This window comes from Pseudomonas cuatrocienegasensis (assembly GCF_900110925.1).
Taxonomy (GTDB): Bacteria; Pseudomonadota; Gammaproteobacteria; order Pseudomonadales; family Pseudomonadaceae; genus Aquipseudomonas; species Aquipseudomonas cuatrocienegasensis.
Map to the genome: position 1 here is coordinate 1 of NZ_FOFP01000014.1, position 114,057 is coordinate 114,057.

General features: G+C 61.7%; 99 protein-coding genes and 5 pseudogenes. 38 read left to right on the forward strand and 66 right to left on the reverse strand.

What is annotated here, in order from left to right:
- Nucleotides 1-91: 91 nt before the first annotated feature.
- The 9 genes from BMW49_RS17650 to BMW49_RS17690 form a co-directional block, all read right to left on the reverse strand.
- Nucleotides 92-2,833, reverse strand: coding sequence for a hypothetical protein (locus tag BMW49_RS17650; RefSeq protein WP_139205707.1), 2,742 nt, complete (start codon nt 2,831-2,833; stop codon nt 92-94).
- A 123-nt stretch (nt 2,834-2,956) separates the two neighbouring features.
- Entirely contained in the window at nt 2,957-3,787 is an 831-nt protein-coding gene (locus BMW49_RS17655; protein WP_069519166.1) for a transglycosylase SLT domain-containing protein, read from the reverse strand.
- 63 nt (nt 3,788-3,850) lie between these two features.
- Nucleotides 3,851-4,666, reverse strand: a complete 816-nt coding sequence (locus BMW49_RS17660; RefSeq protein ID WP_069519165.1) for a hypothetical protein — start codon at nt 4,664-4,666, stop codon at nt 3,851-3,853.
- 9 nt (nt 4,667-4,675) lie between these two features.
- The gene (locus BMW49_RS17665; RefSeq protein WP_083251750.1) at nt 4,676-5,044 is read right to left on the reverse strand and encodes a BRO-N domain-containing protein; all 369 of its coding nucleotides are present in this window, start codon (nt 5,042-5,044) and stop codon (nt 4,676-4,678) included.
- Nucleotides 5,045-5,095: 51 nt separating this feature from the next.
- On the reverse strand, nt 5,096-5,275 hold the full coding sequence (locus BMW49_RS17670; protein WP_069519163.1) for a hypothetical protein: 180 nt from the start codon (nt 5,273-5,275) through the stop codon (nt 5,096-5,098).
- Nucleotides 5,272-5,466: a hypothetical protein gene (locus tag BMW49_RS17675; RefSeq protein WP_069519162.1), complete on the reverse strand. Its 195-nt coding sequence runs from the start codon at nt 5,464-5,466 to the stop codon at nt 5,272-5,274. Before BMW49_RS17675 ends, BMW49_RS17670 begins: the two co-directional genes overlap by 4 nt.
- Nucleotides 5,467-5,711: 245 nt before the next feature.
- The gene (locus BMW49_RS17680; protein WP_069519161.1) at nt 5,712-5,948 is read right to left on the reverse strand and encodes a hypothetical protein; all 237 of its coding nucleotides are present in this window, start codon (nt 5,946-5,948) and stop codon (nt 5,712-5,714) included.
- Nucleotides 5,945-7,240, reverse strand: a complete 1,296-nt coding sequence (locus BMW49_RS17685) for a site-specific integrase (RefSeq protein WP_069519160.1) — start codon at nt 7,238-7,240, stop codon at nt 5,945-5,947. The genes BMW49_RS17680 and BMW49_RS17685 overlap by 4 nt, the downstream gene beginning before the upstream one ends.
- Nucleotides 7,237-8,553 carry a tyrosine-type recombinase/integrase gene (locus tag BMW49_RS17690; RefSeq protein ID WP_167362818.1) on the reverse strand — a complete coding sequence of 439 codons (1,317 nt, stop codon included), beginning with the start codon at nt 8,551-8,553 and terminating at the stop codon, nt 7,237-7,239. The genes BMW49_RS17685 and BMW49_RS17690 overlap by 4 nt, the downstream gene beginning before the upstream one ends.
- Nucleotides 8,554-8,785: 232 nt before the next feature.
- On the opposite strand from BMW49_RS17690, the pseudogene BMW49_RS17695 reads away from it, so the two are divergent.
- The 3 genes and pseudogenes from BMW49_RS17695 to BMW49_RS17705 form a co-directional block, all read left to right on the forward strand.
- Nucleotides 8,786-9,076: pseudogene (locus tag BMW49_RS17695) on the forward strand (SGNH/GDSL hydrolase family protein); the annotation flags it as partial.
- A 58-nt stretch (nt 9,077-9,134) separates the two neighbouring features.
- Nucleotides 9,135-9,416, forward strand: coding sequence for a hypothetical protein (locus tag BMW49_RS17700; protein ID WP_069519157.1), 282 nt, complete (start codon nt 9,135-9,137; stop codon nt 9,414-9,416).
- Between the two features lie 74 nt (nt 9,417-9,490).
- Entirely contained in the window at nt 9,491-10,453 is a 963-nt protein-coding gene (locus BMW49_RS17705; RefSeq protein WP_069519156.1) for a L,D-transpeptidase family protein, read from the forward strand.
- 97 nt (nt 10,454-10,550) lie between these two features.
- Here BMW49_RS17705 and oprI read toward each other — a convergent pair whose 3' ends face one another.
- Nucleotides 10,551-10,802, reverse strand: a complete 252-nt coding sequence (gene oprI / locus BMW49_RS17710) for an outer membrane lipoprotei OprI (RefSeq protein ID WP_069519155.1) — start codon at nt 10,800-10,802, stop codon at nt 10,551-10,553.
- A 288-nt stretch (nt 10,803-11,090) separates the two neighbouring features.
- Between oprI and BMW49_RS17715 the strand changes: the two genes are divergently transcribed.
- From BMW49_RS17715 to BMW49_RS17725, 3 genes are all read left to right on the forward strand, one after another.
- On the forward strand, nt 11,091-12,467 hold the full coding sequence (locus tag BMW49_RS17715) for a GntP family permease (protein WP_069519154.1): 1,377 nt from the start codon (nt 11,091-11,093) through the stop codon (nt 12,465-12,467).
- A 68-nt stretch (nt 12,468-12,535) separates the two neighbouring features.
- Entirely contained in the window at nt 12,536-13,804 is a 1,269-nt protein-coding gene (locus BMW49_RS17720; protein ID WP_069519153.1) for a hypothetical protein, read from the forward strand.
- A 33-nt stretch (nt 13,805-13,837) separates the two neighbouring features.
- Nucleotides 13,838-14,122, forward strand: a complete 285-nt coding sequence (locus BMW49_RS17725; RefSeq protein ID WP_069519152.1) for a GNAT family N-acetyltransferase — start codon at nt 13,838-13,840, stop codon at nt 14,120-14,122.
- Between the two features lie 69 nt (nt 14,123-14,191).
- On the opposite strand, the gene BMW49_RS17730 is transcribed toward BMW49_RS17725, so the two are convergent.
- Together BMW49_RS17730 and BMW49_RS17735 are read right to left on the reverse strand one after the other, a co-directional pair.
- Nucleotides 14,192-15,265, reverse strand: a complete 1,074-nt coding sequence (locus tag BMW49_RS17730; protein ID WP_069519176.1) for a 3-deoxy-7-phosphoheptulonate synthase — start codon at nt 15,263-15,265, stop codon at nt 14,192-14,194.
- A 165-nt stretch (nt 15,266-15,430) separates the two neighbouring features.
- Nucleotides 15,431-15,850, reverse strand: coding sequence for a PilZ domain-containing protein (locus BMW49_RS17735; RefSeq protein ID WP_069519151.1), 420 nt, complete (start codon nt 15,848-15,850; stop codon nt 15,431-15,433).
- A 55-nt stretch (nt 15,851-15,905) separates the two neighbouring features.
- On the opposite strand from BMW49_RS17735, the gene BMW49_RS17740 reads away from it, so the two are divergent.
- The 4 genes from BMW49_RS17740 to cysB all read left to right on the forward strand — a co-directional run bounded on the left by BMW49_RS17740 (nt 15,906) and on the right by cysB (nt 18,875).
- A complete protein-coding gene (locus tag BMW49_RS17740) occupies nt 15,906-16,226 on the forward strand; it encodes a YbbN family protein (RefSeq protein ID WP_244168371.1) in 321 nt (106 codons plus the stop codon).
- Nucleotides 16,226-17,191, forward strand: a complete 966-nt coding sequence (locus BMW49_RS17745; protein ID WP_069519149.1) for a putative 2-dehydropantoate 2-reductase — start codon at nt 16,226-16,228, stop codon at nt 17,189-17,191. Before BMW49_RS17740 ends, BMW49_RS17745 begins: the two co-directional genes overlap by 1 nt.
- A 90-nt stretch (nt 17,192-17,281) precedes the next feature.
- Nucleotides 17,282-17,797: a universal stress protein gene (locus tag BMW49_RS17750; protein WP_069519148.1), complete on the forward strand. Its 516-nt coding sequence runs from the start codon at nt 17,282-17,284 to the stop codon at nt 17,795-17,797.
- Nucleotides 17,798-17,900: 103 nt separating this feature from the next.
- Nucleotides 17,901-18,875 (forward strand): HTH-type transcriptional regulator CysB, encoded by a 975-nt coding sequence (cysB, locus tag BMW49_RS17755; protein WP_069519147.1) that lies wholly within the window; start codon nt 17,901-17,903, stop codon nt 18,873-18,875.
- Between the two features lie 306 nt (nt 18,876-19,181).
- Here cysB and BMW49_RS17760 read toward each other — a convergent pair whose 3' ends face one another.
- Nucleotides 19,182-19,802 (reverse strand): phosphoadenosine phosphosulfate reductase domain-containing protein, encoded by a 621-nt coding sequence (locus tag BMW49_RS17760; RefSeq protein ID WP_069519146.1) that lies wholly within the window; start codon nt 19,800-19,802, stop codon nt 19,182-19,184.
- 177 nt (nt 19,803-19,979) lie between these two features.
- On the opposite strand from BMW49_RS17760, the gene thrH reads away from it, so the two are divergent.
- Nucleotides 19,980-20,597, forward strand: coding sequence for a bifunctional phosphoserine phosphatase/homoserine phosphotransferase ThrH (gene thrH, locus BMW49_RS17765; protein ID WP_069519145.1), 618 nt, complete (start codon nt 19,980-19,982; stop codon nt 20,595-20,597).
- 189 nt (nt 20,598-20,786) lie between these two features.
- On the opposite strand, the gene BMW49_RS17770 is transcribed toward thrH, so the two are convergent.
- Together BMW49_RS17770 and BMW49_RS17775 are read right to left on the reverse strand one after the other, a co-directional pair.
- The gene (locus BMW49_RS17770; protein WP_069519144.1) at nt 20,787-22,373 is read right to left on the reverse strand and encodes an ABC-F family ATPase; all 1,587 of its coding nucleotides are present in this window, start codon (nt 22,371-22,373) and stop codon (nt 20,787-20,789) included.
- A gap of 482 nt (nt 22,374-22,855) precedes the next feature.
- Nucleotides 22,856-23,818 (reverse strand): LysR family transcriptional regulator, encoded by a 963-nt coding sequence (locus BMW49_RS17775; protein WP_069519143.1) that lies wholly within the window; start codon nt 23,816-23,818, stop codon nt 22,856-22,858.
- Between the two features lie 103 nt (nt 23,819-23,921).
- Here BMW49_RS17775 and BMW49_RS17780 point away from each other — a divergent pair, with 103 nt between their 5' ends.
- On the forward strand, nt 23,922-24,677 hold the full coding sequence (locus tag BMW49_RS17780; protein WP_069519142.1) for a sulfite exporter TauE/SafE family protein: 756 nt from the start codon (nt 23,922-23,924) through the stop codon (nt 24,675-24,677).
- A 2-nt stretch (nt 24,678-24,679) separates the two neighbouring features.
- Here BMW49_RS17780 and BMW49_RS17785 read toward each other — a convergent pair whose 3' ends face one another.
- Nucleotides 24,680-25,531 carry a LysR substrate-binding domain-containing protein gene (locus BMW49_RS17785; protein WP_069519141.1) on the reverse strand — a complete coding sequence of 284 codons (852 nt, stop codon included), beginning with the start codon at nt 25,529-25,531 and terminating at the stop codon, nt 24,680-24,682.
- 132 nt (nt 25,532-25,663) lie between these two features.
- Between BMW49_RS17785 and BMW49_RS25190 the strand changes: the two genes are divergently transcribed.
- The 5 genes and pseudogenes from BMW49_RS25190 (at nt 25,664) to BMW49_RS17810 (ending at nt 29,113) form a co-directional block, all read left to right on the forward strand.
- Complete coding sequence (locus BMW49_RS25190) at nt 25,664-25,864, forward strand: DUF1127 domain-containing protein (RefSeq protein WP_069519175.1); 201 nt, start codon at nt 25,664-25,666, stop codon at nt 25,862-25,864.
- Nucleotides 25,865-25,895: 31 nt separating this feature from the next.
- Complete coding sequence (locus tag BMW49_RS17795) at nt 25,896-26,819, forward strand: DMT family transporter (RefSeq protein ID WP_069519140.1); 924 nt, start codon at nt 25,896-25,898, stop codon at nt 26,817-26,819.
- A gap of 71 nt (nt 26,820-26,890) precedes the next feature.
- On the forward strand, nt 26,891-27,595 hold the full coding sequence (gene pyrF, locus BMW49_RS17800) for an orotidine-5'-phosphate decarboxylase (RefSeq protein ID WP_069519139.1): 705 nt from the start codon (nt 26,891-26,893) through the stop codon (nt 27,593-27,595).
- A 33-nt stretch (nt 27,596-27,628) separates the two neighbouring features.
- Nucleotides 27,629-28,459, forward strand: coding sequence for an NADPH-dependent 7-cyano-7-deazaguanine reductase QueF (gene queF, locus BMW49_RS17805; RefSeq protein ID WP_069519138.1), 831 nt, complete (start codon nt 27,629-27,631; stop codon nt 28,457-28,459).
- Nucleotides 28,460-28,582: 123 nt separating this feature from the next.
- A pseudogene (locus BMW49_RS17810) lies at nt 28,583-29,113 on the forward strand (REP-associated tyrosine transposase).
- A 72-nt stretch (nt 29,114-29,185) separates the two neighbouring features.
- Here BMW49_RS17810 and BMW49_RS17815 read toward each other — a convergent pair.
- From BMW49_RS17815 to BMW49_RS17840, 6 genes are all read right to left on the reverse strand, one after another.
- Nucleotides 29,186-29,851, reverse strand: coding sequence for a response regulator transcription factor (locus BMW49_RS17815; protein ID WP_069519137.1), 666 nt, complete (start codon nt 29,849-29,851; stop codon nt 29,186-29,188).
- A gap of 23 nt (nt 29,852-29,874) precedes the next feature.
- Nucleotides 29,875-30,450, reverse strand: coding sequence for a PQQ-dependent catabolism-associated CXXCW motif protein (locus tag BMW49_RS17820; RefSeq protein ID WP_069519136.1), 576 nt, complete (start codon nt 30,448-30,450; stop codon nt 29,875-29,877).
- 484 nt (nt 30,451-30,934) lie between these two features.
- Complete coding sequence (locus tag BMW49_RS17825) at nt 30,935-31,726, reverse strand: ABC transporter permease (protein WP_069519135.1); 792 nt, start codon at nt 31,724-31,726, stop codon at nt 30,935-30,937.
- A gap of 73 nt (nt 31,727-31,799) precedes the next feature.
- Nucleotides 31,800-32,513 carry an ABC transporter ATP-binding protein gene (locus tag BMW49_RS17830; RefSeq protein WP_069519134.1) on the reverse strand — a complete coding sequence of 238 codons (714 nt, stop codon included), beginning with the start codon at nt 32,511-32,513 and terminating at the stop codon, nt 31,800-31,802.
- Nucleotides 32,510-33,475, reverse strand: coding sequence for a YVTN family beta-propeller repeat protein (locus BMW49_RS17835; protein WP_069519133.1), 966 nt, complete (start codon nt 33,473-33,475; stop codon nt 32,510-32,512). The genes BMW49_RS17830 and BMW49_RS17835 overlap by 4 nt, the downstream gene beginning before the upstream one ends.
- Nucleotides 33,476-33,602: 127 nt before the next feature.
- Nucleotides 33,603-34,784 (reverse strand): ABC transporter substrate-binding protein, encoded by a 1,182-nt coding sequence (locus BMW49_RS17840; RefSeq protein WP_069519132.1) that lies wholly within the window; start codon nt 34,782-34,784, stop codon nt 33,603-33,605.
- Nucleotides 34,785-34,939: 155 nt separating this feature from the next.
- Between BMW49_RS17840 and BMW49_RS17845 the strand changes: the two genes are divergently transcribed.
- The 7 genes and pseudogenes from BMW49_RS17845 to BMW49_RS17875 all read left to right on the forward strand — a co-directional run bounded on the left by BMW49_RS17845 (nt 34,940) and on the right by BMW49_RS17875 (nt 40,647).
- On the forward strand, nt 34,940-35,377 hold the full coding sequence (locus BMW49_RS17845; protein WP_069519131.1) for a cupredoxin domain-containing protein: 438 nt from the start codon (nt 34,940-34,942) through the stop codon (nt 35,375-35,377).
- A gap of 7 nt (nt 35,378-35,384) precedes the next feature.
- Nucleotides 35,385-36,628, forward strand: a pseudogene (locus tag BMW49_RS17850) (HAMP domain-containing sensor histidine kinase).
- A complete protein-coding gene (locus tag BMW49_RS17855) occupies nt 36,625-37,275 on the forward strand; it encodes a response regulator transcription factor (RefSeq protein ID WP_069519130.1) in 651 nt (216 codons plus the stop codon). Before BMW49_RS17850 ends, BMW49_RS17855 begins: the two are co-directional and overlap by 4 nt.
- A 271-nt stretch (nt 37,276-37,546) precedes the next feature.
- Nucleotides 37,547-38,326: a DUF4393 domain-containing protein gene (locus BMW49_RS17860; RefSeq protein ID WP_083251747.1), complete on the forward strand. Its 780-nt coding sequence runs from the start codon at nt 37,547-37,549 to the stop codon at nt 38,324-38,326.
- 106 nt (nt 38,327-38,432) lie between these two features.
- The gene (locus BMW49_RS17865) at nt 38,433-39,332 is read left to right on the forward strand and encodes a hypothetical protein (RefSeq protein ID WP_069519129.1); all 900 of its coding nucleotides are present in this window, start codon (nt 38,433-38,435) and stop codon (nt 39,330-39,332) included.
- Between the two features lie 91 nt (nt 39,333-39,423).
- Entirely contained in the window at nt 39,424-39,903 is a 480-nt protein-coding gene (locus BMW49_RS17870; RefSeq protein WP_090391035.1) for a hypothetical protein, read from the forward strand.
- A gap of 291 nt (nt 39,904-40,194) precedes the next feature.
- Nucleotides 40,195-40,647 carry a hypothetical protein gene (locus tag BMW49_RS17875; RefSeq protein ID WP_083251746.1) on the forward strand — a complete coding sequence of 151 codons (453 nt, stop codon included), beginning with the start codon at nt 40,195-40,197 and terminating at the stop codon, nt 40,645-40,647.
- 196 nt (nt 40,648-40,843) lie between these two features.
- On the opposite strand, the gene BMW49_RS17880 is transcribed toward BMW49_RS17875, so the two are convergent.
- Entirely contained in the window at nt 40,844-41,497 is a 654-nt protein-coding gene (locus tag BMW49_RS17880) for a pentapeptide repeat-containing protein (RefSeq protein WP_069519127.1), read from the reverse strand.
- Nucleotides 41,498-41,752: 255 nt separating this feature from the next.
- Nucleotides 41,753-43,621, reverse strand: a complete 1,869-nt coding sequence (gene exaA / locus BMW49_RS17885) for a quinoprotein ethanol dehydrogenase (protein WP_069519126.1) — start codon at nt 43,619-43,621, stop codon at nt 41,753-41,755.
- 313 nt (nt 43,622-43,934) lie between these two features.
- On the opposite strand from exaA, the gene pedF reads away from it, so the two are divergent.
- From pedF to BMW49_RS17905, 4 genes are all read left to right on the forward strand, one after another.
- Nucleotides 43,935-44,354: a cytochrome c-550 PedF gene (gene pedF / locus BMW49_RS17890; RefSeq protein WP_069519125.1), complete on the forward strand. Its 420-nt coding sequence runs from the start codon at nt 43,935-43,937 to the stop codon at nt 44,352-44,354.
- Nucleotides 44,355-44,359: 5 nt separating this feature from the next.
- Nucleotides 44,360-45,241: a substrate-binding periplasmic protein gene (locus BMW49_RS17895; protein WP_069519124.1), complete on the forward strand. Its 882-nt coding sequence runs from the start codon at nt 44,360-44,362 to the stop codon at nt 45,239-45,241.
- 21 nt (nt 45,242-45,262) lie between these two features.
- Nucleotides 45,263-46,018, forward strand: coding sequence for a quinoprotein dehydrogenase-associated SoxYZ-like carrier (locus BMW49_RS17900; RefSeq protein ID WP_371850871.1), 756 nt, complete (start codon nt 45,263-45,265; stop codon nt 46,016-46,018).
- Between the two features lie 118 nt (nt 46,019-46,136).
- Nucleotides 46,137-47,063 (forward strand): quinoprotein relay system zinc metallohydrolase 1, encoded by a 927-nt coding sequence (locus BMW49_RS17905; protein ID WP_069519123.1) that lies wholly within the window; start codon nt 46,137-46,139, stop codon nt 47,061-47,063.
- A 535-nt stretch (nt 47,064-47,598) separates the two neighbouring features.
- Here BMW49_RS17905 and mqo read toward each other — a convergent pair.
- Nucleotides 47,599-49,212, reverse strand: coding sequence for a malate dehydrogenase (quinone) (gene mqo, locus BMW49_RS17910; RefSeq protein ID WP_069519122.1), 1,614 nt, complete (start codon nt 49,210-49,212; stop codon nt 47,599-47,601).
- A 417-nt stretch (nt 49,213-49,629) separates the two neighbouring features.
- Here mqo and BMW49_RS17915 point away from each other — a divergent pair, with 417 nt between their 5' ends.
- The 3 genes and pseudogenes from BMW49_RS17915 to BMW49_RS17925 all read left to right on the forward strand — a co-directional run bounded on the left by BMW49_RS17915 (nt 49,630) and on the right by BMW49_RS17925 (nt 52,519).
- A complete protein-coding gene (locus tag BMW49_RS17915; protein WP_069519121.1) occupies nt 49,630-51,408 on the forward strand; it encodes a methanol/ethanol family PQQ-dependent dehydrogenase in 1,779 nt (592 codons plus the stop codon).
- Between the two features lie 130 nt (nt 51,409-51,538).
- Nucleotides 51,539-52,036: pseudogene (locus tag BMW49_RS17920) on the forward strand (ATP-binding cassette domain-containing protein); the annotation flags it as partial.
- Nucleotides 52,037-52,126: 90 nt separating this feature from the next.
- A complete protein-coding gene (locus BMW49_RS17925; RefSeq protein ID WP_069519120.1) occupies nt 52,127-52,519 on the forward strand; it encodes a DUF4280 domain-containing protein in 393 nt (130 codons plus the stop codon).
- On the opposite strand, the gene BMW49_RS17930 is transcribed toward BMW49_RS17925, so the two are convergent.
- The 12 genes from BMW49_RS17930 to tssB form a co-directional block, all read right to left on the reverse strand.
- Nucleotides 52,520-53,065, reverse strand: coding sequence for a toxin-antitoxin system YwqK family antitoxin (locus tag BMW49_RS17930; protein WP_069519119.1), 546 nt, complete (start codon nt 53,063-53,065; stop codon nt 52,520-52,522).
- 10 nt (nt 53,066-53,075) lie between these two features.
- Nucleotides 53,076-55,082 (reverse strand): type VI secretion system Vgr family protein, encoded by a 2,007-nt coding sequence (locus tag BMW49_RS17935; protein WP_069519118.1) that lies wholly within the window; start codon nt 55,080-55,082, stop codon nt 53,076-53,078.
- Between the two features lie 89 nt (nt 55,083-55,171).
- On the reverse strand, nt 55,172-55,756 hold the full coding sequence (locus BMW49_RS17940; RefSeq protein ID WP_167362819.1) for a hypothetical protein: 585 nt from the start codon (nt 55,754-55,756) through the stop codon (nt 55,172-55,174).
- A 219-nt stretch (nt 55,757-55,975) separates the two neighbouring features.
- Nucleotides 55,976-56,761: a hypothetical protein gene (locus BMW49_RS24615; protein WP_139133825.1), complete on the reverse strand. Its 786-nt coding sequence runs from the start codon at nt 56,759-56,761 to the stop codon at nt 55,976-55,978.
- Between the two features lie 53 nt (nt 56,762-56,814).
- Nucleotides 56,815-57,309, reverse strand: coding sequence for a hypothetical protein (locus tag BMW49_RS17945; protein ID WP_139133824.1), 495 nt, complete (start codon nt 57,307-57,309; stop codon nt 56,815-56,817).
- A gap of 49 nt (nt 57,310-57,358) precedes the next feature.
- Nucleotides 57,359-59,899, reverse strand: coding sequence for a type VI secretion system ATPase TssH (gene tssH / locus BMW49_RS17950; RefSeq protein WP_069519115.1), 2,541 nt, complete (start codon nt 59,897-59,899; stop codon nt 57,359-57,361).
- A 2-nt stretch (nt 59,900-59,901) separates the two neighbouring features.
- Nucleotides 59,902-60,918, reverse strand: a complete 1,017-nt coding sequence (gene tssG, locus BMW49_RS17955; protein ID WP_069519114.1) for a type VI secretion system baseplate subunit TssG — start codon at nt 60,916-60,918, stop codon at nt 59,902-59,904.
- Nucleotides 60,882-62,678 (reverse strand): type VI secretion system baseplate subunit TssF, encoded by a 1,797-nt coding sequence (gene tssF, locus BMW49_RS17960; protein ID WP_069519113.1) that lies wholly within the window; start codon nt 62,676-62,678, stop codon nt 60,882-60,884. The genes tssG and tssF overlap by 37 nt, the downstream gene beginning before the upstream one ends.
- Nucleotides 62,662-63,102, reverse strand: coding sequence for a type VI secretion system baseplate subunit TssE (gene tssE, locus BMW49_RS17965; protein WP_069519112.1), 441 nt, complete (start codon nt 63,100-63,102; stop codon nt 62,662-62,664). The genes tssF and tssE overlap by 17 nt, the downstream gene beginning before the upstream one ends.
- A gap of 9 nt (nt 63,103-63,111) precedes the next feature.
- Nucleotides 63,112-63,609, reverse strand: a complete 498-nt coding sequence (locus tag BMW49_RS17970; RefSeq protein ID WP_069519111.1) for an Hcp family type VI secretion system effector — start codon at nt 63,607-63,609, stop codon at nt 63,112-63,114.
- A 67-nt stretch (nt 63,610-63,676) separates the two neighbouring features.
- A complete protein-coding gene (gene tssC, locus BMW49_RS17975; RefSeq protein ID WP_069519110.1) occupies nt 63,677-65,155 on the reverse strand; it encodes a type VI secretion system contractile sheath large subunit in 1,479 nt (492 codons plus the stop codon).
- A gap of 29 nt (nt 65,156-65,184) precedes the next feature.
- A complete protein-coding gene (tssB, locus tag BMW49_RS17980) occupies nt 65,185-65,748 on the reverse strand; it encodes a type VI secretion system contractile sheath small subunit (protein ID WP_069519109.1) in 564 nt (187 codons plus the stop codon).
- A 208-nt stretch (nt 65,749-65,956) separates the two neighbouring features.
- On the opposite strand from tssB, the gene BMW49_RS17985 reads away from it, so the two are divergent.
- The 5 genes from BMW49_RS17985 (at nt 65,957) to tssA (ending at nt 73,514) form a co-directional block, all read left to right on the forward strand.
- A complete protein-coding gene (locus BMW49_RS17985; protein WP_069519108.1) occupies nt 65,957-66,427 on the forward strand; it encodes a type VI secretion protein in 471 nt (156 codons plus the stop codon).
- Nucleotides 66,428-66,488: 61 nt separating this feature from the next.
- Nucleotides 66,489-67,814: a type VI secretion system baseplate subunit TssK gene (gene tssK, locus BMW49_RS17990; protein WP_069519107.1), complete on the forward strand. Its 1,326-nt coding sequence runs from the start codon at nt 66,489-66,491 to the stop codon at nt 67,812-67,814.
- Between the two features lie 29 nt (nt 67,815-67,843).
- The gene (locus BMW49_RS17995) at nt 67,844-68,614 is read left to right on the forward strand and encodes a DotU family type IV/VI secretion system protein (RefSeq protein WP_069519106.1); all 771 of its coding nucleotides are present in this window, start codon (nt 67,844-67,846) and stop codon (nt 68,612-68,614) included.
- Entirely contained in the window at nt 68,611-72,438 is a 3,828-nt protein-coding gene (locus BMW49_RS18000) for a type VI secretion system protein (protein ID WP_069519105.1), read from the forward strand. Before BMW49_RS17995 ends, BMW49_RS18000 begins: the two co-directional genes overlap by 4 nt.
- Nucleotides 72,435-73,514, forward strand: coding sequence for a type VI secretion system protein TssA (gene tssA, locus BMW49_RS18005; protein ID WP_069519104.1), 1,080 nt, complete (start codon nt 72,435-72,437; stop codon nt 73,512-73,514). Before BMW49_RS18000 ends, tssA begins: the two co-directional genes overlap by 4 nt.
- Before the next feature lie 261 nt (nt 73,515-73,775).
- On the opposite strand, the gene BMW49_RS18010 is transcribed toward tssA, so the two are convergent.
- From BMW49_RS18010 to BMW49_RS18115, 22 genes and pseudogenes are all read right to left on the reverse strand, one after another.
- Nucleotides 73,776-74,369, reverse strand: a complete 594-nt coding sequence (locus BMW49_RS18010) for a biliverdin-producing heme oxygenase (protein ID WP_069519103.1) — start codon at nt 74,367-74,369, stop codon at nt 73,776-73,778.
- A gap of 139 nt (nt 74,370-74,508) precedes the next feature.
- The gene (locus BMW49_RS18015) at nt 74,509-76,653 is read right to left on the reverse strand and encodes an HlyD family efflux transporter periplasmic adaptor subunit (RefSeq protein ID WP_069519102.1); all 2,145 of its coding nucleotides are present in this window, start codon (nt 76,651-76,653) and stop codon (nt 74,509-74,511) included.
- Nucleotides 76,654-78,003 (reverse strand): efflux RND transporter periplasmic adaptor subunit, encoded by a 1,350-nt coding sequence (locus tag BMW49_RS18020; protein ID WP_069519101.1) that lies wholly within the window; start codon nt 78,001-78,003, stop codon nt 76,654-76,656. It abuts the gene before it with no gap.
- Nucleotides 78,000-78,773, reverse strand: coding sequence for an efflux RND transporter periplasmic adaptor subunit (locus BMW49_RS18025; protein ID WP_069519100.1), 774 nt, complete (start codon nt 78,771-78,773; stop codon nt 78,000-78,002). Before BMW49_RS18025 ends, BMW49_RS18020 begins: the two co-directional genes overlap by 4 nt.
- Nucleotides 78,760-80,469, reverse strand: a complete 1,710-nt coding sequence (locus BMW49_RS18030) for a TolC family protein (RefSeq protein ID WP_069519099.1) — start codon at nt 80,467-80,469, stop codon at nt 78,760-78,762. Before BMW49_RS18030 ends, BMW49_RS18025 begins: the two co-directional genes overlap by 14 nt.
- A 23-nt stretch (nt 80,470-80,492) precedes the next feature.
- Nucleotides 80,493-88,658, reverse strand: a complete 8,166-nt coding sequence (locus BMW49_RS18035; protein ID WP_069519098.1) for a beta-propeller fold lactonase family protein — start codon at nt 88,656-88,658, stop codon at nt 80,493-80,495.
- Nucleotides 88,659-88,714: 56 nt separating this feature from the next.
- The gene (locus BMW49_RS18040) at nt 88,715-90,325 is read right to left on the reverse strand and encodes a pilus assembly protein TadG-related protein (protein WP_069519097.1); all 1,611 of its coding nucleotides are present in this window, start codon (nt 90,323-90,325) and stop codon (nt 88,715-88,717) included.
- 338 nt (nt 90,326-90,663) lie between these two features.
- Entirely contained in the window at nt 90,664-91,083 is a 420-nt protein-coding gene (locus BMW49_RS18045) for a YbaN family protein (protein WP_069519096.1), read from the reverse strand.
- Between the two features lie 213 nt (nt 91,084-91,296).
- Nucleotides 91,297-91,878: a TadE/TadG family type IV pilus assembly protein gene (locus BMW49_RS18050; RefSeq protein WP_069519095.1), complete on the reverse strand. Its 582-nt coding sequence runs from the start codon at nt 91,876-91,878 to the stop codon at nt 91,297-91,299.
- Nucleotides 91,875-92,393 carry a TadE/TadG family type IV pilus assembly protein gene (locus BMW49_RS18055; protein ID WP_069519094.1) on the reverse strand — a complete coding sequence of 173 codons (519 nt, stop codon included), beginning with the start codon at nt 92,391-92,393 and terminating at the stop codon, nt 91,875-91,877. The genes BMW49_RS18050 and BMW49_RS18055 overlap by 4 nt, the downstream gene beginning before the upstream one ends.
- Nucleotides 92,394-92,395: 2 nt before the next feature.
- Nucleotides 92,396-93,241 carry a tetratricopeptide repeat protein gene (locus tag BMW49_RS18060; protein ID WP_083251744.1) on the reverse strand — a complete coding sequence of 282 codons (846 nt, stop codon included), beginning with the start codon at nt 93,239-93,241 and terminating at the stop codon, nt 92,396-92,398.
- Nucleotides 93,242-93,255: 14 nt separating this feature from the next.
- Complete coding sequence (locus BMW49_RS18065) at nt 93,256-94,218, reverse strand: type II secretion system F family protein (protein ID WP_069519093.1); 963 nt, start codon at nt 94,216-94,218, stop codon at nt 93,256-93,258.
- Nucleotides 94,215-95,204, reverse strand: a complete 990-nt coding sequence (locus BMW49_RS18070; protein WP_208600978.1) for a type II secretion system F family protein — start codon at nt 95,202-95,204, stop codon at nt 94,215-94,217. Before BMW49_RS18070 ends, BMW49_RS18065 begins: the two co-directional genes overlap by 4 nt.
- Nucleotides 95,204-96,565, reverse strand: a complete 1,362-nt coding sequence (locus tag BMW49_RS18075; RefSeq protein WP_069519092.1) for a TadA family conjugal transfer-associated ATPase — start codon at nt 96,563-96,565, stop codon at nt 95,204-95,206. The genes BMW49_RS18070 and BMW49_RS18075 overlap by 1 nt, the downstream gene beginning before the upstream one ends.
- Nucleotides 96,566-96,578: 13 nt before the next feature.
- A complete protein-coding gene (locus BMW49_RS18080) occupies nt 96,579-97,799 on the reverse strand; it encodes a CpaE/TadZ family protein (RefSeq protein WP_069519091.1) in 1,221 nt (406 codons plus the stop codon).
- 32 nt (nt 97,800-97,831) lie between these two features.
- The gene (locus tag BMW49_RS18085) at nt 97,832-98,482 is read right to left on the reverse strand and encodes a CpaD family pilus assembly lipoprotein (protein WP_069519090.1); all 651 of its coding nucleotides are present in this window, start codon (nt 98,480-98,482) and stop codon (nt 97,832-97,834) included.
- 10 nt (nt 98,483-98,492) lie between these two features.
- On the reverse strand, nt 98,493-100,016 hold the full coding sequence (locus BMW49_RS18090; RefSeq protein WP_208600979.1) for a type II and III secretion system protein family protein: 1,524 nt from the start codon (nt 100,014-100,016) through the stop codon (nt 98,493-98,495).
- A gap of 46 nt (nt 100,017-100,062) precedes the next feature.
- Nucleotides 100,063-101,088: a Flp pilus assembly protein CpaB gene (cpaB, locus tag BMW49_RS18095; RefSeq protein ID WP_069519089.1), complete on the reverse strand. Its 1,026-nt coding sequence runs from the start codon at nt 101,086-101,088 to the stop codon at nt 100,063-100,065.
- Nucleotides 101,089-101,103: 15 nt separating this feature from the next.
- Nucleotides 101,104-101,664, reverse strand: coding sequence for an A24 family peptidase (locus tag BMW49_RS18100; protein WP_069519088.1), 561 nt, complete (start codon nt 101,662-101,664; stop codon nt 101,104-101,106).
- Nucleotides 101,665-101,736: 72 nt separating this feature from the next.
- Nucleotides 101,737-101,889 (reverse strand): annotated as a pseudogene (locus tag BMW49_RS18105) (Flp family type IVb pilin); the annotation flags it as partial.
- Nucleotides 101,890-101,988: 99 nt separating this feature from the next.
- Complete coding sequence (locus BMW49_RS18110; RefSeq protein WP_069519086.1) at nt 101,989-103,401, reverse strand: sensor histidine kinase; 1,413 nt, start codon at nt 103,399-103,401, stop codon at nt 101,989-101,991.
- Nucleotides 103,388-104,053 carry a response regulator transcription factor gene (locus tag BMW49_RS18115; protein ID WP_069519085.1) on the reverse strand — a complete coding sequence of 222 codons (666 nt, stop codon included), beginning with the start codon at nt 104,051-104,053 and terminating at the stop codon, nt 103,388-103,390. Before BMW49_RS18115 ends, BMW49_RS18110 begins: the two co-directional genes overlap by 14 nt.
- 266 nt (nt 104,054-104,319) lie before the next feature.
- Here BMW49_RS18115 and BMW49_RS18120 point away from each other — a divergent pair, with 266 nt between their 5' ends.
- Entirely contained in the window at nt 104,320-104,856 is a 537-nt protein-coding gene (locus tag BMW49_RS18120; RefSeq protein WP_069519084.1) for a hypothetical protein, read from the forward strand.
- Between the two features lie 18 nt (nt 104,857-104,874).
- Here the strand turns inward: BMW49_RS18120 and BMW49_RS18125 are convergent, their stop codons facing one another.
- Nucleotides 104,875-105,153 (reverse strand): peptidylprolyl isomerase, encoded by a 279-nt coding sequence (locus BMW49_RS18125; protein WP_069519083.1) that lies wholly within the window; start codon nt 105,151-105,153, stop codon nt 104,875-104,877.
- A 148-nt stretch (nt 105,154-105,301) separates the two neighbouring features.
- Here BMW49_RS18125 and BMW49_RS18130 point away from each other — a divergent pair, with 148 nt between their 5' ends.
- Complete coding sequence (locus BMW49_RS18130; RefSeq protein ID WP_170829052.1) at nt 105,302-106,504, forward strand: PilT/PilU family type 4a pilus ATPase; 1,203 nt, start codon at nt 105,302-105,304, stop codon at nt 106,502-106,504.
- A gap of 26 nt (nt 106,505-106,530) precedes the next feature.
- Here the strand turns inward: BMW49_RS18130 and BMW49_RS18135 are convergent, their stop codons facing one another.
- The 6 genes from BMW49_RS18135 to BMW49_RS18160 all read right to left on the reverse strand — a co-directional run bounded on the left by BMW49_RS18135 (nt 106,531) and on the right by BMW49_RS18160 (nt 114,043).
- Nucleotides 106,531-107,259 carry a substrate-binding periplasmic protein gene (locus BMW49_RS18135; protein ID WP_244168372.1) on the reverse strand — a complete coding sequence of 243 codons (729 nt, stop codon included), beginning with the start codon at nt 107,257-107,259 and terminating at the stop codon, nt 106,531-106,533.
- A gap of 56 nt (nt 107,260-107,315) precedes the next feature.
- Nucleotides 107,316-108,212, reverse strand: coding sequence for a hydroxymethylglutaryl-CoA lyase (locus BMW49_RS18140; protein WP_069519082.1), 897 nt, complete (start codon nt 108,210-108,212; stop codon nt 107,316-107,318).
- A 111-nt stretch (nt 108,213-108,323) separates the two neighbouring features.
- Nucleotides 108,324-110,285 carry an acetyl/propionyl/methylcrotonyl-CoA carboxylase subunit alpha gene (locus BMW49_RS18145; protein ID WP_069519081.1) on the reverse strand — a complete coding sequence of 654 codons (1,962 nt, stop codon included), beginning with the start codon at nt 110,283-110,285 and terminating at the stop codon, nt 108,324-108,326.
- On the reverse strand, nt 110,282-111,082 hold the full coding sequence (locus BMW49_RS18150; RefSeq protein ID WP_069519080.1) for a gamma-carboxygeranoyl-CoA hydratase: 801 nt from the start codon (nt 111,080-111,082) through the stop codon (nt 110,282-110,284). The genes BMW49_RS18145 and BMW49_RS18150 overlap by 4 nt, the downstream gene beginning before the upstream one ends.
- 106 nt (nt 111,083-111,188) lie before the next feature.
- Nucleotides 111,189-112,796 (reverse strand): carboxyl transferase domain-containing protein, encoded by a 1,608-nt coding sequence (locus BMW49_RS18155; protein ID WP_069519079.1) that lies wholly within the window; start codon nt 112,794-112,796, stop codon nt 111,189-111,191.
- A gap of 83 nt (nt 112,797-112,879) precedes the next feature.
- Nucleotides 112,880-114,043 carry an isovaleryl-CoA dehydrogenase gene (locus BMW49_RS18160; RefSeq protein WP_069519078.1) on the reverse strand — a complete coding sequence of 388 codons (1,164 nt, stop codon included), beginning with the start codon at nt 114,041-114,043 and terminating at the stop codon, nt 112,880-112,882.
- Nucleotides 114,044-114,057 lie beyond the last annotated feature (14 nt).

A 114,057-nucleotide genomic window follows, 5' to 3' on the forward strand; every position in this document is an offset into this window, starting at 1 on the left:
CCAACGCAATACGAACATAGTTGGCACGCTTCACAGCTTCAAAAAACCAACCCATGACACGGGCTATGGGGTACGTATTTCGGGGGCAAGGTCAGTTGGCCACGCTTAGCGGTGCCCCAATGTGCGAACTCCTTGAGATCGCCGCATAGGCCAGCATGTTGTCGCTCAACGCCTTCTCCAGGTACTTCTTACGGGCTCGCTCAGGCATACCCATAGCCTTCGTGTGAGCGCTTGCGTAATAGAACGCTGTGGCCAGGCCCACCGAGATAACCACTTGCATGGTCTGGTCGAGGACTTGCCCGTTGCGGGTTGCCTCCATCCAACCACGAGCCCCACGGCCATTGAGGCTCCTCAAGACAAACATCTTGAACTGAAGGGCCATCGCCCAGCCCGCCCCGTACTGCTTAGAGGGCGCATAGGACATCTTATGGGGGCGCAGCATGGTTTCATCTGCCACACGATCCCCGAGCCGGTAGAGGTCCATAGAGCGGACATCTGAGGCCAGCCCCTCGGGGTTCTGAATGCGCCACTTGCCTGACTTCTTGTCCTGCTTGAAGTGGGCCTTGATGAGGTCCTGTATCCCCTTGAATTGCTCAGGGGAAATCGAGGCAGAGCGCAGACGCTCAGGGCTGAACAGGTCAGTCACCTTGCCATTCAACGTGTGATCGATGAGGTCCACGAGGGCACCCTGGCGACCGGCATCCATGAGGTAGTTACCGGACTCCCTAAGCACCCAAGTGAATGGCGAATTAGCAGCCAGGAACCCCGTACCTGCTTTGATGGAGCCTGCCACCTGGGACATCAGCTCATTGCTGTTCTGCCGAAGGCTGTCCACGAGGTCCTGACGGTCTGGCCTGATGAGGTCATCCAGCTCCTTACCGAACAACAAGCCGTGCATCTGCTTGATGTCGTCAGGCTCAAGCCGAGCGTCTGCCGTGGACCACTTCTTGAGCAACGGGATGCCTTTAAGAAGCATCCGCTGGTGACCCTTAACGATCAACGACGCGGCCTCAGTGATGTTCTGCACACCCATGTAGGCGTTCTTCGTCATGAAGCCGACATCATTCAGGGACCGCGCCAAGGTTGCCCACGCATCATCAGGGTCTCTACGAGCACGCCCGGTAAGCATCTTGATCGCATCGAGAAGGGCGTCAGTCTCCATTATGTCCTTCCCAGGGCCAGCCTTTTGGCGCATCCCGTTGACGAGGTTCTTCAGTTCCTTCGTGGTCTTCCCGGTGCCACCCATGATGGCGATGTCACCGTTCACCCTGCGGTCGTACTGTGGGACCACCCGAAGGAGGTTGAAGTCCCGAAGGTCGTTCACAGAGAACATCCCACCGTCAGGCGCTTGGATGGTCATATCAGAATCAAAGAGGTTCCGCGCTTCGAGGTAGTCGTTGTTCTCCAGGCCGGCACCATCCTTCAAATGTTCCTCTACAAGCGAGCTGGCGGTGAACCGGTTGGTGTGACTGATGCCATACGCCTTGTCATTGGCGTACTTCTCGACTGCTGCTTGAAGGTCCTCAGGGGTCAGTGGCTTGGCCTCAGGGTTACCCTTGTTGGCCTTCTCAAAGCCCTCTTGGATCATCTTGTCCACCCGCTGTTTCACATGGGGACGGCTCATATACGACGCCATCCACGAGTGAGCGATTGCCTGCTGTAGACCCTCCTCACCGCCGAACCTCTGGATCGCCTGGTGCTTCGCCGTGGTGCTGTACCGCTGCGGGAAGTACGAGGAGAAGTGCCGGGAGTCCTCCAGTAGGGCCTTAGCGCGGAGGTCTCCGAACTGTGCCGGGTTGGTGATGTAGTCCCACTTTTGATTCATGTGGGTACGCAGCTCTTCCAGCAACTTCATCTCAGGTGGTGTCAGCTTGGCTGGTTGCTGGGCTTCCAGGGCCTCCACTACGCGACGACTGATAAGCTCCTGCTTGGCACCCTTGGTCATCCGCTGGCCACGCCAGAAGGGGTCCTTCAGGGCCTCATCGAAGCCTTCGGACAGCTTGTTGTGGACCACGTTGTCCTGACTGCGAAGGCGTTCCGCGATGTCCGAGGCGGTCGCCCCAAACTTCCCATTTGAACCATCCTGATAACCCGTGGAAGACCTGAAGAGGTCCCGAGCTAACGCCCGAGTTTCCTCGACCTTGGAACGACCCAGCCGTAAGCCGATCTCTGTGAGGCTACCCATAGTGAAACCACCAGCGGCCCGAGGGTTCTCGGCCTGGAGTTCCGCGAAGGTCTCAACGGTCTTTGGGTTTATCGGGTTGCCACCGCTGAGGATCGAACCGTCCATGGTACGGGCTGCGTCCGGGTCCCAGGGAACATCGAGGTAATCCCCGGCTGGCCCCTGCTTGACCTCTTCGCCCTCACGGAATGGCATAGCTGCGGGGTCTTCATCCAGGCCCTCCAAGCGCGCTTTCTCGCGGTTCTGTAGACGCTGAGTGGACCCATTTAGCAGGGACTGGAAGTCATGGGGAGCCATGAAGTCAATTGGGGCAAACTCAGGGGTATCAACTGGGGGCGCATCACTCGGCAGTTCCCACGAGGCAGGGGTATTAGGCCGAGCCCCGAGGAGCCCATTGAGCGTACCGCCGAAGGCAGCACCACCCGCAATGGCCATCCCCAGGTGTTCCTCGCGGCCTGACACCTTGGCGGCACTCTGTTCCGAGAGGCCCCCGATGATGCCACCAGCAGCCGCACCACCCAGAAGGCGGGACCCCAGGTTCCCCGCTGCACCCTTGGCGGGATTCACGAGGGAGTAGGGATCGCCCAGGGCAGCACCGAGGCCACCCACAAGGGCCGCACCCATGCGATCACCTTGGGTGCTTTCGGCCATCTTCTGGTTCTCCATAGCGAGGGCCAGATTCTGATCGAAGTTCCTACGGTAGCCGCGAAGGACCACATCGTAATACTGAGGGGCCAGGCCCGAGGAGCGCAGCTTGTCGTAATCCTCGTCTTGCTAGTCACTCAAGCGGCCCATGTCGAACGGATCATTGAAGAGGTCCTGAACGACTGTATAGGTCTGCATGAAGTCAGCCTCGACGGGGGCTTCATTCACCGCACGGATCATCATGCCCAACACGGAGGTCTGGAGTTCTACCGAGGCGTTATTACCGGCCCCCTCGAAGAACCCACGGTCTTCATCGTCGGTCTTCCCAGTGGTCGCATACAGCTCCTGGGCGAAGGGTGTTGCTTTGGGCGCGATGTCCTTACCGGTCATCCCAAAGGAGGCGAAGGTGTCCGGTACGTTCCCTGGGACAGCCTTAGGTGTTGCTTCAATACCAGCGGGTGCCTCAAAGCCGCCGTCTGGCTTTACGAAGGCATCCAGCTCAGCCTTCTTGCCTGTGTTGGTGACATCCATAAGCGCCTGAAGGTAACCCAGGCCCTCAGGGGAAACCCCGGTGAAGTCCCCACGGTCATACGCTTCGAGCTGCTTGCGGCCCACTCGGCCACCCCCTTGGTTGTACAGTAGGAGTGCCTTGAGTTCGTCACCACCGGCAATCTTGATGTTGTCCCGCATGTACCGAGCGGCTGCGTCGATGGACTTGGCGGGGTCGTAGAAGTCTTCATCTCGTTCCAGGCCGTAGGCAAGCCCGGTGTGCTTAGTGAACTGCCCGATGCCACGAGGCCCCGTAGGGCTCTGCGCGTTAGGGTTGAACGAGGATTCCTTAAAGAGCTGCTTGTGCAGGAGGTCGTAGGAGACCCCGTGTGTTGCCGCTGCGGTTTGAATCAGGGAGTCGTAAGGACCCCCTTCGGCTTTGATCTTGGCGTAGTCGTTGGGCTGTTGCATGGTTCACCTCCTGGCGTGAGTTGGCGTGTGTGCCTGCCAGTGAGGGGTTTTGTTCATCCCACGTTAGAAAATAGTTTTCGAGACCTTGGCCACGCCATCGATCAGGTCTTTGACCTGCTCCTGAGTTGGCTCAGATTCCTTGCTATGGTCACAGTTATTTCGTATGTCACCCAGATGTTGGTGGAAGCGCCATTGAGCCACGTCAATCACACTCGCAGCCTTCAAAGCCTCGTTGAAGTCCGAGATGGTTGGATGCTTTTTGGCTATCTTTATTCCATGGTTTTCGCAGACTTGGCCGAGATGTTTTTCAAGGACAACACCGGCAATTGCACCAGCTGCACGCGTAAATTTGTGCTTGAGCAGCTCCCGTGCTGCCTCCAACTCTGAATCGAAAAGGTCGGCTTGAACGAGCAGTTTTATGTCAAAAAGTGAGCTGGTAAAGCGCTGTTTGATCGACTTGACTATTGCAATTTGAGCATCGAGTAGGGTTATCGCGGCACTCGCGTCAGCTATCACCTGACCACCCCGTGTGGTTTGTATACCTTGTATAGCGTCTTCGATCCGGTAACTCTCGAAGTCAAGGCTTTTGCGGGTTTTAGGCTTGTCGTAGAGGCGCGTGAAGTCCCCAAGCCTGTCGGGCAGCAGCTGCTTAACGAGTGCGAGTGCTTCTGAGTACCACTGCTGGTAGACGTAGCGAAATAGGGGGAGGCCATCTATGTACTCGTTGGCCTTATTAGAGTCGCCTATGTGTCGACTCATCGCTATTTCCTTGAATTGCCCTGGCATTGTTTGATTTAGAAGGCAGTCATGTACTCGTCTTCCACGAGCGATTAGGTCGTCCAAGTCTGCTTTGTACTTATCTAAATTTGTGATAGCCATGCGATTCCCTTACGTGGGCTTCTGAGTAAGAGCCAGCATACGGCGCGCATTTGTCGGCAACAAGCATCCGAGATGCCCTTCATAAGGGCTGACCTCAGGAACCACGGGAGCTGCAAGGCTAAAGGTCTTCGCTTGGAGTTCCTGGCGTAGGGACACAATCTCGCCGCGTAGAGACTTCAGTTCGTCCATGATTCCCTGGGCGATTGGGTTCTGGGAGTCCTCAGCGTTGAACTTACCGGTCTTACGGATCGACGGAAGGACTTCCTCGGTGACCCACTTGCGGAAGGGCTCGGACTGTGGAGCGTGGCCGCTCAGCAGCATCCGGTAAACCTCGGACTCCGTGAACAGCACAGTGTTTGATTTTAAGCGCCGGCCCAGGCCGTCCGTGGGGAGACTTGTACACTCAAGATGTACAAGTGTCTTTAGGGATTACCCTGATCCGTGCAGCCTGCGGCCATTGCGCACAGACTGGCGAGGGTTAGCCAGACCAGATGCGGTAGCCACCTGCGTAGCCACAAAGATCAGATCATGCTCAGGGTGACCCACGAGGACATCCAGTTCGATGCCCATGAAGTTTCTCTTCTCAAAGCGCATTTTCTCGACCTTCACAGTGCCACCTCCACGCGACCCACGATGTCCACGAGCTTGTAGACGTACTGGGTGGCGCCGATGGTGACCGTGAGAGTCCCCATGCACCCGGTGTCGAGGCTATAGGTCAGCTCTTCGTCGCCAGTGGGTTGGTGAAAGGTGGATTTGATCTCGTGGCCCTGGAGCTGGCCTTGGGTGGTCTTTGGGACCATGCAATAAAAAGGGTCGACCCGACCCTGTTGGTTATTGCTGACGCTTCTTCACTTCTGCGCCGCGCGCGGCCTTCTCGTGGTGGGTCTCAAGTAGACGGCGCTTCCAATCGGAGTCCCATAGGACCACTCCCAGGACAATGCTGCATCCTATTACCCACAGGAAATCGCTTAGAGACGGGTCCATCAGTTCGCTCCTTGGTCGACCGGTCGATTCACTCCATGCCCCGACTGGTTTCCAAATAGGCTCATCGCGGCCTTCTCTCGCTTCCCTGCTTCGGCCAGGCATTACCAATCTGCTTTCGTCTGTAGGCCATCAGCGGCCAGTTGAGCACAGCCGTTAGCATGGCGACCCCGGCAAGCATCATCATTGGTGCCCCGAGGATCATCAAGGCAATCAAGAAGAGCACCAGCAGAAACGAGATGCCCTTAATAAGGATGTCCGCCAGGGCCAGCAATCGGTTACCTAAGGTTGACTGATTCATACGGTAGCCACCGCGAAGGAATCCCTTAACGCCGCTTCGAGTTTCCCAATAGCCAGACGCATATCGCCCCCGTAAAGGTCGAAGGTGATCGTCTGTGAGCTGTGCCCCAGGATGTCTTGGACGATGCTTACCTGAATGCCGTTGTGTTTCATCAGGGACGCCAAGGAGTGCCGCAAGGAGTGGAACGTAAGCCCCTCACCGGACTCGACCCCAACGATATCCCGTAGGGTCTCATTGAGCACCCGAGTGAAGTTGTGACTAACACGGTCAAACAGCTTATCGGTGCAGGACTCAACGAACCGAAGGAACGCCTGTAGGTCGAACCCATAGGCTCCATCCACCAAGGGCACTATGCGAGTCGAGTGCTTGTTCTTCAGTGACTTGTTCCCGGTCTCGTTAAGGTCGATAACAACAACGTCACCCACTTTGCGAACATCCTCCTTGGTCAACTGAAAGACCTCCCCAATGCGAGCCCCTGTGATGACACCCAGGGACATCGCCCAGCGCTTCCACGAGTCTTCTGGGAGCTGCCCCATGGCTTCCATCACCTTCGTTACCTGTGCTGGTGTGAACGCCTTACGGCCACTCTCAGCCCCCTTAGTGATCTTCAGGCCCTTGTTGTAGGTCTTTTCGAGATACCCGCTGTTCACCGCCCAGGTCAATATCGTTGATAGACGAGTTAGTAGCTTGTTCACGGTGAGCGGCTTACGACCTTCCATAAGCTTGGCCTTAAGGGTCGTCATGTCTTCCCGAGTGTGGGTCTTAAGGTCCAGCTCCTGGCCGGTGGAGTCAGTGAGTGCCGCTGAGAGGGTCTTACAGGCGCTCTTCATGTCACGCAGGGAAGCAGGCTTCATCTGGTCTTGCCGTTCTGCGAGGTACAGTGCCGCAAGGTAGCTGAGGGTCACAGCCTTAGGCGCTGACTTTGGGGCTTCCACAGACGCCAATACAGGTTTCACCTCTTGTGGTCGAGGTGGGCATTCAGTGAGTGGCCATAGCAGCTTTCGCGGGAAGTCCCGCCAGTCCCGCCCATCGTTATTGTGTAGATCGAAGTCAACCATGAGCCAGAAAGACACCTGCTTGCATCGAAAGCACCGCGCCGCATCTACAGGATGAGTGCAGGTATATGGTTCTGCCCCGCTGGGGAAGTCGGTCCAGGGCTTTTCATACTCAACATCAGCGGCCTGATGGCAGTGTGGGCAGATGAATATGCCGATAGGATTGGACATCCCTTCAGCGTCATAGCTGGCCCTTAGTGCCGCAGCTTCAGCGCTTACAGTGACGAAGGCATTCATTGAGCTTTCCCCTCGATGCCAGTGAGGTTGCCCAAAAGACCTTGCTTGATTGCTTCGTAAACCCGTTGAATCGGCGCGCCTGAGCCGTAGTTGTCGTATGCGATGGTGCCCGACGACTGGCCAGCGGCTGCCTGCGCGAACGCCACAGGGACGCCTGCCTCCTGCATTGAGGAAATTAGGTGGTGACGCAGCGAATGCAGTGTCTGGTTCTCGCCTTTGCTGTTCCCCAGGACATCCTTGACCATCTGGTTGAGTCGCTTGCTGGCTTTGTCCGGTTGGATGCCATGGTCAGAGGGCAGGGCACCCGCTTGGACAGCCTCAAGGAACTCCGACAGGTTGAACTCGAGGGCTCCATCCACGAGAGGCACGAGGCGTTTGCTGTGCTTGTTCTTGATGGACTTACCGTCTTCATCTTCGTTGATGTCGATACACCACAGACCCGCTGACTGCTTGATGTCTGCCTTGGTCAGGTAACTGATTTCACCGATACGAGCCCCAGTGACGGCCAGAAGAGATAACGTCCAGCGCTCCCAGGAAGCTGAGGGCAGGGCGTGGGCGTGAGTCATCAGGGTTACGACTTGTTCCCGAGTGAATGTCACACGCTCGCTATCTGCGCCCTTGGTGAGCTTGAGTTTATCCGTGTGTTGCTTGGCGAGCTTTTCCGCCCGAACTGCCCAGGTCATAACCGCCCGAAGCTTGGCCAATAGGTTGTTCACGGTGGACGCCTTACGGCCTTCCAGTAGTTTGGCCCTGAGTGCCGCCATGTCCTCACGAGTGTGCACCCGAAGGTCTGTCACTCCGATGGCTGTGAAGGCGCGACCAATGACCGTATGGGCGGTAATAGCGGCTTTCCCGCTGCTTCCCTTGAGGTTGATGCTGTGTTCCGCCATGTAGAGGCTGGACAGCTCGTCCCAACTCAGGGGGTCTTGAGGTGCGCCTACAGATAGGGATAGACGCGCATCATTTCCTCTATCGATTGGTTGAATATGATTTATCTTATCAATGATCGTAACCAGTGCCCCAGGACGGCCCTCAAGTCGCGCGTTTGCTGCTGCCATGACGCTTTGACCGATAGAAAGCGCTCGGGTCTGTGCAAGGCTCAGGGTTCCCTGCTTGCTGAACTCTTTCAGGGCGCCATACATTTCTCGGTAGAACTCACTGTGCGTGAGGTCGGACCCTATGTCCCCGTGGGTGACCTCAAGGCACTCCTGGGTTATGGCCAGCAGCCGCGTCTTTAGCTCATCCCAGGTAGCCTCGGGGTTCCCAAGATGAAAGTAGGCAAGTGCCCGCTGGATGTTGCTTGAGATTTCCATGGCTATGGTTCTGTCAGTGGTACGAAGTGAGATCGTGAAGACCCCCGCTGTTTGGTTTCGGGGCCTGAAACGAAGGTAATAGCGCCCGTTGCGCCTGTAGTGCCAAGGCTTAGCGAGCTGAGTGGTCAGTCTGGGCGGCGCGGTTTGTAACAGACTTGTGTCACTTTGGGCACTCGATTTGATGGTCATTGGCTGGAACCCTTGAGTTTATGGGGTTCCTGTCCTTCATGTGCAATTGCAACAGAATCTTGCGTCCATGGTTCGTCAGTCACAAGAGGCAGGGGCTAAGGTTCTGCTGCTTGGCATGTTGCTGCCGCCGAACTATGGCGAGCGCTATATCACCGCTTTTGCCCAGACCTTCAAGGCAGTCGCCGAGGCGCAGAAGGTGCCCCTCGTGCCCTTCTTTCTCGAGGGCGTTGGCGGTGTTCCGGAAATGATGCAGGAGGATGGTATCCATCCGGCGCTCGCTGCCCAGGAGCGCTTGCTCGAGAATGCCTGGCCGGCGCTTGAGCCGCTGCTCTGAGAGGCTTTTCCAGCGACGGTCTTTCGGCTAATGTGGCGCCCCCGTTTTGGAGCCGTCGATGCCCCGTCCTACTTGGTCCCTGCATGCCTATCAACTGATCGAGCCCGACGAGCAGTTGGACCTGTTCGCCTGCCGTGAAGTACGTGTGCACCTGGTCGCTCGGCAGCTGGAATTGGGCGGCTTCGCGGACCGTACCCTGTGCGGCGGCTTGCTGCCGGCCCAGCCGCTGTGGCGCCAGGTCGACCGCGCGCTGCTGCGTGACAAACGCCTGTGCCCGGCCTGCGCCGCCACGCTTGAGGCACAGCGCCGCGGCCTGCATGGTATCTGGCCGCAGGCCTGAGCAGGGCCTCCCGAACGGATTCGACGCCGTGTACAATCGGCGCATTACCTCAGTTCTACTCCAAGGATTATCGGATGTTGTCGCGCTCCGTTACCGTCGCCCGCTGTCTTTCCCTTAGTGCCCTGTTCGCTGCTGGGGCGGTCGAGGCTCTTGAGCTTCCCTTGCCGCCTCCTGGCGAAGACATCGTCGGCGAAGTCCGAGTGATCCAGGCCAAGTACGAGGACACCTTTGCCGATCTGGGCACCGCCAATGATCTGGGTTATCTCGAGATGGTTGTGGCCAACCCGGGTGTCGATCCCTGGCTGCCCGGTGAGGGCACCGAAGTCATCCTGCCGACGCGCTTTATTCTGCCGCCAGGGCCGCGTGAAGGTATTGTGATCAACCTGGCGGAGTACCGCCTTTACTACTACCCGAAAGACCGCAATGTGGTGCACACCTACCCACTGGGCATCGGTCGCGAGGGCTGGAGTTCGCCGGTCGCGCATGCACGGATTACGGCCAAGACGCCCAACCCCGGTTGGTACCCGCCGCAATCGATCCGTGATGAGCATGCGGCCGACGGTGATCCTTTGCCGAAATATGTACCGCCAGGTCCGGATAACCCGCTGGGGCCTTACAAGATGACCTTGTCTGTACCGGGTTACCTGATCCATGGCTCGAACAAGAAGTTCGGTATCGGCATGCGGGTTAGCCACGGCTGTTTCCGCATGCTCAACCACAATGTGCTGGCATTGGCTGACATGGTGCCGGTGGGGACCTCGGTGCGGATCATCAATGAGCCCTACAAGTTTGGTATCAGCAACGGCAAAGTTTATCTGGAGGCCCATGCTCCATTGGATGACGAGGGGGCTCCTTCGATCGTCGACAAACATGCTGCAGTTATCAATGCGCTGCTTAAGCGTAATGAGTCAAACCAGTTGAGCCTGGACTGGGATGTGGTCCGTGAGGTGGTCGCCGCCGAGGACGGCCTGCCGGTGGAAATTGCCGAGCCGCGCGAGCCAATGGCGGTTGGTACGGTAATCCCCGAAGTCTTCTAAGCGGGTTTTGTTCGCGGGGCGTTGCCCCGTGAATAGCGGGTAATAAAAAAGCCGATCCATTGCTGGATCGGCTTTTTTGTAGCAGCTTTTTGAGCTATTACTTGCGGCTGGCTTTTTCCAGCATACGCAGAGCGCGCTCGTTGGCTTCGTCAGCGGTCTGCTGAGCCTTCTGAGCGGCAGCCATTGCTTCATCAGCCTTGCGATAGGCTTCGTCGGCACGGGCTTGAGCGCGGGCTGCTGCGTCTTCGGTAGCAGTCAGGCGAGCTTCGGTTTCTTTGGAGATGCTGCTGCAACCGGTAGCCAGAACTGCGGCCAGAGCCAGAGCAGAGAATTTCAGAACGTTGTTCATCGTGTTCCCCTTGGGGTGGTGTTTTCCATAAAAGCAATTTCCCAACTGGGAAATAAGCCGGCGTACATACTACTCATAACTTGTAGTAAGTAAACTCGGGCGGCGCAAGGTAGCGAACTTTTTTTCAACGCCTCTGGCATCTGGGGGCGTACGGCCCTTGGATTGCTTAAAAAACATACAGAATCTTACTTGCCGAAGCGGCCAAGCGACGAGTGCAAGGGCTCTGAGTGATACTCAACGCATACTCGGCAGGTCCGGGCGAATAACTAATAAAAAGAGGGGCGGGCTATGTTGGGCAATCTGGGATTATTGGCAGGGTTGGTTTTGTTGGTGATATTGGCCCTGCGTGGGGTGAACATCTTTCTTGCAGTATTGGCCAGCTCATTGATTGTCGCGGCCACTAATGCTCTGGCGCTGGACAAGGCATTGCTGGAGTTCTTTCCGTTCGGGCCGCTGGGGGCCTTTACCTTTGCCGGCAAGTTCTTCGTGCTGTTTCTGTGCGGCGCGATTTTCGGCAAGGTCATGGCGGCCAGCCAGGCGGCCAACAGCATCGCCCAGGCGATCATTGGTGGGCTCGGCACGGCTCGCACCCTGTGGGTGGCGATGCTGGTGTGCGCGGTCCTGACCTACGGCGGCGTTGTGGTCTTCGTGGTGATTTTCACCATGTACCCCCTGGGCATCACCCTGATGCGTGAGGCCAACCTGCCCAAGCGACTATTTTGTGCGGCGGTGGCATTGGGGGCGGGCACTTTCACCATGACAGCCCTGCCAGGCACACCGTCCATCCATAACGTCATCGCCGCCAGCGCGCTGGGTACCGACCTGTTTGCCGGCGCCTGGATCGGTTTGCTGGCCAGCGCCATCATGATCGTGCTTGGCATGGCCTACGTACAGCGTGAATGGCGGCTGGCGCGGGTGCGCGGCGAAGGCTTCGAAGCCAATGCGCAGGATCTGCGTATGGAGCAGATGGCCGGCACCCCCGGCGCTGGCCCGCACTGGGGTCTGGCCATCGTGCCTATTGTGGTGGTGCTGGGCGTCATCATGCTGCCACGGGCGCTGCTCGCGACAGGTCTGGCCAGCCCAGGGCAAGGCACGCTCGGGGCACTGGTTACGCTAAGTCAGACTCAGCCGATTCTCTGGCCAAGTTTGGCGTTGGTGATCGCCACAGCGGTGGCGATCGTGCTGTTTCCGGTGTTACGCCGCAATACGCTGCAGGTGCTGGGGCAGGGCGCCGATGATTCGATCATGCCGCTGTTGAGTACGGCTGCAGTGATCGGTTTTGGTGGCGTGGTAACCAAGACGGCCGGTTTTGGTCAATTTGCGCAGTGGGTGCTGAGTATTGATCTGCCGCCGCTGCTGTCGATTTTCACCTCGGTCAGCGTGGTGTCAGGCATCGTCGGCTCCTCTTCGGGGGGCTTGCAGATATTCATGCAGACCCTCGCGCCTCAGTATCTTGCGATGGGGGTCGAGCCCGAAGTATTGCACCGCATCGCCAATATCGCCGCGGGCGGCCTTGATTCGCTGCCCCATTGTGGCGCCGTTATCGCCATGCTGATGATCATGGGCCTGACCCACCGTCAGGCTTACAAGGACATCTTTGTGGTGACCGTGCTGATCCCGGTCGTGGCCGTGCTGGCCTGCATCGCCGTATTAAGTGTGCTCTGACGGCTTAGCAAAAGGCTTGCCGGCTGCTACGCTCTGCGCCGCCCAATGGCTTATTCAAGGATGTGAGCATGCTGAAACTGATCAAATGGGGGCTATTGGGGGTCGTTGCGATCGCCTTGCTGATCAAGGTGTCGTTGTGGCTGTCGGTCCGCTCGATCATGAGCGATGTCAGCACCACGCTCGCGCCACTGATGGAACTGCGCTACGACGGCATCACCTCTTCATTTAACGGACGGGTGGGGCTGGAGGGGGTCGAGATCCGCATTCCTGCAATCGCCGATCGTGTGCAGGTGGCTCACGCCGAGTTGATATTTTCAGGCCTGGGCGAGTTGCTGAGTTTCAAGGAGCGCCTGGCTGAACACAAACTGCCGGAGCAGATGAGTATCCGCCTCGAAGGGCTGACGCTGGACCTGCACGGCCCGATCATGCAGGCGCTGTACATGCCGCCCGGTGAGCGCAGCCTGGCCTCGGCCATGAGTGAAGTGCGTTGTGGCAGCGTCCGCCACATTGGTGTCAGCGAACTGCAGGATATGGGGTACCACAGCGTTGAAAGCGATGTGCAGTTCTCCTACACCTTTCAGCCGGGTGCGCAGACCCTCAATCTGAATATGACCAGCGACACCCATGAGATGGGGGCGATGCGCTTGGGCATGCTGGTGATGAACATGCCGGAGCGGCCGCATGACCTACGCGCCAACCCGCCACGCCTGAAGCGTGTGTCGGTCGAGGTTACGGACAATCAGTACCTGCGCAGGATGCAAAGCTATTGCGCGAATAAACAGGGCGTGGAACACGACGCCTATCTGCAGCTGGCCCTGGCACAGTTTGATCGGGTGTTGCGTTTGCAGCGTATCGCCCTCAATGAGTCGGTTCTTCAGGCCTACGGCCGCTACCTGGCGGACCCTCAGTCGCTGCGTGTCGAGCTCGAACCAAGCGAGGGAATGGTCTGGGATGGGCTGCAGTTCTTCGATGCGCAGGATGTGTTGACGATGATGCGGCCCACGGTCCTAGTGAATCAGACGCTGGTCGAGTCCCTTGGCTTTGCCTGGGTTGATCCGCTCGCAGCGGTACAAACTACTGTGACCGCGCAGCCACCAGAGGGCGGCGAAACCCCGTCGACAGTGCAGCCGGCAGCCGAGCGTTTCGTGACTGTACAGAGCCTGCCGCAGCACGTAGGCAAACGACTGCGTTTCGTCACCTTCGATGGCATGTATTATCAGGGCGTACTGACAAGAATAATGAACGACAAAGCTTACCTCAGCCTCCAAGGCGGTAACGGAACTGCCGAGATGTCCTTGCGCCTGGAGAAGATTTCTCAGGTGCGTGTGCAGTTCTGACCAAGGCTGAAGCAAGCGTCTAGAGGAGTAGTAATGAGCGACGCGTTAACCATTCACCATGACCAGGCCGGTCATCAGTTCGAGACCACCGTAGAAGGGGATCGGGCTTACCTGGCTTACATGGACCTGGGCAAGCAGACCCTGGATATCTACCGCACCTTCGTGCCCAGCTCGCTACGCGGGCGGGGGATCGCTGCGGCGTTGACCGAGCATGCGCTGCAGTACGCCGAGCGTATGGGCTACACGGTGATTCCTTCATGTTCCTACGTGGAGCGCTATATGGAGCGACGCCCTGGCGAAGCGCCTGACAGCGAGTAAGCTAAAGCGCGCTATCGCAGGCATGAAAAAGCCGGGCTAAGTCCCGGCTTTTTCATGCCTGCCTGTCACTTAACGGCGACGGGCGGGCAGTACATCCTTGAGCTTGGCATGCATGCCGCGCAGGGTCTTTTCTGTGCTTTCCCAGTCGATGCAGGCATCGGTGATGGATACGCCATACTGCAGTTGCGCCAGGTCTTTGGGAATCGACTGGCTGCCCCAGCCCAGGTGGCTCTCGACCATCAGGCCGACAATCGACTGGTTGCCTTCGAGAATCTGGTTGGCCACGTTTTCCATGACCAGTGGTTGCAGAGCCGGGTCCTTGTTGGAGTTGGCGTGGCTGCAATCGACCATGATGTTCGGGCGAATGCCGGCCTTGTGCAGCGCCTGCTCGCAGAGCGCCACGCTGACCGAGTCATAGTTGGGCTTGCCATTGCCGCCGCGCAGCACCACGTGGCCGTAGGCGTTGCCCTTGGTGGTGACGATCGACACGCCACCTTCCTGGTTGATGCCAAGGAAGCGGTGCGGGCTGGACACCGACTGCAGCGCGTTGATCGCCACGGTCAGGCCGCCGTCGGTGCCATTCTTGAAGCCGACAGCAGAGGAGAGGCCGGAGGCCATTTCCCGGTGTGTCTGGGATTCGGTGGTGCGAGCTCCGATGGCCGACCAGCTGATCAGGTCCTGCAGGTACTGCGGGGAAATCGGGTCGAGGGCTTCGGTGGCCGTCGGCAGGCCCATTTCGGCCAGGTCGCGCAGCAACGTGCGGCCGATGTGCAGGCCGTCCTGAATCTTGAAGGAGTCATCCAGGTAGGGGTCGTTGATCAGCCCCTTCCAACCCACGGTGGTGCGTGGTTTTTCAAAATACACGCGCATAACCAGATACAGGGTGTCGGACACCTCTGCCGCCAGCACCTTCAGGCGCTCGGCATACTCATGGGCAGCCTTGATGTCATGGATCGAGCAGGGGCCAACCACCACGAACAGGCGATGATCCTTGCCGTCGAGAATGTCGCGCACCACCTGGCGGCCCGTTGCGACTGTGTCATGGGCAGCTGCGGTCAGAGGAATTTCACGCTTGAGTTGAGCAGGGGTGATCAGCGTCTCGTTAGAGGCAACGTTCAGATCGTCGATCGGTAAATCAGCCATCGTGCTAGTCATCAGGTAGGTCGTCAGGTCACGGGTGCCGGCCGCCAGCGAGCCCCGTGTGGCGGAGCACAGCAGTATGAGCACAGCGGGGATGCCGAACCTTAGCCTGTAGGCGGCGCCTGGGCAATGGGTCTAAGGTCGTTAATCCCCAGGGCGTACCAGCTTTTACATCAGGCTGGCGCGCGAATACGCCTCGGCATGGGTGCTTATCCATTCGGCGGCGACTACCTCCATGCTCAGCGAACAGCCCATTTCCTGCTCCCGTTCACGTCGGTAGACCTCGATCTGACAAAGTTGCTCGACCATGCGGGCGCGAAACAGGGTGTCCTCATCGAGAAAGGCGATACCCACGAGGTAACTGTCGGCCTGTTTGCTACACCACGCCACGACGCCATTGCACTGTGCCTGCTGGCCGAGCAGGGGGACGCGCATCTGCACCTGTGTACCGCGCCGAAAGCGCTTCACACAGTGACAGGCGACGCCACCGAGGCTGATGTCATTGAGCCGCTGGGCGTCAAGCCAGGGGCGTTTGCGCAGTACCAACTGGACGGGCATAGTGCTGGGGTGCCGCAGGAAACGCCGCATGATTGATTTCGCCTCACGCCACTAAAGTGACATCAGTATAGTGATTGAGCTGTTCTTGTCCGATTTTGATGCTGACCACCAGCTACTGGCCCTTGGCGGCACAACACTGTTGGTGTTCGTCAGCCAGGGCTGTGCGCATTGCCGCTTCGCCCGACAGCGTCTGCCGAGCATGTTGCTTCCCGTCAGCCATTTGGCCTGGATCGATGCCGGTGAGAGCCCTGGGCTGGTGCAGCGCTACGAGGTGTTTCACTTGCCGGCACTGTTTGTTGTGCGTGACGGCTATTTCCATGGGGCGCTGCACGCACGTCTGAGTGCCCCCGAACTGAGCAAGGCCGTAGGTGAGGCGCTGGCCCGCCCGGCAGAGGAGCTTCCCTGATGTCTACATTGGCCAGGCCGCGTATCGGCATAATCGGTACCGGTGCAATCGGTGGTTTCTACGGTGTGATGCTGGCCCGTGCCGGTTTCGACGTGCATTTTCTGCTGCGCAGTGAATACGATGCGGTCGCCAGCAACGGTCTGCGCGTCAACAGTGCTGTCCACGGTGACATCCACCTGCGTGAAGTCCAGGCTTATACCCAGGCCTCACAGATGCCGCCATGCGACTGGTTGCTGGTAGGCGCCAAAGCCACCAGTAATCAGGAACTGGCACCCTTGATCATTGAGGCCGCTGCGCCCGATGCCAAGGTCGTGCTGTTGCAGAACGGCCTGGGTGTAGAGGACGAGGTGCGCACGTTGTTGCCAGCGAACCTGCACCTGCTGGGCGGCCTGTGCTTCATTTGTGTACACCGCAGCGCCCCAGGTGTGGTCGAGCATCAGGCGCTCGGTGCCGTCAATCTCGGCTACCATTCCGGCTCATCGGCAGATCCTGGTGCTCGGCAGGCGCTGGTTGAGGCGGGCGCGCAGTTGTTTATCGAGGCCGGCCTGGATTCCACCGCCATGAGCGAGTTGGGCCAGGCCCGCTGGCAGAAGCTGGTATGGAACGTGCCTTATAACGGTTTGTCGGTGTTGTTAGGGGCCGGCACCACTGGATTAATGAGTGATGAGGGCAGCCGGGCGCTGATCGAAGCCATCATGCAGGAAGTGGCGCAAGGGGCGATGGTTTGCGGTTATCGACTGCCGGATGATTACCCGGCCAAGCTCTTGCGTACGACCGAGCGCATGCCGGACTACTTGCCGAGCATGTATCACGATTTCGCCTTGCGCCGGCCGCTGGAGTTGCAAGCCATTTACGCGGCGCCACTCGCTGAAGCTGCCTCAGCCGGCTGCTCTATGCCGAGAGTAGAAGCGTTGTATCAAGCGCTGCGCTTTCTGGATCGGCGCAATACCAGCCACGGAATGTGAGGCGAAATAGCACGGGTTCCCAGTTGATTTGTCGACGGCGCTGCTAAGCTCAGTCGAGGTCTACCGCGTAATGTTGTCGAGGGATACCGCATGATTCGTTCGATTCTCTACGCCACCGATCTGGGGTTGTACGCACCCTATGTACTGCAACATGCCTTGTCGCTTTGTCGCGCTTACAACGCCGGCTTGTACGTCGTCCATGCGGTCGAGCCCATGGGGCTGTTTGCCGAGTCGGTGTTACAGACCTATGTCGATCAAGAGCGTCTGGAAGAGTTGCGTAGCACTGGCCTCAGTACGGTGATGTCGAGTATCGAGAGCCGTGTACTGGAAGGGTTTCGTGATGAATTGGGCGAATCCCATCAGGACCTCGAACTGATCCGTGCGGTGCGCGTGCTGCAAGGCGACCCGCCGCTGGTTATCCTCGAAGAGATGCAGGCGCTGGGCGTAGACCTGTTGGTGGTGGGCAGCCACAGCCATGGCGGCGAACTGGATATTCCCCTCGGGCGCACCGCCGCGCGCCTGGTACAACTTTCCGATGTGCCCGTATACCTGGTGCCGATGCTGCAGCACCGCAGCCGCGGTGAAATCCCGGGTAAAAAAGAATAGCGATGGTTTTTAGAAAATCGTCTAGATTGATGTAATAAACCATTAATATGGTTATATGTGGCCGCCGCTTGTGGCCCACCTTATCTGCTTGTGAGGGTTTCATATGAAGCTGCAGCAATTGCGCTATATCTGGGAGGTTGCTCACCACGATCTCAACGTATCTGCCACGGCGCAAAGCCTCTACACCTCGCAACCCGGTATCAGCAAACAGATCCGCCTGCTTGAAGACGAGCTGGGGGTCGAAGTCTTCGCCCGCAGCGGCAAACACCTGACCCGCGTGACCCCGGCCGGCGAACGTATCATCACGACTGCCGGCGAGATTTTGCGCAAGGTCGAAAGCATCAAGCAGATTGCTCAGGAGTTCTCCAACGAGCGCAAAGGCACGCTGTCCATCGCCACTACCCATACCCAGGCGCGCTATGCACTGCCGCCGGTGATCAGCAGCTTTATCCAGCAATACCCCGATGTGGCCCTGCACATGCACCAGGGCACGCCGATGCAGATTGCCGAGATGGCCGCCGATGGCACGGTGGATTTCGCCATCGCCACCGAAGGTCTGGAGCTGTTCAATGACCTGGTGATGATGCCGTGCTATCGCTGGAATCGCTGCGTGGTTGTGCCGCAAGGTCACCCCCTGGCGAAGCTACCGAAGCTGACCCTGGAGGCGCTGGCCGAATACTCGATCGTGACCTACGTGTTTGGCTTCACCGGTCGCTCCAAGCTCGATGAGGCCTTCAGTCATCGCGGGCTGACGCCCAAGGTGGTGTTCACTGCGGCGGATGCCGACGTAATCAAAACCTATGTGCGGTTGGGCCTGGGGGTCGGCATCGTGGCGCGCATGGCCGTCGATGCCAAGCTTGACCCGGACCTGGTGGTGCTTGATGCCAGTGATCTGTTCGAGTCGAGCGTGACCAAGATCGGCTTTCGCCGTGGCACCTTCCTGCGCGGCTTCATGTGCGAGTTCATCGAGAAGTTCGCCCCGCACCTGACCCGTGACATGCTCGCCAAAGCTGTGCAGTGCCACAACAAGTCGGAGCTCGAAGATCTGTTTCACGGCGTGGACCTGCCGACGTACTAAAGCAAAGGCTACGTCCCAGTTGGCTGTACAGCCCGTAGGAGCGAATTTATTCGCGATGATCACGGCGCAATCGCGAATAAAGGCCAGGGTCGCGATACGCATCAAATGTCGGTCAATGCCAGGTCGCGTAGGTGAGGCCGGGCGGCGCTCCGCTTTAGCCGCGATCAAGGATGATCGCGAATAAATTCGCTCCTACACACGCCTAATCAGCGCTGCGACAGTCAATAGGGACATAGCCAAACAAAGTCTGTAACGCAACATGGCGCCTGAGGGCGCCATGTTCGTTTCTGCTCTGCCACTGGTGACTCAGTGGTTGATGTGCAGGCCGCACTCGCGGTTGTCTTCGCCCTTGGTTGGGTCGAAATAGTCGAAGTTGTTCGGCAAGTTGTGGGCGACCAGATACTCGTAGAGGTCTTTGGACGACCACTGCAGCAGGGGCGCGACCTTGATCAGACCGTCGGGATTGATGCTGATCGGCTCCATCTGCGCACGCACTGCGGTGTCCGTGGCGCGCAGTGCGGTAAACCACACGCCCGGCGCCGTCTCACGCAGGGCGCGGGCGAAGGGTTCGAGTTTCACTTCCTCGGTGAAGGCGGCGTGGCGCGGGTCATCCAGGCCTGGTACGGGGCCATCCAGCGCTTCGCGGTGGGCACGCGAGCGTTTGGGCAGGTAGGTGATCAGGTTGAGGTTGAGCGTGCGGGCTACTTCATCGGCAAAACGGTAGGTGGCCTCGGTGTTGTAGCCGCTGTCCATCCAGACGATCGGCAGGTCAGGTTGCACCTGGGTCACCATATGCAGGATCACCGCCTCGAAGGGGCGGAAGTTGGTGGTGCAGATGGCGGGCTTGCCCAGGCCAATGGCCCACTCGACCAATTTTTGCGGCTGGTTGGCGAATTCGGCGTTGAGCGTATCCAGGTCGAGATCCATGGCGAGGACTCCAGGTCGTGGGTGCGTGAGGCCGCCGATGGTAGCAAACACCAGTTATACGGCTAAATAACTAATACCCCTTTCTACTGCGTGTTTTAGCTATAAGCCTTGCGTTGCGCTGCTTCTGGCGAGCCGCTAGAGTGCCGGCTTCTTTTACGCTCAATCGAGGAATGGCCTGTGGAAATCGCGTGTCTCGACCTGGAAGGTGTTCTGGTCCCGGAAATCTGGATCGCCTTCGCGGAAAAAACCGGCATCGACGCCCTCAAGGCGACCACCCGGGACATTCCCGACTACGACGTGCTGATGCAGCAGCGCCTGCGTATCCTCGACGAGCACGGCCTGAAGCTGCGCGATATTCAAGAAGTCATTGCAACGCTCAAGCCACTGGAGGGTGCGGTGGAGTTCGTCGACTGGCTGCGCGAGCGCTTCCAGGTGGTGATTCTCTCCGACACCTTCTACGAGTTCTCCCAGCCGCTGATGCGCCAGCTGGGCTTCCCCACGCTGCTGTGCCACAAGCTGATCACCGATGACAGCGACCGTGTGGTGAGCTACCAGCTGCGCCAGAAAGACCCCAAGCGTCAGTCGGTCATCGCGTTCAAGAGCCTGTATTACCGGGTGATTGCCGCCGGTGATTCGTATAACGACACCACCATGCTCAGCGAGGCCCATGCCGGCATCCTGTTCCATGCGCCGGACAATGTGATCCGCGAGTTCCCGCAGTTCCCGGCCGTGCATACCTTCGCTGACCTGAAGCAGGAGTTCCTCAAGGCGTCGAACCGCCCGCTGAGCCTGTAGCAAGGCGCCAGCGTGTTGCATGGGGACGAGCGGCACGAGTCGCAGAGTAGGGTGCGCGCACCAAGCGTCTGCAACCTGCGCCGCGGTGGGCACGGCGCACCCTACGTAAGCGCCAGCACCTGAGCGCAACACTGCGCCTACAAAAAAAGCCCGCGATCATCGCGGGCTTTTTTTGTCTCAGTCAGGGTGTCAGACGATCACACCCTGGCTGCGCAGGTAGTCATCGTAGGTGCCGCTGAAGTCGGTGATGCCATTGGCCGATAGCTCGATGATGCGCGTGGCCAGGGAGCCAACGAACTCGCGGTCATGGCTGACGAAGATCAGCGTACCTGGGTAGTTCTCCAGCGCCAGGTTAAGCGACTCGATGGATTCCATGTCCAGGTGGTTGGTCGGTTCGTCCATCACCAGTACGTTGGGTTTTTGCACGATCAGCTTGCCGAACAGCATGCGGCCTTGCTCACCACCGGAGATGACCTTGACCGACTTGAGGATCTCGTCGTTGGAAAACAGCATGCGCCCGAGGGTGCCGCGCACCATCTGCTCGCCCTGAGTCCACTGGCTCATCCAGTCGAACAGGGTCACGTCGTCTTCAAAGTCGTGGGCGTGGTCCTGGGCGTAGTAACCGACTTCCGCGCTGTCGGTCCATTTAACGCTACCGGCGTCTGGCTTCAGTTCGCCGACCAGGGTACGCAGCAGGGTGGTCTTGCCGATACCGTTGGGGCCGATGATCGCCACGCGCTCGCCCGCTTCAACCTGGAAGCTGAAGTTCTCGAACAGCGTCTTGCCGTCGAAGCCCTTGGCCATTTTTTCGATCATCACCGCCTGGCGATGCAGCTTTTTGTTCTGCTCGAAGCGGATAAACGGGCTGACGCGGCTCGATGGCTTGACCTCGGCCAGCTGGATCTTGTCGATCTGCTTGGCGCGCGACGTGGCTTGCTTGGCTTTCGAGGCGTTGGCTGAGAAGCGGCTGACGAAGCTTTGCAGCTCGGAAATCTGCGCCTTCTTCTTGGCGTTATCCGACAACAACTGCTCGCGCGACTGGGTCGCGGCGGTCATGTACTCGTCGTAGTTACCCGGGAACAGGCGCAGCTCGCCGTAATCCAGGTCGGCCATGTGGGTGCAGACCGAGTTGAGGAAGTGACGGTCGTGGGAAATGATGATCATGGTGCTGTTACGCGCCGTCAGAATCGTTTCCAGCCAGCGGATGGTGTTGATATCCAGGTGGTTGGTCGGCTCGTCGAGCAGCAGCACGTCCGGATCAGAGAACAGCGCCTGGGCCAGCAGTACACGCAGTTTCCAGCCAGGAGCGACTTCGCTCATCGGGCCGAAATGCTGCTCCAGCGGAATACCCAGGCCGAGCAGCAGCTCGCCCGCACGGGACTCGGCGGTGTAGCCGTCCATCTCGGCGAACTCACCTTCCAGCTCGCCGACTTTCATGCCGTCTTCTTCGCTCATCTCCGCCAGGGAGTAGATACGGTCGCGCTCGGCCTTGACCTTCCACAGCTCCTCGTGACCCATGATCACGGTGTCGATCACGTTGAAGGTTTCGTAGGCGAACTGGTCCTGGCGCAATTTACCCAGGCGCACGTTCGGCTCGAGCATCACCTGGCCGCCAGATGGCTCCAGATCGCCGCCAAGGATTTTCATAAACGTCGACTTGCCGCAGCCATTGGCGCCGATCAGGCCGTAGCGGTTGCCGTTGTTGAACTTAACGGACACGTTCTCAAACAGCGGCTTGGCACCGAACTGCATCGTGATATTAGCTGTGGAAATCAAGGTACTTACCAATCAATAGGTTTAGAGGTGTTCTGTAGGCGGTGGGCCAGCTGGAGCCAGCTGGGTTTCACCGCCTGGGCCAGCTAGCAGCGAGCTTCGCCGCAGTTGGTTCAGGCCGGCACCCCGTCTGCACATAACGCTCCGGCCAGCATGAGCAAGGCATGTTGACAAGCGCAGGTACAGAAGGAGTGTTTGGCTTCTTGCCGCCGACGTTCTGGCGTGCCCAAGGGCATCTGGCGGCGCGAAAGGGTGCAATGGTAACACTTGGCTACATGATCCACAGCACGCGCGCGATTGATGGAAGGAGAAAGTACAGCTGGTGGGTAGGTGCACTGGGAGGTTTTCGTGGTGCTTTAGCGGTTTACCGCTCCAGACTGGCAAGGACCTGGTTTTGTGTGGCGTTCAGGTGCTGCTTTACGCTGGAGCCGTGAGCACCGGCGCAGGCAGCAGTCTCTTGGTGGCGCGGCGCACCCTACCAGGCGTTACGCCTGGGCCGCTGGCAAGCGCGCCTGCAGGGCCTGATCCCACGGCGGCGGAAAGCCGAAGCGCTGCTTGAGAAAGCTCAGCAGCAGGTGGGTGCGGGAGCTTTCTTCGCGCTCCAGGCGCAGGGCGTAGATGCTCACAGGCTCGGTGGCAGGCAGGCCCTGTTCGCAGAACAGCGGCAGCAGCTCGCCGCGCAGCAACTGCTCGCTGCACAGCCAGGTCGGCAGGTGGGCCAGGCCGAGGCCGGCGACGGCGCTGAACAGCAGGGTTTCGGCATTGTTGGTGGTCATGCGCAGGCGCTTGGGTTTGCACAGCTGCAAGCGCCCATCGACCTCGAAGCGCCAGGCGTAGGGCGGCGCCAGGCTGTCCCAGTCCAGGCCATCGTGTTGGTCCATGTCCAGCGGGCTGCGTGGCATGCCACGGCGGCGCAGGTAGTCGGGGCTGGCGACCACGATGCGGGTCATCGAGGCCAGCGGCGTGGCCACCAGGCGGCTGTCGGGCAGCGGGCCGATGCGCAGAACCAGGTCGACCTCACCGAGGTGGTCGCCGTGCAGGTCGATAAAGCTGTCGATCAGCCGCAGCTGCACATCCAGGCCGGGGTTGGCGGCGAGAAAGTCGGCGATTGCCGGGGCCAGGTGGCGACGGCCGAACGGCGAGGGTGCATCCACGCGGATCAACCCTTCGGGGGCGCTGCTCAGCGACACGGCTTCGGCGCGGGCCAGGTGCAGTTCGGCGAGGATGCGCCGGGCCCGTTCGGCGAACGCCAGGCCCGCCGGGGTAACCCGCACCGCGTGGGTGGTGCGGCTGAACAAGCGGCTGCCCAGCGCGCGTTCCAGAGCATCGATACGCCGTGCCACGGCCGAGGGCGTCAGCGGGCGGTGCCGCGCGGCAGCGGAGAAGCTGCCGCTGTCGAGTACGGCAAGAAACAGTTCGAGTTGTTCGGTGAGAATATCGGGGTTCATGGCGATGGCTGTGCGTCAAAGGCATAGCCATTGTGCGCGGCTGTGCGTTTCCGCGCCAGCCGGGCTTGGTTAGGATGGCGCCCCCACCCTGCGGAGCCCTTCGATGAACCTGCTCGATTTTGCCTTGAACCTGGTATTGGGGCTGCTGCTGGGCACGCTTGGCGGTTTGTTCGGCATCGGCGGCGGGTTGATCGCTATTCCGGCGCTGGGTGTGCTGTTCAGCCTTGATCAGCAGTTGGCGCAAGGCACAGCCCTGGTGATGGTGGTGCCCAATGTCTTGCTGGCGATCTGGCGTTATCACCAGCGCAACCGCATCGACCTGCGCCATGCCTTGATGTTGGCTGGTCCCAGCCTGCTATTTGCCATGCTCGGTGCCGGCTGGGCCGTGACCCTGGATGCTGGGCGGATGCGTGTAGGCTTTATCGGCTTTCTCGTGGCGTTGGCGATATACAACTTTACCCGTGCGTTTTTTCGCAACGCCGGTGGCGGCAATACGCTGCGCTACCCCTGGCCCTGGCTGGGCCTGCTGGGCAGTGGCGCCGGGCTGCTCGGCGGGTTGTTCGGGGTGGGCGGTGCGGTGCTGGCGACGCCGGTGCTGACCAGCGTGTTCGGCACCAGTCAGGTGGTCGCCCAGGGCCTGTCGCTGGCCCTGGCAGCGCCCAGTACCGGGGTGACCCTGGTGACCTACGCACTGCACGATCATGTCGATTGGGCGCTGGGTATTCCCCTGGCCATTGGCGGCCTGCTAAGCATCAGTTGGGGGGTGAAATTCGCCCATGCCTTGCCGGAGCGTGTGCTGCGCATGCTGTTTGCAGGTTTCCTGATGATCTGTGCAGTGCTGCTGTCACTGGAGGTCTGAGCTCAGCGACTGAAACCGTCGACGATGGCATCGGCCAGGGTATCGATGACCTGCGAGCGGCCCTTGTCGCGGCGTAGCAGGACGATGCTGGCCATGGGCATGGCTGGCAGCCCTTCCTCCTCGCCCACGATGGCCAGGTCCGAGGTGATCAGGCTGCGCAGTTGTGCGGTGATCGCCAGGCCGGCGCTGACCGCCGCCATGATCGCCGACAGGCTGGGGCTGGTGTAGGCGATGCGGTAGTCGCGGCCCATGGCGTCCAGTGCGTTGCAGGCCCAGGCGCGGCAAAAGCACTGGCTGTTGAACATCGCCAGGGGCAGGGGGGACTGGGTATGCAGGTGGCTGTCGCGTGCCTGGGCCCAGACCAGCGACTCCTTGCGCAGCAACTGGCCGATCTCGGTACCCGGCTCGCGGGTGACGATGGTCAGGTCGAGGTCCTGGCGTTGCAGCAGGGCGAACGACGGCTCGCAGTGCATCTCGACCTGGACCAGCGGATAGGACTGGGCGAAGTGCACCAGGATGCGCTGCATAAAGCGCATCACGTAGTCATCCGGGGTGCCGATGCGCACGGTGCCGACCATGTGCGGTTCGCGCAGGGTGGTGAGCACCTCGCTGTGCAGCTTGAGGATGCGCCGGGCATAGCCGAGCAAAATCTGCCCTTCGGCGGTCAGGCTGACTTGGCGCCCCTCGCGGTTGAACAGCGGCTTGCGCAGCACGTCTTCTTCGAGGCGCTTCATCTGCATGCTCACCGCAGACTGGGTGCGGTTGATCATCTCGGCCGCGCGGGTAAAACCGCCGTAATCGGCGATGGCGACGAAGGTGCGCAACAGTTCGCTGTCGATATTCGCGGGCTGCATGGGTCATCAATCCTTAAGATGCAAGGCATAAGAAACATTCGTTGGATTGATCATAAGCCCGGGATAAGACTGTCGCCAACCCACAAGGAGGGCGACGAGATGAATGGTTGCAAAGCAGAACAACCGATCCCCATGACGGCGCTAGGCAATGACCGTGCGTTTGCCGGCTTGCGTGCAGTGGCGCGGCAGCTGCGGCGCTGGTGGCAGTTGGCAGAACAACGTCGGCGCCTGGCATGCCTGGATGATGCGGCCTTGAAAGACCTCGGCCTGAGCCGCGCGGATGTGCAGCAGGAAACCGAGCGGCCATTCTGGGATGATCCCATGGCGCGATGATGAGTGAATTGATAACGACAAAGGATGGGGCATGACGGCAGTACGCAAGGGCGCGGATCTCGCGTTGTTCCAGATCATGCTGGTGTTGTGCGCCATCTGGGGCATGCAGCAGGTGGCGATCAAGCTGGCGGCGGGGGATATCGCGCCCATGCTGCAGATGGCGTTGCGCTCGGGCATCGCGGCGCTGCTGGTGGGCGGGCTGATGCTCTGGCAGCGCGACTGGCAGGGTTGGTTGGCGCTGACCTGGCGCGGCGGTGTGCTGGCCGGGACGCTGTTCGCTCTGGAGTTCTTCTTTATCGCCTGGGGGCTGCTGTACACCTCGGCGTCGCATATGGCGGTGTTTCTCTACACGGCGCCGATTTTCTCCGCGCTGGGCCTGCACCTGTTGTTGCCCAGCGAGCGGCTGCGGGTGCTGCAGTGGCTGGGCATCCTGTTGTGCTTTGCGGGGATTGCCGTGGCCTTTGGCGCGGGTGCGGATTGGTCCAGCATGGACCGACGAGTACTGCTCGGCGATGGCCTCGGGCTGCTTGCGGGCATGGCCTGGGGCGCGACCACGGTGGTAGTGCGCGCCTCGCGTTTGTCTGAAGCGCCGCCAACCCTGACGCTGTTCTACCAACTGGGCGTGGCCTTCGTGCTGCTCCTGGGTTATTGCGCCATCAGTGGCCAACTGGGGCCGATCCGCTGGACCCCGATCAGTATCGGCAGTGTGTTGCTGCAGGGCGTGCTGGTGTCCTTTGTCAGCTACCTGGCCTGGTTCTGGCTGCTGCGCCGCTACCTGGCCTCGAACATGGCGGTGTTTTCCTTTATGACGCCGTTGTTCGGCGTGACATTCGGGGTGTTGATTCTCGATGAGCCCCTGAGCCTGAGCTTCGTCGTGGGCGCCGTGCTGGTGCTGCTCGGCATCATGCTGGTGAGCAACCACGCCTGGCTGCGCAGGCAACTGCGTGGGCGATGATCCGCAGCGGCAGGGGCGTGCCACTTCCGTTACAATGCGCGCCGAATTCGACTAGCCCCGAGAGCTGCCCCATGTCCGCTTGCCAGACCCCGATCATCGTTGCCCTGGACTTCCCGACCCGTGATGCCGCCCTGGCGCTGGCCGATCAGCTCGACCCCAGTCTGTGCCGGGTCAAGGTCGGCAAGGAGCTGTTCACCCGGTGCGGCCCGGACATCGTCGAGACCCTGAGCGCGCGCGGCTTCGAGGTGTTTCTCGACCTGAAATTCCACGACATCCCCAACACCACGGCCATGGCGGTAAAGGCCGCCGCCGAGATGGGCGTGTGGATGGTCAACGTGCACTGCTCGGGCGGCCTGCGCATGATGGCGGCCTGCCGCGAAACGCTCGACACGCTCAACGGCCCCAAGCCGCTGTTGATTGGCGTCACCGTGCTGACCAGCATGAGCCGTGAAGACCTGGCCGGCCTCGGCCTGGACATCGAACCGCAGGAGCAGGTGCTGCGTTTGGCCGGGCTGGCCGCGCAGGCGGGCCTGGATGGTCTGGTCTGCTCGGCCCAGGAAGCCCAGGCGCTGAAGGCCGTGCACCCGGCGCTGCAACTGGTCACCCCCGGCATTCGTCCGGCCGGCAGCGCTCAGGATGACCAGCGTCGTATTCTCACCCCAAGCCAGGCCCTGGCCGCCGGCTCCGACTACCTGGTGATCGGCCGCCCGATCAGCCAGGCCGCGGATCCGGCCCAGGCGCTGGCTGCGGTGGTCGCTGAACTGGCTGGCCACTGAGCCGGCTGTCTTCCCCTCGAATCGGTACCTGCCATGCATCCTGCTGCTGAAGATTCGCCCCTGGGCAAAGCCAGCGAATACATTGCCACCTACAGCCCGAGCCTGCTGTTTCCCATCCCGCGTGCCGCGAAGTGGGCCGAGCTGGGCCTGACGGCCGAGACTCTGCCGTACACCGGGGTGGACCTGTGGAACTGCTTCGAGCTGTCCTGGCTGCTGCCGTCTGGCAAGCCGGTGGTGGCGATTGGCGAATTCGCGATTCCCGCTGACTCGCCAGCGATCATCGAGTCCAAGTCGTTCAAGCTGTACCTCAACTCGCTCAACCAGACGCCGTTCGCCAGCACCGAGTCGCTGGTGCAGGTGCTGGTGACGGATCTGTCTGCGGCCGCTGGCAAGCCGGTGGGCGTACGCGTGCGGACGCTGGCGGAGGTCGCTGCCGAGGGCGTCGCCACGCTGCCGGGGCGCTGCATCGACGAGCTGGATGTGAGCATCAGCAACTACGACCAACCACAACCGCAGGTGCTGCGTTGCACTGCGGGCACGCGGGTCGAGGAGCAGTTGCACAGCCACCTGCTCAAGTCCAACTGCCCAGTCACCGGCCAGCCGGACTGGGGCAGCGTGGTGGTCGACTATTGCGGCCCGGCGCTTGATCCGGCCAGCCTGTTGGCCTACCTGGTGAGCTTCCGCCAGCATGCGGATTTTCATGAGCAGTGCGTGGAGCGCATCTTCCTCGACCTGCAGCGCCTGCTGCAGCCGGAGCGCCTGACGGTGTATGCGCGCTATGTGCGCCGCGGCGGGCTGGATATCAACCCGTATCGCAGCACCCATGCACTGCAGCCGGACAATCGCCGCTTGGTGCGTCAGTAAGACGCGCCACGCCGGGGCTTACGTAGGGTGCGCCGTGCGCACCACCACGTGGTCTAGGCTATGTTGTGGGGTGCACTTGGCGCACCAATGCCCCACCGCTCACTTACCGAACGAGGACAAGGAATGTCCAATTACCGCCGCGCGCATGAAGGTCGGTTGTATTTCTTTACCTTGACCACCGAACAACGCCGACCACTGCTGACTCAACCCGAACTGCGTATCGCCTTACGCCAGGCTATCGAACAGGTGCGCCAGCGTTATCCCTTTTCGATCCATGCCTGGGTTCTCCTGCCCTAGCACCTGCACTGCATCTGGGCGTTACCCGAAAACGATACCGACTACGGCCGGCGTTGGTCGCTGATCAAGCGCCTGACCAGCCAACGCTTGTGCTTGCCGGGTACTGTCCGTCTTAGCCGGCACCTGCGCCGCGAGTCTGGGCTGTGGCAACGGCGCTTCTGGGAGCACCAGATCCGTGACCCGCAGGATTACCAGCGGCATATGGATTATGTGCACTGGAACCCAGTCAAGCATGGCTTAGTCAGCCGGGTGGCTGACTGGCCATGGTCCAGCTTCCATCGCCTGGTGCGCCTGGGGTTCTACCTGGCCGACTGGGGCGGTTGCCGTGGACAGGATGACGGCGATTTTGGTGAATGACGGTGCGCGCGGCGCACCCTACGCCTGTAAGACGCCCGCCACTCGTAGGGTGCGCCGCGCGCACCAAGGCTTCTAACGCCGCAGGTAGGCGGCGAAATCGATATCGCCGGCCGAGAGGATCGCCTGCACCCGGTTGTGCACGCCGAGCTTGCGCAGGATCGCCGAGACATGGGCTTTGACCGTGGTTTCGGCGATGTCGAGGCTGTAGGCGATCTGCTTGTTCGACTCGCCCTTGGTCATGCGTTCGAGCACCAATAACTGCTTGCGGGTCAGCGCCTGCAGCAGCTCCGTGGGGAAGCTCGGGTTGTCGTGGTGGCTGCGCTGGTGGCCGCTCTTCTGCGTGCGGATGATGTCCGGCGGCAGGTAGACGTTGCCATTGAGGATCTGCTGGATGGCGTCGGTCATCTGCAGGCGCGGCGAGGATTTGGTGATAAAGCCCACAGCGCCGTAGGTGATGGCTTGCAGCACTACCTGCTTGTCCTGTTCGGCAGAGACGATCACCACCGGGATGGTCGGCGCCTCGTTACGCAGGTTGAGCAGGCCGCCCAGGCCGTGCATGCCGGGCATGTTCAGGTCGAGCAGGATCAGGTCGAGGTCGTCGTGCTCCAGGGTCAGGGCCAGGGTGCTGTCCAGGTCAGCGGTTTCCATGATTTCGCTGCCGGGAAAGCCGTCGCTGATGACGTTGTGAATGGCTTCGCGAAACAGTGGATGGTCGTCAGCAATCAGAATCTTGTACATGGCCTATCACCTCGTTGTTGTGATTATGGTGTGGCGGCGGGGGTGAGCAAAGTGCTTGGCAGTTCGGCGGGTTGCGCCGGCACCAGAGGCAGGCCGGCCTGTTGCCAGGCGTCGATGCCGTCACGGTACCAGTAGAGTTGTCGATAGCCCAGGCCATGGGCGCGGCGCGCGGCGTTCCAGCTCAGCCAGCAGTCGGAGCGGCAGTAGAACACCAAAGGGCGCAACGCATCGCCTTCGCGGGCTTGCTGCAGGTAGTGACGCAGGTAGCGCTGCCACTGTGGGGCCAGGTTGCCTTCACCGGTGTTGGCTAACCAGAGGCTGCCGGGCAGGTTGGCGTGAGGGGCGTCCTCGATAAAGCGACCCTGCAGCCAGGGGCGGCGGTAGACGTCGATCAGGCGAGTCTGCGATTGCTCGCTCAGCAGACGTTGCAGGGACGCGGTGTCGAGGGTCTGCACGCCGTCCAGGCTGGACGGTGTCGGGCTGCGGTACTGGCTGCTGCGGTAGCCTTCGGCATCGAACAGCGCCTCGGCCTGGGCGGCTGTGCTGAGCCATAGCGCGGTGCCCAACAGCCCTGCACACAGGGGCAGACGGTACTTCATGGCAAGGTCTCGGTCTTTATTGTTGTGCGCGTATTACAGGCCAAGGTCGCAGGCTTGGGAATTCTACGTTGGAGAGTAAAACCAGCACCAAAGTAGTAGAAAGGCTGGGCTGGCCAGCAGCCGAATGCTTCGTGAGTAGGAGCCGCGCCCCGCGGCGAATGGCTACGCCACGGTATCGAAGTGGAGCTAAAAGCTTCGCCCCGAGGCGGGGCTCCTACAGTTCGATGGTTCCCACGCGGACGGTTCGACGCGGGAACGATCAACAGCATCGCGAATAAATTCGCTCCTACACGATGGTGGTTTTACGCGATTGGGTCGGCGCAACGCCGCGCCGCGAAGAGGGGGGTGGGCTCTAGAGTCCTCGTGTTATGGCACAAATAGTGGGTGGCTATCTGTAGGAGCGAATTTATTCGCGATAATTCTCGAAAGCACTGAAAGCGTCCCGGCTGAAGCGCAACGCCGCCCGGCCCCCCCCCCCGCGACACTAACCCGCCTTGCGCAGCGCTGCGTGCTGCGGGTTGAAGGTGAGCACGGCCAGCAGCGCGAACAGCAGGGTAAAACCCAGGCAGACCAGCAGGGCGCTGGGGTTCAGGCGCAGGTAAAGGGCGTAGCGCACCAGCTCCACGGCATGGCTGAACGGGTTGAGGGCACATAGCCAGTACAGCCATTCGCTGGCCTCGCGCATCTTCCACAGCGGGTAAAGTGCCGACGACAGGAAGAACAGCGGGAAGATCACGAAATTCATCACCCCGGCGAAGTTCTCCAACTGGCGGATGCCGTTGCTCAGCAGCAAGCCCAGGGCGCTCAGCAGCAGCGCCACCAGCAGCAGCGCCGGCAGCGCGGCGAGCAGGCCCCAGGCGGGCGGTTGCACGCCGTAGACCCAGGCGATGGCGAGAAAGGCATAGACCTGCAGCAGCGAGATCAGCGCCGTAGCCAGCAATTTGGCCGCCAGCAGAAAGGTCCGTGGCAGCGGGCTTGTGAGCAGCACGCGCATGCTGCCCATCTCGCGGTCGTAGACCATCGACAGCGAGCCCTGCATGCCGTTGAACAGCAGGATCATGCAGGCCAGGCCCGGCACGATATAGGTCTCGTAGGTGATGTAGGTGTCATAGGGCGCGATGATGGCGATGCCCAGGGCCGCGCGAAAACCGGCGGCGAACACCAGTAGCCACAGCAGCGGACGCACCAGGGCGCTGAGAAAGCGCGAGCGCTGCATGACAAAGCGCAGCCATTCGCGCAGCACGATGCCGTGCAGGCAATACCAGTACGCATTCATCGACAAACCTCCGTAGGGTGCGCCGTGCGCACCAGATCCTTGCCTGAATATATGGTGGTGCGCACGGCGCACCCTACGCGCATGGCGCGGTCAGGCGGGCGAAGCTGGCGGCAAGGTCGTCGCCAAAGTCTCTGGCTTGGCCCTGGGCGACCAGGCGGCTGTGGTTGAGGATCAGCAGGTCGTCGGCGGGCTCGATCTCGTCGAGCAAATGAGTGGTCCAGAGCACGCTCAGGCCCTGGTCGCGGCATAGATGACGCACATGCCGATTCAGCGCCTGGCGGCTGCTCGGGTCGAGGCCGGCGCTGGCTTCGTCGAGCAGCAGCAGGCGCGGCTGGTGGAGCAGGGCGCGGGCGATCTCCACGCGCCGGCGATGGCCACCGTTGAGCGTGCGCACCTTGTCGTGACGGCGCTCGCTCAGGGCCTGGCGTTCAAGCTCCTGGTCGATGCGCGCCCGTGCGTCGCGGCTGCTCAGGCCGTGCAGGGCGGCGTGGTAGGCGAGGTTCTGTTGCACGCTCAAATCCAGGTCCAGGGTGCTTTGCTGGAACACCACGCCGAGCTGGCGCAACGCCTGGCGCGGTTCGCGGCGCAGGCTGTGGCCAAAGACCTGAATATCGCCCTGTTGCAGGTCGTACAGCCGCGTCAGCAGGGCGATCAGGGTCGATTTGCCGGCGCCGTTGGGGCCGAGCAGGGCGCCAAAATGCCCGGCCGTCAGCTCGAACGCCAGGCCGTCCAGGGCCTGGCGCGGCCCGTAGGCGAAGCTCAGCCCCTGCACCGCGAGGGCGCTCATGGCGTGACCACCACGCCCCAGGGGTAACGACCGACCTTGATCGACTTGCTGACCTTGAGCCTGTCGACATCGATCACCGAGACATCGCCGCTGACGCCGTTGGTGGTCAGCAACTGCTTCTGATCCGGGGTGAACGCCATGTGCCAGACGCGTCGGCCGACCAGCAGGTAATCGAGCACTTCGTAGGTTTTGGCATCGACCACTGCCACATGGTTGGCCGGGCCGAGGGCGACGAAGGCGTAGCGGCCGTCGTCGCTGAGCTTGACCCCCACTGGCTGTACCTTGTCCGGGTGCACGCCCTTGATCTGGAAGGTCAGCACTTTCTCGATCTGCCGGCTGGCGACGTCAATGATGCTGACCGTGCCGCCGATTTCCGCCGAGGCCCACAGGCGCTTGCCGTCCAGGTCGAACTCGACATGCCGGGGGCGTTGGTCGACGAGGGTGTTGTCCACCAGTTGCTGGGTCGTGGTGTCGATCCAGTGCAGCATATTGGTGGTTTCACTGGTATTCACCGCCCACTTGCCGTCGGGGCTGACGGCCATGCCTTCGGGCTCGACGCCGACGTCGATCTGCGCCAGCACCTCGTCGCTCTGGGTGTCCACCACGGTGACCAGGGCATCGTCCTCGTTGGAGATGTACAGCCAGCGGTCGTTGGGGTGCAGGGCGAACTGCTCGGGGTCGGCGCCGGAGGGCAGCTCCTTGATGATCCTGCGCGTGGCCAGGTCCATCATCTGCACGCGGTCGGAGTCGCTGGCGCAGATGTACAGCAGCTTATTGTCGGAGGACAGCAGCAACCCGCGCGGGCGCATGCCCACCTCGAGGGTGGCGGTGACCTCCAGGGTGTCGAGGTCGATCACGCTGATGCTGTCGTCCTTTTCGTTGGACACATAAGCAGTAGCGGCCAGGGCCGTGTGGCTGGCCAGGCCAAGGGCGATGGCACAGGCAAGGTGAGACAGGCGCATGGGGTTGATCCTCTTGTTGTTGTCGGTGGTGATTGGTGCGCACGGCGCACCCTACGGTCTCAGGCTTACTACCGTGGGAGGCGCTTCAGCGGCGACAGTCGCGGCTAAAGCCCCTCCCACCGTTTGTTTATGTCCCGCGCGCCAGGTCACAACTCACCTCCGCCTGGTCATACCCCAAGCTGTCCATCTCGTTGTGCGGGTGCAGAAACCCATCCTGCGGCGAGGTGCTGACCAGCGCGCGCGGTTGAACCAGGGGGATGGGTTGGCGTAACTGGCCGTTCCACGGGCGGAAGCTCAGCTTGCGGCCCTTGAAGCCATCCAGCGGCAGGTCAGCGGACAGGGCCAGGGTGCGGATCGCCATTGGGTCCGTGCTGCGCAGGCGAGTAATCGCCGTGGCCAGGCTGCGCACAGCGATCCAGGCGGCGAAGTCGCGGTCGTTCATCCAGCGCCCGGCGTGGGCCTCGAAGCGTTTTTGCAATTGCGCGGCGCCGTAGGTTTCCACGGTCTTGTGCCAGCCGGTCGGGGTCAGGCCCTGGGTGCCGGCCACCGGGCGTGGGTACCAGGTCTGGTAGGGCATGTACTCGCCGAAGTCGCCACGTTCATCGGCCACCAGCACCACATCGTATTCAGCGGTCTGGGTGAACAGCGGCATGTCCGCCTGGGCGCTGCGGCGCTGATCGTTATCGAAGGTCCAGGCCTTCTCGGCGACGATGCGCAGGCCAAAGCGCTTGGCCGCGCGTCGCAGGGCGGCGGCATAGGCCAGGTCGCCCTCGGTCGGCCCGGTAACCAGCAAGGCGCGCTGCCAGCGGCGCACCGCCAAAAACTGCACCAGGGCATCGGCGAGCATGGCGCGGCTGGGCAGGGTATGTAGCACGTTGCGCAGGCACCGGCTCTGGCGCAAGCCATCGTCGGCGCTGCCGGCGTTGAGCAGCAGGCTATCGCCCAGGCGCGCGCTCAGCGCGTGCAGGGTATCGGCCGGGGCATTGACTACAAACAAGCGCACACCCTCGGCATGCAAGGCTTCGGCGGCGGCGAGCAGGGCGTCGCTGTCCTCGTGCTGGGCGCTGTCGAGCTGGTACTGCTGCTTGAGAAAACGCCCGGTGCTGTTGCTGTCGTTGATCGCCAGTTCGGCGCCACGCCGCCCGGCATCCAGCGGCTCGGGGATGACGTTGGAAAGCAGCGGGCCGGGGTCGGGAATATAAGCCAGGTAGCCGATGCGCACCTGCAGCTCGGCCGCCGGTTCGCTGGCGGCGGCGCTAGCGGCACACAGGCCGATGCAGCTGAGCAGAATGAGGGTCGAGGCGCGCATGGGCTTCTCCTGGGCAGGGAGCCTCAGGATAGGAAGGGCGCGGCGCCTGGGAAATATGCCCAAAGTACCAAGCGGGCGCTACCAAGGTACTAAACCTGCACTCGCATGCGCCCTTTAGCATGGCTGCACCCCAATAAGAACAAGAGGCAAGACCCATGCGCGTACTCAAGGCTTTGCTGTTACCGCTGCTGCTGATCATCAGCCTGGTGGGTGTCGATCGCGTCCGCGCCGAAGGCGACCTGACCCGCCGCACCAGCGCGCTGCCCGACCTGATGCTGGGCAATGAACAGAGCGACTACGCCATGTCGCACAGCGAATACCAGCTGGAAACCGGCAAGGCCTACCAGCTCAAGATCATCGCCAGCGGGCAGAAGGAATACGCCTTCCAGGCCCCGGAATTCGCCACCTCCATCTATCTGCGCAAGGTCGAGGCCGGCGGCGTGGAGATCAAGGCCATCACCCTCACCGAACTGGAGTTCGAGGACGCCGGCGAAGCCGAGCTGTTCTTCGTGCCGATCAAACCGGGCAAATACCGCTTCTACGCCAAGGGCCTGGAAGGCAAGGGCATGCTCGGCCACTTCCTGGTCAAGTGAGGCGCGTATGTCGGCGCTCAGCCGCATCAACCTGCTGGTCAGCCTGTTCTTTGTCCTGGTGACGCTGGCCGGCCTGGCGCTGCTGGTGCGCCAGGCCGGCGAGGATGTGCGCCGCGAATTGCAGGCCGCTCAGGCGGTGGTCGACTACCTCTACCAGAGCTCCCCGGCAGTGTGCAAGCCGAACTCACCGATAACCTGCGCCATGTACGGGTGCAGGCTGCGAGCGCCGCAATACCATCGAGCGGCCTGCTGGACCGCTGGCTGGGCCGGCAACTGCTTGGCACGCTGCCTGTGGCAGGGCTGATCACCCTGGCCGATGGCCGCCAGGTGCACCTGGCCGTGGACCCCAGCGACGAGATCGACGAGGTCTGGGACTCGCTGCTGCAACTGCTGGTGCTCTGCGCATTGGCGTTGCTGCTCAGCCTGCTGGTGATTCGCTGGGCCGTCAGCCAGGGCCTGCAGGTGCTCGATGAACTCCTGCACGGCCTGCAGCAGGTCAGCCAGGGCCAGCTCGATACCCGCCTGGCCAGCCATTGCCTGCCCGAGGCGCGGCAACTGGCCGGGCACTTCAATGCCATGGCCACCACCCTGCAACAGGTGCAGGCCGACAACGCCGAGCTGACCCAGGCCCTGCTGGCGCTGCAGGAACGCGAGCGTGCGCGCCTTGGCCAGACCCTGCACGACGACCTCGGCCAATACCTCAGCGGCATCCGCGCCCAGGCCTGCCTGCTCCAGGCGATTGCCGAGCAGCCGCAGCAGGTGCGGCGCACGGCACACAGCCTGGAGGAATTCAGCCGGCGCCTGCAGGAGGGTTTTCGCGCGCTGATCCGCGACCTCTACCCGGTGGTGCTCGAACGCCTGACGCTGGACGACGCCCTGCGCCAATTGCGCGACGACTGGCAGAGCAGCCACAGCATTCGCTGCCGACTGCTGATCAGCGAGCACCTCCCCGACCTGGCGCTGCCGAGCAAGGCGCACCTCTACCGCGTGGTGCAGGAAGCCCTGACCAATATCGCCCGGCATGCCGATGCCAGCGAAGTGCGCATACGCCTGCAGCATCAAGGCCAGCGCCTGCGCCTGTTGATCCGCGACAACGGCCGTGGCGCGCACTTGCCGCAACGCCCCGGCATCGGCCTGCGCTCCATCGAAGAACGCGCCCGCAGCCTCGGCGCCGTGCTGCGCATCCACAGCCGACCCAACGCCGGCTGGGCGCTGTGCCTGACCCTGACCATCAAGGAGAACGAGTCATGAATATTCTGCTGGTCGACGACCATGCCGTGGTGCGCCAGGGCTACGCCAGCCTGCTGCGCGCGCTGTTGCCGGATGTGCAGGTGCGCGAAGCCTGCGACGGCGAACAGGCGCTGCTCAAGGTTCAGGAAAGCATTCCCAACCTGGTCATCATGGACATCGGCCTGCCCGGCATCAGCGGCCTGGAAACCACCCGCCGGCTGCGCCAGCGCCTGCCGCAACTGCGCGTGCTGTTCTTCAGCATGCACGACGAACTGCCCCTGGTACGCCAGGCCCTGGACGCTGGCGCCATCGGCTACCTGAGCAAAACCTCATCGCCCGAGGTGCTGCTCGACGCCGTGCGCCGCACCCTGGCGGGCCACCCCTATATCGAACAGCAGCTGGCTACCCACCTGGCCTGCAACCCCAGCACCAGCGACGGCCACGACCCACGCCTGCGCGAACTGACCCAACGCGAGTTCGAGATCTTCGTCATGCTCGCCCGCGGCCTACCACCCCGGCAAATCGCCGAAAAGCTGTGCATCAGCGCCAAGACCCTGTCCAACTACCAGACCCTGGTCCGGAACAAACTGCAAATCAGCTCCCAGGCCGAACTGGTGCATCTGGCAATCAATAGCGGGATCGTGCGGGTGGGGCTGGAAAGCGCCTGAGACGGCGAGGGCGTCAGGCTGCAATAGCCGGCACATGTATGAAGGTGGTGCTGTTTTCTATCCGGTCGTAACCCGTGCGGCAAAAGCGGAATTCCATATAACGCCGACCACTGATTTCGGGCTCGCGGCAAGCCGCTGATTCGGTGTAGATTGCTGGCATTGGGCCATGGCGGGTGAGCGGTGTTAGGCCGAGTTCTCGTGTAATGGATTAATGTGGGGTTCTGTCTAATTATTATTGTGTACAACCTAGCGCATCTACACAGGAGATATCATGAGTTTAGAAGACAAGATAATTCATGAGGTGACGAAACTTGCGCCCGAGGTTTATCAAGATCTAGTTAAACCTGCTGCACAGGAAGTTGGATCTGTAGCAGGACGATCAGCCAAAGCCTTACTGTCACCTGTGAGAGCGTTCCTCTGGGGATGGGAGAAAATTGAGAGCCTTGTAATAGAAGGTGTTAATAAAAGAATTAAAGATCTACCGGAAGACCAACGTAAAGTACCTGATCCTGAAATAGCTGTGCCACTAATACAGGCTTTAAGCTATACAGCCCACAATGAAACACTAAGAGAAATGTATCTGAATTTGCTTGCAAATTCTATGAATTCCTTAATGGATAAAAACGTACATCCATCTTTTGTTGAGCTTATTAAACAAATGAACAGCTTAGATGCAAAAGTGTTCGATAAGCTGTCTAGTGTAAGAGGGTACCAAAAAACTATCAACCCGAGCGTGGCCATTAAGAACCAAGGGCAAATCTTCGTTGGTGCAACTCCTGAATGGTTCGTGGGGTGGAAAATAGACGGGCATGATATTTTTGAAATTTCATCGAGTATTGTTCGGTTAAGTAAGTTCGGATTGATTGAGCTTATGTTTGATAGAACGGCAGGCACAGATACCTATGATGCTCTCAATGGTCATAAAGAGCTAAGTCCTATTTTAGAGAAATATAAAACTGCAAATCCAGCTTTAGAGCTTGAAATATCCTCAACTAAAAGTGTTTTATACGTAAATGAGTATGGCCAACAATTCAAAAATGCATGCAAATAATTTACATCACAAAGCCAAGCAAAATCGGGCACTTCGTGTGCTGTACCTCGCTTCACCCGGCCGCTGTTGGCAGTATTATGTGTATCCATCTTAGCCAAGGGGCCTTATGGACAACAGAATAAAATTTGCACTATATCTCAAGGGCTGGCTTTTCCAAGGCGGAGATAAAGCTCAACTCAAGAAGAACTCTGAGAATGTATTAATTGATGAGTACGCCTCACAAATGAAGGGGTTTATATTCTGTCCTGAGTGCTCCGCAAATCTTTTTCGCTCACCAGAAGACAAAGAGTTCTCCTCTAACGGAAGAGCAGCGTACTTTGCTCATAGTAGAGGCAACAAAACAGATTGCGGCCTTCGCACCAAGAGGGCCGAAGGTAAAAAATATCTAACAGAAGAAGAGGCAAAACGCGCAATTCTAAATGAGGAGCTTGTCATCGTAGAAGGTTTTATAAAAGACAAGCCCATTGCGCCAAACAAGACCTCTGCCGAATATGATGCTTCGCAAGTGGAAGAGATTGATGGGCCGACCGCCAATGTTCCAATAGGCCGACACAAAGGAGAGGCATTCAAGCTGCCCAGTAAATTCAAGACTATTCGTGGAATCTGTAATAATTTCGATGAAAATATCACCAGATACTTTTACATGCCAAGCGGGCAGCACGCCATTCAGCTACAAGACCTGCTTAAAAATATTGAAATCGTAACAGATGAAGATGAAACCCCTAGAATTTATTATGGGAAAATCATCCGATCAGCTAATGCAGGTAAAACGCCACAGAATATCCGCATGACTAAGCTTAAGTACAAAAACCCCGGCTATGCCGATTTCTACCTTAAGCTGACCGATGAGAAACAGCAGGAAAAAGGAATTGATGACAACTCTACCGGAAGAGTTGTCCTGATGTACGGGAAAATAACAACAAGCGGAGCAGGTCTTTGCATAGAGAATATTGGGTGGGGTGAGTTTGCTCTCCTTCCAAAAAAGTATGAGCGCCTGCTATATTAAGCGCACAACAACTGGTTCAAATCGTTCGCTTCGCTCACTGGGACGGGCTAAACCCGTACCTTAATCAAAATTTATATTTAGTGCTAAGTTTATGAGAAATTTTCAAGAATTCCAAAAGTCCTACAAACTAGAACGTAGCAGACATACAAAAGAGAAGTTCTACACCTTGTCTGGTGTATTCAATCGCATATTTAATTCGGAAGTTTACTGGGAGAAATTTCTTGAGCGAGAGTCCGCCAATGCCCGCCACGATGTGGCTTGGCTTTCCGAGCTTGTTTCAAAGAAAATAGTCAAGATTGCAGAGCTAAAAGCTCACCAGCTAGCACTGAAAAATACAAATTCCACACTAACGGAACGTAGCAGCTTCATTCTGATCGTCGTTAGTGCAGTTTCTGTGTTAGGTCTTAGCTCTTTAAATATCGTGTTTGGTGAATTTCTCAGAAATCCACCGGCATATTTTATAGCAATAATTGCGATAATAATCTCCCTCATATTAGTCGAAAGAATTCGAATTCAGGCCAAGATCGCAGAGAATGAAGTGCTGTCAAATATTATCGATAAATGCATATAAAAATTGGTCCAAATCGTTCGCTTCGCTCACTGGGACGGGCTAAAACCGATCAATGGGGTCAGTGTCATTGATTTTTGATCGTTCCCCACGCTCTTCGTGGGAATGCAGCCCCACGACGCTCCGCGCCCGCTTGCAGGCTATCTACATTGGATCCGCTAGCGACGCAGAGCGTCGCAGGCTGGCTACCACGCGGAGCGTGGGAGCCATATAAAAGCCCCCTCGCTTTGCTCGCATGGTGCTCGTTCCTCTTGCGGATTATGTGAGAATTTATGCGTGAATGAGGGTCGATTAATGAGAGCCAACAAAAAAAAGCCTCTGTACCGAAAGGTGAACACCAAAGCGCATGGTGTTCATCATCTTCATGGAGGTGATTTCAAGGACACACGGAATAGGGAATCTGGCGTTGGGATGCGGAAAGGTATACAGCGCGGGCTGGATTACACACCGCTATTCAAGTTTTTGTTGGCGAAAGTCGGTTTCCCTTGGAGTGGAATTTATAGTGAAGTTGTTTCTCGACTGGACAAGAAAGAGCCTATTTATTGGCTGGTCGCCATGGAATTTGAGTTGGCCAATGAGGTAGTGCGTGTAGGTGAGAGTTCTTACTACAGTGGCCTGTACGTGGATGAGGAAGGAGTTCTTCGAGTAGTTAATCCTGATGTTGATGAGGCTGTACTGGAGCCTCTTTGCAAATGCTGCACCCACACGTTTAATGGCGTACCTTTCACTCGGAAATATGGCGAGTGAAGCGAGTGACATAGGAAAAGAAAGGGAAAAATTGATCGTTCCTACGCTCTGCGTGGGTATACAGCCCACGATGTTACGCGTCCACTTGCAGGTTATGCGCACTTGAAGCCGCTGGCGACGCAGAGCTTCGCAGGCTAGCTACCAAGCGGAGCGTGGGAGCCATCTAATCAATCCGCCCCCGTACTTCCACAACCATTCAATCCCACCCCTTCGGACATTCTGTGCAGCCTTCCATATTGGCGCCCTGGAAGTTGCCGTAGTGGGTGCGGCTGCCGGTGAGGTTGGCGTTGGCCAGGTTGGCGCCGCCCAGTTTTACTTCTTGCAGGTTGGCGTCTTGCAGGTGGGCGCCTTTGAGGTCGGCTTTGCTTAGCCAGGTCATTTCCAGGTTGGCGGCTTGCAGTTGGGCGTTGTGCAGGGTGGCGCTGGAGAGGCGGGCGAATTCCAGGTTGGCGGCGCGCAGGTTGGCGCCGTCGAAGTTGGCGGCCTGGGCGAACAGGCCCCAGCCTTGGATGGCCACCAGGGTGGCGCCGGAGAAGTCGGCCACGCGCAGGTTGCTTTGTTGCAGGCTGGCGCGGGTGAGGTTGGCGCCGCGCAGGCTGGCATTTTCCAGGTTGGCCAGGTCGAGGTTGCTGTGGCGCAGGTCGGCGCCGGCAAGGTCCGCACCGGCCAGGTTGATGCGGCGCATGTCGAGGTTGCGCAGGTCGGCGCCGCGCAGGTTGGCGTTGGCGCATTGGCTGTCGGGGGCTATGCGGCAGCCGTTGATCTGGGGCACGCCGTCGTCTTCGGCGCCGATGGCGTGGCTGCCGATGACCAGCAGCAAAACCGGGATCAGCAAGGGCAGGTAGTTCATGGTGAGTCCTCGGGGTGATGGTGGGTGAAGCTGTCGCGGTTAAAGCCCCTCCCACGGGAGATGGGGTAGGGTGGTGTGGGTGCGAAAGGGGGCAGCCGGGGGATCCGGTCGTTTTTGCGATTTATCGCGAATAAATTCGCTCCTACGGGGGCAATGGCCAGCTTGGGGATCGCCGTTCTTCCCACAAAAATCCGTTTTCGTGAGCGAGGCGGTGCCCATAGCGCACCCTACGGGGCACCATGGGCTGGTTAGCCGTCAGCGCTGGGCGCTGGCTTTGTCCCAGCTGGGTAGTTTGAATACCCAGAAGGAGCCGCCCTGGGCGACTGGTTTGGTCAGTTCGGCCATGTCGCCGCCCCACAGCGGTACGGCGCCGCCGTAGCCGGTGGTTACGCCGATGTATTGCTCGCCGTCCTGTTCCCAGGTGATGGGCGGGGAGATGATTCCGGTGCCGGTCTGGAACTTCCACAGCTCCTTGCCGTTCTTCGCGTCGAAGGCTTTGAAGTAGCCGTCGCCGGTGCCGGTAAACACCAGGTTGCCCTTGGTCGCCAGCACGCCGGCCCACAGCGGCAGGCGCTCTTTGTGTTCCCAGACGACCTTGCCGGTGGTGGGGTTCATCGCGCGCAGGATGCCGACGTGGTCGTCATACAGGCGCTTGATGCGAAAGCCCATGCCCAGGTAGGCGGAGCCGGCCTTGTAGGTGGCTTCTTCGGCCCAGTAGTCCTCTTTCCAGTGGTTGGCCGGCACGTAGAACAGGCCGGTGTCCTGGCTGTAGGCCATGGGGTTCCAGTTTTTGCCGCCGAGGAAGGGTGGCGACACTTCCACCGCTTTGCCCTTGGTTTCGCCCGGTTCTGGCTTTGGCGGGCGCTGGCCGGCGTTCTCCACCGGGCGCCCGGTTTTCAGGTCGATATGGCTGGCCCAGGTGATCTTGTCGACGAAGGGGAAGGCGTTCTGCAGTTTGCCGTTGGCCCGGTCGACCACGTAGAAGAAGCCGTTGCGGTCGGCGTGGGCGGTGGCTTTGAGGGTCTTGCCGGCGGCGTCCTTGTAGTCGAACAGCACCAGTTCATTGTTGCCGGAGAAGTCCCAGGCATCGTTCGGGGTGTGCTGGTAGAACCACTTCACTTCGCCGGTGGTTGGGTCTACGCCGACTTGCCCGGAGGTGTAGAGGCTGTCGTAGTCCTTAGGATCACCACCGTCAGCGGTACGCGCCCAGCCATTCCAGGGGGCCGGGTTGCCGGCACCGATGATGATGGTGTTGGTTTCGGCATCGAAGCTTGCGCTCTGCCATGGCGCGCCGCCGCCCTGGCTCCAGGCGGCTTTCTTGCCGGTTGGGTGGTTGGGGTCATCCGGCCAGGAGGGCGCTTTGACGTCGCCGGTCGGGGTGCTGTCCTGGCCGTTTAGGCGGCCCATATGGCCTTCGACGAAGGGGCGCATCCAGACTTCTTCGCCGGTGTCCGGGTCGCGGGCGAACAGCTTGCCGACCACGCCGAACTCGTCGCCGGAGCTGCCGTGGATCAGCAGGGTCTTGCCGCTTTTCTGGTCTTTCACCAGGGTCGGCGCGCCGGTCATGGTGTAGCCGACGGCGTGGTCGCCGAACTTCTTGTTCCACACCACTTTGCCGGTGTCTTTGTTCAGCGCCACAACGCGGGCGTCGAGGGTGCCGAAGTAGATCTTGTCGCCATAGATTGCGGCGCCGCGGTTGACCACGTCGCAGCACGGGCGAATGTTATCCGGCAGGCGATGGTTGTAGGTCCACAGGCGTTTGCCGGTTTTTGCGTCGAGGGCGAACACCCGCGAGTAGGAGCCGGTCACGTAGATCACGCCGTCGTGGACGATGGCCTGGGATTCCTGGCCGCGCTGCTTTTCGTCGCCGAAGGAGAACGACCAGGCCGGGGTCAGCTTGAACACGTTCTGGTAGTTGACCTGGGCCAGCGGGCTCCAGCGCTGGGCGTTGGTGCCCATGCCGTACTGCAGCACGTTGTGGGTGCTGAGGTGGTCGTTGGCGATGTCGTCCCAGGTGACCGGCTTGGCCATGGCCTGGCTGGCCAGGCTCAGGCCGCCGGCCAGCAGGCAATACAGAGTTAGCGCCAAAGGGCGCGGCGAGCTGGGTAACGTTCTTGTTGTCATGGTGGGTTCCCATCGTGGTGAAGAGGTTGCCGGTGCAAGCCGAGTGGCGACTTGGCGAGTGGATGATGGGAAGTCCAGGGCCCCGGCGGATACAGAAAAACACCCGCGTTTACCGGGAAAAATACCCAGTGCCCTCATGACTTGGCCTTGCTGCAAAAGCACCGTGCCAGGGGGCCTTAGGCCCTACTACCAAGGGACGAGGTGCGAGCCACCAAAGCAGCATTCGTCCTGCCTCGCGGCCTTTCTAAGATGCTTGCAAGCAAGCTCCAGGCGGGCTGATGCGTGCACCTATTACAAGAACGAGGTAGTGATCATGACGAGCAAACTCAAAGGCGCGATGGCCGCCGTACTGCTGACCTGCTCCGGCGCCCTCTGGGCCCACGGTGACGTGGTGCCGCAGGCGGTCAAGACCGAGGGGCTGGAGCCGCTGGGTAGTGAGTGGCTGGAAGAGAACCCCTACCGCGACAATGCGCGGGCCATCGAAATCGGCTCCTCGGCTTACAACCAGAACTGCGCGGCCTGCCACGGCCTTGAGGCCAAATCCGGTGGTATCGCCCCCGATCTGCGCCTGCTCGAAGCCGGTGCGATGGGCGATGAGTGGTTCAAGGAGCGGGTGGTCAACGGCGCCGTGCGCGATGGCCGGGTATATATGCCGAAGATGGCCGACTATCTGAGCCAGGAAGCGCTCTGGGCGATACGCAGCTACCTGGAAAGCGTGGCCGTGACGGAGTGAGCAACATGCCCCGGCTGCTGCTGTGCCTGCTGTTACTCGGCCTGCCCTGGTTGGCCCAGGCCCAGGTGCGCAGCTACGACTCGATTGTCGACTCCGGCGTGCTCAAGGTCGCGCTTTATGACGACTTTGCGCCCTACAGCTTTCGCCAGCAGGGCGAACCGCGCGGGGTGGATTACGCCCTGGCCAAGGCGCTGGCCGATGGCCTTGGCCTGCGCCTGGAGGTGATCTGGGCGCCGCCTGGGGAGAAACTCGACGACGACTTGCGCGATTTGATCTGGAAGGGCCACTACCTGCGCCCTGGAGTGCTCGCCGATGTGATGCTGCGGGTGCCCTACGACCGCGCGTTCTCCTTCAAGAGCAACGAGTTCGGCGAGCTGATCAATGAGCTGGTGGTGATGTTCGCCCCTTATCAGCGCGAGCGCTGGCAGGTGGCCTACGACCGCCGCCGGCTTGAGGCGGTGCCGAGCATCGCGGTGTTCCAGCGGCATCCCATCGGGGTGGAGGTGGAGAGCGTGCCGTCCTTTTACCTGTCGTCGGTGTTCGACGGCCTGGTGCGCGAGCAGACCCATCACTACCCCAACCCGCAACAGGCCTTTGCCGGCCTGCAGCGCGGTGAGGTGCATGCGGTGATGGCCATGCGTGGCGAAATCGACTGGCAATTGGCCCAGGCCGGCAACCCCGATCTGGTCCTGGCCGAGAACGCCTACCCGAACATGGGCAAGCAGGTCTGGGATATCGGCATGGCCGTGCACGAGAGTAATCGGCAACTGGCCTATGCCCTGGAAGAACAGCTGGAAATCCTGATCCTCGACGGGCGGGTCAAGGCGATCTACGCCGAATACGGCCTGCGTTATGAGTTGCCGGGGTTGTATCAGGACGTCGATTAGCGGCTGCAGCGGAGGTGCGGAATGGATCTGAATTGGCGTAGCTGTCTGTTACTGGCGCTGCTGGCCGCACCCTGGGAAAGCCAGGCCGCGCAGGTGGACCCCGTGCCCTCGGTGATGTGGGACTACTACCACGCGCGCCTGCTCGACGGCGCGCCCTTCGTCTTCGATAAGCGGGTACGCGTGCAGGTGCCGCCCTTTGCCGAGGATGCTCGCCAGGTGCCGATCGAGGTCGACGCCAGCGCCTACGATGGCGAGGTGGTGCGCATCCTGGCCTGGGCCGAGCTTAACCCGATCGCGCAGATCTTCGACTTCCGCCCCGGCGAGCAGGTGCGGGCGCGCCTGGCCATCCGTATTCGGGTCGAGCAGGCCACGCCGATCCGCGCGGCGGTGCTGACCCGCGATGGCCTCTGGCATATCGGCTCGGCCCAGGTGGATGCCGCCGGCGGCGGCTGCACCGCGCCCAGCGTGGTACGCGCCGAAGCGGGCTGGGAAGAGCGCCTGGGGCAGGTGCTCGGCAAACGTTACCCCCTGGCCGACGCCAGCCGCCTGCGCCTGCAGGTCGCCCACCCGATGGACAACGGCCTGGTCGGCGGCATCCCCGAATTCTTCCTCAACCAGGCCGAACTGCGAGACAGCGCCGGCAACAGCCTGGCGACGCTGGAACTGTTTGCCGCCGTCAGCGAAAACCCCACCATCAGCCTGGAGGTGAAGGGCGAGGGCACAACCGAACTGTGGCTGCGCGATAACAATGGCAACGAGTTTCGGGCAGCGTTTTGACGGAGCTGGGCGGGCGGATGGCTGGTGCGCACGGCGCACCCTACGGGTAGTGCCTGGTGTAGGGTGCGCCGTGCGCACCGCGAGGATGGTTGGTGCGCATGGCGCAGGGGAGGATGCAATGCGTTGGATACTACTGCTGTTAAGTCTGGTGTTTGGCCCGGCCCAGGCCGAGTTGAGTTATGCGTTGCAGCCCAAACAGATCGCCGATGGCGTCTGGCTGCTCGAAGGCAGCACCGACAATTTCTCCCCGGCCAATGGCGGCAATATCGTCAATACGGCGTTTATCGTCACGGCAGATGGCGTGCTGGTGATCGACAGCGGCCCCTCGCGGGCCTACGGCGAGGCGCAGCGCGCGGCCATCGCCACGGTGACCGACAAACCGGTAATCGCCCTGTGGCTGACCCATCATCACCCCGACCATGTACTGGGCAACCAGGCCTATGAGGATGTGTCCATCGCGGCCCTGGCCGGCACCCGGCAATTGCTGGCGGAGCAGGGCGAGGCCATGGCGGAGAATATGTATCGCTTGGTGGGCGACTGGATGCGCGGTACCGAGGTGGTATTGCCCACGGCCACCCTGGAGGCGGGGGAGGTGCGTGTAGGTGATCGGGTGCTGAGCCTGCTGGCCCTGAGCGGGCATACCGGCGCCGACCTGGCGATTTTCGATACGCGCAGCGGCGTGCTTTTGGCCGGCGACCTGTTGTTCTACCAGCGTGCATTGACCACACCGGGTACGCCGAGCCTCGATACCTGGCTTGCCGACCTCGACCAACTCCAGGCGCTGCCCTGGACACTGCTCGTGCCGGGGCATGGGCCAGTGGCCAACAACGCGGCGCCATTCGCGCAGATGCGCGATTACCTGGGCTGGCTCAATGGCGTGCTGCGTGAGGGCGCGGCCCAGGGAGCCGAGATGAACGAGCTGATCCGCGCGCCCATACCTGAGCGTTTTGCCGGTATCAGCCTGACTCGCTACGAACTGATCCGCAGCGTCAGCCATCTGTACCCGCGTTATGAGCGGGGGGTGATGACGCGGGTGGATCAATAGCAAGCTGCAGCACCGCTATCACGTAGGAGCGCCGCCCCGGCGCGAAGCTTTTGGGTTTACCTGCACCAGCGCTGGCTGGCCACTATTCGCCGCGGGGCGCGGCTCCTACCGATGCAAGCTGCAGCACCGCTATTGCGTAGGAGCGCCGCCCCGGCGCGAAGCTTTTGGGTTTACCTGCACCAGCGCTGGCTGGCCACTATTCGCCGCGGGGCGCGGCTCCTACCGATGCAAGCTGCAGCACCGCTATCACGTAGGAGCGTCGCCCCGGCGCGAAGCTTTTGGGTTTACCTGCACCAGCGCTGGCTGGCCGCTATTCGCCGCGGGGCGCGGCTCCTACGACAAGCAATCGTGGCGGTTGCATCCATGTCGGCGTCCCTTCGTTTCTTTTCAAGCCTGAGTGCCTGAAAGCAACACGGCCAGGGTGCGCGCCGCGTAGGTTGATGCTCTACGAGGCGCGGCCCTGGCCGCGAGGTGACGCTATGTCAGGCCTATTGCAGGCTTTTGGTGCGCATGGCGCACCCTACCGGTCCCATGATCAGAGCGTGGCTTCGACCGCCGGTACGTTATCTTCCAGCTCCACGGTGTCCGGGGCGACCGGGGTGAAGGTCAGCTCCAGGCGCTCGCTGCTCCAGGCGCGGGTCTTGTTGGTCAGCTCCAGATCGCCTTCCAGTTTCTGGCCGTAGGAGGGGATGATCTCCTTCAGCTTGGCCTGCCAGGCTTCGCTCTGCAGTTTGTCCTTGAAGGTGCGCTCAAGCAGGTGAAGCATGATCGGCGCTGCGGTCGAGGCGCCTGGCGAGGCACCCAGCAGGGCGGCGATGCTGCCGTCTTCAGAGCTGACGACTTCGGTGCCGAACTGCAGCACGCCGCCTTTGTCGGCATCCTTCTTGATGATCTGCACACGCTGACCGGCTTGCAGCAGGCGCCAGTCTTCGTCCTTGGCTGCCGGGAAGTAGTTGCGCAGCGAGTCCATGCGATCGTCCTGGCTCTGCACCAGTTGACCCATCAGGTAGGTGGTCAGCGACATGTTATCCAGGCCAGCGTTAGCCATCGGCATGACGTTGTGGGTGGTCAGGCTGCCGAACATATCCGTCCAGGAACCGTTTTTCAGGAACTTGGTGGAGAAGGTGGCGAATGGGCCGAACAGCAGTGCCTTCTTGCCATCGATCACCCGGGTGTCCAGGTGCGGGACCGACATGGGTGGCGAACCGACCGACGCCAGGCCGTAGACCTTGGCCTGGTGCTGGTTGACCAGTTCCTCGTTGTTGGTGACCAGCCACTGGCCGCCAACCGGGAAACCGGCGTAGCCGTCGGCTTCAGGGATGCCGGATTTCTGCAGCAGCTTGAGGGCGCCACCGCCAGCACCGATAAATACGAAGCGGGCATTGACGGCGATTTCTTTCTCGCCGTTGGCCAGGTCGGCGACCACGACTTTCCAGGTGCCGTCATCGTTGCGCACGATGTCACGCACTTCATGCTGCAGGTGCAGGTTGAAGGTGTCGGTCTTGCTGTTCAGCGAATCGACCAGTTGGCGGGTGATTTCGCCGAAGTTGACGTCGGTGCCGAACGCTACGCGGGTGGCCGCGAGTTTTTCGTTGCCTTGACGCTCGGCCATGACCAGCGGCACCCACTCGGCGATCTTGGCCGGGTCTTCGGAGAACTCCATGCCGCGGAACAGGGTGCTGTGCTGCAGGGTCTCGTAGCGCTTCTTGAGGAAGGCGGCGTTCTTCTCACCCCAGACGAAGCTCATGTGCGGGACGTTGTTGATGAACGACTTGGGGTTGTTGAGGATGCGCTGCTCGACCTGATAGGCCCAGAACTGCTTGGAGATCTCGAAGGATTCGTTGATCGCCACGGCTTTGCTGATGTCGATGGTGCCGTCGGGCTTTTCCGGGGTGTAGTTCAGCTCGGCCAGGGCCGAGTGGCCGGTACCGGCGTTGTTCCAGGCGTTGGAGCTTTCATCAGCGACCTGATCGAGGCGCTCGTAGAGGTCGATGGTCCAGGTCGGCTCCAGCTCGGTGAGGTAAGTGCCCAGGGTGGCGCTCATGATCCCGCCGCCGATCAGCAGTACGTCCACGGTTTTTTCGGGCTCGGGCTGCTTGGCGCAACTGATTACGCTCAGGCATAGCAGGGGTAGTAGCAGTTTTTTCATTAGGCAGACCATTTGGCAGATGAATGTGGCACACGACGGCCGGGCCGACGGGCAGTGAAGCGGCGGTGCAAGGCAGGCGCGTGGGCGACCGGTGCGGACTGTCGTGGCGACCCCTGTAAAGCAAAAGCGATGCCGAAACGTTTCAGCTGCCGGTATTGCGCCGCGTTAGCGGCAATCTGCCGCAATCGGTGACTCGGCTCTGGCGGGAATTCGCCAGCAAGCTATCGATTTTCCCGAAATGCCTGGCGAGTTCCCGCCACCAGCTCTGTTGGGCTGATCTTCGGGCCGGTATTGCTACCAAGGGATGAGTGAAATCGGCACTGCGTTGAATTGTTGGACATCCCTTGCGAGCCAAGAATTCCGGGCAGGCCGGGAAAACTTCCCGGTGATAACAATGAACCCGCTGAGGTAGCCGCAATGAAACACCACGGTCTTCGCAAGCCTTTCGCTCTCACAGCGCTGTGTGCCGCCATGCTCTTGCCTGGCGCCGCAGCCTTGGCCGCCGTCACTGATCAGGAGATCCTCGCTGACGCCACCACCACCGATGAGATCGTCACCAACGGCATGGGCCTGCAAGGCCAGCGTTACAGCCCGCTCGACATCCTCACCAGCGATAACGTCAAGGAGCTGCGCCCGGTCTGGACCCTGTCCTTCGGCGGCGAGAAACAGCGCGGCCAGCAGGCCCAACCGCTGATCAAGGATGGCGTGATGTACGTGACTGCCTCCTACTCGCGCGTGTTTGCCGTGGATGCGCGCACCGGCCGCGAGCTGTGGCAGTACGATGCGCGCCTGCCCGAGGACATCCGCCCGTGTTGCGACGTAATCAACCGTGGCGTGGCGCTGTACGACGACCTGGTGATCTTCGGCACCCTGGACGCCAAGCTGGTGGCGCTGAACAAGGACACCGGCAAGGTGGTGTGGCGCAAGAACGTCGCCGACCACAAGGCCGGTTACTCGATCACCGCGGCGCCGCTGGTGGTGGGTGGCAAGCTGATCACCGGGGTCTCCGGCGGCGAGTTCGGCGTGGTCGGCAAGATCGAGGCCTATGATCCGAAGAACGGCGACCTGCTGTGGAGCCGGCCGACCGTCGAAGGCCATATGGGCTATGTCTACAAGGACGGCAAAGCCGTCGAAAACGGCATCAGCGGCGGCGAAGCCGGCAAGACCTGGCCCGGCGACCTGTGGAAGACCGGTGGCGCGGCGCCCTGGCTGGGCGGCTACTACGATGCGGAAACCAACCTGCTGCTGTTCGGCACCGGCAACCCGGCGCCGTGGAACTCGCACCTGCGCCCAGGCGACAATCTGTATTCCTCCTCACGCCTGGCGCTGAACCCGGATGACGGCACCATCAAGTGGCACTTCCAGACCACGCCCCACGACGGCTGGGACTTTGACGGCGTCAACGAGCTGATCTCCTTCAACTACCAGGAGGGCGGCAAGACCATCAAGGCCGCCGCCACCGCCGACCGCAACGGCTTCTTTTATGTGCTGGACCGGACCAACGGCAAGTTCATCCGTGGCTTCCCCTTTGTCGACAAGATCACCTGGGCCAAGGGTCTGGACAGCAACGGCCGGCCGATCTACGACGACAGCAACCGCCCAGGCTCGCCGAACACCGCGCAGAAGGGCACCAGCGTGTTCTCCGCACCGGCCTTTCTGGGTGCGAAAAACTGGATGCCGATGGCCTACAGCCAGGACACCGGGTTGTTCTATGTGCCTTCCAACGAGTGGGGCATGGACATCTGGAACGAGGAAATCGCCTACAAGAAAGGCGCGGCCTACCTGGGTGCCGGCTTTACCATCAAGCCGCTGAACGAGGACTACATCGGCGTATTGCGCGCCATCGACCCGAAAACCGGTAAGGAAGTCTGGCGCCACAAGAACTACGCGCCGCTGTGGGGTGGGGTGCTGACCACCAAGGGCAACCTGGTATTCACCGGCACGCCGGAAGGCTTCCTGCAGGCCTTCAACGCCAAGACCGGTGAGAAAGTCTGGGAATTCCAGACCGGCTCCGGCGTGCTCGGCTCACCTGTGACCTGGGAAATGGACGGCGAGCAGTATGTCTCGGTGCTCTCCGGCTGGGGCGGCGCGGTACCGCTGTGGGGCGGTGAAGTGGCCAAGCGGGTCAAGGATTTCAACCAGGGCGGTATGCTCTGGACCTTCAAACTGCCCAAGGAGCTGGTGGCCAAGCGCTAAGCGCCAGGTAACGAAGATGGCCGGCTATTGCCGGTCATTGTCGTTGTGCGCCAGGCATGGCACGTTGCACGCAAGCGCAACCAGCTTGGCTGTGGTGGCCTCGCTGGTGGCTTGGAGGTGAAAGTCCTCTATCCGCAAGGCTTTCGCCGAGCGCGAGGTGCTCAAGGGCGTCGACCTGCATATCCCTGCGGGCCAGTTCGTCGCGATAGTGGGGCGTAGCGGCTGCGGCAAGAGCACGCTGCTGCGCCTGCTCGCCGGCCTGGATAAGCCCAGCGCTGGCCAGTTGTTGGCCGGTAATGGCGCCCTGAGCGCAGCCCGTGAGGACATCCGCCTGATGTTCCAGGATGCACGCCTGCTGCCCTGGAAACGGGTCATCGACAACGTCGGTCTGGGCCTGAGCGGCAATTGGCGAGTGCAGGCCGAGCAAGCGCTGGCGGCGGTTGGCCTGGCCGATCGCGCCATTGAGTGGCCGGCGGCGCTCTCCGGTGGGCAAAAACAGCGCGTCGCCTTCGCCCGCGCGCTTATCCACCGCCCGCGTCTGTTGCTGCTGAACGAGCCACTCGGCGCCCTGGATGCACTGACCCGTATCGAAATGCAGCAACTGATCGAGCGCCTGTGGCAGCAGCATGTGACCCCAGTGTCGTGACACTAAGGTCTGCAGAGTTGCTAGCTCGCGAACGGCGTCTAGAATTCCATGAGTCCAGCCAAGGAGACGCCTATGGGATGTCCACAAGTGTGCAGCGGCGCGGTGCTGCAGTGCAGTTTTGGGGTGGCGCCAGCGGTACTGAATGTATTGCCCATCAACCGTACGCTGACCAGTAGCATGCCGGCCGCGAACATCATGGATCATATCCCTTTGGTCAATATCGGGACCTTCGGCATGTGCCAGAGCCCCGCCAACCCCATGGTGGCGGCGGCTACTGCCGCCGCCCTGGGCGTACTGACGCCGATGCCCTGCATTCCCGCCACCGCCTCGCCCTGGATTCCCGGTGCGCCAACCCTGCTGTTGGGCAACATGCCAGCGCTGGATGCCAACTGCACGCTGATGTGTAACTGGGCGGGGGTGATCAAGATCAACATGCCAGGCCAGATGCAGATGTTGATCCCCTGATCAAACCTGGCCTGCTTCGCTCCAGCGCTTCCACCACCAGCGCACGCGCGACATGGGTTTACCTGCGGCGTCCAGCGGACGGCCATCGTTGGAGAACTGCTGGCTATCGTCCAGCAGCCGGCCCTTGAGATAGCGACTGCGGGATGCCAACTGGCCGTTGCTGTGGTAGCGCAGGTAGGCGCCTTCTTGCACGCCATCGCAGTAGTGCTCGACCTCGGCCAAGGTCCCGTCTGGGTAGTAGTTACTGGCCTCGCCGTGCATCCACCCTCGGCGGTAGCTGACTTTGCGCTGCAGCGCGCCTTGCGCCGCATAAAACATCGCGATGCCATGCAGTTTGCCGTTGAGGTAGGGCAAGAGCGCCGAGACCTGGCCGTTGGGATGGTAGAGGGTGGTCGGTCCATGCAGCTCGCCGCCGCTGTAACCAAGTTGCGCCTGGGGGCGCCCGGCTTCTTTGATACGCAGGGGGCCGTCCAGTTGGCCATCTTGCAAGTGGCCCTGCATATGGCTGTCGCCACGGGTGAGTTCGAGCTTGCCGGATTGGCTCATACCGCGCGCCTCAATTGACTTTCACCAGGCCGCCCTTGAGGGTCAGCATGCCGCCGCCATCCACGGTCTGTTCGGCCGCCGCCTTGTTGGTCAGGCTGATGCCGGCATCGTTGGTCAGGGTGGTACCAGCCTTGTTGTCCAGGGACGTGCCGGCCTGATTAGTGAGCGAGGTGCCGGCCTTGTCGGTGAGCGCCATGCCGGCCTGGGTGGTGAGGTTCTGGTCGCTCTTGGCAGTGAAATTTCCGCCACTCTGCAGGGTTAGGGTGCCGGTCACCTTGATGGTCAGGTTGCCGTCCACGGTCAGCTCATAGTTGCCGCTGACCTTGTGAGTGTAGTTGCCGCCGGTGCTGTGAGTCTGGTCGGCGCCAACCTTTACTGTGCGGCTGTCTTTGACATCCAGGGTGTCGCTGCCGGTCTGGATGGTCACCGTGCGCTTGCCCTTCTCCAGGGTGATGGTCTCGTCGCCTTCCTTTACCGTGCGGGTGCGGGCGTTCTGCACGGTGAGGGTTTCGTCGTGGCCGATGGTGGCGGTGCTGTCGTTGAGCACGTTGACCTTCATGTCCTTTTGCGCCTGCAGGAACAGCTCCTCGGCGTCCTTCTTGTCCTCGAAGCGCAGCTCGTTGAAGCCACCGCCACCTTTGGATGAGTTGGTCTTGATGCCGGATTGGGTCTGGTTGGCCGGCAGCGCATAGGGCAGGGCGTTGTCGCCGTTGTAGACGCAGCCGGTGACCAGTGGGCGATCCGGGTCGCCGTCGATAAAGGTGACGATCACCTCCTGGCCGATGCGCGGGATGAACTGCATGCCAAAGCCCTTGCCGCTCCAGGGCAGCACCACGCGCACCCAGCAGGACGAGGTCTCGTCGTTCTTGCCGTCGCGGTCCCAGGGGAACTGGACCTTGATCCGGCCGTACTGGTCGGTCCAGATTTCCTCCCCCGCCTTGCCGACCACTATCGCCGTCTGGGTGTGCATGCGCGGCTTGGGCGTGAGCCGTGGCGGGCGGTAGGCGCTGGCCTTGGGGATGGCCTCGAAGCGGTTGCGGTAGTGCTCGTGGCTGGCGTCATGGGTGACTGAGGTCAGCACCCAGTCGATATTCAGGCTGGTGTCGTCATGCCCGATAAGGCTGAACCAGTGGCCGGGCACCAACCAGCGACAATCACTCTCGCCGATCAGGCGCTTCTCCTGGCTGCGCAGCCCGTCCACGCGCTGTTTGGTCAGCGCATCGCCGCGTCCCTTGGCAATATAGCCCCCCGGATGCTCATACATCGACAACGGCCCGGCCAGCGCCTCGGCTTTGCTGTAGAGCGAGGTGGTGGGGGTGGCGAACGCGTAGTCCGTGGCGCTGTACACCCCACTCACCGCCTGCACGCTGTACTGCGCCGAGCGGATGCCATGCAGCTCACGCACGCCGATGTCTTGGCCCAGGTAGGGCACCTTCGGCCCGTTGGGGATCTGCACGAAGGCATCGCTGCTGTCACCCAGCACCAGCGTGTGCTTGCCGGCCTCATGGGTGAAAAACCAGAAAATCCCTTCCTCCTCCAACAACCGCGAGACGAAGGCGAAATCCGTCTCGCCGTACTGCACGCAATACTCGCGCGGCTCGTAGCTGCCGGAGAGCGACAGCTTGAAGTCGGTAAAGCCGTGGGCCTTGAAGATGGTGGTGACGATGTCGCTGGTGGAAAGGTTCTGGAACACCCGATTGTTGCTGGCCAGCGTCAGCCACCAGAGCCAGGGGCGCAGCACCAGCTGATAGCGGTCGGCGGTGGCATCGGCGGGGAGCTGGCGGATCTCCGCGACCAGGGCGTCGAGGGGGCGCTGGTTGGCGTCGTTGTGCAGGGTGAGGGTTACGTGGGTGGCGACGGCGCTGGGGAGGGTGAGTGCGGTGGTGCTGTCGCCGTGGAGGGCCAGGCTGCCCAGTTCGTTCAACGCTTCGCCCCCGGAAAGCGTCTGGGGGTAAAGATCCGTCAGGGCGGAGGCGCTGAGGGAGAGGCTGGTGGTGGTGTCGGTGGGGCGGGGCATTTAACAATCTCCCAGCTTTCAATAGGCAATCCTGCCTAGAAATATAAAATTGAAGATCATCTAGCTGGGTGGTGCTTGAAATATAGAGATCATCGAAACAGATCGCGAATGATATTAATATCGTCGGACGGATGTCCGACTTGCGGATCAATCCAAGTATCACCGCTCGGCATTACATCGTGATACGAGGTATATTCGACTTGCCAATCATCCAAGGTTTTTTTGCAGAGCGGGCAGCATGGTTTTGATACTCCGATATGTATTCGCACATCAAGCTTCCCGATTTGCTGGAGATATTTGAGAATTTTCATTTCGGCGTGCATGTGATCGCCGCCTTCTCGAATGATTTCGTAATTATTCGAGATGTAGCCAAAATAAGATACGCCGCCGAAAAATTCGGTTGCGTCAATTGGGCGCCCAAGAGAGTGGTCGGTCAGTATGATATCGGTGTCGTACAGGTTCAGTCGATTGGCCGCGATATACCACTTGCTATCTACTAAGGCAACCGCCACACAATCTAGGTGTGATTCCAATTGACGATTACGGATCCTTGCTTCCTTGCCCGTAGGCATGGTTGCTTTAGTTGCCAACTTGGCATGCCCGCCAGCTGCACCTTCACCACGGCTCCAGTGTATCGATAAGATGTAAGAAGCGACTTTGTCCAGCCAGCTCATTGTTTGCAGTCGCTCGAGATGATATGCATGATCTGTGAAAGCTCTTGCCCGGAACGACATTGTAACCTCGCTTTAATAAAAGACCCATAAGTAGCAGATGGATGGTTTCTTTGGGTGAGTGTTCTGGTGAGTTTGGTCTAATTTTTCATCAAAAAGGGGATGAATTTATTCTGGAGAAGTGGGTGCCAGTAAATAAATCTGCCCCTTTTGGGCAAGAGGCTAAACATTGTGAATCTCCACATCTTGGTCGAAGTTGTTTGCATTGGGGCCAAAGAGCGCTGGAGCACCGGCCACGTAGTTGCCGACAACCTGATGCGGTGCGAGTCCTTGGGGAATGTTGTATGCCGGAAACTGGCCAAAGCCGGGCGGTAGCACCGGCAAGGCGGCGCGATTGGTAACGGCGTGGTGAATTACGGCCTGGATAGAACCTTGGATCTTCGGAAGTGACACTGCTCGCCATTTTACAACTATGTGGGATGGACAATAGGCATAGAGATCATTTTGTAACTCAGGCGGGACTGCAAAGTTGTCGACTGAGCGAATGACGTGATACTCAACGCCAATCCAGTGGTTTGGCATTGGGTTGCTCAGGTCGAAGGCTCTACAGGCGGATAAGAAATTTCGGATATGGTTTTCAATGCCCCGGTGCCAGCTATTGGCCTGTGAACTCAGGATTGTCAGGTTGCTCCAATGATTGCCTGGCCCTCCCCACTCCGCATTGATCAAATGCGCGCGTACCCAACTCAATTGATCTTGGTTGAAGGTGTGAGTCGGATATCCCATTCCAGTCCATGGTGTGTTCCAGCCTTCACCGGTAGCCGTTGCTTTGTTGTTTGGCAGGATTCCACCGGGTGCGGCGATATCAGGCCCCAGAACACAATGTGCCCATGTTGCTCCCATGGGCTTGTGGTGGACTGTGTGCAGTGGCCCATAGGCCTCATCTTCTATGGTAAAAGCCAATTGATCCGTATTTATGTGGCCGTGTTGATTAACCCATTTGACCATGGAAACCCCCTGGGCTCGGACGTTAAATATTTGCCGTGTATCACATGCTCTGGTTATTTTGAGTGTTCGTTTACCTTTTTCATGTAATTTATGTTTTCACTGATAGCGCCTGTTTCTTTATTTAATAGCGGTTCGTTGTCGTACTTGTATATTTCCAGAGTGATGGAGCCTTTCTGCAGTGCTTCGTGAAAGCACTTCTCTGCCGAAACTTCGTCGCCCTTGTTTTTGTTCCATTCGCTCAGGCCTGGGTGGTTGGTAACGACTGTTAATGGACGAATGGCGTGCCTTATTAGTTGTTTGAATTTCTCCTGACCACCACCTTTGTAGGTGGATAGGCTGAAAGAAATATAGAAGTGCGGAGGAAGGCCTACTCTGTTGTTGGTTGTCATTCCTGAATCTGATTCTTGGATCCTGGCTCTGAGCACATTCCACGCAGTTTGAGAATATTTATCGGCATGATGTATTTCGCTGCCAACAGCTCCGCCCGCATTAGTCAATACGGTTAGGGTCTTGTCAGTGACGTTGGCGAGTATTAAATCTCCTGCCATGTTCGTAATGCCTCATCCGATCTATGTGTTTTTGACTCTGGCGCATTCCTTACTCCAACACCCACTCCGCCAACTTCCCCGTCACCTGCGCCATTAGCACATTCTCGATATCCCGTGCGCCGGCTGCGCTGCATTTGGCGAGCACGGCCTTGACGATGGCGGGGTCGAAGTCGAATGGCTTGCCGGTAGCGGCCTTGTAGCGTTCCCGCAGTTTCTCCAGCTTGGCCAGGACGATGCCTTCCAGCGTGGTTTCATCCAGCGGGCGGTAGGGCACGACGGTCATGCGGGCGAGGAAGGCGGGGCGGAAGGCTTGTAGCAGGACCTTGCGCAGGCGTTCGTTGAAGGCGTCGCTGCCGAGCTGGTCGGTGGGGGTATCGAGGATCAGTTCGGCGCCGACGTTGCTGGTGGCGAGCATTACGGTGTTTTTGAAGTCCACCACCAGGCCGGTGCCGTCTTCCATCACGCCTTTGTCGAAGACGTTGTAGAAGGCTTCCAGCACGTCGGGGTGGGCTTTTTCGATTTCGTCCAGCAGCACCACGGAGTAGGGGCGGCGGCGCACCGCTTCGGTGAGCACGCCGCCGCTACCGTAGCCGACGTAGCCGGGCGGGGCGCCTTTGAGTTGGCTGACGGTGTGGGCTTCCTGGTATTCAGAAAGGTTGATGCTGATCAGGTTGCGTTCGCCGCCGTAGAGGGCGTCGGCCAGGGCGTAGGCCGTCTCGGTTTTGCCGACGCCGGTGGGGCCGACCAGGAGGAACACACCCACCGGTTTGGCTGGGTCGGTGAGGCCGGCGCGGTAGGCCTGGATGCGCTGAGCGATGGTGGCCATGGCGTTGTTCTGGCCCATCACCCGCTGGCCCAGGCGCTGGCCGAGGGTGCGCACGGCGTAGGCTTCGTCGGCGAGCATCTTGCCGATGGGGATGCCGGTCCAGCCGGCGATCACCGCGGCGACGATGCGCGAGTCGACCTGTTCGGGCACCAGCGGGTCGTCTTCGCGGATGGCCTCCAGGCCGGCTTCCAGGCGGGTCAGCTCGGCGGCCAGATGGTCGATGCGGCCATCCAGTTCGGCGTCCGGTTTGGCGGCGTCGGCGCTTTCGCACAGGGCCAGTAACTGGCGACGGGTTTGCAGCAGTTCGCGCACCGCTTCGCGTTCTTCGCCCCAACGGCGTTGCAGCGCGCGGATGGTCACGAGGTTGGCGGCGGATTCCTGCTCCAGCGCGGTGATGCGGGTGCTGTGCTCCAGACCGGTAGCCTGTTCACGGCGCAGGCGCAGCAGCTCTTCGGCCACGGCTACTTCGCGATGGCGCAGGCTCTCCAGGGGCGGCGGTACGTCGTGCTGGCCGAGGGCGACGCGGGCGCAGGCGGTGTCCAGTACGCTGATGGCTTTGTCCGGCAGTTGCCGACCGGAGATGTAACGGTGGGAGAGTTTCACCGCGTCGAGGATGGCGGCATCCAGCACCTGCACGCCGTGGTGCTGTTCCAGTTTGCTGGCCACGCCACGGAGCATTTCCACGGCGGTGGTTTCGTCGGGCTCCTCCACTTGTACCAACTGGAAGCGCCGGGCCAGGGCCGGGTCCTTCTCGAAATACTTTTTGTATTCCAGCCAGGTGGTGGCGGCCAGGGTGCGCAGCTCGCCACGGGCCAGGGCCGGTTTGAGCAGGTTGGCGGCGTCGCTGCCGCCCTCGCTGCCACCGGCGCCGATCAGGGTATGGGCCTCGTCGATAAACAGGATGATCGGCTGCTCGCTGCTGCGCACCGCATCGATCACGCCCTTGAGGCGCTGCTCGAACTCGCCCTTGACCCCGGCGCCGGCCTGCAGCAGGCCAAGGTCGAGCACACGCAGAATGACGTTTTGCAGCGGTGGCGGCACATCACCGGCGGCGATGCGCAGGGCCAGACCTTCAACCACTGCGGTCTTACCGACGCCAGGGGCGCCGACCAGAATCGGGTTGTTCTGCCGGCGGCGCAGGAGGATGTCGATGCTCTGGCGGATTTCCCCGTCGCGCCCGACGATGGGGTCGATGCGACCGGCACGGGCGTCGGCGGTGAGGTCTTGGGTGTATTGGTCGAGCACCGACTCCTGAGTCGCAGCCTTGCCTTTGTTGGCAGGCGTTGCGCTGGCGGTCTGTTCGCGGGAGCTTTGTGTCCAGTCCTGGAGATTTTCGCGCAGGGCATCCCGGGGGATACGCAGCAGCGATGAGGCGCTGTTGAGCAGCAGGCTGCGGCGTTCGTCGCGCTCCAGCAGGGCCAGCAGCAGCAACCCGGAGCGGATGCTGGTTTGCCCGGAGACACTGGCCTGGACCACGGCGTCCTCAAACAGACCAATGGTTTGTGCAGACAGCGCCGGCGTACGGGTGTTGCCGGCTTTGAACAGCTCCAGTGCCTGGTTGATTTCCGAGGCCACGGCGTCGCGTTCCAGGCCAAAACGGGGCAATAGATAAGCCAGGTCGCCGCCTTCTATATCCAGCAGTTCCAGCAGCAGATGCTCGATCTCGACATAGTGATGGGTGCGTTGCAGGCACCGCTGGGCGGCACGCTCCAGGGCGCGGCGGCTTTCGGCGTTGAGGCGGCCGATCAGGCTACTGAGTTCCATGCTCAGGCCACCTCGCTCTGCCGCAAGCGGGTGTCGATGTGTTGCAGTTGCTCGCTGCGCAGGTGCAGGCCGCTGCTCCAGCGCAGCCGTGGTGGCGCACGGCGGTCGAGGGTGAGTGGCGCGCCGGGGCGCACCAGCAGGCGCAATTCGCAGTCCAGGTCGGGGCCAAAGTAGAAGCCGGCCAGGCTGGCGAGTTCGCCGTGGGCGCTGCCGCTGGGCAAGAAATCTTCTGCCCGTGCGCTACTGAGTGGGCCGAGGATCAGGCGAATACCGGCATGCTCGTCCCACACGCGGGTGCCGGCAATCGCACTTCGGCCCAGGCTCAGGTTGCGGCCATTGCGTTGCAGGCGGCTGCGGCTGGCAGCGGGAATGTCCCGCCAACTGCCGCAGTAGGCCTCGTAGCGGGTGCTCACCGCAAATTGTTGGCTGACCAGCGCGGCAAACCCAGCCAACGAACGGCGGCCGCCGGCGAACAGGGCGGTGCGTGCGGTAACCGTGGCATCGGGCACGGCCAGGCGCTGTTGCAAGGCATCCGGCAGGAGGCCGCAGAGGGCCAGCAGTTGCGCCTGCACGGGGGCGTCCTGGGGGGCGCGAAAGCCCAACGCCAGGCGGTGTTTGCCGAGCACGCGGTAGAGCAGGCTGAGCAGGCGGTGTTGGAAAATATCGAGGAACTCGGCCGGCGCGTGGTCTTTCAGCCGGGCGCGCTGCGCCAGCCATTCTTGATAGGCATAGGGCAGCGGACCGTCGGGGCCGCCGAGGCCGAATACCGGGGTGGTCAGGGTGATAGGTTGCCCCGGCTCTTGCACCAGGCTCTCCACCTGGCTGGCGGCAAAGCTGGCGCTCAGTGGCCCGCGCAAGCGCACGGCTTCACCCTGCGGGGCGCTGCTCTGGCCGAGGAGGGCGGCGTTCGGTTGTTCGCGCTCAAGCAGCAACAACGCCTGCAGCAGCTCGAAAGCCTGCGGCGTGTTGCGCAACCGTTCGCTCAGAGCGACAGCGGCATACCGGCTTGGGGTGACCACGTTTTTACTTCCTTGTCAGCGTCTAGCAGGACGGTTCGCACGAAGCGGTTGGTGGTGGCGTAGACAGAAAAGAACTGCGCCAGTACGGCAGAAAAAAGTACCGGGCTGGCACCGACAAAATGCTCTGGGTCGAGGTTCAGGCGTACTTCCAGGCCGTTGCGCCAGCCGCGCCAGGCGTCCGCGCCAACATGCGCCATCACCCGTTCGCAGCGCAGTTGCTGGATGCCGGCAATCTGCCGTCGCGCGCTGTTTTCATCGCGCAGGTTGTGCAGGCCCAGCAGCTCGCGCAGGGCGTCCAGCGCCTGGGGGCCTTCGACCAGAGACAGGTGGTTGAGGGTCAGTTGCGAGACCAGCCGCCAGCGCGATTGCCCCGCCAAATGCGGCAGGCTTTGCGGGGTGGGTGGCGTCAGCAGGCTGGCCAGGGCTATCGGGCCGGGACGCTCAAAGCCCAGTCGGGTGCCGGCCGGCAGGCGCTCGGCCAGATGCCGGTTGGTGCAGCGCAGGTCGGCGGTAAGGCTGTATTCGGGGGCGTCCTGCAACGGGTCGAAGCCGCTGTCCACCAGGCTCAATAACAGGTCGGTGCCCAGGCGGTTGGGCGTCAGGCCCTGGACCCGCCGCGCGTGCCAGTAGAGGTCCCGGCCTGCTTGATCCTGGCCGTGGCTGTGGCCGTAATAGGCGGGCAGTGCTTGTACGCCTTTGGCGGACACGCAGCGAACGCTGCGGATGCTGTGGATCTCGACGCTGTTCTCGCGGTGGGCATCGGCCACCAGGCGGTATTCGCTGCGGGTGCCATCCGGGCGCAACGGCTCGGAGGTGCGCGGGAACAGGTTGATGGCCGGCGCACAACCCAGGCGCAGCTCGCTCGGTTGCAGGTGCAGGCGGCTCCCAAGTGCACGATCAAAGGTGATGATCACCCGGCATTGGTTGCCGACCGTGGGCGGGGTGAAGGGGATATCGAAAAAGGCGAATTTTTCCGGGAAGGTGAAGTATTCCGCGAGCAGTCGCAGGCCGGGATGCTGGCCGTCTTCGTCGGGCAGCAGGGCCTGGTCGGCGGCGAAACCGACGATGGCCGGTGCGCCGTGGCAGGTTTGCAGCGGCTGGCCCGCTGCCGCGCAATAAATGCCCAGGGTGTGCGCGCCGAGCAGATCGTAGAGTGCGGCATTGGTCACCGGCGAGGCGGCAAGGTGCACACGCAACTGGCGGATGGGCAACTGCGCCCAATCGAATTCGCCCAGGCATTCCAGGCGCAGGCTCAGGGCCGAGCGGGCCAGGGGTTGTTGGGTAAGGGCGACGGCTTCATCACCGTCGAGCAGGGTCGCTTCGCTGATGCGCAGGGGCCAGAGCATGGCCTCGGCACTGGTGCGCAGGTAGACGCTGGCGCCTTCGGCGGTGGTGACAAACAGGGGGGTGTCGCGGGGGATGCTAAAGCCTTCAGCCAGGCTGCCCTGGGTCGGGTCTGGGTCGAATTGGACGATGGTACAAGAGGGCAGCGGGCGTAATGCCAGGGGGTAGAGCTGCTCCAGCAGGGCGTCGCTGAACTGCCCGTAGTCATCGTCCAGGCGGCGTTGCAGGCGGGCGGTGAGCAGGGAGAAGCCTTCCAGCAGGCGTTCAACGTGGGGGTCTGGGCACTCGCCCGGCGCCAGTTCCAGGCGCCGGGCCACTTTTGGGTAGCGCGCCGCGAAACCGCTGCCGGCATGGCGCAGCCAGGTCAGTTCCCGTTGGTAGTAGTCGAGCAGTTCGGCGTCAATCGAGTCGCTCATGGCGCACCTCGATGCCTTCTGCAGCATTGTCGATAACGAACACGGCGGGCCAGTGCTGCTGGCCGGCGCGCAGCATGCCGGCGAGGCGTATCAATAAGCGCTGGGGTTGGCCGTGCTGGGTTTCTATATCCAGTTCGCTCAGTTGCAAGCGGGGTTCAAAAGTCTGTATGGCCAGGCGGATTTCCCGCAGCAGCGTGCGTCGGTCTTCATCGCGCTGGGGCTGCAGGGCGCTCCAGTCACCTATGCCATAGTCAATCACGCTGAGCGGCGTGCCATGGGTACGGTGCGCACGGCGGGTATTGAGCAGGCGGCCCAGTTCGCAGCGCACCGACTCGGCGAGGGCGTTCTGATCGAACGCCCGCACGTCTTCTGTCTGGCTGCAAAGACGCTCGAAGAGCGGCGGCTGCGGACTGGCCTGGGGCATGGGCAACCCTTACTTGGTGAGTTTGTTGGCGGCGAGGTCCCAGGTGGACGCCGAGGTGCCTTCCTTGGTGCCGTCGTCCTTTTGTGCGGTGAGCTCCCATTTGATTTTGGTGAAGTTCATCGACAGGGTTTCCACCGGTTTGCCGCCAGCGCCACCGCTGACGCTGACGTTGGACAGCACCACGTTGTCCAGGGTGTAGATGATGAAAGGCAGCAGCTTGCCGTCACCTTCGGCGGCGTTACGGCCGATGGTGATCTTGGCAAGGGGTATGGGTTTGCCGGCGCAGCAGTACTCATTGAGCGTCGGGGTTGAGGTGTCGACGAACTTGGTCACGGTGAACTCGCCGATGTGCGGCTTGCCCGAGGTGCGTTCCGAGTTACTGACATCGTTGGTGACCTGCATGGCCACGTTGTGGCTGTAGGACATCAGCTCGATCTTGTTGAGGTAACCCTCAAGCAAACTGTCACCTTTGATGGTGTCGCCGAGGTCGAGAATAATCGCATCCATTGCTGCTAACTCCTGGATCGGGAAAAGGGGTATGGAAAGGCCCGCAGCGCTAACTGCGGGCTAGGGGTCAAGCGGCTACGGGTGGTGGCAACTCGGCTACCAGGCGGATCGAGGCGGTCAGCTCCTCCAGCTGGAAGTGCGGGCGCAGGAACACAGTGGCGCGATACACGCCGGGCTTGCCGGCGACCTCGGCAACGTCCACGCGGGCTTCGCGCAAGGGGTACTGGGCCTTGATTTCCTGGGGGGCGTTGTCGTTGATCAGCACGTAGTCGGCGATCCAGTTGTTCAGGTAGGTCTGCACGTTGTCGCGGGTCATGAAGCTGCCCACTTTGTCGCGCATGATCACCTTGAGGTAATGGGCGAAACGCGAGGCGGCCAGCACGTAAGGCAACATGGCCGAGATGCGGGCGTTGGCGTTGGCCTCGTTGGTGTTGTACAGGCGAGCTTTGTTGGTGGTCTGGCCGCCGAAGAACACCGCCAGGTCGGTGTTTTTCTTATGGCACAGGGCGATAAACCCAAGGTCGTTGAGTTCCTTCTCGCGGCGGTCAGTGATGGCCACTTCGGTGGGGCACTTCAGTGACAGGTCGCCGGAGCTGGTGCGGAAGGTGTGCGCCGGCAGGCCAGCTACTGCGCCACCGCCTTCAGTGCCACGGATAGCCGCGCACCAGCCGTATTTGGCGAAGGCCTCGGTAATGCGCTGGGTCAGTACCCAGGCGGCATTGCCCCAGAGGTATTTGGAGTGGTCGGTGCCGTCGACGTCCTCAACGTAGTTGATGCCTTCGACCGGTTTGGTGTCGGGGCCGTAAGGCAGGCGCAGCAGGAAATTCGGCAGCACCAGGGAGACGTAGCGTGAGTCTTCGCTCTCGCGGAAGCTGCGCCATTTGATCAGCTCCTGGCTCTCGAAGACCTTGGCCAACTCGCGCGGCACAGCCAGATCGGTAAAGCTGCTCATGTCGAACAGGCGCGGGCTGGCGGCGGCGATAAAGGGCGCATGGGCGGCCGCTGCCACGTTGGAGAGTTTCTCCAGCAGCGCCACATCCTGGGGGTGGCGGCCGAAGCTGTAGTCACCGACCAGCAGGCTGAAGGGGTTACCGCCGAAGGTGCCGTATTCCTCTTCGTAGATTTTTTTGAACAGCGCGCTCTGGTCAAACTCGACCGCTTTCTCCAGGTCGGTCTGCAGCTCCTTCTGGGTGGCGTTGAGCAGGCGCAACTTGAGGCGGCCGCTGGTTTCGGTGTTTTGCACCAGCATGTGCAAGCCGCGCCAGGAGGCTTCGAGTTTCTGCAGGTCAGGGTGGTGGAGCACTTCGTTGAGCTGTGCGCTGATCAGCATGTCGATCTGGCTGATGCGGTCGTTGATCATGGCCACCGTGTCCTTGTCGATGGCCATGCCTTCGTCGAGTACCTGGGTGGCGAACTCGGCGAGCATGTCGCGGGCGTAGCCCTGCTGGCTGTCGTCATGAGCCATGCGGCCTTCGGCGATGATGCGGTCAAGCAAGCTCAGGGTTTGCGTGCTGCTTTCACTGGTTGTACCGGCTTCTGTTGCCATGGTGATTTCTCCGGAAATTCGCGTGTCGGTCAGGCCTGCGGTTCGGCCGGTTCATCGCTGCCGCTGCTCTCAGCAGACGCCGATTCTTCAGCTGTAGGGGTTTCCGGGCGAGCCGATTTGATTTCCTGTAGCCCCTCCGTGTTGCTCACCACTTCCTTGAGCAGTTTGTCCAGGTCGTCATTGCCGTCCAGCTTGGTCAGCAGGTCACGCAGACGCTGGCGTGCTTCATAGAGGCGATGCAGAGGGGTGATTTGCTTGACGATGCTGACCGGGTCGAAGTCGTCGATGTCCTTGAAGCGCAGCTCGACATTGAGCTTGCTGCCATCGCCGCTGATGGTGTTTTCCACCTGCAGAGTGGTGCGCGGTGCAATGGAGGCGAGGACTTGATTGAAGTTGTCGCGGTCAATTTCGGTGAAACGCCGTTCGCCCAGTTTGGGCAGAGGCTGGTCGGGCTTGCCGGAGAGGTCGGCAAGAATGCCCACGACTAACGGCAACTCCTTTTTCTCAATGGCGTTGCCGATTTCGACGTCGTAGGTGATCTGGACGCGGGGTGGGCGGATGCGGTCCAGTTTATGTTGCGTGCTTTCAGCCATGGTGGTTGAGCTCCGGGACAGTTCCTGGAGCGCAATGCAGCGGAGGGACTCCGTGCTCGCACTCCTTTGCTAGATCACGAGCACCAAGGGCAGCCGAGCGACGGGCCTGTCCGTGGCAATCTCTTTTCGCTCGTCTGCACGACGAACTACACATAGACGCTAGAACAGGTCTATAAATTTGCAAACACAAATTCTGAGTGTGATTGCTATGAGGCAAGGACGTTTCATTTTTCGTTGGTTTTTCCTCCTGGGCGCTGCTGCAGTGTGGCTGGTTGGCTGCTCGCTGTTCGCTGCCAAAGTCCAGCTCGACAGCCTGACGCTGGACGTGGCCAGCCGCGCCAATGACAACATGCCGATTGCCGTCGACTTTGTCGCCGTCCAGGACCCTGAGCTGCTGCAACTGCTCTCGGGGATCAACGCCAGGCAGTGGTTTGCCGAGCGTGAGCAATACCGGCGCGACTACCGCCAGCGGTTTTCGGTCTGGAGCCTGGAGTTGGTGCCCGGGCAATTGATGGAGGTGTGGGATTTCCCTTTGGCCGGCACTCCGGCGGCTGGACTTTTGGTCTTCGCCGGCTATAACACTCCAGGTGCTCACCGTTTGCGGGTGGATGAGCAAGAGCGAATCTGGCTCAGGTTCGATAGCAGGGACATGCGCTTGTTGAGCGATGGCGCGCCTTAGACGAGCCTCGTGGCGGGTGGTTGTGTGCTCATGACAACACGGGATGTCGAAGGGGAGTGGTATGAAGGTTTTGCCTGACGCGGTGTGCTGGCACGAAGGGATGCAGCTGTTGCCTCAGCACTTTCAACTGCAAGGGTTGCGTGCAGAAGTGCTGGCGGCGCAGCTTGCTCAGGCGGCCAATCCGTGGTTTTGGGGGGTGAACCGCTGTGAGCTAGATCCGGCGGCCTTGAGTGCCGGGCTGGTGCGCATTCAAGCCCTTGAGGCGATCTTGCCCGACGGGCTAGCGGTCAGCCTGCAGCCAGGCTGTGGGCTGACTCTGGAATTGGACATCGGCCCGGCGACTGCCGAGGCGCCCAATGCTTGTGTGACGGTGTACCTGGCGGTCAACCCGCTCGGGCGTAGCGGGCAGGTGTTGCCGCTGACGGGCCGTTTGACCTCCATGGTGGGTGAGGCAGTGCCCGATTTGGCCAGTGGCGAACACCCCGAACCGGTGCTGGTGTGGCGGCCGAACCTGCGCTTGGTCACCGACACTGGGCGGGCCGATTCGGTCTGCTTGCCGTTGCTGCGCATCGCCAAGGAGGGCGGCGGGTTCGTGCGCCAGCCGTATGTCGCGCCGAGCGCCCAGGTACTCCCCGAATCGCTACTTGGCCAATCTGTGGCCGGGCTCTGCGCCGGCGCACGGGAGAAGTGTTTGTTTCTCGCGGGCCGTTTGCGCCAGGCCGAGCAGGGCGGCAATCAGGAAGACGCCGGGGAAATTCGCCGGCAGTTGGCCGCACTTTGGGCGCGCCTGCCGGAAGTCGAGGCCGCACTCAATAGCCGGGTGGCCACGCCGCATCACCTTCACGGCGTCCTTACGGGCATGGCCGGCGCCTGGTGTGCGCTGGACCCTGGCGCCGGGGTGCCGGCTTTTGCGCCACTTGACTACCAGGAGCTCAAACGCGGCTTCGACGAAGTGATCGACTGGCTGAGCACGGTACTGACGCGGGTGCGCGTCGGTTACCGCTGCCTGGAGTTCGATCGGGTGGAGCAGGGCTTTTGCATCCAGTTGCCTGACCCCTCGGCACATCGCCAGCGCCTGGTGATTGGCCTGCGCATGCCGGCGGGTACCGGCGAACAGGCGGCGCTGGCCTGGCTCAACCAAGCCATTATCGCGTCCCAGGCGCATATACCCAGGTTGGCCCGGCAGCGCATGAGTGGTTTGCAGCAGCAGCCGATGAGCCGCGCTGAACAACTGGCGTTCAGCGTGGGAGAGGAAACCCGCTTGTTCGTCATTCAAGCGACCGGCGAGTGGTTCGACCCTGAGCAACTTCTGCATATCGTCATGCCGGGGCAAACAACCCATGCCAGCCCCTGGCAGATTGTCCTGTTTGTTGCCAATGCCCAGTGAACTGAGCCTTACCAGCTAAGGATGCACCGATGTCGGAAAGGACTACCGCCTTCTATCCCCCGGAGTTCGGCGATGCACCGCTTAGCCTGGCGTTTCGTCAGGCCTGGTTGGAGTGGCGTGATGACTGGGATGTGCTGGAAGAGGCCGATGGCAGCGATGAGCAACTGGTGGAGCGCGCCGCCGAAGCGGCCACGCGCGTAGTTCGGCGGCTGTGGCGCAATGCCTACGCCAGTGTTGGCGAGTCTGCCGCGCGCCAGGTCAAGGAAACGGTCTACAGCTTTGTCGCGTTGCTCGATGAACGCTTGCTGTTCGATGACTGGGCGGGGCGCCTGGCCTGGCAGGCTCGCCCCTTGGAGGCTCGCCTGTACGGCTCACGTAATGCCGGGGAGCGGTTGCCCAAAGCGATTCGTAGTTTGCTCAAGGCCCGTGCGCCGGCTTCTCGCGATCTGGCCAATGTGTACTTGCAGTGTTTGATGCTCGGCTTCTACGGCGCGCTGCGTGGGGAGCGTGGGCTGGTCATTCATGAGCGCTGGCGGCAGGCCCTGTTTAACTTTGCCTGGCAGCGCGAGCCAGCCATGAGCGGGGTGCTCGCCAGCCTTGCGCGGCCGACCCGTGCCGAGCCTCTGCGCCTGCCGTTGCGGCGTGCCTTGCCGGATGGCATGCGCCTCGCCTTGGCGATCTGTGGCCTGGTGTTGCTGTTGGGCGCGTTGGGCCATGTGATGTGGCGTGATATCCAGGCTGAGTTGGCGCCGGTGTTGCACCTGAGTACGCCGCAGGCAGGTGGGAGTCTGTCTGAATGAGCAGCTTGGCGATCATTCTGAGTGTGCTGGGTATTGTGTTGCTGCTCCTGGCGCTGGCTGCGCTGTTCTGGTGGTTACGCACTCAGTCGGGCACGGCGATGCGCAGCTTTTACGCGGCTGTACGCAAGATGGAGCATGAGCAGGGCATCGAGTCGCGCTATCAGACGCCGTGGTTGATGCTCCTGGGCGACCCCCGCGAAGGCCGCCAACTGTGCGCCGAATGGCAACTCAACCCGGTCGGCCGGCCGGCCTGGTTTGGCCGTTGGTGGGCGGATCAGGATGGCGCACTATTGGTCGTGCCGCAGACCCTGTTTCTCCCCGAAGACGGTGGCACGGCGCCGACTTTCGTCTGGCGGCGCCTGCTCGGCATGCTCTTGCGCCTGCGCGGGCAGCGTCCGCTGGATGGCATCATCTGGACCATTCCGTTGGCCCGCCTGGAAGACGATGCCCAAGGTGTGGCGGATGTCATCACCTTGCGTCGTCGCTTTAGCGAGTTGTTGCAGCATCTGGGTTTGAGTTTACCGGTGCATGTGCTGATCACCGGTATTGAGGATTTGCCGGGCGTTCAGGAGTTGCTGGCCGCGCTGCCCGAGGCGGGCCTCGATCAGCCGCTTGGCTGGTCCTCGCCTTATGGCCTGGATGCCGGATGGCAGGGTTACTGGCTCGATGATGCGGTGGATCAAGTCATTCAAGCCCTGCAAGTGGCGATCATGGAAGTGGGAGCGGTCAAAGGCGAGCTGGCTGAAGATCTCTATCGCTTGCCCGACCGGCTGCATGGGCTCAAGGGCAATATCCGCACCCTGCTGGAGCCGGTGTTTCAAGGCAATGCCCAGGGCGAGGCGGCAGTGCTGCGCGGTATTTACTTCAGCGCCGAGCAGGTGATCGGTAATGACCCGCACGCGGAGTGGGCGGTTGCTGGCGACGATCAGCCGTCGGGCCACGGCGTATTTTCCAAGCACCTGTGGCGGCAGCGGTTTCTTGTCGAGCAGGGCTTGGCCAAGGCTGTGCCGCGTATTTTGCGCCTGCGCCAGCGGTGGCAAAAAATGCTAGCCGGGGCCGCGTTGGTGATAGGCGCTTGTTGGTTAGTGGCGATGTTGTTGGTGTGGCAGAAGGGCCAGCGCGATGCCCGAGAGTTGACCCGTCTGGTCCAGATGACCCTTAACGACCATGTTCAGTTTGCTGACCCGGCGCGCAGTGAGGAGCAGGCAAGGCAAAACCTGCAAGGCTTCTGGAATCTTCTGGAGCAGGCGCCGCGCTGGCAGTTTGCCTCGCTGGTCTATCCCTCATCCTGGGTCTCCAGTCTCGATGGCCAGATGGACTACCTGCTGCGCGCCATGGCTCGCAGTGAGGCCATGCGGCCCTTGGCGCAGATGCAGCACGCGGAGTTGCTGAAACTGCTGGAGATCCGCAACAGCGATCGCCGGCCTAAAGTAGAAGGTGAGCACCCTGCCGATTGGCCCAACTATGTCAAAGCTCGCAGTCTGGCTTTGGGCGTGTACAACCTGGAGCAGCAGAATCATCTGTTACGGGATGCGCTCAGCGGCGATAAGAGTGCCTTGGAGTCTTTGGCGCAATTGGGTAATTCGTCCCTTGGTTTGGGCCTTGACAGCGCCAGCCTGGCCCATCACAGCTATTACGACCGCGCCCTGCGGGGGCTGGAGGTGCCAGGGCTGCAGCCACTTGATCTGGAAGCCTATCGCGATACGTTCAGCGAGCAGTTTCAGGTCCTGATGAAGTTCTGGCTGACGCAGTATTTCCTCGCAGAGAACTTTGTTAGACCCGCAGGCTATCTGAGGCTTCAGCTGGATGATCTGAAAGCTCAACAAGGCAACTCCCTCAAGGAATTGGAGACCATAAACGGTCTGGTTGGCAGCCTGGAGGACATTATCATCCTGACCAACTCGGCCTGGAGCCACAGCAGCAGCGATGAGCTGGTTCCCGGCTACCGCAACATGCTGGAAAAGGTGCGCCAAAGCAGCCTGCTAGGGCCAACGGTCGAGGCCTCGTTGAACAGCCAGGCAGCGGGTTTGCGCAGTAGTTTTTACAGCCAGTGGATCGAGGGTGTCGGCGGTGACCAGAATCTGCTGCAGCGCCAGCCGGGTGGTGGGCTGGCCCTGCAGGAACATGTCAGCAGCCTGGATAGAAGCATCAAAGGGTTACTGCAGCGCGACTTTGTCGTAGTCGCATTGCGCAGTGAGGGCCAGGAGCTCAACCCACATGCGCTCGGCAATGTGGATGAGTTGGCTTTGCTCCAGGCGCTGAATTTCCAGCAGAGCTACCGCGACTTCGTTACCCAGGAACTGGCGCTGATACCGCCGGATTATCGCGGCGGCATGCTCAAAGCGGCGGGGCAAGCCGTGGTCTTGGCCATGTGGTCGGGGCTTTCGTCTGCCAGTGAGCGGCGCGATGCCATGGCCGGACATGCGTTTGATATTTCCGCCAAGCAGGCGCATCAAGTGATGCAGGCCTTGCGCGAACTCAATCGACCCGACTTGGCCGGCGCCCTGCAGGCGCAATTGACTCGCCGCGCAGTGAGCGACATTGATGCGGCGCTTGCCACCATTGATGCCCTGCCGGTATTCAGCCAGCGTTTTGCAATATCCCAATGGGATGGCGGCAGAAATCTGGGCTTGCAGCTGTATCGCGCCAGTGATGTGCAAGAGTTGAAAACCTCGCTGGCGCAGCAATACGAGGTGATCGCCAGCAGCAGCGAAGAGGTGGCCCCCGCGCTCGATTGGCTGCGTGCACAGCCCGACCTGTCGATTGCCGTGCAGGATAAGCTGCACAGGCTGCATTCGATTGCTGATGAAATGCTCAAGTACAAGGCGCAGAACCCCACCAGCACCCCGGCCTTGTTCGAGCAGCTGGTGGCCCGCGATTTTGTTGAGATGGACCTCAGTAGCTGCAGCCAGGTGCTCGCCACCGCAAACGTGCCTAATGGTGGCGGAGACCTCGCCTTGCGGGGCCGCAACTTGCGCGAACAGGCCGCACAGCGCTGTAACCAGTTGCTCACCCAGGGGGCTGCCGGCGCCTGGAATGACCTGGCGGATTACTTCAATCAGTACCTGGCCAATCGCTTCCCGTTCGCTTACAGCCTCGATGCAACGGACGCTGATCCGGCGCGGGTGCAGCACTTTTTGGCACTCATCGACAGCCGCCTGGCGGCAGCTGAGCAGGGCCTGAAGTGGGCCAGCCCAATGGATCGGCCGGCGGCAGAAGATTTCCTGGCGCGCTTGAAACAGGCGCGCAACTGGCTGGGGCCGTTATTCGTGCGCGATGAGTCGGGCATCCTGGGTGTGGAGCTGGATGTGCGCTGGCGTACTGATCGTGAAGACGAGCGCGGCGCCGACCAGGTCATCGGCTGGTCTTTGCATGCGGCTGATCGGCAGATCGCCCACCCCGGCGAGGTTGGGCAGCGTTTGCACTGGAATGTTGGTGACCCGCTGCAGGTCATGCTGCGCTGGGCGCGCGATAGCGAGCAGCGCCCGAGTATCGATCCCTTGCAGCCCAGTATGGCCGTGTCCGAACTGGAGGCCGGCTGGGAATACCGCGGTCCTTGGGCGCTCATGAGGTTGCTGCGTTCTCATATAGTCATGCAGCGACAGCCGAGCATGGACTACACCGAGTTCCCGTTGACCCTGCAGGTGCCCGTGCGCGGCGCCTGGGATGGCAGCACCCAGGCGCGCATGTTCATGCGCCTGTCATTGCTGAGCCAGGGCAGCAAACTGCCGTTGTCGATCCCGCCGCTCCCGGTGATGGCGCCGCGTTCGCCGTTTACCTCGACGTTTTCCGCCTCTGTTGTGGGCAGTGAGGTCACACCGTGAGTTCGTCTACCCCGTCTAAGGTGATCGCCGATTACCTCGAACCTATCCCCGGCGAACAGCCCTGCGGCCCGAGCCTGCGTTATGAGCCAGTGTGGGACCGCATACGCGAACTGCGCCGCGAAGATGACGCCAGCCTGCCCACAGGCGTTTGGCAGGCCGCCGAGCTCAAGCGCGGTGACTGGGCGGCGTTGGCACAACTGGCCGCCGAGCTCCTGCGTGGCCGCAGCAAGGACCTGATGCTGGCCGCCTGGCTGGGTGAGGCCTGGCTGCGCCTCGATGGCCTGCATGGTATCGGCTCTGCATTGGCGCTGTTCACCGAACTATGCGAACGCTACCCCGACGACTTGCACCCCCAGCCTGAGGACGGCGACCGCTCCTGGCGCGTATCGCCGCTTGAGTGGATGTCGCGGCGGTACTGCGAAATTCTGCTCACCCATGTGCCGCTATTCGGTAACGAGCCGTCCGAGCTCAGCTCCCTGACCCTGCACAGCTGGCGGCAGTTACAGCAGCGTCAGGTGCCGGCCAGCAACAGCAAAGCAGACAAAGCGCTGAGCGAAAGCGCCCGTGCACAGCTGCGCAGGCTGAATGAAACTATCAGGCATTTACCCGTGAGCCGCTTTGTCGAGAGCGCTGAGCACCTTGATTTCAGCTTGGCGATGCTGGAGCGGCTGGTTGCCTGGAGCGATGCCTGGCTCGGGGACTTGGCCCCCAGTTTTGCGCTGTTGCGCCAGACCCTTGAAAGCATTCGCACGCTGATGCAGGAGCACCTTCCCATGCAAGCCCAGCCCCCGGCGCCCGCAGCTCCCCAGGATGGACCTGGCGACGAAGCGACTGACGCAGAACAGAGTGTGCCCGTCATCGTTGGCGGCACCCCCTGCAGTCGCGAAGACGCCTATCGGCAACTCGCGCTGATCGCCGACTACCTGGTGCGTACCGAGCCGCACAGCCCAGTCCCCTACGTTATTCGTCGCGCAGTGGAGTGGGGTAACCAGCCACTCAGCGACCTGCTGGATGAATTGATCAGCCCAGATGCCGAATCAAGGCGGCTATGGAAATTGCTGGGTGTGCTGAAGTAGGGCTAGAAGGCTCAATGGTGAAGAATCTGCAGTGGCGATTGTGCCCTTGAATCCTGATTTTGACTCAGGTGCCGATCTGCATATCGACCTGCTTGACGGTCGACCTGTGCCGGCAGCCGCGACTGAGAGGCCGGCTACGCTCAAGGCCGCTGTTCGCTAAGAGCGGCGCTGCCGCGTTACTGGGTATCAAGCCGACCACCCTGGCATCGCGCCTTACGCGCTTAAACCCAGGAGCCTCAGGCTGAGCATCTGCTTGGGGACTTACGCCTGCACAAAGATCTCTTTGAGGGTTTCCCGGTAAAAGTCGAAAGCCTCTATTGCCCCAGCCAGGGCCTGTTCTTTCTCCTCTTCGGCCAAGGGTAAACCGTCGAGCAGGGCGACGAACTGGCGCCAGTGCAGGGCGCGACCATCGGGGTGGGCGGCCAGGTGGCGGGCACCGCGTTCGCCGTCCAGACCAATCTGTTGGGTTTGCTTGAACAGAAACGCGGCGCCCAGGTTCGAGCCTTCGCTGCAGTACAGCCAGCCGAGTGCGGCATAGGCACTGCTTGGTTGCACTTGCTCGGGCGCGTCCGGTACGTCCAGAGCCAAATCGCTGAGGTCGGCGCACACGGCGTCAAACCGCGGCAGTTCGTTCAGACCTGGCAGCAGCTGGTTGAGCGCCGCGTCGGCGTACAGCGAATTGATCGCTCCGTGAAAGCGATGTTGCAGGCGCAGAAAGTTGGCGTAGCGCTCAAGACTCTCGAATGGGCGTGCGCCCATGACCAGGTTATCGACGCTGTCGTGGTCACGGTGGCTGCCGGTTTTCAGGCGTTTGCTCAGGGGCAGTTCCGGCAGGTTCTGGACAATGGCGTTCATCGTGAAGGTTCCGCATGTCTGGGATGGATGGTGCCGATGATGGGCAGCGCCGATGGCGTGAACAATTGGCAGATCATTAAGAATGCGTAAGGGCGGCCGACCGATAAATGCGGTCGCGGCTCGCAGCGATAGCGCTGGGTCAGAAAGCCGATTCGCGGATCAGTACTGCGAGGGCGCGGCGACCGGCCTGCAAGAGTGGGCTGCGGGCGTCGCCCGTGATGAGGGTGGTACCGCGCAGTGCTGCCGGGGTGTCGTCGCTGGATGCCAGTGGGCGCAGCAGTACGCGGTACAGCGCCTGTTCGGGCACCGGCACCTGCTTGGCGTCGAGCTGCGCGGCGATGCCGCCCTGATACACCGACGCCAGCTCCGGTGCCGAGGTGAGTGTGCGCACGCTGGTCTGGCCGATGCTTTCGACCACCAGAAGGCGACGTGGGCGGCCGGGGTCTTCTGGGATAAACCAGGCTTGGTTGCCGACCTGCAAGCGCTCGCGATCCGCTTCGCCGACAAACGCCTCGACCCGCTCCGTGCCAAGGCCGGTGAAGGTGCCCAGCCATTCGCCCGCAGGCAACCATTCACCGGGCGCCAGCGGTTCGGCAGCGTCGGCCAGCACCCCGTCGAACGGTGCGCGTACCTGCAATTGCGCCACTTGTTCGCGCACCGCTGCATGGCGTTGCAGCGCCACTTGCAGCTCTTGCTGGGCAATCGTCTGGCGAGCGGCGTCCTCGCTGGCGCGCAACTGGAAACTGCCTTGTCGGCGCAGCAGGGCGATTTCCCGCTCCAGGCCGTCGAGCGTGTGTTGCAGCTCTGCCGAACTGAACTGGAACAGTGTCTGCCCGGCGCGTACGGTCTGTCCGGCCATCACTTCGATACGCTCCAGGCGCGCACCGACCGGGGCGAGAAGAATGGCCTGCTGCTCGGCACGCAGCAACGCTGGCGCCTCGATACGGCTGCGCCAGGGCAGGGCTGCCAGCAGAATCAGAGTGAGCAGCACGCCAGCGGAGATCAGGGTATTACGGTTCATGCGGTAGTCCTTGCGGCGTTGCTGCCAGTGACGCAGTTCGTGCCAGATCGGGCGCAGGATGAAGTGGACGATTTCCACGGCGAAGAGAAACAGGCCCAGCAGCTTGAAGGCAAAGTGATAGACCAGCAGGGCGATCCCGAGAAACAGGAAGAAGCGATACACCCAGGTGGCGAAGGCGTAGCCCAGGAGCACGCGGCGTAACCAGGGTTCGAAGTGCTCCGGTGGCGCATCGTTGAAGCCGAACAGGGTTTCGCGCATGCGCCAACGGGCGAGGGCGAAGGCACGCTCCTGCAGGTTGGGTACGTCGAGCAGATCAGAGAACAGGAAGTAGCCGTCGAAGCGCATCAGCGGATTGAGATTCACCGCCAGGGTGAGTATCCAGGTGGTGCTGGCCAACATGAAGGCCGCGCTGCGCAACATGCCGTCCGGGAGAAAGCTCCAGGCCAGGGTGGCCCAGGCCGCCAAGCACAGTTCCACGCCCATGCCGGCGGCGCCGATGGCCAGGCGCTGGCGTCGTTTGGTTAGGCGCCAGGCGCCGCTGGCGTCGGTGTAGAGCACCGGCCACAGCACCAGAAAAGCCACGCCCATGGTCGGCACCCGGCAGCCGTAGCGTTTGCAGGTATAGGCATGGCCGAACTCGTGGAGCACCTTGGTCAGACTCAGGGTCACGGCTGCCAGCGCCGCGCCTTCCAGGCTGAAGAAGTGCAGGAAGGTGTGCACGAAGCTGTCCCACTGGCGCGCCGCCAGGTACAGGCCGAGCAGCGCGGCGAACAAGGTGCTGAGGGCGAAGCCGCGACTGAACAGCGGTGCCACGCGCGGGTAGCTGCGGGTGAGAAAGGCGTCTGGTCGCAACAGTGGGATGCGGATCGACAGGTAGTTGCTCAGCAGCCAGGCGCTCCAGCCAGCGCCGTTGCCCTGGCCGCGTTTGCGCAGGTCGGCGAGGGCGCTGTCGCCACTCACCTCGACCAGTTGCATGGTGCGCAGGAACTGGCTGAACGCGTCGACGTCCTCGGCGTCCAGTGCCAGAGTGGTTTCGCCACTGACCGCCTGGGCGAGCGCTTGAGACGTGCCCAGGTGCCAGCGGGCGAGCATCTCCGCTTCGGCCCAGCCAATGCGGTAGAAGCGGCCACGGGCGCTGTCTTCCAGGGTCCAACTCGGCGAGCCGTCGCGCGAGCGCGGGCCAGGGTGCAGACGTAGGGTGCGGCGCAGCACGGGCAGGCGCTGCGGGCGGGCGCCAGCGGGGGTGGGTAGGACGGCGTCCATCTACCAGCCCAGGTGAACGCGCAGGGCGGCCAGCGGGCGGCGCAGCAGGTAATTGAACAGCAGGGTGCTGTCGCCATACAGCTTGGCCGTGCCCTTGAGGCCGACGCGCAGGCGCGCATCCGACTCGCTGAACTGCGCTTGCAGGCGGTAGGCCATGCTCCCATCGGCGCTCGGCGCGGCGCGGTAACCGTGACGTTCGAGGGTGGCGAGCAGCGGGCTGCCGGGCTGGCTGTTGAGGAACAGGCGCACCTCGGCGCCGGATTGCAGGGCAATGGCATCGCCCACCGGCAGCTGGATTTCCAGGCGTGTGTCGTGCGGGTCGGCGACCTGCATGATGCGCTCGCCGAGGGCCACCGGGCGGCCGATCCAGTCGCTGGGGTCATCGAATATCGCCACGCCGTCACGTGGGGCGAGGATCAGCGTGCGTTGCAGGTTCTCCTGCAGGTAGTCGGTGTCGGCGCGGGCCTGATCGCGGCGGCTGGTCAGCTCGGCCAGCGCCGCCTTGGCGCGTTCGTCAAACAGCGCCTGCTGGCGCGTCTGACGCAATTGCGCCTCGGCCGCGGCAAGAGTCTGGCGGGCATTTTCCAGGCGGCTTTCCAGCTCCCGGCGATCCAGCTGGGCCAGTGGATCGCCGGTTTTCACCACCTGGTTGGGTTGCACCAGAATGCCCTCGACCACCGCTTGCAGGGGCGCGCGCAGGACCGCCGGTTCACGCGGGACGATCTCGGCCGGGGCCAGCACCGTCTGCTGAACCGGTAGCAGCGCGAGAACCAGTGCCACAGCCAGTGCCAGCAGCACGGTGCGGCGTGGCCGCAGCAGGTTGACCGTCGGGCGGCGTTTGCTGCCGTCAAGGCTGGCCCAGGCGTGGGCATAGGCATCCTGCAACAACTCCAGCAAGGCGCGCTCGGGACGTGCCAGGGGCTGCTCGCGACTGAGCAGCAAGCTGCCAAGCAGTTCGCCATCGCGGTTACGCAAGGGCACCCAGAGCAGGTACTTGGCCAGGTACTCGGGCCATTCATCACGCGCTTCAGCAGGACCATCGGCCGCGCTCAGCTCACACCACTCGCCGGCCAAGAGCTGCCCGCGCCAGGCCTGGCAGAGCCGCGCGAGGAACAGCATAAAGGGCGCATTGGCCTCCACCTGGGACAGGCCGGAGCAGGCGCAGACTTTGCCGGTATCGGCTCGCCACAACAGCGCTTCACGGTAATCGAGCAACTGCCGGGTGGCGTTGACCATCAGAAAGCTCAGACCGAGAAAGTCCTTCTCGGCGCGGGCGCGGCGCTCCAGTTGCAGAAGCACTGCCAGGCGCTCTGCACGCTTGTCCTGCAGATGGCTCAGGCTGGCGCTCATTGGTCCGCTCCGGGTGGCTGCAATACGGCAACTCCGCTCATCCCCGGCAATAGGTCTGCGGTATCGCCGGTAATACGGGCGAACACCTTGACTGACTGACTCAGTGGATCGATGGCCGCGCCCAGGCGCTCTATCTGCGCGGGGTAGTCCTGTCCGGTTTCATCCAGACGTACATGGAAGTCGATCCCGGATTTCAGCCAGGCGAGCCAGGCCGAGGGCACGATCAGTTCCAGTTGGTAGGCACTGTCGTCGTAGATCGCCAGCAGCTCGCTGCCTTCAGCGACATGCTGAAAACGCTGCGCCATGCGTTGCGAGACGCGCCCGGCGAAGGGCGCGTCGAGGTTGCAGCGCTTGAGCATGGCGCGGCCCACGCCGCTTTCCGCCTGGGCCACGGCCATGTCGGCCTGGGCCTGGGCGACCTCGGCCTGGCTGATGGACTCCAGGGCATCGAGGCGCTTGGCGACGTCGAGCTTCTTCTGTGCACCGCGCTGCACTGCTTCGCTGCGGTTGAGTTGAGCGCGCTGCACCGAACAGTCGAAAGCAGCCAGGCGCTGGCCTTCCTTGAAGCGATCACCTTCCTTGACCGCCAGTTCGGTGAGTTTGCCGCTGATCTCGCTGGACAACACGGTCTGGCGAATCGGGCTGAGTTGCACCCGCAGCTCGCCCGTGGCCTCGTTGGCGTGGGCCATCTCTGCCGCTACCGCGAACAGGATGGCCAGCACCGATGGCCAGTATCCGCTGTGCACGAACCTTCGATCAGCGACGGCCATCAACACGCTCCACCGGGATCAGCTCGGCACCCCGTAGCGAGCCCAGGGTTTCCCACATATCCAGGCGCAGCACCTTGCGCTGTGGCTCGGCCGTCTGGGCGATCAGTGCTGCGGCAGGTGCTGCGCTGACTACCAGGGGCGCACTCATGCCATAGGGCACTTGTTGCGCAGCGGCGATACCGGCCGGGACGCTGCCTTGCCCCTGATTCAGGCGCACGGCATTGCCGGCAATCGCACGGGTCAGCTCATCAACGCTGCTGCCAGCAATGCGCGCGGGCAACGGGTCGAGGCCGGCGGCCTGGTAGACGGCGCCGTGGGCCACTTGCAGTTCGGCGAAGGCGCGGTCACGGGTGCGGGTGGCGAGTACGGTTTCAGTGGCGGTGCGCACGCGCTCCAGGCGGCTCTGCGCCTGGCTGGAGAAGGCACTTTCGCTCTGGCGCAGGATGCCGCGTTGCACCTGTTGCAGCTCGTTGGAGCGGGCAAACACCTGGCTGGAGCGCTCGAACTCGCGCCAGGCCACATTGACCTGAGTGAGCACCGCCATGCGCATTGCCTGGCGGCGCAGTTCGGCGACCTGCAGGCGGCTTTCGCCGGCCTTTTTCACCGCTGGGTAGGCCAGCACATTGAACAGGTTCCAGCTCACCTGCATACCGGCATCGGCCCAGTTGTCGTTGACCAGATAGCTGTTGCTGTCGTAGTTGGCGCCAACGAACAGGTTGGCCCCGGGTAGCAGCTTGAGCAGGGCCGCGCGGGTTTCCAGCACGGCGTTGCGTGCCTGGTAGCTCTCGCTGCGAATCTCCGGACGCTGGGTCATGGAGGTGACTTCCAGATCGGCCAGGTTGTAGGCCAGGGCCGGTTGGGTGTAGTTCGCCTCGTTGGGCAGGACCAGGCTGTAGGACGTGGCCGGCGGCAGGTTCATCAGGCTGGCCAGGCGCGCCTTGGATACCGCCAGTTCACCTTCCACCACTTCCAACTGACGGATCATTTCCAGCAGGCTTTTCTGGTAGCGCAGCGATTCAAGCGGGGCAACCAGGCGCTGGCGCTCGGTCTGCCGGGCCTGTTCCAGTGCCCCACGGGCATCGCTCAGGGCGCGTTGCACGTCCGGTTGCAGGCGCTCGGCGCTGGCAGCCTGCCAATACGCCTCGCGTACCTGTTGGACGATATCGGCGACCACCTTGCGCCGCGCTTCTTCAGCGACCAGGACCTTGTTGGCCTGGGCCTTGGCGCTGAAATAGCTGACGCCGAAGTCGAGCACGTTCCACGACAGGCGCAGGTTGGCGTCGCGGCTATAGCGGTCGCTGCTGGTCGACGATTCCAGGGATTCACGGCCGGTGGTGACCGACTCGCTGGACGAACCAGCGACGTTGTCGCGCGCCTTCCAGCCGGCATTGGCCGCCAGTTGCGGCAGCAAATTAAGGTTGCTGACGCTCAGGCTGTTGTCTTCCAGCGCTCGCTGCATCAGGCCCAGGCGCTGCTGCAGGTTGTACTTCACGGCGCGGGCCATGGCCTCTTCCAGGCTGATGGCGCGGGTTACCGGCTCCTGGGTATCGAACATCTGCTGGCGATCCGCGCTGGCTTCGGCCAGTTGCTGCTCGGGCGTGAGTGCCTCGGGAGTGACGGCGCAGGCGGACAGGCCCAGTGCGGCACAGGCGATGGCCAGGCGCAGGGCAGAGCGGTTAAAGGTCGTGCGGGTCATTTATCGAAGATCCTTGGCAGTGTTCAGGCAATGTGTCGGGTGGTGGCAGCGACCGGCTCTCCAGCCAGGTCGCTCAATTGGTCGAGCAGCTCAAGGGCTTCGCTGAGCAAAGCGCTGGAGGTGTCCTGGCGCAGCCGTTCGGACAGCGACTCGACCTGGGCAGCAGGCGCTTGCGGCGCCTCGCGCTCGGCGTTGGCCGGCGCCTGGGGCGCGCGAATGTCCAGCGGCGTGCGCTGCTCCTGGCCCTCGGCATCGCGGCTGATCAGGGTCAGGCGCAGGTGGCCTTCACGCTGTAGGCGTTCGCGGTCGATGCGCAGCTCGCCGGTACGGGCATCGAACGAGGCCCAGCTCGGCAGCGGCAGGCCATTGGCCAGGGTGACGCGCTGGGCAGTGCCAGCGTCGGGCAGCTCGACGGGCAATTGCAGGCTGACGCTGCGGCTATCGCCCTGGCTCAGGTCGACGTTGCTGCGCAGGGTGGTGCCGTCGAAGCTGAAGCTGCTGGCGGTGTGCTGGTAGCCGCTGTCGCTGAGCACACCATCGGCATTGGCCAGTTGCTGGCTGAGCGAGCCTCGTCCATCGGCCAAACCGCTGCCGGTATTGCGCAGCAGGCTTTGAGCTGTCGGTGCCGGTTGCGCGGGGATAGGCGCTTCGGCTGGGTTCTCGCTCAGTGCATCGCTTGGCTCGAACAGTGGTGCGTTCAGGGCCGGCCCGCCGAAGCTGGCTGCGGACGAATTGTCACCAGGCTGGAAGGTGGTGTTCAGCTCTGGCAGCGCCGTTTCGCTGACTATCGGCTCGGCGTTGGCAACGCGCAGCGCGAGGGTCAGGGTGGTGCTGCCACCATGGGCGTCGCTGGCCTTGAGGGCGATGCTGTAGCTACCCGTGGTGTCCGGCGCGGTGCCGGACAATGTGCGGGTATCGGCATCGAAGCTGAGCCATTCGGGCAGTTCGACGATCTCCCAGGTCAGGTCGCTGTCGTTGGCGTCGCTGAACAGGTTTTCCGGCAGCGTGACTTCGTAGGCTTGGCCCGGTGCCACGTTGTCCAGCGAGAACTGCCCGTTGGCCACCGGCTCGGAGTTGACCACCTCAAGGGTCAGCTCGATCTCGGCCTCGCCGCCCCAGCCATCGCTGGCCTTGATGGTCAGGTCGTGTGTGCCCATCGTCTGCACGGTACCGGACAGGGTGCGGGTGATCGGGTCGAAGCTCAGCCCGCTAGGCAGGTTGTCGATCGTCCAGCTCAGGCTGTCGTCATCGGTATCGCGGAACAGGTTGGCAGGCAGCTGGATGCTGTAGCTTTGCCCGGCCTTGGCATCGGTCAGGGCGTAGTTGCCAGGGGTGGCCAGCGGATCGGTATTGGTTGCCAGGCTGACCTTGGCACTGATGCCGGGCTCGGTTTCGATGTTGTCGCTGTTGCGGATTTCGCTCAGGGTCACGGTCACACTGCCGGTGGCGACGCTGTTGTCCAGCACACGATAGGCAATGCCATCGATCAAGGTGCCGACCTCGGCGCTGCTCTGGCCGATGAAAGTAAGGGATATGCTGGTGGTATCACCGGCTACGGTCACTTCGTAGACATAGCCCGTGCCGACGCCATCACCCGCGGTCAGGGCGATTTGCGTTCCGCCGATGACCAGCGCCTGGCTGCCACCCGTACGATCCACAGTGATCACCATCCGCTCGACTTCGCTGCCATCCAGCCCTGCCGAGACCGTTACACCACTGAACAGATCGATATCGCCAGGCAGGCTGCCGTTGCTGCCGATACGGATTTCGTTGTCGCTGCCCGTGGCGGTAGCGGTCGGTGGGATCGGCTCGCCGTCTGCCTCGGCGCGTAGGGTGACGGTAGCCTGACCGTCGAAGCTTGCACGCTCGTTGGTCGCAGTGGAAGGCCCAAAGTTCACCGTCTCGAAAAGCTCCAGCGTAACCGTGCGAGTGCCGCTGGTTTCGCTGCCGGTATGGCTGTAAGTCAGGCTATTGATGACCTGCGCGGTTTCAGCACCACCACGTGCGGGGCCTTCGTCGCGGCCCATATAGAGGGTCACGACTGTTACACCATTGGTGCCCACACTGACGCGATACTCGATCCGGTCTGCGCCTTCACCTACATATTTCTGCGAGTCAACCTTCTCGGTGAGAACAATCTGGCTGCCCGCGACATTCAGTACATCACCTGCAGTGACTCCGCTGATGGTGATCTCTACGCGGTGGATCGTCTGAGCAGATTCGATGGTATCGATCTGGGTGTCCTTGAACAGCTCGACCGGGTCGCCGCCGCTGGTGAATATTGGGTTCAGCGGCGTGGTGTCCACGATCGCCGCATCGTTGATATCCACCAGACCAACGCTGGCATCCAGGCTGGTGCTGTTGCCATCGCCGTCATTGAATACCAGGTTGAAATTGGCAGTGTCGCCGTTGCGGGTCGGATCGTTACTGCTGGACGCATACGCCACCTGGCGCAGCACGTGCTGAGCATCGGCCTGGCTGACGCCAGCGATGAATGTGATGGTCAGCTTGCCATTGGCTTGCTCGAGTTCAGCAATCGCGGTGTCGCCTTTCCATATCTTGCCGTCGCCCTTCAGTTCCAGACCGTTGTCGTTGAGGAAGCTGAAGGCGTCGCCGTCCTGGGCGCCGCCGCTGCGCTCGATCACCAGGCTGGAGCCTTGATAGTCTCCAGCGATATCCAGCTGCGGGTCGCTCAGGGTGCCGCCGGGTAGCAGGGCAACAGGTTCGCCATGCTCGGTAAAGGTGACGGTGGTTGGTTTCAGGTCGAGAACCAGCAGGCCTTCATTCCAGCTTGACCCTTGGAATACACCGGTGAGGTAGAGCTGCTTGCCATCAGCGCTAAACGCCGCCTGACGCACTTCGTTGAAGGTGGTGCCCGCGAAGTTGGTATAGTCGCCGAAGCCTTCGACGGCTTGAGCAAGGATGAGAGAGCCATCTTCGGCGCGGGTATAGAGAAAGATACCGTACCTGTTCGAGTTGCCGCTGAGGCCCAGGTCACCGATCACCGCCACGCTCTTGCCGTCTGGCGAAACAATGACATCCTTGGCGGTAATACTGCCGTTTTCTCCCAACTCAAGAGTGGCTAGAGCACTCAGGTTGCCGTCTGCTGCGACAGTGAGCACGTGCAGCAACGAGTTGCTGTCGATGACATACAGTGTCTTGCCGTCCGCTGACAGGTTGAGCGACGAGGCGTAATAGCCGAACTCGGCAGCGTTGGCTCCGGCGACCGCTTGTTTGAAGGTCAGCGCGCCATCGGCTGCGATGCTGAACACGCTGACCAGCGTTTCGCCGCCAGAGGTGGCGACGTACAAGGTCTTGCCGTCGGGTGACAGGCTGATGGCATTGGCACCGTCGAGTTGCATGCCGCTATCGCCGGCATCTTCGAGTGTTTGCTCCAGCGTCAGGGTGACGCCGCTGCGGGTGAACACCAGTAGTTTGCTGTCGGCTGTTACATAAACCTTGTCGTCCTGGGCGACGACATCGCTCACCAGGCCGAGGTCATTACCAAATGTGCCGAGTTGCTGCAGATCGGCCGCGTTGAACAATGCCACGCCATCGGCACCGATCAGATAAAGGGCACTTCCGTCTTTCGACGCATGCAGCGTTGCAGCACCGGTCAGCCCACTGGCTTCCTTGCTCTCAAGCAGTTGCAGCGAGCCATCCGCGTCAAGCTGGTAGACGGAAATCGTGTTGTAGAAAACGTCCGAGCTAGTATTTGTTTCTTCGTCATACGCCGAGTCGGTTAGCGAGCGCACTACGTAGACCTTGTCGCCGATGACCGTGATGCCCTGAATACCCAGCAACTGGTTGTTGCCATTGGCATCGAGCTGGGTGAGCAAGTCTGCGTAGTCGAGCGATCCAGCTTCCGCCCCCAAGGTCGGAAGTTGTCGCTGGTCACGCACGATAACGCTGGCGCTGATGCCCGGTTCGATCTGGTCGCTCGAATCGCTCAGGCTGGCCAGGGTGATGGTGACTGTGCCGCTAGTGGCGGTATCGGCCAGCACCTTGTAGGCAAGGCCATCGATCAGGGTGGCAGTGGCTTGCGCTGTGGCACCGTTGCTGCTGACGCGAATGCTGGTCACGCCATTGTTGACCTCGACCACATACTGGTAGCCATTGGCGCTGGTCTGGCCGCTGCCTGCCTGCAGGACGATCGTCTCACCATCAATGAGCAGAGCCTGGTCGGTGCCGCTGCGATCCACAGTGATGATCAACTCGGTCAGGGGCTCACCGTCTTCACCGAGACGCACCGAAACCTGCTCGAACAGATCGACCTGGCCAGGCAGGTTGCCTGTGCCGATGGTGAGCGAGGTATCCTGGCCGTTAGCCGACAGGACTGGCTCAGGGGCGCTCAGCAGCAACGCCAATGTTGTGTCAGCGGATTTGCCACCGTCACCCACGCTCAGGTTCAGCTCGACACGAGCGGGTGGTTCGGCGCTATCGTTGCGGTAGGTAACCTGTTGCAGCACTTGGTTGGCGGTGACCTTGTCGACCTCGGCAATAAAACGGATGGTCAACGTGCCGCCTACCGAGGTGAACTCGGCGATGGCCGTCGAGCCCTGCAGGATCTGGTTACCAACCAGACTCAAGCCTGCGCCGTCCTTGAATCCAAACAGATCGTCCGCTGAGGCGGTGCCGCTGCGGCTGATAGTCAGTTGTGCGCCCTGGTAATTATCCCCGGCGTCGAAGTCCGCATCGGAAAAACTGATGCGGTCGGTAAAAGGCGTGCTGGGGCGGCTGGCGACATAGGTGCTGTTAGGCAGGGCAGAGAGAATGGCCACGCCGGTGGTGATCTGGCTGCGGCCGGTGTAGATATTCAGGCCATCGGCGCTTACGGCGATCTGCGTGGTGCGGTTACCTATGTTCAGGGCACTGACGAAACTCAGGCCGCCGGTTACGCTGTCGCGACCGAAGACCAGCAGCGAGCCGCCATTCATCCCGACGTAAAGCGCTGAGCCGTCAGTGGATATGGCCATTTCACGTACGGACAGCGCGTTGGCGGGTGTCAGCCCCAGGTTGTAGAGATCCACGCTGCCAACGTAGGTCAGACTGCCATCGCTCGCATCGCGGCTGAAGATCGAGACCGGTGAAATTTCACCCGAGCCGACATAGACGAAGTTGCCGTCTGGCGAGATGACGATGTCCTGCAACTGCGACAGATAGCGGTTGTCATTGGGGCGTGTGGCGCTGTCTGGGTCGGCCGCGATGCTGGCGTCATTGATCAGGCCGACATAGCTCAGTGCACCGCTCTGCGTATCACGCGAGAACAGCGTGAGCATGCTGCCGCTGCGGTTGGCAACATAGACCGACGTACCGTCGGGGGAAATGACGATGCCGCTGGGCAAGTTCATGCCCAGAGCAGTGCTGCCGCCCGTATATGTGCCCAGATAGGTCAGGGCGCCGGTTGCTGCATCACGCGAGAACTGCGCCAGGCCTGACTTATTGGTGGTGACGTCAATGGCGGTGACGCCATTGATGGTATAGAGCGACTTGCCGTCCGCCGAAATGACAATTTCGGAAATCGGCGCATCCAGTCCGGTGACACCATTTACGCCTTGTGTCGCCACGACACCGCCATAGGTGAACTGGCCATTGGCATCACGCGTCAGCAGGACGATGGAAGAAACGGCTGAACCGCCACCAACGCCATAACCGGCGACATACAGCGTGTTGCCCTGCATGACCATGGTGGTGACGCCATTGAGACCGTTGGCCTCGATCACGTCGGTATCCGGGTTGTCACTCTCGCCTTGGCTGAAACTCTGAACCAGCGTCAGTTCGCCGGTCGCAGCATCCCGAGCATAGATCCGTAGATAACTCGTGCCGCCTGGAACGGCGGCAGCGCCGGTGCCTGTGGCGGTGGTACTGCCACTGATTACCAGGGTTTTGCCATCTTCGGAGACGACGATGTCGGTGACGAACTCGCCGTAGCCGCTCAGGGTGCCATCAACGTAATAAAGGGTCGGGTCGGGGGCGCTTACCTCGGCCTGCCACTGCGGTGCATTGTTGATCGCCAGGGCGATGCTGGCGCTGATTGCGGGTTCGCCGGTGTCGTCGCCACCGCCGGCGCTGCCGCCGTTGTCTTGAATGCTCGCCAGGGTGAAGGTGCGGCTACCGGTGGTGGCCTGGGTGGTGTCGTAGCCAGCGTTGGTGACCGGGGTGGTCGTCAGTGCCGGCGCGGTGTTGTGAGTTAGCAGCACATCCAGGCTGATAGCCTGGCTGTCCACCTGGCCATCGTTGGCGCGCAGTGCCAGGGTTACCACGCTGCCGTTGGCATCCGCCGAGCTTTGGTTGCTGTAGGTCACCTGGCGCAGCACGGCATTGGCGTCTTCGCGGCTGGTGCCGGCGAGGAAGGTGATGGTCAGGGTGCCGCCGCTCTGGCTGAACGTGGCGATGGCCTGGCCATCCTTGAACACGTCTCCATTCTCCAGGCGCAGGCTGCTGCTATTGGCGAAGCCGAATACGTCGTTGCTGGAAGCGCCGCCTTCACGGCTGATCAGCAGTTTGCCGCCACTGTAGTCACCGTTGCCGCTGGCCAAACGGTCGAAGTTGGCGTCGTTCAGGGTCAGGCCGCTGGCCAGGGTGATTTCCTCACCACGGATCAACGTCTGAATTGAGGAAAAGCGGCTCAGGCCGTTGCCGGAAATCAGAATCGATTGGCCATCGGCAGCGACGGCGATTTCCTGGCCATTGGTGGCGCTGGTTACCGTGCTCAGTTCAGTCAGGCTGCCATTGTCAGCCACGCTGAATATGTGCACGGTACCGTTGGTTGCCGCAGCATAAAGTCGGTTGCCCTCTGCGTTGAGCGACAGGCTGCCAACCTGAATATCGCTGATGACATTGGCCTGGGTCAGCCTGTTGTCGACACCCAAGTGATAGATAGTGATGCCACTGCCGTTACCGACATACAGGTAACGACCGTCTTCGGAGGCCACCAAATCGGTACCAACGGCACTGATGTTGATGCTGTCGAGCAATGTCAGCGCGTCTGTGCCCGAGGCGCTGCGTTGGTACACCGTCAGGCTGGAAGGCGTCACGATGCCGGCCCCGGCGTAGGTCACGTAAACGTAGTCGCCGGAGGTGGTCACCATCCCGCTGCGACCATCGGGACGGTGGAGCTGTGTCAGAGCACCGGTATCGGCATCGCGGTTGTAAACGTAGAGTCCGTTGAACCGACTGCCGACAAACACCTGCTTGCCATCGTCGGAGATGGCGATGCTGCCGGTGACCGTATCGCCAACCGCAATGCTTGCGCTATGGCTCAACGTGCCATCGGCATTGACGTTCAGCAGCACGAGATTGCCGTTGCCGGAAGCGCTATAGACCGATTTACCGTCAGCGCTCACGACCATGTGCTTGACCGTGCCCAGATCCTGAATGTCCGTCAGGGTCTGCTTCAGCACCAAGCTGCCGGTGTTGCTGACCTCGAACACACTGATGCTGCTGTTCGAGCCGGCGGCGTAGACGTATTTGCCGTCGGCCGAGTAGGCCACCTCGCTGGAGCCGGCCAGTACGCCCGCATTCAGCGCTTCGGCTTCTTTCAGGATGTCGCCGGAAATCACCGGTGGCACATTGACTTGGCTGTCGACCTCGACCGTGGCCTTGATCGCGCTCAGGTCGGTGGTCTGGCCGCCGTCGTCGCTCAGGCTCTGCAAGGTCACGGTAACGGTGCCACTGGCAACGGATTTATCGAGCGCCTGGTAGGACAGGTTGTCGATCAGGGCACTTACGCTCTGTGGCTCGGGGTCGAATGAGTTGAGTGATAGGGTGATGGTCGTGGTACTGCCAGACACTTCCACGCTGTAAACGTAGCCTGTGTCGTTAGCCCGTGTGGTGCCACTGCCCGCGACCAGTTCGATGGCCTTGCCGTCGATTAGCAGCGCCTGGTTGCTGCCGGTGCGATCGATGGTGATGGTGATATCTGCTAGTTCATTGAAACCGCCACCCGTTTCCAGGGAAACACTGACGTCCTTGAACAAGTCCACCGGTGGAAAACTGGTGGTGCTGTCGGTGATGACGATCGTGCTCTGGATTGCAGTGGCTTCTACACCCGGCGCATCAGCTGTAGCCGGCGCATCGACCTGGGCTGCCACTTCCGCAGCGGTGGTAACAGCGGCAGCATCGAGCAGGATGCGCGGCTCCAGGGCCAGGGCACGGAAATAGCGTTGCGAGGGCTTGCGTGTGGTCATGGCAGTCTTCCAGGACAATTGAACGGCGAAGATAAAAGGCAGGCTTGGGGGCAGGGCTACTCGACCAGGCGTACGTAGGAGCCCTGCCGGCGGATGTCGTCGAGAATCGCGTCGAGCCGGTTTTGCAGGCGGCCTTCGGCAGCGACGAAGTCGAAGCCGGGGAGGTAGGTGATGTCGCCTGCCTGCTCGGTGCAGCGGGCCAGACCCGGCCCGGCCAGACGGCGGAAATCCGAGGCACCATCGATCGTCGTGTCTTCGGCGCCCAGGTCGTTGTTTTCGATCTCGTCCTGGCCGATGGCGATCAGGAAGAAGCGCAGTTTGCGTTCGCGAAAGCTGTCGCACAGCCGGGCAAAACGCTGCGTTCGTAAGCTCTGGTTTTCGCCGTCAGTGCCGGTCTCGCCATCGATGGCCTGAGCGGTGTCTGCGTTGTAGGAGTCGCTGTCGAACCAGCGCTGACCGGTGGTGTTGACCAGCATGACGATGGCTTTGTAGCTGTCACCGCCATCCTCCTTGAAGTCCTTGGGTAATTCGTCCGGCAGGTTCCAGCCACTGCTGCCACGAAATGCCGGGGCCAGCGCCATGGCACTCCAGCCCATGGCGATGGCGTAGTTGACGTTGAAACGCGTGGACATCTGCTCGAGACGTTCCTCGATCTTGTTGATGTCGTTGCTCAACGGCAGCAGCGGTGCGGACGGGCAGCCTTTGTCGGCGACCATCCAGCGCGTGTCGTTGGTGCCAGTGGCCTGGCCGAATATGGGGTTGGGGCCGACCCAGCGGATCGGCGTGGCGCCTGGACTGCCGTTCTCTGGCAGATCGTGGCGGTAGTAAATACGGAATTGTCCAGCAGGTGCCTGATCCCAGAAATAGTTATCGCCCCGGTTCAGGCCACGGTACATGCACAGCAGATTAGCGCGCCGATCTGGAATACGGCGGTCGTGCAGGCCGGCGTAGCCGGAGCGGAACAGCGAGGTCAGCTCGATCGGGCGCAGGGCATTGGCCATCGCCCAACTGTTCAGGCGTTGTGCATGATTGCCACTGGGACCAGCCGGGGCGCGCGTTTGCGGGTTGGTGTAGTCGGGCGAAACGTTTACCGTCTGGCTGTAGGGCACCAGCGCCAGCCAGGCGTCATCGCGACCCTCTACCAGCTTCTGGGCGAAACGCATGCTCTGACGGCGCAGTACCTGCAAGTTGCTTTCGTTTTCCGAACCCGAGTTGGGCAGGGCCAGCGCCACTTCCAGAGCACTTGGCTGCACCTCGACGGTGGAGTGCACCTGGATAAATCTGGGTTCGGCGCCGAGCAGCTCGGCATCGGCCTGCAAGGTTACCTCGACCCTGTAGCGGGTGCGGCCTTCGTCGCCTTTCTGCTCGCTCAGGGTGAGCGCTTCTTCGTCGATCTGGGTGGCGAGGGTGCTGTCCAGACCGAGGTTGTTGACGACGTACCCGTACGCCAGCTTCTTGAATTCTTCCAGCGATTTTTCACCGTTGCCCAGGCGCTCCTGACCGACCGCGAGCGCCGCCAGGTCGGTGGCGCGCTTGACCTGCGAAGCGCTGTTGACCATGCGGCTGGTGTCGATGGCGTAAGCGGTGGCGAGCAGGGCGCCGCCGAGGGCCAGCACCATGAAGGGCGCGATACTGCCGCGCTGACGGCGAGCGCTGATCATAAGCATTGCCCGTCGTGACTGTCTGTCTGCAGTGCATGAGGTGATGACACTCCCGGATGGCGAAGCTGGGGGATGAAGGGGAGTACATGCATCGAGAGTCTTGCCTTTCAATGGACGCCCGGAGGGATGGGGCGCGGAGCGTGAAAGATAAGAATAATTCCCAATCGCAAGCAATCATCGTTTCATTAAGAATGCTTAAGGGAAAGTCTGGGGCAATTAATCAACGAGCGGTTTGGCGGGCGTTGCAACCCTTCGCTCATGGCTATTTGCACGCCGCTTGTAGGAGGTGCTTTAGCGGGTTGTCGCGGCTAAAGCCCTCCCACGGCTCATCCAGTCTCCGGGATTCAGGCGGCCGAGCGTTCCACCGGCAACGATTCGGGTCGCGACCAGATCCAGCAGGCACCGCAGAGCATGCCGCCGCCGGCACTGATCAGCAGCCACAGCGGTGGGTTGTGCCACAGCAGCAGGCCGAAGCACAGCAGCATGCTGACGCTGGCGTACAGTTTGTGGCGACGGGCGATCACGCCACCTTGCGCCCAGTTGCTGAGCATTGGCCCGAACACGCGGTGTTCGTGCAGCCAACGGTTAAGGCGCGGCGAGCTTTTACTCGAAGCCCAGGCGGCCAGTAGGAGGAACTCGGTGGCAGGTAACCCCGGCAGGATAACGCCGAGAATGGCGCAACCCAGGCTCAGGTAGGCCAGTACCAGATAGCAGAGCCGTTTGACCTGGCTGGTGGCGGGTACGCAATGGGACGGGGTAGGCATTTCTAGGAGAATCCGCACAGCAACAAGTTGACCAGTAAAAGGGGCTTGCAGACGCGAGACAAGTTAAGAGGTCTTCATCTTTTTCGCCGCGCAGCGTGCGAAGACCAGGCAGGAGAAAGCAGGGCGCAGGCTGGAACCCCGTGCCGTGTTTAGCAAAGCTGTGAGTGATCTGTGGACGTTCACGGTGATAGAAAGGCTGAAGACCGGTCTAAATCAGCCGTCGTCGTCCTTGATCCCGACTTCTTCGCTGAGGGGATCGTCCAGTTCGATGCTGTTGTAGCTCATGCGCGCGAAGGAGATGGTCTGGATATCCTTCTCGGCGATCAGGGCGCTGCTGAGGGCCAGGTTGTCGCTGTTGCGGCACAGTTGCACGACCACCAGGGAGGTGCTTGGCGGCGCTTCGTCATCCTCTGTGGCGGGGGCCTCTTCGGGTAGCTCGCCATTGTATTGGCCATCGGTGTACAGCTGCGCGCAGATGCCTTCGACATTGCCGCGATACAGCGGTTTCCAGGGCATGCTGCGGTCGAGCATGACCCGGCTGATGACCATCTCGTAATCGCCCAGCACACCGGGGGCGGCGCTCTGTTCGGTCAGGGCCTGGAGGCTGTCCTTGTCCAGGCGGCTCTGCATGGCCAGGGTGCTGGCAACGGTATGCGCGGACTGCTCCATGTAGGCGCGGGCCTGATTGATGTTGTACAGGTCGGCGATGATGATCGCGCTGCCGATCAGTAGCGGCAGGATCAACGCGGTTTCCACCAGAGCATTGCCGCGCTGTGTGCGGGGTGAAGCAATCATTGCGCGTCCTCCTCCTGTTCCCGCTCGCTGGTCAGGCTGCCGAGCAGTTGCCGGTACTGGTACTGGAAGGCATCGCCGAGACCGAATAGGGCCGGCAGTGGGGTCATGAACGTCTGGGTCAGGTCAACGCTGACACTGAGCACGGGCGGCGAACGATCAGCGGCGTCCTGTTCTTCATCCGCTTCGCCACCACCGAAGCGGCGCAGGTTGTCGAAAGCCAGCACGTCCACTTCGAAGTTGTCCTCGGTGAGGAAACCGTAGGAAGTGTCGATCAGGCGCTCCTCGATGGCTTCCTGCAGTACTTCTGGTGTTTGCGTGTAGAAGGCGCGGTCCTGGCGAAAGTCCTGCAGGGCACGTTCCAGCGACAAGCTGCCGACGCCGATCATCAGACTGATGCGCGCCAATTCGAAGAGCATCATTACGCCGAACAGCAGCACCGGCAGAATCAGTGCGGTTTCTATCGCGGTGACGCCTTGCTGGTTGCGCCGCAGGGCACGCAGGTTGGCTGGACGCATGGCTAGTTCTGCTCGCTCAGGACCAGGGGTTGCTGGCTGGCGGCCAGCAGTTCACTGGCCAGGGGTGCGCCGGCATTGACCCGGGCACGAGCGGTACGAAATTGCTCGACAATGGTGGCGGCATAGTCCGCTTCCAGGCTTTCCAGCAGCACGGCCTGGGCGGTGTCGTCATGCCCGGCGAAGACATAGGCCAATGCCAGGTTGAGCTGTAGGCTGATATCGCCCTGGCCGCGGGCCTGATTGAGCAGGCCGATGGCACGGCTGCTGTCGCCGCTGGCCAGCCAGGACAGGGCCAGGTTGTTCAATGCAGGGCTGTAGCCAGGATCGATGGCCAGCGCTTTCTCGAATTGTTGGCGAGCATCTTCATCGCGCTTTTGCAGGTTGTAGGCGACGCCGAGGCCGTTGAGCGCCTGCAGGTTATTCGGCTGAGCGTGCGCGGCGCAGCGGAAGTCGTGTTCGGCCAGAGCGGCCTGACCCAGAGCCAGGTGCGCGCGACCCAGGCCGGAGCAGAGGGCTACGCGCTGCTCCGCTGGCAGGGCGCTGGCATCGCCGCCCAGTTCGGCACGGGCGCGTTGGTACAGCGGCAGTGCTTCCTTGGCAGGGCGCACGGTGGCGGCGACGCTGGCGTATTCGAGCACATAGCTGCCCTTGAGCTGGCCGCGTTCATCCATGCGCGCATAGACCTCGTAGGCGGCCTGGAAACGCCGGTTGTCGCGCAGGGTGTGGGCCAGGCGCAGGGCCTCGCCGGCCTCCTTGTCGAGCGGCGGCTGGCCAGGAACGAGGCTGGCACAACCGCCCAGGGTCAGGCTGATCAGCAGAAGTGGTAGAACGGTGCGGTACGAAGGCATGACGGGTTCTCGCATCATTGGCTGAGCAGGCGGATGACGCGCACCATGGCGGGTGCGCCCATCATCGCCACGATGGGGGGCAGGATCAGCGTCATCAGCGGCACGCTGAGTTGCGCGGGCAGTTTGCCGGCGCGTTCTTCCAGGGTGAGGATCAGTGTTTTGCGGCTTTCCTCGGAGATGGTGCGCAGTGCCTGAGACAGTGGTGTGCCGTAGCGCTCGGCCTGGATCAGGGTCGCCACCATGCTCTCGATGCCGCTGACCCCGGTACGTTCGGCGAGGTTCAGCAGCGCCCGTGGGCGGTCGCTGAGAATCTGCAGTTCGGCATAGGTGTAGCGCAGTTCGTCGGCCAGCTCCGGCGCCGATAGCACCAGCTCCTTGGACACCACTTGCAGCACACGACCCAGTGGCAGACCGGCTTCGGCGCAGATCACCATCAGGTCGAGACCGTCGGGCAGGTTGCGCTCCAGGCGTTCGCCGCGCTGCGCGCTGCGCATCTTCAGGCCAACTTCCGGCAGGGTTGTGCCAGCGAACAGGGCGAGCAAGCCGCCGGCCACGCCGTTGAGGCCCATTCGCGAGCCGGGCTCGAGGATGCCGAACAGCACCACCAGGGCCAGCAACACGCCCAGCGCATACTTGCAAGCCATCAGCAGGCCGAGCGCTTCCTGGCTACGTAACCCCGCCATGATCAGCAAGCGGCGCAGCTTCTGGCGGTCGCTGTCGGTGCCGGCCAGGCTTTCGCCGAAGCGCGCCACGGGCAACAGCAGGGCCAGCAGGCGTGGCGGCAGTTGCAGGCCCTGGCCGCGCAGAATGTCATCGACCTGGCGCGGTGCCTGCTCTTGCTGGGCGCTACCGCGCAGGCGATCACGCAGCGGAGTGAGCTGTCGGAGGTGGTGCAGACCGATCAGCAGTAAGCCGATACCAGCCAGTAAAATGGCCAGCGCGGCAGCCGCCAACGGGTCATTGAACAGTGCGCTCATGACACCCTCCGAACCATGAAATGGGTGAGCATCAGGCCCAGGGCGACACTGCCAAAGGCGTAAAACAGCACACTGTTGCCGGTCGGATCACCGAGCAGGAAGTGAAAGTCGCGCGGTGAGTTCAGGTACATGTAGCCGAGTGCCAGCGGCACCAGCGAAGCAACGATTTTCGCCGAGGCGCGTGCCTCCGAGGTTTTCGCCTGGATCTTCAGTTGCAGCTCATGGCGATCACGCAGGGTCGCCGAGAGACGGTCGAGGGTTTCCCCGAGGCGGCCACCGGCTTCCTGGTTGATGATCAGAATCACCGCGAAGAAACGGTATTCGTTGAGCGGGATGCGCTGGGCCGAGTCCTGCATGGCCTGGCGCAACGGCACACCGATGCGTAACCAGTTGTCGATCAGGGCGAACTCAATGGCCAGCGGGCCGGCCAGGTTGGGGGCGACCAGGGCAAAGGCATTGCTCACCGGCACGCCTGCGCGGGCGGTGCGGGTAATCGCGTCGATGGCTTCCGGCAGGCTCTGCTTGAGTTCGTTCAAGTGCTTGGCCAGGCCGCTGCGGTAGCCCAGGGTGGCCAGCACGCTGAAGAACAGCAGCGACAGTAATAGGCTGGCGAGCACCGGGAACGGCGTTTCGCGGCCCAGCAGCACGCCACCCATCAGGCTGAGCAGCCCAGTCAGGGCCACGCGCATCAGCAGGCTCTCGCGCCAGCCGAGTACGCTGAGGCCGAGCCACAGGCGGGCGATCCTTGGGCCGATCACGGGCAGGTCGGCGAAGGGCGCTTGCTGCATGTCGCGCAAGATGCCGTCGAGGGAAACCTGTGACGTGGTCGCGTGCGCCTGCCCATCCAGCTCGCCCTTGAGCTTTTCCAGGTGCCGGACAGTTGCCTTGTCACGCTGGTTACGGGAGGACAGGCTGCGCGCCGCCAGCACGGCGAGGATCACCGCGGCGAACACCAGCAGGGTCAGCAGATCAAGTACGGCGTCCATCAGACCTGACCTTCGAACAGGTGCGCGTGGGCACTGTAGAAGTGCGGCCGCTGACCGCTCGAGGCGTACTGGCCGGTGAGGCGGCCCTTGGCATCGACGCTGCTGGTCTTGAAGCTGAACAGTTCCTGGGTCTGGATCACGTCGTTTTCCATCCCGCAGACTTCGGTGATCGATACCACGCGGCGCGCACCGTCGCGCATCCGCTCGATCTGCACGATAAGGTTGACGGCACTGGCGATCTGCCGGCGAATGGCTTCCAGCGGCAGTTGCATGCTGGCCATCATCACCATGTTTTCCAGGCGCATGATGGCGTCGCGTGGGGTGTTGGAGTGCACGGTACACAGCGAGCCGTCATGCCCGGTGTTCATCGCCTGGAGCATGTCGAAACACTCGCCGCCACGCACCTCGCCGAGGATGATGCGGTCGGGGCGCATGCGCAGGGCGTTGCGCACCAGGTCGCGCTGGTCGACCTTGCCGGTGCCTTCGGCGCTGACCGGGCGGGTTTCCAGGCGCACCACATGGATCTGTTGCAGTTGCAGTTCGGCGGCATCTTCGATGGTGATGATGCGGTCGTCTTCACTGATCTTCTGCGACAGGGCGTTGAGCAGGGTGGTCTTGCCCGCGCCGGTACCGCCGGAGACGATGATATTGAGCTTGGCCTGCATCGCGCGTTGCAGCACCAGGGCCATCTCCATGGACATTGCGCCGCGCTCGGCGAGGATTTCCAGGGACATGTTGCGGCGCATGAACTTACGGATGGAGATGGTGGTGCCGTCGATCGCCAGCGGGTAGGTGATGACGTTGACCCGGCTGCCGTCGGCCAGGCGCGCATCGACCATCGGATGGCTTTCGTCGATGCGCCGGCCAACCGCAGCGGCGATGCGCTGGGCGGTGTTGAGCACGTGTTCTTCGTCGACGAAGGTGATCGGCGACAGCTCCAGTTTGCCGAAGCGCTCGACGAACACCTGCCCGGCACCGTTGACCAGGATGTCGTTCACCGTATCGTCGGCCAGCAGTGGCTGGATCGGCCCGATACCGACCATCTCGTTGAGCATTTCCTCGGCGATGGCTTCCTCTTCCTGCCGTGACAACTGCAGGCGGTTGTCGTCGCAGATACGGCGGATCATCGATTCGATCTGCACGCGCAGCTTGTCGCGGCCCATGGCGGCAGCCTTGAGCGGGTCGATCTGGTCGTACAGGTAGCCGCGAATCAGTTTGCGATTGTGCGTGCCAAGGCTATCGGCGGGCTTGCCCTGGGCGCTGCGCTGCACGCTGGTGGCACGTACGTCCTGGGGCTCGGCTGTGGTCGGCTGTTGCACGGCCACCGGCTTGCGGTTGTTTTGTGGGTGACGAATAAGCATGCGCGTGGTCCTCTCAAGCCGCTGAAGGTTGGCGGTTAAGCACGCGCTTGAGGCGTGTCAGCAGATTGGCTGGCGCGACCGTGGTGCGCTTTGGCGTATGCCCGGTGGCCAGGTCGGCGAGATCTTGCAAGGCCAGTTGCAGTGCGGGGGCGGCGCCAAGGCGCAGCGGGCCGGTGAGCAGGCTGCTGGCCAGGGCCGGGCCGGCATGCGGCAGTTGCAGGTCGATGCGCCGCTCGATGAATTCCTCGAACTGGCTGCGTTCGACGATGCCGGCATGGTTGCCGCGTGCGGCATTGGCCACCAGAAGCAGGTGCTGGCCGTCACTTTCGTCGCCGATCTCACCCAGCAGGCGGTGCAGATTGCGCGCATCCTGCACCGTCAGGTCAGTGAGCAGAATGCGCGTCTGCGCATGGGTTAGCACGTCGAGACTGCCATGCGGGCGGCCGGCGGGCAGATCCCAGATCACCTGATTGAACATGTGGCAAAGGTTGGCGCCCAGGTGCAACAGGTGCTCGCTGCTGAAGTTCTGCTCCGTACGCAGGCTCGGCGTCTGCGCCAGTAGGTGCAGGCGCTCGTTGATCTGGCCCATGGCGCGCTGCAGCAGGCGGCTGTCGATTTCGCCGCTGCTCAGGGCACCGGCCAGGCCGGCTTCGCCGTCATAACCGAGGAGCAGATTCTGATCGCCATTGCTGCGGTCGAAATCCACCACAGCGGTGGCCATGTGGCGTTCCTGCGACAGCAACTGAGCCAGGCTGGCAGCGACCGTACTGACACCGCAGCCGCCGGAGGCGCCGCTGATGGCGATGGTGCGGCCACTACGGGCGCCGTGGCTGGTCGCGTGCCCGGCGCGGACGCGGCCCAGGGTGGCAGCCAGCAGGTCAAGTGGCACCGGTTTGATCAGGTAGTCGAACACGCCGCTGTGCAACAGCGTACGGTACAGGTCGACATCCTGTTTGCTGCCGATCACCACAATATGGCAAGCCGGATCGCAGAGCTCGCTCAGTTCGGCCAGTGACTGCAGCGGCAGCGGGTCACCGTCGATATCCACGATCAGCACCTGCGGTGGCGGGTTGCCGCGGCTCCAGGCAATGGCTGCAGCGATGCCTCCGGAGCGGGCCAGAGCAGCATCCAGGCCAAGGCGTACCAGTTGTTCACCGAAGCGGCTGGCTTCATCGGCGTTGCCGGCGAACAGCATGAGGGGGGATGAGTCGTTGTTGAGCGTCGTGTCGTTCATGTCGCGGATCTCTTAGCGGCAGGCCTCGCGGCTCAGTCCTGGAAGTCGATGTCGAGCAGTTCGCGGACTTCGTCGTCGTGGTAGCGGCCAACGGCATTCACCGCGGCCGTGCCATCACCGCCGTCCAGTGCCTGCGGACGCACCAGGTCACGCGGTTCGGAGACCATCGCGGCGATGTTGGCGCGGTTGGCGCAGCCCAGCGGGCCTATGGCCTCGTAGGGTTTGACCGTCCATTTCTCGGGGGCGGCGATGCTGCAGTCCGGTACTTTGACCACTAGTGCTTCGGACACCACTTGCAGGTCCCATTCTCTGGCTTCGGGGGCTTCCAGGCGTGACGGCATGACGGTGACCTGCTCGGCGACGGCGCCCTGTTCGCGCAGCACGCCAGCCAGACGCTGGGCCAGGCGTTCGCCGTTTGGCGTGTAGGGCTGAAGCGTCAGTGTCTGTTGGCGCAGGCGGCCTTGTACGCGCAGCAGGGTGTTGAGATTTTCCAGTGACTCGGCGGTGAAGCTGCCGCTGCCGTTTGCTTTTAGCGAGGCGACCAGTGCCGAAGGCGCGACCTTGGGCTGTTCGATCTCGTTGAAGGGGGCGAAGCGCTGTTCCCGCATCTGGTTGACATGGCGGTCGCAGCCACCGAGCACCAGGGCGAGTGCCAGCAGGAGAAGCAGGGGACGAACGGGCATGGCAGAGTCCTCAGTACAGGTAGCCGGCAGTGGCCTGGGGCGGAATCAAGTTGTCCAGCGCGCGGATTCCGCGCCCAGGAGACTGCAGAGCACCGGCGGCGGTAGGCTCGACCACGTAGGCGGTAGCGATAATCACCAGTTCGCTGTCGCTTTGTTCGCTGGTCTCGGTCTCGAAGAAACGGCCGAGCATGGGAATGCTCTTCAGCCCCGGCACGCTGGTTACCTGCTGGGTGATGCTGCTGCGCAGCATGCCGGCCAGGGCGAAGCTTTGCCCGCTGGCCAGTTCCACCGTGGTGTCGGCACGGCGCACCTTGAAGGCCGGGATGGTGAAACCATCCAGTGTTACTGCGCCCTCGTCGGAGAGATCACTGACTTCCGGGGCGACGTGCAGGCTGATGCGGTTTGGCGACAGCAGGGTTGGGGTCATACGCATGATGACCCCGTACTGTTTGAAGTCGATGTTCACGCTGTTGTTGACGAAGGTGACGATGGGCACCTCGCCGCCAGCGGCGAAACCGGCGGTCTCGCCGGACATCGCGGTCAGGTTCGGTTCGGCCAGGATGGTCGCCAGGCCGTCCTCGGATAGCGCGGTGAGCAGGCCGCCCACGGTGACCGAGCCGTTGCGGTGGAAGCCGCCCGCGACGGCGTTGGTCACGGTGCCACCACTGAAGGCACCGCTGGTGGCGTCGAACAGCGAGGCGCCATTGCGCAGGAAGTAATTGCCATCCTTGAGGGCGACATCCCAGTTCATGCCCAGGGACGAGGTCAGGCTGCGCGATACCTCGACGATGCGCACGCTGATATTGATCTGCGCCGACAGTTCCACCTTGAGCTGATTGATCACACGGGGCGCCGGGGGCTGGCCATTGCCCGCCTGGGGCGGGCGCTGGCCGCCGCCACCGGCCTGACTGGAGGATGCGCCGAGGTTGGCCTCGACACTGTCCATGACCTGCTTGGCCTGCTGCGGCGTGCGCACAGTGCCGCGCACGATCAGGCTGCTGCCGGACGGCACAAACTCGACCTTGGCACCGGGAATCTCATTGGCGATCTGCTCACCCAGTCGCGTCAGCGCGACGACGTTCGGTTTGGCGACAAGCTGGACTGCGGCGACCACTTCGTCGTTGCTGTCCAAAGCATAGAGCGTGGTGGTGCCGGGGATCTTGGCGAAGACGAACACGCTGCCCGGCGAGGCGACCTGGAAGCTGGCGACGCTCGGGTTGGCCACCATGACGTTGCTGGCTTCCCTGGGCAGTTGCAGCAGGCGGCCCTGATTGACCACCAGCTGTACGGTTTCAGTTTCTTCGACGGCCTTGAGCGACGTGCGCAGATGGCGCACGGCAGGTGCCTTCACCTCCGCGCTCTGGCCCATCTGCTCGTAGTATTCGCGGGCGAAGGCCATGTCCAGATCGGGGTTGTAGTTGTTGGATTCGGCGACAGGCAGGTCTGCCTCATCCTGGGACTCGGCATGCGCCAGCCCTGGGGTGGCGAGCAGGCAGGCCAGCGGCAGGGCAAGGTGTTTGAGCGCGAACTTCATGTATCGGTTTCTCTGTTGGCAGAAGTGGACTGACCGCTCTGGCGCGTCACTGGTAGTCGAATTGCACGACGTTGCTGGTATCGCCATGGAAGGTTTTCACCAGTGGCCGCTGGTTGGCGAATGGCGCCGAAGCGCTATAAACACCCGTGGTCTGGGCCAGAGTGGTGACCCGGCCGTTACCCGGTCGAACCAGCCCATCATCGACTTCCTGGCTGCTGCGCAGGGCTAACTGCAGGGTGCCGATCTGGCTGGCCAGGGCCAGGCGTTCGGCATAGGCGGGCGGCACCTCCAGGGTCACTGTCTGCGGCGCGGAGTGGGGATAGGCATCCGGGTTCTTTTTGACGTTCGGCACATCTTCTGGGCGAGGTTGCAGAGGGCTGCGCACCTGATTGTTGATCGACAGTACACGGACGTTTTCCAGCAGGGTCTGCGAGGCTAGGCGTGGCACCTGGTTCTGCGCCTGGATATTGAGTACCTGATGGACCATGCGTTGGCGCTGCTCATCCGTCCGGTCGCGAAGGTCAGCCCCGAACATCCTGGCCAGGTCACTGCTTTGCACGCTGCCGGTGTCCTGCTCGGCTTCACGCTGGAGGTTGACCACTACATCCACTCGGTCGCCCGAGGTCAGCATGCTGTACTGGCTGGCAGTCTGGTCGGTGGGCACGGTGATGGCACGCATGCCAGGGGTGATAACTGTGGCGATGAATCCGGGTTCGTTGGATTTGACCACCAGGGCACTGGTCAGCGGCGCACCAGCGGCTAACGGACGGCGAACGCTGGCGCCGGTCAGGTGTATGGCGTCTTCATGATTGCGCGTGTAGTACAGGCTTTCGTCATGGGCGCTGTCGCTCGTTTTCCACTCCACAGCACTGGCGTCGATGAAGTCGCCGGGCCGTAGGTCACGGGTGGCGACCAGGATCGCTGGGTGCGTTGGCTTGGGCTCTTCGATGACGGGGGCGGCTACGACCACCGGAGGGGGCGGAGGCGGGGCCATCAAGACCCGAGCCAGTAGCGCGGCGCTGCCGGCAACCAACAGGGTGCCTGCCAGAAGTAGGGCTGAGGGGGTTTTCATTGGGTGAACCGTGCTTTAGGAATGGATAGGGACGAACAGGGTGTAGAACGCACCTATGGCAATCGCGATGCCGTAAGGAATGCCCTGCGGGCGCTGGTCGGTCAGGACCACGGGCAACGGGATACCAAGTCTTGGAAAAGCCGCCCCGAGGTGCTGCCAACGCAGGGCGAGGTAGTGTTCGATCTGGTTCAGCAGCGGCAAACCCAGCGCCAGGAGGCCGCCGGCCAGTGCCGTGACGATCAGGAAGGCCATCTGGTTGGTCTGACACATCCACAAGCAAACCACCGCCATCAGCTTGACATCCCCGGCCCCAACCCGACCAAGACAGAACAGTCCGTAGCCGATGCCCAGTACCAGGGCTGAACCCAGCAGGCCGTAGACCACCTGATCGAACAGCTCGCTGCTCGACAGGTCGCCCCAGGGGCCCATGTCGAGCGCGCAAGCGAATGGCAGGACCAGCCAGAGTGCCAGCAACACCAGGATCAACAGGTTGTGGATACGCCGGTAGAGCAGATCAGTGCCGACCACGAACAGCAGAGCAGGTAGCAGGACGATGATGATCAGGGTGTTGTCCATGCCGGCGCTCCAGAACGCTCCCGCTTAATTGCTGGCGCCAGGGTTGTTGGTGTTGGTGATCTGGTCGGCGATCGAGGAGAAGCGCTCCTTCAGCGCAGTGACGAACACGCCGTCGGAGCCGAAGATGACCCCAATGGCCGCCGCCATGGCAGCGGCGAGAATGCCGTACTCGATCGCGGTGACGCCGCTCTCGTCGGCGAGGAATTGCTTGAGGCGATTGTTCATGAAGGCTCCGTCAGCTAAGAGGCGAAAGGTGTGTTACGTCGTGTTCGCTATTAAGATTTATTCTCATATGAGCAGCAAGCCTGGCTTCATTAAGAATATTTAAGGAAGCCGCTTTTCCAGCCTGTCCGGCGCCGGCTTGAGTTCAAGGGTGGCGCACAACCCAGGCTGGTTATCGGCCAACACCAAGCGGCCGCCGTGCAGGTCACAAATCGCCCGAGTCAAGGTCAGGCCGAGGCCATTGCCAGGCACGTTGCCGCTGGTATCCAGGCGACTGAAGCGCTCCATGGCCTTGGCATTCAACTCAAGGGGGATGCCTTTGCCTCGATCTCTGATGCTGAGCGTCTGACACTCACCTCGTGAGCCTGCTGCCAGGACGATAGGTGAGCCGGTCGGTGAGTACTTCAGGGCGTTATCGAGCAGGTTGGCCAGGGCCTGGAACAACAGGGCACGGTCGCCATACAGGGTGTAGTCGTCAGCGCATTCCACTCGCATGGGACATGCGCGGTCTTCGGCCAGTGGCAGGTAATACTCACGCACGTCTTCGAGTAATTCTTGGGCGCGGATCAGCTCGAAGTGGTGCGCGCAGCGACCGGTTTCCACTTCGCCGATACGCATCACCGCGCGGAACAGGCTTTGAATGCGTTCGCTGTCCTGTATGGCACGCAGCAACTCTGTACGGGAGTCGCCCTCGAGGCGTTCACAGACACTGACCAGGCGGCCCTGCAAGCGCGTCAGCGGCGTGCGCAACTCATGGGCGATATGGCTGGTGACGGTTTTGACTTCTTCCATCAGGCGGTCGAGGCGCTGCAGGCTCTGATTTATTTCGCCGCCCAACTGGTCGAATTCGTCGCCATCACGATCGCAGGGCGCTCGAGCGCTATGGTCACCGCTGGCGTAGCGGGCGAGCGCGTCGCGTATCTGGTTAATCCGAGCAAGGTTGCGTCGGCTGAAGGGCAGGCTGAGAAGCAGAATCAGCAGCAAAATCAGCAGCAGACCAGCGCCCGCCATCAACGGGATAATGCGCGTGCGTTCAAGCATTGGGCGTAGATCGTAAGCGCTGAAGTAGCGTCCGCCGTCTGCCAGCGGTACCAGCAGGCCTAGAATCTCCGTTTCGTTTCCATCGGTGCCGCTCAGCGTGGCATGACGCCAGTTACTGGTGCAGATGCCCTGGCAGGCAAGTCCGGGTAACAGCTGTGCATCGCCATAGAGCGTCAGGCCTTGGCTGTCCGTGACGATGGCATGGCGTTCCTTGCGGTTCTCGAAGGGTTCGCGGTACTTCAGTGCCGAGACGACATCCTGTGTTCGCTGCAAGCGACCATGCAGCTGTTGCGAGCGTACGTCGTTAAGGATCATGTCGCGGACGTGGCTGCGCATGATCAGCTCCAGCAGGTGATTGCTGAAGATGATCGACACCAGGGCAATCAGCAGGCTGATAAAGGCAATAGTGGACGCTTGCCGAAAATTGCTGGTGCGAAATAGCTGGCGGAGGCCGAGTACATTAACCAAGGACATAGCCTATGGCGCGGATTGTCCGAATCAGTTGCCGCTCAAAGCCCTTGTCGATCTTGTTGCGCAACCTCGACAGGTGCACATCAATGAGGTTGGTCTGCGGGTCGAAGTGATAGCCCCAGACTTTTTCCAGCAACATACCGCGGGTAACCGTCTGGCCCAAGTGCTCGGCCATGACCTGTAGCAACTTGAACTCCTTGTCTGTCAGGTCGACACGTTGTCCCGCGCGCATGACCTCGCGGCGCGCCAGGTCAATACTCAGGTCTTCGATCTGCAGTTTGTCCTCGTAGGCGTTTTGCTGCCGACGTTTGGCCAGAAGCTCCAGGCGCAAGAGAAGCTCGGTGAAATCGAAGGGCTTGCCGAGGTAGTCGTCGGCGCCTGCACGCAGACCTTCGACGCGATCGGATACCTGATCGTTAGCGGACAGGATGAGGATTGGTGGGCGGGGCTGGCCATGCAGATGGGACAGCACTTCAATGCCATCCATCGCGGGCAACATGCGATCGAGAATGACCACATCAAAAGCCTCGTCGCGAATCATGCGTAGGGCACCTTCCCCGTTGTCGATCAAACGGCAGTTATGACCGCTGGCGTGCAGCTTGCTGCCTAGCCAATGACTAACGGAAAGGTCGTCTTCCACGACCAACACGCGCATATCGGTGTCCCTTCTTGACTGCAGAGGTGAGCAATGAGTGAGGCGAGCAATAGGTGATTCTTGCCAATCGCCGGGCGGCGAAGGAGTTAAGAATTATTAAACAAAGTGAGAATGATTATCAATGGTATTTTAGTGGGGCCGGAAGCCTTGCCAGAAACGCAGCCTCGTTGTCGGGAAGGGGTGACATAAGGGGGCTACTGATCGCACTTAGGCTGAACCGTGCCTGGCAACGTGCATCCAAGCAGAACAGTCACTGAGGAGTTGCCGTGAAACGCATCCTGACCTCCAGCGCTATTGATCCCCTGCCAGCACAGGACGCGGCCTCAATTTTTGGCACGCCCAAGGAGCGCCTGGACTTCTATCGACGCGAAATTCACCACGAGAGCAGTTTGCTATCCAACCGGACCAACGCCTACCTGTCGGCGCAGTCCTTTCTGGTGATTGCCTATGCATCCTCGATGGCCAATCTCAACGACAGTTGGGGTGGGTTGTTCACCTTGGTGGTGCCGGCGTTGCTGGCGCTGCTGGGGGTGGTCAGTTCGCTGCATGCCTGGCCGGGCATCAAGGCGTCGTCGGATATCATCGATCACTGGCAACTCAAGCAGATGAACCTGCTGCACAGCGACCCGGCCATGGGGCTTATCTACGATGAGTCGCCGCTGTTCAGCGAAACCGAGACGCACCGTGAGACCCACCGCAAGTCGTTGCTGTTTTCCTTGCGCAGCCCGTGGCTGTTCAGTGTGTTCTGGGGGCTGCTCGGTGCCTTCTCGCTGTGGCTGCAACTGACCACGGGTAAGCTCTAGCAGCCATAAAGTAGTGGCTCAATCGCGAAACACCACCTGCACAAGGTGATAGCCGAACTGGCTCTTGATCGGACCGTGTATTTCGCGCACGGCCTTCTTGAAAATCACCTGGTCGATGACGCGAACCATCTGCCCAGGGCGCACTTCGCCCAGGTCGCCGCCTTTCTTGCCAGACGGGCAGGTGGAGTGCTTGCGCGCCAGCACATCGAAGGCCTCGCCGGCCGCAATACGCTTCTTCAGGGCGGCTGCTTCTGCCTCGGTCTTGACCAGAATGTGGCGCGCCATTGCCTTTGCCATGAACGGCTCCTCGGAATTTGGCCTCACAGTGTGCCAGTATTGGCGCGTCATTATCATGGCGCCATATATTTGAATGTTGTGCTGTGCGCATCGATTTGAATATGGCCTAAGGTAATTATCTCTCCCCTCCGACGAAAAGATGCCCGCCATGGAACTCGCGCCGCTGCTGAAAATTCTCGCCACCCAGGATGGCTCAGACCTGTACTTGTCGACCGGCGCGCCGCCGTGCGCCAAGTTCAATGGCGTGCTCAAGGCGCTGAGTACCGAACCATTGAAGGCCGGGGAGGTGGCCGCTGTGGCCGAATCGGTCATGGATAGTGCTCAGCGCGAAGAGTTTGAGCGCGAGCTGGAAATGAACCTGGCGATTTCCCTGGCTGGGGTCGGGCGTTTCCGCATCAATATCTTCAAACAGCGCAACGAGGTGTCCATCGTGGCGCGCAATATCAAGCTGGAGATTCCGCGCTTCGAAGACCTCAAACTCCCCGAGGTACTGCTGCGCACGGTGATGGAGAAACGTGGTCTGGTGCTGTTCGTCGGTGGTACCGGCTCAGGCAAGTCGACCTCGCTGGCGGCGCTGATCGACTACCGCAACCGCAACAGCGGCGGGCACATCATCACCATCGAAGACCCGGTGGAGTATGTGCACCGGCACAAGAAATCAATCATCAACCAGCGTGAGGTAGGGGTGGATACGCGTAGCTTCCATGCCGCGCTGAAGAACACCCTGCGTCAGGCGCCTGACGTGATCCTGATTGGCGAAATCCGCGACCGCGAGACCATGGAGCACGCCCTGGCGTTTGCCGATACCGGGCACCTGGCGATTTCCACCCTGCATGCCAACAACGCCAACCAGGCGTTGGATCGCATCATCAATTTTTTCCCCGAAGACCGCCGCCCACAGTTGCTCAACGACCTGGGCAACAACCTCAAGGCATTTGTCTCCCAGCGTCTGGTCAAGACCGTTGATGGCAAGCGCCGCGCTGCCGTTGAGGTGCTGCTGGGCACACCAACGGTGCGTGATCTGATCAAGCGCAGCGAGCTGTCGGAAATCAAGGAGATCATGGAGAAGTCGCGCAACCTGGGGATGCAAACGTTCGATCAGGCGCTAATCGATCTGGTCAACGAAGGGGCTATCGATGAGGAGGAAGCGGTCAAGAATGCCGACTCGGCGAACAACGTGCGCCTCAAGCTCAAACTGCAGCGCGATAATCCAGCCACGCCGCCGAAGCCGGTCAGCGCGCCTGCTGCACCCCAGCCTGCAGCTAAACCTGCGGACTGGGGGCAGGAGCTGAAACTGGAGGCGATCGAGGAAGAGCAACCGCCTGAAGACCCAGGTCGCAGCGGTATCTGACGGGAGCCGATGCAGGTTACAGGTGCTCAGCGAGAAGGCAGGTAAGCCTCTCCCATGCGCTGTGCGGTGCCCTCGGCCAACAAGGACTCGACCGCTTCGCGCAGTCGCTTCACCAGCGCCGGGTCGCAGTCCAGTGAGCACGCCAGGTAAAGCGGGGTGCTGGCCAAAGGTGCACTCATCTGCAAAACAGGCGCATCGGGTGCCAATTGGCCATACAGACCCTCGGGCACGCCGGTGAACCAGGCATCGACACGGCCCAGTTCGAGCATGCGCATAGGCTTGTCGCCCAACTCCAGCGCAACGATCTGTTCAGGTTGAAACCCTTCATTTTTGAGAATTTCCAGTTGCGCTGTACCCAAGCCGACGGCGATACGCTGATAGCGCTGGCGGGCTTCTGCAAAGTCGCGTACTGGCGTATCGAGGCTGAAGAAGGCGCGCTCCAAGGGCATGATAGGAACGATCCAGGTGTACAGCGATTCCCGCTCGGGTGTTCGCGACAGCGGAATGATGAGCAGGTCGCGCCCCTCGCTGACCTGCTTTTGCGCCCGGGCCCAGGGGGCGACCTGGAGCACGACTGGATGATTGGCCCGGGCGATCGCCGCCAGGGTCACATCACCCACCATGCCATAACCCTTATGAAAGTTGAGGAAGGTCAGGGGGGGCGCATCAGGCATAAACAGCTCAAGTGTGCGCGCGGCAAACACCATGGGGCTGAGCAGCACAAGCATAAGCGGTACGAGCCGAATCGAACGCACGGCCAGGCTCCAGAGGGTTAGGACCTGAGTATAGCTGCACTACGCAACCGTGCCGCTCAAACCCTTCGTGCCCGCGCCACCCGCGAACCACTGGGCTTGCCCAGCACTGTGCAGATACGCTGGCCGGCGGCGATCAGCCGGTCCATATCGATACCGGTTTCGATCCCTAGTCCATCCAGTAGATACAAGACATCTTCGCTCGCGACATTGCCTGTAGCGCCTTTGGCGTAAGGGCAGCCGCCGAGGCCCGCAACCGAGCTGTCGAATACGTTGATGCCTTCCAGAAGGCTTGCGTAGATATTGGTCAACGCCTGGCCATAGGTGTCGTGGAAGTGCCCGGCCAGCTTGTCTCTGGGAATATCACGGCCAACCACTTCGAGTAGGTGGCGGGTGCTGCCTGCGGTGCCGGTGCCGATGGTGTCGCCCAGGGAAACCTCATAGCAGCCCATGGTGAATAATTCACGGGCGACCAGGGCAACCTGCTCGGGCGGCACGCTGCCGTCATACGGGCAACCCAGCACGCAGGAGACATACCCGCGTACACGGATGCCATGCTGTTTGGCGGCGTCCATTACCGGAACAAAGCGTTCCAGGCTTTCGCTGATCGAGCAGTTGATATTTTTCTGCGAGAAGGCCTCGCTGGCGGCGGCAAACACGGCGACTTCTCTGACGCCGGCCTCTAGGGCAGCCTCAAAGCCTTTCAGGTTGGGTGCCAGGGCTGCGTAGGTAATGCCTGGTAGCTGCTGGATCTGCGCAAACACCTCTCTGCTGCCGGCCATCTGCGGCACCCACTTGGGCGAGACAAAGCTGCCCACCTCGATATAGCCCAGGCCTGCGGCAGACAGGTCATCGACCAGGCGCACCTTGTCGGCCACGCTGATCGGCTGCTGCTCATTCTGCAAACCGTCGCGCGGGCCGACTTCGACCAGGCGGACCTGTTTGGGTAGGTTCATCATTGCCTCGTTGTTTATCCCGATGGGTGTCGCACCGACTAGCTGTGGGAGGGGCTTTAGCCGCGAGATTTTTATCATTCGTCGCGGCTAAAGCCCCTCCCACATATTCGTTTATGCGCTGATTTCTGCCAGCTCCACCAACACCGCGCCTTCGCTGACCATCTCGCCTTCGCCGCAATACAGCGCCTTGACGGTGCCGGCATGGGGCGCGCGGATGCTGTGCTCCATCTTCATCGCCTCCAGCACCACCAGCGCAGTGCCGGCTTCGACCGGCTGACCGGCCTCGACCAGCACCCGCACGATACTGCCGTTCATGGGAGCGGTTAGGCCGCCGTTCTGATGATGGCTGGCGTCGACTTCGGCAATCTGGTCAAAGCGGGTGACCGCGTGCAGCTCGCCGGCATAGCGCAGGTAGAGGCTATCGCCGCGGCGAATCGCCAGATGCTGTTGACGCAGGCCGTCGCTCTCCACCTGCAGGATCTCGCCTTGCAGGTGGAGGGTAGAAGCCGAGGCCTGGCGCAGACGTACCACCTGGCGCTCGTTCTGGCAGGCCAGATGCAGATCGATTTCCGCCGGTAAACCCAGGCGCAGACCGTTATTGATCGCCCAAGGCGAGTGGTAGTCGTCCTGGCGTTGGCGCGGCGCTTCGCTTTGCACAAAGGCCTCGGCGGCCAGTTGCCAGAACTCAGCCGGCAATTCGCTCGGCGGCGGCAGCAACTGCGCTTCATGGCGCGGAATAAAACCAGTATCCAGCTCTGCATTGGCAAAGGCCGGGTGGGCCAGAACGCGGGTGAGAAAGGCCAGGTTGGTTCTAACCCCGCCGACGCAGGTTTCCTTGAGCATGGCCAGCAGGCGCAGACGCGCCTCTTCGCGGTTCTCGCCCCAGGCGATCAGCTTGCCGAGCATGGGGTCATAGAAGGGCGAGACTTCATCGCCTTCGCTGACGCCGCTGTCTACCCGGCGACCTGGTCCGGCATTGGCTTCGCGGTACAGCGCCAGGGTGCCGGTGGCGGGGAGAAAGTCGTTGTCCGGGTCTTCGGCATACAGGCGCACCTCAATGGCATGGCCAAGCAGCGGCACCTGTTCCTGGCTGATCGGCAGCGCTTCACCACGGGCGACTCGGATCTGCCAGGCCACCAGATCGAGACCGGTGATCAGCTCGGTGACCGGGTGTTCCACCTGCAGGCGGGTGTTCATCTCCATAAAAAAGAAGTCGCCGCGTTCATCCAGCAGAAACTCCACGGTGCCAGCGCCGACATAGCCGATGGCCTGAGCCGCCTTGACCGCTGCTTCGCCCATGGCGCGGCGCAGTTCGGCTGACAGGCCCGGCGCAGGGGCTTCTTCGACGACCTTCTGGTGACGGCGCTGGATCGAGCAGTCGCGCTCATTCAGGTACAGGCAGTTGCCATACTGGTCGGCAAACACCTGGATCTCCACATGGCGCGGCTTGAGGACGTACTTTTCCACCAGCATGCGCGCGTCGCCGAACGACGACTGCGCCTCGCGCTGGGCGCTGGCCAGGGCCTCGGCCAGTTCGCTCTGAACCTCGACCACCTTCATGCCCTTGCCACCACCGCCGGCCGCCGCTTTGAGCAGCACCGGGTAGCCGATGGCGTTCGCGGCGGCGCGGAAGGTTTCCACATCCTGCGCTTCGCCGTGATAACCCGGCACCAGCGGCACGCCGGCGGCGTCCATCAACGCCTTGGCCGCGGACTTGCTGCCCATGGCGTCGATGGCCGAGGCGGGCGGGCCGAGGAAGATCAGCCCGGCGGCTTCAATGGCGCGGGCAAAGCCGGCGTTTTCCGAGAGAAAGCCATAGCCGGGATGAATCGCCTGGGCGCCGCTGGCCTGGGCCGCCGCGATGATCTTATCGATCAGCAGGTAGCTGTCTGCCGGCTTGGCACCGCCCAGATTCACCGCCACATCGGCTTCACGCACATGACGCGCGTTGGCGTCGATAGCGCTGTGTACCGCCACGGTCTGGATGCCCATGGCCTTGGCCGTGCGCATCACCCGGCAGGCGATCTCGCCACGGTTGGCCACCAGCAGGGTGTCGATAGGCTTGAAGTTCATGCTTGCGGCTCCTGCCAGGCGGGCTTGCGCTTATCCAGAAAGGCACGCAGACCTTCCTGACCTTCGGGGCTGACGCGGATACGGGCGATGGCGTTCTCGGTATAACGGCGCAGCGCAGGGGTCAGCACGCCGCTGCCGACTTCGCGCAGCAGATCCTTGCTCGCAAGCATGGCCTGCGGGCTATTGAGCAGCAGGGTTTCGACCCAGTCGGCGACGGCCTGCTCCAGTTCATCGGCGGCATAGCATTCAGCAAACAGGCCCAGTTCCTGGGCACGCTCACCACTGAAGCGCTCGGCAGTCAGGGCATAACGGCGTGCGGCGCGTTCGCCGATGGCCTGTACGACAAAGGGGCTGATCACCGCCGGCGCCAGGCCGATGCGCACTTCGGACAGGCACAGCTGGGCGTCAACGGTGCCGATGGCCATATCGCAGCAACTGATCAACCCCAGGGCACCACCGAAGGCCGCGCCTTGCACCACGGCCAGGGTGGGGATCTTCAGCTGATACAGGTTGTGCATCAGCTCAGCCAGTTCGCGGGCGTCGGCCAGGTTGGCGCTGTAATCCAGGGTCGCGGCGTGCTGCATCCAGGCAAGGTCCGCGCCGGCAGAAAAATGCTTGCCGCGGCCACGCAGCAACAGGAAACGCAGGGTCTTGTCAGCCATCACTGCGTCGAGGGCGAGAATCAGCTCGCGGATCATCTCGGCGTTAAAGGCGTTGTTCTTGTCCGCACGATTGAGCCAGAGGGTGGCAAAGCCGCGCGGGTCTGTTTGCAGTTGAAGGGTGTTGAAGTCGGTCATGGTTTTCGACTCGAAAAATGAGTTAGCTCTGTGGGAGGGGCTTTAGCCGCGACAAGGCGAAAAACTTCGCGGCTAAAGCGGAATGCCGCCCAGCCCCTCCCACGAATCACATCCTGAACACACCAAAAGTGGTCGGCTCGATCGGCGCGTTAAGGCTGGCGGATAGTGCCAAGCCCAGTACATCGCGGGTTTGCGCCGGGTCGATAACCCCGTCATCCCACAAACGAGCGCTGGAGTAGTAGGGGTGGCCCTGACGCTCGTACTGTTCGAGGATCGGCTGCTTAAGCGCCGCTTCATCCTCGGCGGAAAAACGCTGCCCGGCGCGGGCGGCTTGTTCGTGCTTGACCTGCACCAGCACGCCGGCGGCCTGTTCGGCGCCCATCACGCCAATGCGCGCATTCGGCCACATCCACAAAAAGCGTGGGTCGTAGGCGCGGCCGCACATGCCGTAGTTACCGGCACCGAAGCTGCCGCCGATGATTACGGTGAATTTTGGCACCTTGGCGCAAGCCACGGCGTTGACCAGCTTGGCACCGTGTTTGGCGATGCCGCCGGCTTCGTACTTCTGTCCGACCATAAAGCCGGTGATGTTCTGCAAAAACAGCAGGGGAATGCCGCGCTGGCAGGCCAGCTCGATAAAGTGCGCACCTTTCTGCGCAGACTCGGCAAACAAGATGCCGTTATTGGCGAGGATCGCCACCGGATAGCCGTGGATATGCGCAAAGCCGCAGACCAGGGTCGCGCCGAACAACGCCTTGAACTCATCGAACACGCTGCCATCGACGGTGCGGGTGATCACTTCACGTACATCAAAGGGCTGCTTGGCGTCCGCCGGAATCACCCCGTACAGCTCTTCACCGCTATACAGCGGGTTGATCGGTGCCCGGTTATTCAGCACGCCGAGTTTGCGCCAGTTCAGATTGGCGATTGAGCGACGGGCCAGGGCCAGGGCGTGTTCGTCGTTGTCGGCATAATGGTCGGCCACGCCGCTGGTCTTGCAGTGCACATCGGCGCCGCCAAGCTCTTCAGCGCTGACCACCTCACCGGTGGCGGCTTTGACCAGTGGCGGCCCGGCGAGGAAGATGGTCGCCTGGTTGCGCACCATGATCGCTTCATCCGCCATGGCCGGCACGTAGGCGCCACCGGCAGTGCAGGAGCCCATAACCACGGCGATCTGCGGGATGCCCATGGCCGACATAGTGGCCTGATTGAAGAAGATCCGCCCGAAGTGCTCGCGGTCCGGGAACACTTCATCCTGACGTGGCAGGTTGGCGCCGCCGGAGTCCACCAGGTAGATGCACGGCAGGCGATTCTGCTGGGCGATGGTCTGCGCGCGCAGGTGCTTTTTCACGGTCAGTGGGTAGTAGCTGCCGCCTTTTACCGTGGCGTCGTTGGCCACGATCATGCATTCCACGCCCTCGACCCGACCGATACCGGCTACCACACCAGCCGCCGGCACCTCTTCGCCATACACCTCATGGGCGGCCAGTTGGCCGATTTCGAGGAACGGTGAGCCGATATCCAGCAGGCGATTGATCCGTTCGCGCGGCAGCAGCTTGCCGCGCGAGGTGTGGCGATGCTGGGCCTTCTCGCCTCCACCTTGATGAACGCGGGCGAGCAGGGCGCGCAGGTCGTTGACCTGGGCAAGCATCGCCGCGCTATTGGCGGCGAACTCGGGCGAGCGGGTATTGATCTGGGTATGCAGGATGGCCATGGCTGCTTCCTGTAGGGTGCGCTGTGCGCACCACATGCAGTTATCGGTGCGCACAGCCTAGGCGGCCCCGCGCACCCTACGGGTCACTTGGTTTCGTTAAACAGCTCACGGCCGATCAGCATGCGCCTGATTTCGCTGGTGCCGGCGCCGATCTCGTAGAGCTTGGCGTCGCGCAACAAACGGCCGGTGGGATATTCGTTGATATAGCCGTTACCGCCGAGAATCTGGATCGCGTCCAGTGCCATCTGGGTGGCGCGCTCGGCTGTGTAGAGGATCACCCCGGCGGCGTCCTTGCGCGTGGTTTCGCCACGGTCGCAGGCCTGGGCCACGGCGTACAGGTAGGCGCGGCTGGCGTTGAGTTGGGTGTACATGTCGGCGACCTTGCCCTGGATCAGCTGGAACTCGCCGATGCTCTGACCGAACTGTTTGCGGTCGTGGATATAGGGCACGATCACGTCCATGCAGGCCTGCATGATCCCGGTCGGGCCGCCGGAGAGCACTACGCGCTCGTAATCCAGGCCGCTCATCAGCACCCGTACGCCGCCGTTAAGTTGACCGAGCACGTTCTCTTCCGGCACCTCGACATTGTCGAAGAACAGCTCACAGGTGTTGGAACCGCGCATGCCGAGCTTGTCGAACTTGCTGCCGCGGCTAAAACCCTTCCAGTCGCGCTCGACGATAAAGGCGCTGATGCCGTGGGCGCCTTTTTCCAGATCGGTTTTGGCATAGATCACGTAGGTATTGGCGTCCGGGCCGTTGGTGATCCAGGTCTTGCTGCCGTTGAGCACATAGCGATCGCCGTGCTTGTCGGCGCGCAACTTCATGCTGACCACATCGGAACCGGCATTCGGTTCGCTCATGGCCAGGGCGCCGATATGTTCGCCGGATACCAGTTTGGGCAGGTACTTGGCCTTCTGCGCGGCGGTGCCGTTGCGCTTGATCTGGTTCACACAGAGGTTGGAGTGGGCGCCGTAGGACAGGGCGACCGAGGCCGAGCCGCGACTGATTTCTTCCATGGCAATGACGTGGGCCAGGTATCCCAGGCCGGAGCCGCCGTACTCTTCCTCGACGGTGATGCCGAGCAGGCCCATATCGCCAAACTTCTTCCACATATCCGTCGGGAACTGGTTGTCGCTGTCGATAACGGCAGCGCGGGGCGCTAGTTCGCTGGCGACGAAGGCCTGGGTCTGCTCGCGCAGCATGTCGATGGTTTCGCCAAGGGCGAAGTTGAGGGACGGATAGCTCATGGGGCACCTGCTAT

Coding starts and splice junctions, on each gene's coding strand:
- BMW49_RS17650 (WP_139205707.1), bottom strand. CDS start 2,833: ATGGCCGAAAGCACCCAAGGTGATCGCATGGGTGCGGCCCTTGTGGGT.
- BMW49_RS17655 (WP_069519166.1), bottom strand. CDS start 3,787: ATGCAACAGCCCAACGACTACGCCAAGATCAAAGCCGAAGGGGGTCCT.
- BMW49_RS17660 (WP_069519165.1), bottom strand. CDS start 4,666: ATGGCTATCACAAATTTAGATAAGTACAAAGCAGACTTGGACGACCTA.
- BMW49_RS17675 (WP_069519162.1), bottom strand. CDS start 5,466: ATGGTCCCAAAGACCACCCAAGGCCAGCTCCAGGGCCACGAGATCAAA.
- BMW49_RS17680 (WP_069519161.1), bottom strand. CDS start 5,948: ATGAATCAGTCAACCTTAGGTAACCGATTGCTGGCCCTGGCGGACATC.
- BMW49_RS17685 (WP_069519160.1), bottom strand. CDS start 7,240: ATGAATGCCTTCGTCACTGTAAGCGCTGAAGCTGCGGCACTAAGGGCC.
- BMW49_RS17690 (WP_167362818.1), bottom strand. CDS start 8,553: ATGGAAATCTCAAGCAACATCCAGCGGGCACTTGCCTACTTTCATCTT.
- BMW49_RS17700 (WP_069519157.1), top strand. CDS start 9,135: ATGCCCCGTCCTACTTGGTCCCTGCATGCCTATCAACTGATCGAGCCC.
- BMW49_RS17705 (WP_069519156.1), top strand. CDS start 9,491: ATGTTGTCGCGCTCCGTTACCGTCGCCCGCTGTCTTTCCCTTAGTGCC.
- oprI (WP_069519155.1), bottom strand. CDS start 10,802: ATGAACAACGTTCTGAAATTCTCTGCTCTGGCTCTGGCCGCAGTTCTG.
- BMW49_RS17715 (WP_069519154.1), top strand. CDS start 11,091: ATGTTGGGCAATCTGGGATTATTGGCAGGGTTGGTTTTGTTGGTGATA.
- BMW49_RS17720 (WP_069519153.1), top strand. CDS start 12,536: ATGCTGAAACTGATCAAATGGGGGCTATTGGGGGTCGTTGCGATCGCC.
- BMW49_RS17725 (WP_069519152.1), top strand. CDS start 13,838: ATGAGCGACGCGTTAACCATTCACCATGACCAGGCCGGTCATCAGTTC.
- BMW49_RS17730 (WP_069519176.1), bottom strand. CDS start 15,265: ATGGCTGATTTACCGATCGACGATCTGAACGTTGCCTCTAACGAGACG.
- BMW49_RS17735 (WP_069519151.1), bottom strand. CDS start 15,850: ATGCGGCGTTTCCTGCGGCACCCCAGCACTATGCCCGTCCAGTTGGTA.
- BMW49_RS17745 (WP_069519149.1), top strand. CDS start 16,226: ATGTCTACATTGGCCAGGCCGCGTATCGGCATAATCGGTACCGGTGCA.
- BMW49_RS17750 (WP_069519148.1), top strand. CDS start 17,282: ATGATTCGTTCGATTCTCTACGCCACCGATCTGGGGTTGTACGCACCC.
- cysB (WP_069519147.1), top strand. CDS start 17,901: ATGAAGCTGCAGCAATTGCGCTATATCTGGGAGGTTGCTCACCACGAT.
- BMW49_RS17760 (WP_069519146.1), bottom strand. CDS start 19,802: ATGGATCTCGACCTGGATACGCTCAACGCCGAATTCGCCAACCAGCCG.
- BMW49_RS17775 (WP_069519143.1), bottom strand. CDS start 23,818: ATGAACCCCGATATTCTCACCGAACAACTCGAACTGTTTCTTGCCGTA.
- BMW49_RS17780 (WP_069519142.1), top strand. CDS start 23,922: ATGAACCTGCTCGATTTTGCCTTGAACCTGGTATTGGGGCTGCTGCTG.
- BMW49_RS17785 (WP_069519141.1), bottom strand. CDS start 25,531: ATGCAGCCCGCGAATATCGACAGCGAACTGTTGCGCACCTTCGTCGCC.
- BMW49_RS25190 (WP_069519175.1), top strand. CDS start 25,664: ATGACGGCGCTAGGCAATGACCGTGCGTTTGCCGGCTTGCGTGCAGTG.
- BMW49_RS17795 (WP_069519140.1), top strand. CDS start 25,896: ATGACGGCAGTACGCAAGGGCGCGGATCTCGCGTTGTTCCAGATCATG.
- pyrF (WP_069519139.1), top strand. CDS start 26,891: ATGTCCGCTTGCCAGACCCCGATCATCGTTGCCCTGGACTTCCCGACC.
- queF (WP_069519138.1), top strand. CDS start 27,629: ATGCATCCTGCTGCTGAAGATTCGCCCCTGGGCAAAGCCAGCGAATAC.
- BMW49_RS17815 (WP_069519137.1), bottom strand. CDS start 29,851: ATGTACAAGATTCTGATTGCTGACGACCATCCACTGTTTCGCGAAGCC.
- BMW49_RS17820 (WP_069519136.1), bottom strand. CDS start 30,450: ATGAAGTACCGTCTGCCCCTGTGTGCAGGGCTGTTGGGCACCGCGCTA.
- BMW49_RS17825 (WP_069519135.1), bottom strand. CDS start 31,726: ATGAATGCGTACTGGTATTGCCTGCACGGCATCGTGCTGCGCGAATGG.
- BMW49_RS17830 (WP_069519134.1), bottom strand. CDS start 32,513: ATGAGCGCCCTCGCGGTGCAGGGGCTGAGCTTCGCCTACGGGCCGCGC.
- BMW49_RS17835 (WP_069519133.1), bottom strand. CDS start 33,475: ATGCGCCTGTCTCACCTTGCCTGTGCCATCGCCCTTGGCCTGGCCAGC.
- BMW49_RS17840 (WP_069519132.1), bottom strand. CDS start 34,784: ATGCGCGCCTCGACCCTCATTCTGCTCAGCTGCATCGGCCTGTGTGCC.
- BMW49_RS17845 (WP_069519131.1), top strand. CDS start 34,940: ATGCGCGTACTCAAGGCTTTGCTGTTACCGCTGCTGCTGATCATCAGC.
- BMW49_RS17855 (WP_069519130.1), top strand. CDS start 36,625: ATGAATATTCTGCTGGTCGACGACCATGCCGTGGTGCGCCAGGGCTAC.
- BMW49_RS17860 (WP_083251747.1), top strand. CDS start 37,547: ATGAGTTTAGAAGACAAGATAATTCATGAGGTGACGAAACTTGCGCCC.
- BMW49_RS17865 (WP_069519129.1), top strand. CDS start 38,433: ATGGACAACAGAATAAAATTTGCACTATATCTCAAGGGCTGGCTTTTC.
- BMW49_RS17870 (WP_090391035.1), top strand. CDS start 39,424: ATGAGAAATTTTCAAGAATTCCAAAAGTCCTACAAACTAGAACGTAGC.
- BMW49_RS17875 (WP_083251746.1), top strand. CDS start 40,195: ATGAGAGCCAACAAAAAAAAGCCTCTGTACCGAAAGGTGAACACCAAA.
- BMW49_RS17880 (WP_069519127.1), bottom strand. CDS start 41,497: ATGAACTACCTGCCCTTGCTGATCCCGGTTTTGCTGCTGGTCATCGGC.
- exaA (WP_069519126.1), bottom strand. CDS start 43,621: ATGACAACAAGAACGTTACCCAGCTCGCCGCGCCCTTTGGCGCTAACT.
- pedF (WP_069519125.1), top strand. CDS start 43,935: ATGACGAGCAAACTCAAAGGCGCGATGGCCGCCGTACTGCTGACCTGC.
- BMW49_RS17895 (WP_069519124.1), top strand. CDS start 44,360: ATGCCCCGGCTGCTGCTGTGCCTGCTGTTACTCGGCCTGCCCTGGTTG.
- BMW49_RS17900 (WP_371850871.1), top strand. CDS start 45,263: ATGGATCTGAATTGGCGTAGCTGTCTGTTACTGGCGCTGCTGGCCGCA.
- BMW49_RS17905 (WP_069519123.1), top strand. CDS start 46,137: ATGCGTTGGATACTACTGCTGTTAAGTCTGGTGTTTGGCCCGGCCCAG.
- mqo (WP_069519122.1), bottom strand. CDS start 49,212: ATGAAAAAACTGCTACTACCCCTGCTATGCCTGAGCGTAATCAGTTGC.
- BMW49_RS17915 (WP_069519121.1), top strand. CDS start 49,630: ATGAAACACCACGGTCTTCGCAAGCCTTTCGCTCTCACAGCGCTGTGT.
- BMW49_RS17925 (WP_069519120.1), top strand. CDS start 52,127: ATGGGATGTCCACAAGTGTGCAGCGGCGCGGTGCTGCAGTGCAGTTTT.
- BMW49_RS17930 (WP_069519119.1), bottom strand. CDS start 53,065: ATGAGCCAATCCGGCAAGCTCGAACTCACCCGTGGCGACAGCCATATG.
- BMW49_RS17935 (WP_069519118.1), bottom strand. CDS start 55,082: ATGCCCCGCCCCACCGACACCACCACCAGCCTCTCCCTCAGCGCCTCC.
- BMW49_RS17940 (WP_167362819.1), bottom strand. CDS start 55,756: ATGAGCTGGCTGGACAAAGTCGCTTCTTACATCTTATCGATACACTGG.
- BMW49_RS24615 (WP_139133825.1), bottom strand. CDS start 56,761: ATGGTCAAATGGGTTAATCAACACGGCCACATAAATACGGATCAATTG.
- BMW49_RS17945 (WP_139133824.1), bottom strand. CDS start 57,309: ATGGCAGGAGATTTAATACTCGCCAACGTCACTGACAAGACCCTAACC.
- tssH (WP_069519115.1), bottom strand. CDS start 59,899: ATGGAACTCAGTAGCCTGATCGGCCGCCTCAACGCCGAAAGCCGCCGC.
- tssF (WP_069519113.1), bottom strand. CDS start 62,678: ATGAGCGACTCGATTGACGCCGAACTGCTCGACTACTACCAACGGGAA.
- tssE (WP_069519112.1), bottom strand. CDS start 63,102: ATGCCCCAGGCCAGTCCGCAGCCGCCGCTCTTCGAGCGTCTTTGCAGC.
- BMW49_RS17970 (WP_069519111.1), bottom strand. CDS start 63,609: ATGGATGCGATTATTCTCGACCTCGGCGACACCATCAAAGGTGACAGT.
- tssC (WP_069519110.1), bottom strand. CDS start 65,155: ATGGCAACAGAAGCCGGTACAACCAGTGAAAGCAGCACGCAAACCCTG.
- tssB (WP_069519109.1), bottom strand. CDS start 65,748: ATGGCTGAAAGCACGCAACATAAACTGGACCGCATCCGCCCACCCCGC.
- BMW49_RS17985 (WP_069519108.1), top strand. CDS start 65,957: ATGAGGCAAGGACGTTTCATTTTTCGTTGGTTTTTCCTCCTGGGCGCT.
- tssK (WP_069519107.1), top strand. CDS start 66,489: ATGAAGGTTTTGCCTGACGCGGTGTGCTGGCACGAAGGGATGCAGCTG.
- BMW49_RS17995 (WP_069519106.1), top strand. CDS start 67,844: ATGTCGGAAAGGACTACCGCCTTCTATCCCCCGGAGTTCGGCGATGCA.
- BMW49_RS18000 (WP_069519105.1), top strand. CDS start 68,611: ATGAGCAGCTTGGCGATCATTCTGAGTGTGCTGGGTATTGTGTTGCTG.
- BMW49_RS18010 (WP_069519103.1), bottom strand. CDS start 74,369: ATGAACGCCATTGTCCAGAACCTGCCGGAACTGCCCCTGAGCAAACGC.
- BMW49_RS18015 (WP_069519102.1), bottom strand. CDS start 76,653: ATGGACGCCGTCCTACCCACCCCCGCTGGCGCCCGCCCGCAGCGCCTG.
- BMW49_RS18020 (WP_069519101.1), bottom strand. CDS start 78,003: ATGAGCGCCAGCCTGAGCCATCTGCAGGACAAGCGTGCAGAGCGCCTG.
- BMW49_RS18025 (WP_069519100.1), bottom strand. CDS start 78,773: ATGGCCGTCGCTGATCGAAGGTTCGTGCACAGCGGATACTGGCCATCG.
- BMW49_RS18030 (WP_069519099.1), bottom strand. CDS start 80,469: ATGACCCGCACGACCTTTAACCGCTCTGCCCTGCGCCTGGCCATCGCC.
- BMW49_RS18035 (WP_069519098.1), bottom strand. CDS start 88,658: ATGACCACACGCAAGCCCTCGCAACGCTATTTCCGTGCCCTGGCCCTG.
- BMW49_RS18040 (WP_069519097.1), bottom strand. CDS start 90,325: ATGCTTATGATCAGCGCTCGCCGTCAGCGCGGCAGTATCGCGCCCTTC.
- BMW49_RS18045 (WP_069519096.1), bottom strand. CDS start 91,083: ATGCCTACCCCGTCCCATTGCGTACCCGCCACCAGCCAGGTCAAACGG.
- BMW49_RS18050 (WP_069519095.1), bottom strand. CDS start 91,878: ATGATTGCTTCACCCCGCACACAGCGCGGCAATGCTCTGGTGGAAACC.
- BMW49_RS18055 (WP_069519094.1), bottom strand. CDS start 92,393: ATGCGTCCAGCCAACCTGCGTGCCCTGCGGCGCAACCAGCAAGGCGTC.
- BMW49_RS18060 (WP_083251744.1), bottom strand. CDS start 93,241: ATGCCTTCGTACCGCACCGTTCTACCACTTCTGCTGATCAGCCTGACC.
- BMW49_RS18065 (WP_069519093.1), bottom strand. CDS start 94,218: ATGAGCGCACTGTTCAATGACCCGTTGGCGGCTGCCGCGCTGGCCATT.
- BMW49_RS18070 (WP_208600978.1), bottom strand. CDS start 95,204: ATGGACGCCGTACTTGATCTGCTGACCCTGCTGGTGTTCGCCGCGGTG.
- BMW49_RS18075 (WP_069519092.1), bottom strand. CDS start 96,565: ATGCTTATTCGTCACCCACAAAACAACCGCAAGCCGGTGGCCGTGCAA.
- BMW49_RS18080 (WP_069519091.1), bottom strand. CDS start 97,799: ATGAACGACACGACGCTCAACAACGACTCATCCCCCCTCATGCTGTTC.
- BMW49_RS18085 (WP_069519090.1), bottom strand. CDS start 98,482: ATGCCCGTTCGTCCCCTGCTTCTCCTGCTGGCACTCGCCCTGGTGCTC.
- BMW49_RS18090 (WP_208600979.1), bottom strand. CDS start 100,016: ATGAAGTTCGCGCTCAAACACCTTGCCCTGCCGCTGGCCTGCCTGCTC.
- cpaB (WP_069519089.1), bottom strand. CDS start 101,088: ATGAAAACCCCCTCAGCCCTACTTCTGGCAGGCACCCTGTTGGTTGCC.
- BMW49_RS18100 (WP_069519088.1), bottom strand. CDS start 101,664: ATGGACAACACCCTGATCATCATCGTCCTGCTACCTGCTCTGCTGTTC.
- BMW49_RS18110 (WP_069519086.1), bottom strand. CDS start 103,401: ATGTCCTTGGTTAATGTACTCGGCCTCCGCCAGCTATTTCGCACCAGC.
- BMW49_RS18115 (WP_069519085.1), bottom strand. CDS start 104,053: ATGCGCGTGTTGGTCGTGGAAGACGACCTTTCCGTTAGTCATTGGCTA.
- BMW49_RS18125 (WP_069519083.1), bottom strand. CDS start 105,153: ATGGCAAAGGCAATGGCGCGCCACATTCTGGTCAAGACCGAGGCAGAA.
- BMW49_RS18130 (WP_170829052.1), top strand. CDS start 105,302: ATGGAACTCGCGCCGCTGCTGAAAATTCTCGCCACCCAGGATGGCTCA.
- BMW49_RS18140 (WP_069519082.1), bottom strand. CDS start 108,212: ATGAACCTACCCAAACAGGTCCGCCTGGTCGAAGTCGGCCCGCGCGAC.
- BMW49_RS18145 (WP_069519081.1), bottom strand. CDS start 110,285: ATGAACTTCAAGCCTATCGACACCCTGCTGGTGGCCAACCGTGGCGAG.
- BMW49_RS18150 (WP_069519080.1), bottom strand. CDS start 111,082: ATGACCGACTTCAACACCCTTCAACTGCAAACAGACCCGCGCGGCTTT.
- BMW49_RS18155 (WP_069519079.1), bottom strand. CDS start 112,796: ATGGCCATCCTGCATACCCAGATCAATACCCGCTCGCCCGAGTTCGCC.
- BMW49_RS18160 (WP_069519078.1), bottom strand. CDS start 114,043: ATGAGCTATCCGTCCCTCAACTTCGCCCTTGGCGAAACCATCGACATG.